Origin of the sequence: Changpingibacter yushuensis, from assembly GCF_014041995.1 — a bacterium.
Classification (GTDB): Bacteria; Actinomycetota; Actinomycetes; order Actinomycetales; family Actinomycetaceae; genus Changpingibacter; species Changpingibacter yushuensis.
This window is the reverse complement of sequence record NZ_CP059492.1, coordinates 346029-461371: the sequence shown is the minus strand read 5'-3', so window position 1 is coordinate 461371 and position 115343 is coordinate 346029. Positions and strand designations below refer to the sequence as shown.

Below are 115343 nucleotides of genomic sequence, written 5' to 3'. Positions count from 1 at the left end.
CGATCGCGCACCTTCGGAAAGGCGAGAACCACCGCACTCCGGGCAGATGCTGAACGTTACCGCCCGGTCGGCGAACTTGCGGACGTGAACTTGCATCGCCTCGGGATCCTTCGCAAGAAGCGACTTCTGGATCCGAGGAATGATGCCCTCATAGGTCATGTTGATTCCGGCGATCTCGCGACGCTCGGGCTCGTGATAGAGGAGATTGTGCAGTTCTCGCTTCGAGTAATCCTTGATGGGCTTATTGATGTCGAAGAATCCAGATTCCGCATACAGCCGGTAGTTCCAGCCACCCTTTTTATAGCCAGGTGCTCGGAACGGGTCTTGTGCAAGTGAGAGTTCGGATTCATACAACTCATTCACATCGATGTCCTTGATTCTGCCGAGGCCATCGCAACGTGGGCACATTCCACCTGTGCGGGAAAACGACCGTTTGACTGCCACGGATTGGCCGGCCTTCTCAACTGTCAGCGCCCCCGATCCAGAGGCGGAAGCAACGTTGAAGGAAAACGCCTGCGGAGGGCCGTAGTACGGCTGGCCAAGGCGGGAGAAGAGGATTCGAAGTGAGGCATACACATCCGTGGCCGTGCCGACGGTTGATCGTGGGTTATCACCCAAACGTTCCTGATCAACGATGATTGCGGTTGTCAGGCCCTCCAATGCCTCAACATCGGGCCTATCCAGATGAGGCATCAAGCTCTGCAAGAAGGCACTGTACGTCTCATTGATCATCCGCTGTGATTCTGCAGCGATCGTGTCAAAGACCAGCGAACTCTTTCCAGAACCAGAGACGCCTGTAAACACGGTCAACCTACGCTTGGGAATCGCAAGGGAGATGCCCTTGAGATTGTTTTCCCTAGCGTTGTGTACACGGATCTCATCATGATTGTCAGGTTGCATGAGTCTTCCCCGTCTCGAGTTGGTCAGGCTACTGTACCCGCCATATCCCGGCAAGTGGTACCCCTCCGCGAACGTGCATTCTGGTTGGTAGCAGCCTTAGATCTAGGCCCTAGGTACCCACTTACCAAGCTCACATGATGAGTTTTGGTCATTCTCACAAATCCCCACCGTCACACAGGCTAACATCGGGCCTACTGGCATAGACTGCCCCAAAAATCGCGCTTTAAACTGGGTTGAAACGACCAGAGAGGACATCATGGACGTCACACTCCCAACCGTCACCGGGGACTTCGGAGAGAATCCAGAGCTCACCTTCCCCGATGCTCCTGCCCCTCGTGGATTGCACGTGGCCGTGCTCGAAAGTGGCACTGGTCCCACAATCCAAGCAGGACGAGAAATTGAAGTGAACTACCACGGGCAGATCTGGGACGGCGACGTCTTTGATTCGTCCTTCAGACGCGGTGAACCAACTTCGTTCCCGATCGGGGTGGGCATGGTCATCCAAGGATGGGATCAGGGAATTGTTGGCAAGAGCGTCGGTTCGCGCCTTCTCATCTCGATTCCACCTGAGAAGGGATACGGAGTGGGCGGAAATCCGCGCGCTGGTATCAAGGGCACAGATACGCTCGTGTTCGTCGTCGACCTCCTTGGCGTGAAGTAAACAGCTGAGTGACCAACAACGGCACCTTCCTCATGTGGTGCGACAGCTTAATAGATGAAGGGCGGGCAGCCTCAGCTGCCCGCCCTTCATCTATTCAACGTGCTTCTCAAGCACCCAAAGCTCTCACGCGCCTCTACGTTTTTGCTACGAGAACACCTCATCAAAAGCGTTGGTGCTGTCTAATCCTTCGCTATCTTGGTGATCGTTCTATCTTCGTTACCGCTGAGAAGCGATAATGGAAACCAAACGCAACATCTCAATGTAGATCCACAGAATCGTCATGACGATGCCAAAGGCGCAGGTCCATGCGAACTCGCTCGGAGCACCCTTCGCCACAGCGGTTTTTACCAGTTCGAGATCACCAATGAGCATGTATCCACCCACCGCGATCATGACCAAGCCCAGCACAATGCCTATAGATCCGCTGTAGAGACCCCAGCCAGAGGCGAGGCCGGTCATGAGAAGAATGATGTTGATGAAGCCGTAAATGATGGCTGCAATCATCACGGTCAGAACTACACGGCGCCCCTTGGGGGTGGTGCGAACCTTTCCACTGACGTGCAGACCCGCAGCTACAGCCACCACAACGACGGTGCCTAGTACGGCCTGCGATGCAACGCCTGGGTACATCAAGTTGAGGACGTAGGTAAGCCCGCCCAAGCAGATACCTTCAAGGACTGCGTATCCAATGGCAAAACCGGGCTTCACAACTCGCTGGAAGGAAGCCACCATTCCCAACACGAAAGCTCCGATCGAAGCCACCACTGCGACTGGCAAGATGTAGTCGAGTGGCACCAAGATCGCAGTCGCGATACCGCTGACGATGGCCGCCGCGAGCAGAATGAAAGTCTTCACCATGGCGTCGTCGTACGTCATGGTTGTGGTGGTCTGAGGCTGGAACGGGGAAGCGTACTGCTGGAACTGCTGCTGTGCCTCAGGCTGTGCTTGGCTGAACTGGTCGTAACCCGTCTGGCCTTGGAACGAACCGGCCTGCGGAACTCCTTGACCCGTAGTTGGGTAGGCGTTGGGCGTTGCTGCCTGCGCGTTGAAATAGGGATTGCGGCTCATGACAGGATTGTTTGCCACGGTACCTCCTAAGAAGATGGCGGTGTTGGATACATCGTAAGAAACACGTCAAGTCTACGGGAACACTTACGCTTCCGTAAGGTTGCCTCAGCTCAAAGCCCAATTCCTCCCAGGATACTTCCGGGTTGCTCTCCCCATTCTTGCCCAAACGTGTGGAGGATTCGGCGACGTCACACACCTCTTCGGGTAATGTGTGGCCCGGTACCAATAGGGAGAATCGACCGATTCAGAGTCCCCATGAAAGGACACCCATGATCACCGTCGAACATCTGACGAAGAAGTACGGCTCGACCACAGCCGTCAATGACCTGAGTTTCACCGTAGCTCCCGGCAGAGTAACCGGGTTCCTTGGTCCGAATGGTTCAGGCAAGTCCACCACCATGCGGTGCATTGTTGGGCTCGACAACCCAACCGCCGGGCGCACCTCCATTGGAGGGGTTCAATACTCCGAACTCAAGTCGCCTGTCACCACCGTTGGCGCGCTCTTGGATGGCAAGGCTTTCCATCCGGGCCGCACTGCTCGTCAACAGCTTCAGATCGTCGCGGATACCCATGGCATTCCGAAGAAGAGGGTCGACGACGTTCTGGAGCTCACTGGTATTTCTCACGTCGCTAACAAGCGCCTAAAGGGATTCTCGCTCGGCATGGGCCAGCGCTTGGGAATCGCCATCGCTCTGCTTGGTGATCCACAGGTCTTCCTCTTTGACGAGCCCGTAAATGGTCTGGATCCCGACGGCGTGCGCTGGATTCGCACACTTATGCGCGATCTGGCAGCTCAGGGCCGCACCGTTCTGGTCTCCTCACATCTCATGAGCGAGATGGCAGTGACTGCCGATGACCTCGTGGTGATCGGGCGCGGTTCACTCATTGCTCACGGTCCAATCACCAACTTCACTGAGAGCGCTGCTCACACCATCATCAATGTGGCCAGTCCCGATAGCCAGGCTTTGGCAGCCATGCTAGACAGGGCCGGGATCGCCTACCAGTATCTCCAGCCAAGCGAACGCTCCCCACAGGGAGCATTCTCAATCCGAGGCGGCCAACGAAGCTCGATCGGGCATTTGGCATATACGAACAACGTTGAGCTTCACGAACTCTCAGAGTCTCATTCCAGCTTGGAGGACGTGTTCATGGAACTCACGCAGTCCTCTGTAGAGTTCGGTTCGGGTGCACCCACACCTGGCATGCCCGTAGGCTATCCAACTAGCGCCAGCGCACCAGTCTTCGATGGCCAAGCTCCGATTTACGGCCAATCTCCCTACCCTGACCAAGGGCAGGCGTGGAACGCAGCACAGGAAGGTGAGACCAAATGACTACACCCATGGCGAATCGCGATTTTGTACTAGATGCGCGGATCTATCACTCCTCGTTCTTCCGTTCACTGCGCTCAGAAATCCGCAAACTGACCTGCCTGCGTTCCTTCTGGATCAACCACATCATCATGATCGTTGGCTATACGCTCATAATGTGGGCCGTTGGAGCCACTAGTCGCTCTGCTTTGGACGCTTACGCTGGAGATTACTCACTTCCCATCTCGGAGGCGGTGACGGCGGGAATCTCCTTCATCATCATCTTCCCGATCGTGCAAGGCGTCCTCGCAGTCACAAACGAGTATGCATCGAACACGATGCGTACTACCACGCTCTCCGACCCGCGCCGTGGGCGCGCTTTCTCCGCGAAGATGTTGGCCGTCGGGATCTTGTCTGGGATCTCCGTAGGGATCATGACTGTTCTGTCTACCCTCGTATTCATGGTCACCTCCGGCATTTCTTGGAATGCGGACAGTAACGATCTACGCCCTCTGGTCGTCTTCTGGCTAGTTCTCACGCTCGCGGCGGTCATGTCGGCTGGTCTGGGGTACGCCATTCGAAGCACGGCGGGTTCGATCATGCTGGCGCTCGTTGGGCTCTATCTGTCCACAATGGTTGCGATCATCAATCTCGATTGGATACAGGACACCCTGATCCACTACATGCCACTTAACGTGATCAGCACTGCCACAAGCTCCGGATCATTCGTCATGGCCGATGGGTCAGGCATTTCGTGGTCCACAGCGACAATCGCATGGGTGCTGTACACGGTCGTAATCGGTGCGCTCGGATTCATCCGCTACTCTCGATCCGACGTCTGAAAAGAGTGAGCGTTAGCGCGCTACCATCCACCTCCGTGTCTACACCCATACGAATCCAGATTCACAAACACAACGTTTTCCTCTCTGGGGGGAACCTCTCTGTACTGGTAGTGCACTGCCGTGACAGTATGTGACCTACCCAACACTTCGGGTTTCATCTCAACGAAGGAGGCCACCATGGCAGAAGATTCGACTTTCGACAAGATTGCTGGCAAAGCCAAGGAAACCACAGGCAAAGTGACCAACGATAAGGACCTGGAGGCTGAAGGCAAGCTGCAGCATTCAGAAGGCAAGGCCAAGGAGTTTGTTGAGAATGCGAAATCCGGCCTGAAGGCTGCAGCTGAGAAGCTTAAGGACACCTTCGATAAGTAGTTTCTTTACTGCTCAGCAGAACTAGTCAGAGCGGCAGGACCGGTGGATGGGAATCGATGTCCCATCCACCGGTCCTGCTTCTCCGCAAGCTCCGCAGAACCTCACACAGCATCATGGAGAGGCCACTGGCTGCTTGAAGCTAGGCTTTTGCATAACACATGTGCGATGGAGGTCCAGAAAACCAGTAGTATAGGCATGTATTACGCCGAATACGACTCTCTGGGATAGCGACACGTGTCATTCAATGGCTAAGCCGTGCCCGCTACTGGGCCGCGCTTACGTAGTGCGCGGTGGAACTCACTGGGGAGCCACGGCAGAAACCAATGATTGTTGAGGACACTGTGGCGCAAACACTAGTTATGTACAACTCCGTGACCGGATTCTCCCAGACCTACGCCACGTGGATCGCCGAGGAACTTCAAGCTCAGCTCCTCCCATTCGACGAACTCGACTCAGTCAATCTTGCTGACTACGACGTTGTGATCTATGGCGCCGGCGTACGCATGTCAAAGATCCGGGGCTTTCACACGTTTCGCAAGAAGCTCGCTACCACCGACGGCGCCCCTGCAGAAAACGTCATCGTGTGGGCCAACGGTGGCACGCCGCAGCATCCAGATCGAGACTGGAAGGCGGCCGCAGGAACATTCACACGTCGTGAGCTGGCACGCGGAGCCTACAAGTACTTCTACTTTGAGGGCGGAATCCGTTACGAGGGTCTGAACAAGCCTGAATACCTGCTCCTGAAGACATTTGCGAAGCGTGTTCAGAAGTACCGTGATCGCGGTGAATGGGCCGCCCAGGTTGCGGACGGAATCGTGGAGGGGTACGACCACACGTCTCGAGAAGCGATTAGACCTCTGGTCGAATACGCACGGCAGTTGCAAACAGCAACCAAAGCCTAATTCTGGGAGCCAACGATCGTGCCATATACCCTCGGAACAGACTGGTTGGGGGTGCGGTGCTAACAGCCCCGACTTTTCGTTGATACTACTGGTCCCCCCAGCGGGATTCGAACCCGCACTGGGCCGATTTTAAGTCGGCTGCCTCTGCCAGTTGGGCTATGGGGGGCGGCGGACGCCTACGGATGAGAAGGCCACCAAGATCCTATTGTAGGGTATTGAGGTACCCACCTCGGCTATCGTATCAATCCCAAGGGGAAAACATGGCATTCAAAGCCGGACCCATCGCTCGGTATCAGAACGCACTCAGGAGTGAGTCCTTTTCTGGCGTCGTCTTGCTTCTTGCTGCGCTAGTTTCCCTGATTTGGTCAAACTCGCCGGTTCGTGATGCGTTCTTCGCGATGTCCGAGTACGTGATCGGACCCGCTGCACTGCACTTGGCTCTTCCCGTTTCCGGTTGGGCATCCGACGGTCTCTTGGTTATCTTCTTCTTTGTTGTGGGTCTCGAACTGAAGCAGGAGTTCACCACAGGATCATTACGTGATCCGCGACAAGCTGCAGTTCCTATCATCGCAGCAGTTTGCGGCATGGTCGGACCCATCGCCGTGTACATGGCGGTCCAACTGATCTCCGGGTCCGGACAGTACGGAGGATGGGCAGTACCTGTTGCAACCGATATTGCGTTCGCACTCGCCGTACTCAGTATCTTTGGTAAGGGACTTCCGCCAGCTGCCCGCACATTCCTCATGACGTTGGCGGTGGCTGATGATCTAGGTGGAATCATCGTCATCGGAGTGTTCTTCTCTAATGGCATTAACTTCCTATATCTCGCGGCTTCTATCACCATCGTCGCGATATTCGGCGTGCTGGTTTCACGGCGGATTACCGCTTGGTGGTTGCTTTGGCCGCTAGGTATCCTCGCGTGGTACTTCATGCATACTGCCGGAATTCACGCCACCATCGCTGGCGTTCTTCTGGGTATGGTGGTTCCTGCTACGCAGCGCAAGAATGAGAGCGTATCTCTCACCCATCGGTTCTCCGACGCATTCTCATTCTGGTCCGCCGGAGTGGTTCTTCCAATCTTCGCATTCTTCGCTGCCGGAGTTAACATCGTAGATTCGGGCGGTTTCGGGAGTATGCTCTCGGACCCCGTTGCCATCGGAATCTACCTAGGACTCCCATTGGGCAAGTGCATCGGGATCTTCGGTGGAGTGTGGGTCATGGTGAAGGTATTCCGGCTGAAGCTCGGCCATGGCATTGACCTTGCGGATATCTTCCCAATATCGTTTGTGGCCGGCATAGGCTTCACCGTCTCACTCTTAATTGCTTATCTCTCCTTTGATGCCACCGATCCTCACGAAGCACATGCCCGGGTTGCTGTCATTGTCGGATCCCTATTGGCCGTTGTACTGGGTGCTATCGCGCTGCGGGTCAGGCTCGCGCAGCGCGTGCGTGGGAGCGGCGCTCAGCCCAAATCCCTACGTTCTTCCCGGGAAGCGTCTGACAACGCAGTGGAGTCCCGGCGTATGCGCCGGTTATGGCGAAAGCCACAACGAAAGCCGGACCACGAGTAGATCTAGCTGTTGGTATGGGGCCACATACGGTTGGTTCCGACGACGTCGACCGATCGTTCCGGATCGTTTCACTGCGAGTCGTTCCGGATCATTTCAGTGCGAATCGTTCCGGATCGTCGGTAGGCACCCATCTGCATCTAGCGGCCGAAACACGGCACCGGCGCCGCACAGTAAGTCTCTAGGCCCAATCTGGCCGCTGTGGTTCGCGCGCCGCCCACAAAGCCATTCCATCCAAGATGTCATGCTCCGACGTGACTACTCCGCTCAGTTCCCGGCCGGCTTCAGCCATCCGGGCAGAAACTCGCCTGACTACTTCCTCCCACACCAACGCACCGGCTGGCATGACGTCTACGCGGCCCGGATGCATGAACCCGAGCGCTTCGCGTTCCGGGCGGCTCGAATGGATGAACCACTCGCACGCCTCAACCACTTCATCCACACTCAGCGTGCTTCCATGAATCCGCTCAGGATCATAAGCCGCAAGCCCTAGGGCCTTCGCGGTCAAGGTTGTAACAGTGCCTGCCAAGCCAACGAGCCCTTCGGCGGACCTCAGATCCACCCGTTCCTCCGCAAGGTCGAGCATTGCCCGCACGTCCGCGCGAGCAGCCGCGATCTCTTCACTTGTTGCGGGGTCAGAGTGCATGTGCCGTTCATACATCCGTACACAGCCCACGTCCATCGAGAAATCGGAGACCACACCGCCTCCCAACTCGCCTAAGACGACCTCAGTGGAGCCTCCACCTAGATCGACTGCGATCACTCGCTTCGGCACGTCAGAGGACAAAACTGATGAGGCTCCCTCAAAACTGGTGCGGGCTTCGTCGTCGCCGGAAAGAATCTGCACAGGCACACCGAGCCGTTGCCGAATACCGTCCAAGAAGACGTCCTTGTTGCGGGCATCGCGGGCCGCGGAAGTGGCGGCGAATCGGATGGACTCCACCCCATTCTCACGGCACAGCGCGGCGTATTCCTCCGTTTTGGCAAAGGTCCGCTCCAGCGCATCCTGCGCGAACTCACCTGTCCGATCAACTCCCCGACCAAGGCGCACAACGTTCATGTCACGCACCACATCGGTCAACGGTTCATCGGCCCCCGGCACATCCGCAATCAGCAGACGGATGGAGTTGGTTCCACAATCGATTCCAGCTACTCTCACGGGATCAACTTTAGGCTTGGTCGCAATGGCAGACCGAATCGTCCCACCCGATCATCGAAAGTGCGATATCGCCGATTGGACATACGCCCGGCCCTGCGCTCAGTGAATAACCCACCATGGCGTGCAGGCACTTGACGCGGCTAGGCATCCCACCAGCGGAAACGTGGGCGATCTCTTCTACGTCACCCAAGATCCGGCGGCGCGCCACGTAGCTCTCATGCGCCGCGGCATGAGCAGCAGCGAGATCCGGCTGCTCAGACAGCCGATCGTTGAGCTCTGCCATGACACCGTCTGCCTCCAAGCGCGAGGCTTCGCGGACAAGGTAGGGCAGACTGAGATAGAAGACCGTTGGGAACGGCGAACCATCGGGCAAGCGAGGAAGAGTGACCGTGACGGCGGGCTTGCCGCACGCACACCGCGCTCCCACACCTACCAGCCCGCGCGGCACGCGCCCGAGTTGCTCCTCAATGACTGCAACGTCATGCCCTGCCACAGGCGTGGCATTCGCAGCAACCTGCGTGAGCAGCTCGGCTGTGACCTCATCTGGACTCAGCACGGGCCGGGTAGCTCCGTGATTCGCATTCGATTCTGAGTTCAGATCAGCCATTGGATTCCTCGATAGTTGGGGTTGACGTTGTTGTGCTCGGATCAGTTGCCGGTTCTGAAGCCGACGGCGCCGTGGTGGTGGTGCCATCCGGCGTGAGTACAGGTGCATTGCTCGAGTTATCCTGCTCATCACCTGATTGCCCGGCAACAGTGATCGAGTCCCACATGGTGACGAACCAGGGAGTGGCCGCACGCCGATCCCGGTTGACTTCCGCAACACGGGATTCGAGTTGTTCCTGAGCCGTGCCCTCCCCCGAGTCACTCACCACGTACAGAGTCTCACCGGGCATGACGTAACCAAGTCGTTCGCGGGCTTGCGCCTTGACGAAATCTTCGTCGTTCCACAGGCTCAGTTCGCGCTCCAGTTCCGTCACAGTATCCTGCGCCTGGGTGAGATCCGCCCGAGCCTGAGCAACCTCTTGTTGACGATCGAGGTAGCGTACGAACGTAGGTGCCACGATAATCACGGCCATCAGAGCGAAAAGGCCGACCACGAGTAGCCGCAACGAGAACTGGCGTCCACCGTTCCTGCCATGGATGAAGATGGAGCGCTTTGTGCCCATCCTCTGCGGGCGTTCACGTTTGTCTGGATCCGGCTGAGCGGGCCGCCGCGACGGCGCCACATTCGCGCTGGTTCGGTTGGCAGAACGTGAGCCTGCGGGGTGAGAAGTCTTTGACCGTGGGGATGAGGGACGGGAAGCACCTGCGCGAGGTGTTGACGGGCGGCCCGAATCCGTGCGCTTGGACGCTGGACGGCCGGACACGCGAGGAGCCGAACCACTTGGGGAGGAAGATGTGCGATCAGCCGTGTGCTCACGTTGCTGAGCTTGCGGCCGGTCAGCGGCACGTTGACGGTGCGGCGCCGCGGATTTCTCCGAAGCCGGAGACTGTTGCGAACCTTGCCGGTTCTCCCCTGACGTTTTGCCTCCCTGCTTGCTTGCCACCTTCGCAGGGCGCGCCTGATCGCGCCCACGTGGGTGTTCGGAACCCGACGAATGCGATCCAGGAGTTTGAGGGCGGCGGACGGTCATATGAAGGATTCTAGTTGCTTCGTCTGAAAGGACGGGTCAGCGACTGGCCGCGGCCCAGTACATCCACCTCGTGGCTCCTCACACCATCAGCGCGCAACTCCCCCAGCTCATGATGTGCCTCTCCGCGAGCTCATGATGTGCCTCCTCCCAAGCTCGTAGCGCGCCTTTACCTACTGACGACGAATGCCGGCCCTGACGGGCCGGCATTCGTCCAGATTACTCAATAAGAGCTATCAGGCCTTGAAACGTGGGAAAGCGGAACGACCTGCGTACAGGGCGTCGTCGCTCAGTTCATCCTCAATGCGCAAGAGCTGGTTGTACTTGTTGATGCGCTCGCCACGGGCAGGTGCACCGGTCTTGATCTGGCCGGAGTTGGTAGCAACTGCGAGGTCTGCAATCGTGGTGTCTTCGGTTTCACCAGAGCGGTGCGAAGTCATCGACTTGAAGCCTGCGCGGTGTGCGTTCTCCACTGCCTCGAGGGTCTCAGTCAGGGTGCCGATCTGGTTCACCTTCACCAGAAGCGCGTTAGCTGCGCCAAGATCGATGCCCTTCTGGAGACGGGATGGGTTGGTCACGAACAGATCGTCACCGACCAGCTGGACCTTGTCACCAATCTCAGAGGTCAGACGAACCCAAGCGTCCCACTCATCTTCTGAAAGCGGATCCTCAATGGATACGATCGGGTAATCAGCGATCAGCTTCTCGTAGTAGGCCACCATGAAATCGGTGTCCTTTGCTTCGCCTTCGAACTGGTAGGCGCCATCCTTGAAGAACTCAGAAGATGCAACGTCCATAGCCAAAGCAACGTCCGAGCCAGCCTTGAGGCCAGCCTTCTCAATTGCCTCAATGATCAGGTCGAGTGCAGCAGCGTTGGACGGAAGATCAGGAGCGAACCCACCTTCGTCGCCAAGACCGGTGTTCAGGCCGCGGCCCTTGAGCACTGCCTTGAGGGAGTGGTAAACCTCTGCACCCCAGCGCAGCGACTCCTTGAAAGTTGGAGCGCCAATTGGAGCAATCATGAACTCCTGAATATCAACGTTGGAATCAGCGTGCGATCCACCGTTGAGGATGTTCATCATCGGAACGGGCAGAACGTGTGCGTTCGGACCGCCGAGGTAATGGTAGAGAGGAAGACCTGCAGATTCTGCTGCAGCCTTCGCAACTGCGAGGGAAACACCAAGAATGGCATTGGCGCCAATCTTGCCCTTGTTATTGGTACCGTCAAGGTCAATCAGGGTCTGATCAAGGTAGCGCTGATCTTCAGCAGACATACCAATGATCTCCGGCTCGATGATCTCAGTTACGGCCTCAACCGCATCCTGAACACCCTTGCCGAGGTAGCGGCCCTTATCGCCATCGCGACGCTCAACTGCTTCGAATGCACCTGTCGATGCACCAGATGGAACACCGGCGCGTGCGAACGTGCCGTCGTCGAGCAGAACCTCGACCTCAACGGTCGGGTTGCCACGAGAATCGAGAATTTCGCGGGAAGCAACAGCCTCAATGCTGGCCACAGGTACTCCTTTTGTTGATCCTTTGGCCTAAGTTGGCCATACCTGCACGGGCAAAACACCCGCCAAGAACTATTGTCGCCTAAAACACGTCATCGCGTTAGCCCAGAAGCTTCCTTTGAACATCATTTCGCCAAGAGCAACGTGACCAATGCAATCGTTGAGGGACCTTCGGCACTCGCTAAATCCACGCATTCGCCAATGGAGTTTGCGTTCGGCAAACAGACCCCAACGTGGTCAGGTCCTAGTTGGTTGCGTCCGACGTGGGCGCAGAACGGTCATCGGTGGAAAGGAAGGCCGGCAAACCGGTGTCGCTAGTCAGATCGCCGTAACGCGGGTTCAGTTCGATGTCCGGGCTTGTGAGTGCTTGATTGGCTTCGTCGTAGAAATCCGAGTTGTCAGTCGCCAACTGCATGATGACGCAGTAATCCTTGAGAAGCGAAGAAGAAGCCTCGTTGGCCTCAACACCCACAGTGGTGGAGCAATTAGCGATTGCTGCGGACTTGTAGTCATCAGTGACCACATCCGAATAACCCGCCAGAATCGGCTTGGCACCGGCAACGGTCACGCCGATATTCAGGGCGTTCAGCCGCGACCCGCCAGCACCTGCGATCTCTGAAGCCAGATCGTTGACCTCTTGCTCTGAGATCGTGGTGCCATTGACAATCACTGCGGCCCCGGACTGCGACGTACAGCCAGCCAGCAGACCCATAGCTAACAATGCCGCTCCTGCGACTGCAAGCTTTTTCGTCATGCTTCCTCTATTCCTGATGAGAAGTTCGTCCGCCCTTGAGCATAGATCACAACCCTGCTAATACTACTAATTCTGCCCAATACTTGCGATAAAGACCGCTTCCATCACAGCTTCCACCCAGTCAACGAGCTTCTCGTTCTCAACATTGAGTGCTTCACCCATTCGGCGAGTGTTGTTGGGCAATGGCACCATGATGACTCGAATGGCAGGCTTGGCCATCGCGCCTGGGAACAACCGTTTGAGGCGCGCTTGGCGTGAGTCGGTCAGCTGAACCGGTGCAAACCGGATGTTGCGACCGGCTTGCGTGACTTCCTCAATTCCTGCCCGTCGGCAGGTCTCCCGCAGGTGCGAGATCTTGAAGAGCCGCTCCGCTTCCATCGGTATTGGTCCATATCGGTCAAGAAGCTCATCCCGCACCGATGCCCGTTCGTCCTCATTCTGGCAGGCCGCGATCTTCGCGTAGATCTCGAGCCTGAGACGCTCAGAAGGAACATAGGATTCCGGAAGGAACGCGTCAATGGGCAACTCGATGCGCACGTCCGCAGGCTCCTCCTCAGTGTGAGACGATCCCGGCCGCAGCTTCGCCACGGCCTCAGAGACCATCCGCACGTAAAGGTCAAAGCCAACCCCCGCAATCTGACCCGACTGCTCGCCGCCCAGCATGTTGCCGGCTCCACGGATCTCCAAATCCTTCATCGCGACTTGGATTCCGGCTCCCAGATCAGTGTTGGCAGCAATCGTGCGCAAACGCTCAAGTGCCGTCTCCGTCATGGTGCGATCCGGCTGGTAGAGGAAGTAGGCATAGGCCCTTTCCCGGCCGCGTCCTACGCGTCCACGAAGCTGGTGCAGTTGGGAGAGTCCAAACTTATCCGCGTCCTCCACGATCAGAGTGTTCGCGTTGGAGATGTCTAGGCCTGTTTCGACGATCGTGGTACATACCAGCACATCAACTTCTTTATCCCAGAACTGTTGAATGACCCCTTCAAGCTGATGTTCGCCCATCTTTCCATGGGCAACCCCTATGCGAGCTTCCGGCACCAGCTCATGAAGGTGAGCCGATACCTTTGACATGTCATTCACACGGTTGTGAACATAAAATACTTGGCCATCACGCAGCAGTTCGCGGCGAATCGCAGCAATAATCTGTTTGTCTTCGCGGGCTCCCACATATGTGAGAACGGGATGGCGCTCCTCGGGTGGAGTGGCCAAGGTGGACATTTCCCGTACACCTGTCACGGCCATTTCTAGTGTGCGCGGAATGGGTGTGGCGGACATAGAGAGCACATCAATGGTTGGGTACATCTGCTTGAGCGTTTCCTTGTGTTCCACGCCAAACCGCTGTTCTTCGTCGATGATGACAAGCCCCAGATTCTTGAAACGCACACTCCCGGTCAAGAGTCGATGGGTTCCGATCACAACATCGATTGTGCCATCGGTCAGTCCTGCGAGGACTTCCTGCGACTCTTTCTCTGACTGGAAACGGCTCAGAGCAGCCAAACGCACGGGAAAACCAGAGTATCGTTCCGTGAAGGTCTCTAGGTGTTGCTGGACCAACAGTGTGGTGGGAACCAGCACGGCAACCTGCTTACCGTCTTGCGCTGCTTTGAACGCGGCGCGCACTGCGATCTCTGTCTTGCCGTATCCGACGTCGCCGGAGATCAGACGATCCATCGGGATAGGCTTTTCCATATCAGCCTTGACTTCATCAATGGTATGAAGCTGATCTGGAGTCTCGACGTACGCGAAAGCGTCCTCTAGCTCGCGCTGCCACGGAGTATCCGGGGAGAATGCGAAGCCCTTGGACGCCTGACGCTGCGCATAGAGCCGCACCAGTTCGGACGCGATCTGTTTGGTTGCCGCGCGCGCCTTGTTCTTGGTCTTCTCCCAATCCGAACCGCCCATTTTGTTGAGGGGGGGCGCTTCGCCGCCGGAATACTTGGAGATCTGGTCCAAAGAGTCGGTCGGGATCCACAACTGATCGGGCGGAGCGTTGCGTTTTGTTGATGCGTATTCGACCACAACGTACTCGCGTTGTGTCTCCTTGTTTGCACCTATAGAACGCTTCGCCATCTTGACGAACCGGCCCACGCCGTGGCGATCATGAACAATGTAGTCACCCGGCTTCAAGGCGAGTGGATCAACGGTGGCTTTGCGCCGAGCTGGCATCTTGCGCATGTCCCGGGTTGATGAACCACCGCGCCCCATGATGTCGGCCGCCGCGAACACGGCGAAACGGTACTCTTCCATCACAAAACCAGAGGCAATTGGCGCAGCGGTGACGTAGCACAGACCGGGATCTAACTGCCGTGGAAGGTCTTCTACGTAGGTGGCGGGAACTCCGGCCTCCTCGAGTTGCTCGCGCATGCGGCGGCCCAAGCCTGGCCCTTCCACCGCTAGAACCACGCGCCACGCGTTTGATGCATGGTGGCCAATCGCGGCGATGCCCTCATCAACTTTGCCGAGGAACCTGAGCGGCTCACGGGCGTGAACCGCGGAGGCGAAATCTGATGTCTCATCATCCCGGGCAAAGCCACCAAGAGTCCACCATGCACCACGTGAGGCCAGAACCTCTTTGCGCGTATCGGGAAGAGTGGCGAAGGATGCGGCGTCGACGTCGATCGGTACCTGTGCGCCAGCTGCGGCGGAGGACCACGCGGCGGCTAGAAACTCCTCGGTGGTTGCTATGAGGGATTCGGCGCGCTGGGTGACGCGTTCAGGCTCCACCACACACACGCGAGAGCCGCGTGGGAAGGTGGAACTTACGGAGACCATCTTCTCAACGAGGGCCGGTGCCAATGATTCCATGCCCTCTGGCGCAATACCTTGGCTGATGGAGGCGAGCATATCCACCGCGCCCGGCAGAGTAGCGATGAGCGCATCTGCACGCTTGCGCACCTGCGGTGTTAGGCGAATTTCGCGGCAGGGAGTGGCGTAAACTTCATCAACACTCTCAAGTGAACGCTGATCAGCAATGGCAAACGTGCGAATCTCATCCACTTCGTCGCCAAAGAGCTCAACCCGGCGCGGGTGCGCGTCCGTCGGTGCAAAGATGTCAATGATTCCGCCACGAACGGCAAACTCACCGCGGCGCTCAATCATGTCCACGCGTGAATAGGCGGCATCGACCAGATCGTTCTCAAGCTGCTCAAGGTTGACGCGGTCGCCCACCCGCACGCGAACCGGTTTCAGTTCGCCAAGGTCCGCCGTGATGGGCTGGAGAAGTGCGCGAACCGGCATCACCAAGACGGCCAGCGGGGCAAACTCCTCAGGATGTGCGAGGCGCCGCAGAACAAGGAGGCGCTGGGCTACCGTGTCTGATCGTGGCGAAAGGCGTTCATGAGGCAGAGTCTCCCATGACGGAAAGATGTCCACTGACCCTTGGGGCAAGTAGGCCCGCAGCGCTCCGGCCAGTTCCTCAGCTCCGCGGCCGGTGGCGGTCACGGCCACATGAAGTGGGCCGGTTTTTGCGTGATCCGTGGGCCTCGCGTCATCGCCTGAGACGAAGTACGCGAGAGCGGGCGGAATGACTCCGCGCGGCATAGCGATGTCACGGCGGTCGCCACCATCTGCCATCGCCTCAGCCAGCGCTTTGTCATTGGCAACATAGGTAAGAATGGGACGCAGGTCCATCTGTTCCTTCGAGTTAGTTCGAGGTATGAAGCTTGAGTTGGGCAGCTTGCAGACCATGCAACAGCACGTCTTCAACCGCGTCAGCAGCTTGCCCAATGAGCAGTTGAAGCTCCGAGCGATCCGAGGCCGGGAAAGGCTTAAGTACGTAGTCGGCAGGGTCTTGCCTGCCAGGTGGGCGGCCAATCCCGAATCGAAGCCGGATGTAATCCTTGGATCCGAGGGACTGGCTAATGGACTTCAAGCCATTGTGGCCGCCTTCCCCTCCTCCTCGCTTGAGGCGGAGGGTTCCGAAAGGCAGATCCAGATCATCATGAATGACGATCAGCTGTTCTGTAGGTACATCGAAATACGCCATGAGCGCCTTGACCGGGCCACCGGAGGTGTTCATGTAGGAGTCACTGGTTGCGAATATGACCTGCTCACCGGGCTGGCCCGGAGCCACACCGATTCTTGTGGACATCGCATGGGTCTTGGAGGAGCGGTGTGCGCTGAGCGTGGAGCCTACCCGGGACGCGAACTCATCGATCACCATGTGCCCGATATTGTGCTTGGTGTTCGCATACTGTGCGCCCGGATTTCCGAGGCCGACGACGACGTGCATGAGCAAGTGGCGCTGCAGGCGCCTCCCCTTTCGGTCAAAACCTATGTTTCAGTGAAGATGGGTGTGGCGTCCTCAAAAAGGACGCCACACCCACTATGAAGTTTGCGAAACCGCTAGATCACACAGCGGCTGCTTCGGAAGCTGCAGATGCGGCTGATGCGGCTGCTGCGTCAGCGGCCTCCAGAGCGAGGTCAACCTCAGGAGCGGCGATAACTACAACGATGGTTGACGGATCCTGCTCGGAAACCACGTCTTCAGGGAAGTCAATGTCACCAATCGTGACGTGAGCGCCCTCTTCGCGGCCGGTGACGTCAATAACGATGGACTCCGGAATATCGATCGCGGGAGCCTTGAGCAGAAGGTGCATCATCTCAATGGTGTGAATGGTGCCGCTGGCGGATTCGCCAGTAACTTCGACTGGGACCTCGACGTCGACCTTCTCATCGCGGCTGACGCGCAGGAGATCAACGTGCTCAATGCTGCGTGAGAGTGGGTTGCGCTGAATGGCCTTGACCAGTGCCAACACGGTCTCACCCTCGAGGTCAACGCTGAGTAGCGCGTTGGAAACGCCCTTGGTGGCCAAGAAGATATCGTGGCCATCGAAAGAAAGGTGAATTGGATCAGCGTTGTGGCCGTATGCAACGGCCGGGATGCGGCCGTCACGGCGAAGTTGGCGCGATGCGCCCTTGCCGAAGTCGGAGCGGACAAGCGCCGAGATCGCGGTGTTCTTGTGTGCCATGTGGGTATTCCTTTTCTGTCAGGCGCTGAGCCGTTTGGCCGGGCGACGTTGGCCTCTATGACCGCAGGTATGGATATACCCACCGCGTCGATAACGGAGTCACTTCACAGCGCTCCCTCGCCGAGGCAACCCAACAATCATAACGCGCAAGCGTGTAATCAGACCAGCGCGGGGGTACAGATCACAGGCAAAACGAACCACGAGGCCAGCGTTCCGGACTTCCGGCCCTATGCGTGCCACACGTCCGGACCCCGGCCGGCCGTACCACTAGGCTCCCTGGCGTACCCCACTTCACCTCAGGAGGAGCCACACAGTCATCACGAACCCTCCCACGATCACCATCCAGCGCATGACCGTCTCAGAGATCCAGCGCTGGACCTTGGGCCCCAAGTACCCTCCCACGAAGGTTCCTACGCCGACCGAAAGTGCCACCACCCAATCCACCTCACCGCGGGCGATGAAGATGATCGAGGCACCTAGGTTCGCCAAGAACATGAGCGGAGTCTTCATGAGTACAGCCTCATGTGCAGACATCGGCGTGCACAACATACACAAGGCAAAGAACAGAACACCGCTGCCAGCACCGAAGTAACCGCCGTAGATTGCGATTGCCAAGAAGATGATCAAGAAAGCTAAGAATGGAATCTGCCGCTTTGTCATGCGGCCGTTAATGCGTGGGCTAAGGATCACCAGAACGGTCGCGAGAAGCACGAGCCACGGCACGATCGCTTCGAATACCTCGGGCTCCGCGATCAAGAGAAGCACCCCGCCAGTGACTCCCCCAAGGAGCCCCACGATTGCTTGAGGAGCAAATGGATAGACGTCGATCGCGGTGATGCGACGCCAAGCGCTTGCAATCGATCCAAGTCCAGCTCCAAGCAACCCCACTGTGTTTGAGGTGTTTGCCAGAACCGGCGGGATGCCAATGGCGATGAGAACCGGATAGCTCACCAAAGATGCGAGGCCCACCAAGTATCCGACGATGCCCGCGAGGATGCCGGCCAAGAAGAGGAGGAAGAACATTGCTTTCCAGAATACGCGCCCAGCATTCGCCAAGCCGCGCGGTAGCATCAATCCATTGGGAGAATCACAAGGAAAGGCGGCCCGACGTGGCGGATCTCGGTATCTTCAACGAAAACGCAGACGTCTTTGAAATTGAGACGCAACGGCTCACCCTGCGCGGCTGGGAGGAAGCCGATCTCAGTGCGTGGATCGAGATGAATGCAGATCCCGAAGTGAGATCGTTCTTCCCGTCGGTGCTCTCTGAAGAGGAATCGCTGGAACAGGCGGTACGCAATCAGAGATACCTGGCTGAGAACGGCTTCGGATTATGGGCAGTTGCCGCCCGCCAGCCGATTCACTATTCCGACGACGACGTCCTGCTGCCCGGTGATTTCCTCGGTTTCATTGGCATTCATCCCATGGATCCGGTGGTGCCAGAAACCGGTCACGGCGTGGTGAGTTTCGAGATCGGGTGGCGGCTGCGCAAGGAGGCGTGGCATCAAGGCTTAGCAACTGAGGGCGCAACTGCTGCACGCGATTACGCGTTCGGTATTGAGAGGCTCCCTATCCTCGGTTCGCTGGCAGTCAGCCAGAACACCCCCAGCATCGCCGTCATGGAGCGAATAGGGTTCACGTTTGAGATGGATGTGGAGGATCCCGAGCTGCCGGATAACCTTCAGCACTGTGTCCTGTACACGATGACTAGGCAGCAGTGGACTCACAAGCGACCCTCGGAGGAATAGTGCAGGTGTGGGCGGGAGCGCCACGCGCTCCCGCCCACACCCCACACACATCCAGCGCGTTCAGGGCTCAGTGCACGCCGTCAAACAGCGACGTCACTGAGCCGTCCTCGAATACTGCATCGATTGCATTGGCCAGTACAGGGGCAATCGGAAGAACTGTCAGCTGTGGGAAGCGCTTCTCCGCAGGGATGGGCAAAGTATCAGTCACGATAACTTCACGCACCCCGCTTTCCCCAAGCCGCGTGACAGCAGGATCGGAGAGCACCCCGTGGGTGGCCGCGATGATAACGTCCTTCGCGCCAGCATCAAGTACAACGCGCACCGCACCACAGATCGTTCCGGCCGTGTCGATGAGATCGTCCACGATCACAGCCGTGCGGCCGCGCACATCGCCCACCACGCGGTTCGCTGTGGCTTGGTTTGGCCGCGAGATGTCACGCGTCTTGTGCACGAATGCCAACGGCACGCCACCCAGACGGTTGCCCCACTGTTCAGCTACCTTGATACGCCCGGCGTCGGGCGAAACAATCACGGCCTCATCCGGATCGATGCGGGTACGCACGTACTCCACCAATGTTGGCATAGCCCACAAGTGATCCACCGGGCCGTCGAAGAAACCTTGCGCCTGTGCCGCGTGAAGATCAACGCTCATGATGCGATCAACCCCAGCAGCCTTGTACAAGTCAGCAACCAAGCGAGCCGAAATGGGTTCGCGGCCCATATGCTTCTTGTCTTGGCGGGCGTAGGGATAGTACGGCGAAACAGCGGTGATGCGCTTGGCGGAAGCGCGCTTGGCGGCATCCACCATGATGAGCTGCTCCATGAGCCACTTGTTGATCGGAGCTGGGTGGGACTGCAGAATGAACACATCTGCGCCTCGGATCGACTCATCGAATCGGACGTAGATCTCCGAGCTTGCGAAGTCATACGCGGTAATCGGGAGGAGCTCAATGCCCAACTCCTTTGCTACAGCATCTGCAAGTTCCGGGTGTGCCCGGCCGCTCAACAGAACTAGTCGCTTCTCGTTGGATACCTGCATACCCGTCATTGGTGCTCCCTGTCAGTGATGCTGCCCGGCGGGAATTCCGCCCAAAGCGTCGGTGCTTCCGGCAGTCCCCTGCTCCACCGGAAAAATCGTAAATGGCGGAAGAGTAGTTCCGGCCGGGATTGCGCCACCGCGTGCCACCACGTGACACGCCACAGCGCGAGCACCAACAACGGTGTCGGTGAACTCGCCGGGTCCCACAACTGCCTGCGCACGCACATCTGTGTGTCCATGGAGTTGAGTTCCCGGAAGAATACAAGAATCGGGTTCGAGCGTGACGTCGACGTCCACAGCGGTTGTGGCTGGGTCCACGATAGAAACACCTGAACGCATCCAAGCGTCAAGGATTCGCTTATTCATCTCGTGACGCAAAGCAGCCAGCTGAACCAGATCGTTACACCCTTCCACCAGCCAAGAGTCCGAGACAACGTAGTCCCCAACCCCGCTGCCCGATGAGTAGGCCTGTTCAACAACGTCCGTCAGATACAGCTCACCTTGCGCGTTAGAACTTGACAGGTTCTCCAGCGCGCTGCGGAGAAACTCGAGGTCAAACGAGTAGGTGGAGGTATTGATCTCCGTGATCGCGCGTTGGGCGGGATCCGCATCCTTGTGTTCGACGACGCCGCAAATACTCCCGGTGCTGTCACGCAAGATTCGGCCATATCCAGTTGGATCGGAAACGTTTGTGGTGAGAACCGTGACCGCATTGGAATCGTGACGTTCGTTCAGGTGGCTGAGGGTCTGCGTATCGAGCAATGGCGTATCGCCGGCCATGACCGTAACAGACCCGGAAAGCGATGCTGGAAGTTCTTGGAGGCCGCACCAAACTGCGCGCCCCGTACCCATGATCGCATCCTGATCAGCGATGATGACGTCCGGATCACATTCCAACGCGTGGGCGGCAACTGCATCGCGTTCGTGACGAACCACCACCACGACATATTCGGGTCGGAGCCCGCGCGCAGCTGCAATTGCATGACCAAGAAGAGTGCGCCCGCACAGTGAATGCAGCACCTTGGGTGTTGCCGAGTGCATTCGCGTTCCCTGCCCTGCGGCAAGAATCACGACCGCCGCTGGACGCCCAGAACTCACAGCTTTCCCCTCTTCTCGTTGAACCGAAACTAGCCTACCCCGCGTCAGCTTTCGAGGGCGAGTATTCACATGTGAGTTTGGCTCCGCCTCCAGGGTTCGAACCTGGACCAAAGGTTCCAAAGACCTTTGTGCTGCCATTACACCAAGGCGGAATATGAACGGAATGATTCTACCGTCAGCCGTTCAGCAGTCATAATGAAACCATGAATGAATCCGAACTCACAAACCGGCGCGATCCTCGCCCGCGAATTCGCATGACTCGAGCCGACCGGCGCGAGCAACTCATCGGCGTCGCACGTGAGCTGTTCGGAACTCGCGGGTATGACGCCGTTTCCATTGAGGAAATCGCCGCTGCGGCCCAAGTCTCCAAGCCCGTGGTCTACGAACACTTCGGCGGCAAGGAAGGTCTCTACCAAGTAATCGTGGATCGCGAAGTGACATCTCTCTCGGAGATGTTGGCTAGCCAGATGATCCCAGGGCAGCACCCGCGCGAGATGCTGGAGAGAATCCTCCTGTCACTGCTGGACTACATTGACGAAAGCCCTGATGGCTTCCGCCTGCTTTCCCACCAATCTCCCACCGCTGTGAGCGGAGGAACGTTCACCACGGTGATTGCCGACGTTGCCGAACAAGTGACGGAAATGCTCGCCCCCGTTATGGAAGAACTGGGTCAAGATCCGCAGACTGCTCCCATCTACGGTCAGCTCTTGGCCGGTGCGATCGGCCGGATCGGCCAGTGGTGGGTTGAGGTACAAGCACCTGACAAGGGCACGGTGGCGGCCCATGTGACCAACCTGCTGTGGCTCGGCCTTCGCTCAATGGAACGCGACCCCCACCTAGTGACGGTTCCCAACCCTGACGGGGAAGAATGGGGAGGCACTCCAAACTAGGATTCCGGCACGAATCAAACGATTTGGTAACCTGTAAACGCAATCACACCTATCTCGTGAGGATAGATATGCCACTCGCTGGCCCAATGCTGGGTATCGATCACCTCAACAAGTCATTTGGATCATTGCAAGCGCTTCGCGATCTCTCCTTCAATGTGGGAAAGGGGGAGATGTTCGGGTTCGTCGGCTCGAACGGAGCAGGCAAGACCACCGCGATGCGGATCATGCTGGGAGTTATGTCTGCCGATTCAGGTGAGGTCACGTGGAACGGCGCACCTATCTCCTTCGAGGCTCGCAAGACGATCGGCTACATGCCAGAGGAACGCGGCCTGTATCCCAGATTCGCCGTGGGGCCACAACTCGAATACCTGGCTCGCTTGCACGGGATGAACAAGTCCGAAGCACACGCAGCAATGGAGTACTGGACTGAGCGCTTGGGCATTCAGGCACGCCGTGAGGACAACGTACAAAAGCTCTCCCTCGGAAACCAGCAGCGCGTGCAGCTCGCAGCAGCACTCATCCACAACCCCACGCTCATGGTGCTTGATGAACCCTTCTCCGGATTGGATCCAGTAGCAGTAGATGTGATGTCTCAGGTCCTCAAAGAGAAAGTGGAATCTGGCGCGTCCGTGGTGTTCTCCTCCCATCAGCTCGATCTGGTGGAGAGGTTGTGCGACAGGGTAGGCATTATTTCCCAAGGTCACATGGTTGCCGAAGGAACAATCAACGAACTGCGCTCCACAGAATCCCAGCAGTTGGCACTCGCTTCCGGAGCTGCACCCGAACAGCTTTCCGCCGCACTCCTCCCGCTCGGCATCACGCTAGCGCCAGACCCGCTCGATGGCAGCGCAGAAGCGCCCGCCATTTCGGGGCTCACCCGCGTGATCTTCAATCAACCCGCCGGAGTTTCAGACCAGACAGTGTTGCAAGCCGCGATCAGCGCGGGACCTGTTCACGAGTTCGGGCCCCGCAGGCCACACTTGACGGACTTGTTCAAGGACGTCGTCGTCGTGACTGCGCCAGATCAACCCGAAACTAAGCCGGCCAAACGGTCACTGTGGAAGAAGGTGGCGCGCTGATGCTAGGACTCATCATCAAACGCGAGTTCACAACACTGCTGGGCTCCAAAGCTATGCGAATCTCCACGGCAGTCATCGTGATTCTGTGCCTCGCCGCCGGCGTAGCTGGCAACATCTTCTTGGGAGATGACAGCTCTGATGATCAGGCAATCCCTGAAGCCACATCCGTATCCATCACGTCTGAAGCCAACGCGCTGACGCCCTATCTTGAGCAACTGGGTGTGAGTGTCGAGGAAACCTCTGGTAATCCAGATGACGTAGCGCGCGATTCCGGCAACGCAGTTATTTCTGGCAGTCCCGCGGCTCCCACCATCACCTCGACCGACGGCGCCGATCCCATCAGGGACGTGGTGGTACTGGCCGCAACGGAGAAGCTGATGGATGAAGCTGGAGCACTGACCCCAGACGTATCAGCGAACCTCGCCGCTCTAGCCAGCACCACTGTCACCAGCGTGGCAACTGACGCCTTCAGTGAGAACCCCATTGGCTACGCCGTGGGCATGGTGGGTGTGCTCATGCTCATGATGATCACGCTCATGGGAATCTCCACACTCTCGGCTGGCGTGGTAGAAGAGAAAGCGAGCCGCGTGGTGGAGATCTTGTTGACCACCGTGCGCCCGCGGACCCTCCTGCTCGGAAAGATCCTAGGCATCGGCTCAGCTATGCTCGTCATCTTCGCGGTGTACCTAGCCGGCATCCTCGGAGGCTTGTGGATCGCAGGACTGCTGGATCAAATCAGCACACTGGGCGCACTAGGCGTGTGGGGATACGTGCCGATGCTGCTTCTGTGGATCGTTCTGGGCTACTTCACATTCGCCGGAATCACTGGCGGAATCTCCGCCACAGTTTCCCGGCAGGAAGATCTGGGCGCAGTTCAGACTCCTCTCATTTTTATGCAGATGATCCCGCTATACCTTGCGATCTACCTTGTGCCCTACCTTCCGGATGCCACCGTAACCAAGGTGCTCTCCTACGTGCCACTCTTTTCCCCTTACCTGATGCCCATGCGTGCGGCAGTCGGTGGAGTCGAGGTGTGGGAGCAAGTGCTCGCTATCGCGCTTACGCTGATCACGATTCCACTGCTCGCCCTAGTGGCCGGCAAGATCTACGAGCGTTCCATTCTGCACACAGGTGAGAGGATCAAGCTCAAGCAGGTCTTGAGGAAGGCCGCATAGTACCTGTCCTGATAGTTGAGTGCGCCCGGCGGACAAAACGCCACCGCGCCGTGGAGCATCCAGTTGTCCTGATAGCCGGGGTGCCCAGCTCCGCAACGTGACCTGAGGCGACCAGACCGCCGGGCTTGACTCGCCCACTAAGCTTGATGACCAAGACGAACTCACGGAAGGGTTGCCCATGACTTCTCAAACTTCAACTCCCACCCAGCCAGACGTCTCCCTAGAGCGCACTGGAACGCGAACCTACCATGCGCAGAACTCGCGTGGCGCAACGTTGGAGATCGGCAAGGGCGAAGGCCAGTGGAGCCCCGGTGACTTGCTCAAGGCAGCCCTGCTGGGCTGCAACGCGATGTCAGCAGATTCCCGCTTGGCGCACGTGTTGGGTGATGACTTCGCATTGAGCGGGGTCATCGCCAACGAGTATCGAGAAGACGAGGATCGATTCACAAAGTTCGTTGTGGAGCTCATCCCCGAGTTCAAGGATCTTGATCCGGAAGCCGAGGCCGACACGCGAAAGCGGGCTCTGGCAGCGATCGCCCGCTACTGCACTGTGGGGCACACCCTCGACCACGCCGTGCCGCATGAAACCATCATCACCCGCGAAGACTGATTCCGGCCCCACCACGGCTTCCGGCCACACCACGGCTTACTTCCCACCACGGTCTCCCTGCTAAGGACTACTTCCCGCCCCGCTCAAAATGGGCCAGAAGCTCACGCAGCAGCGCGGCAAGTTCCCGGCTGGAGTCTGCGCCTAGCCCGTCAAGTTGTTCACTCTCTAGGTCCAGCAGATCTGCCATCGCCTGATCCACGAGCTCCACTCCCGCCGGTGTAGCCTCCACATGAACCACTCGTTTGTCTGTGGGATCTGGAAGACGCCGCGCGTTCCCGCGAGCCACCATTCGATCGATTCGATTAGTAACCGTGCCGGAAGAAACAAGGGTCTCCTGCATGAGGCGCCCCGCCGTCAGGCGATACGGAGGGCCTTGACGGCGCAACGCAGCAAGCATCTCAAACTCCCACGATTCGATCGAGTGGCGCGTAAACGCCTGCCTGCGCATCTTGTCAATGTGGTAAGTCAGCCGCACCATTCGAGAGAACACCGCAAGTGGTTCGGGATCAAAGTCAGGGCGCTCGCGGCCCCACGACTCAACAATTCCATCCACCTCATCACGAGGCTCTCGCGCGGTTTTCATGTAGCCAGATTACTCGACGTCGAGATACTTTCCGCAATACTCAGCCGAAAGTCACGAGATCTTGGCCGGAAGCGAACCCTTCTCTAGGAGCTGTGCCACGTATCTGGCTACGACGTCGATCTCGATGTTGACCGGATCGCCCGCATCTAGGAGCCCCAGATTGGTCATGCGAAGGGTCTCCGGGATAAGCGCCACACCAAACTCATGCCCCACAACAGTTGTCACTGTCAGAGATACTCCATTGAGCGCAACCGCGCCCTTCTCAGCAATGAAACCTGTGAGCGCTTCGGGCGCCTCCACACGAAGCTCAATCCACCCGTCGGAGTCCACACGCCTACTGAGCTGACCCACACCATCCACGTGGCCTTGCACAATGTGCCCATGCAGGCGCCCATCAACCGGTAGCGCGCGTTCAAGGTTGACCCGGCTACCTGCGGTCAGGGTACCCAGCGCAGTGCGGTGCAGCGTTTCCGGCATAATGTCGACGACGAATACTCCTTCGGCTGGCTGGTCCACCACAGTGAGGCAGACGCCAGATACCGCGATGGAATCTCCGCGCTTGGCTCCCTGGACCGCAAGTGGTCCAGCGATGGCCAACGTTGCTCCTCCATGGGGTTGGAGCATGATGTCCTTGACGGTCCCGAGTTCTTCAACAATTCCAGTGAACATGTTCTCTCCCAGATTCTGGCTCCGGGAAGCGCGATGGGAGCGCCGCACATGGGGAGGTAGGCGAATACTCCCCACAATCCACGTGTGATTCTCCCATCCGGACTCTAACCGTCGGTTCTGGAATTTCACCAGATCAACCGTGTGCTACTGAGCAGCACACGGGTCGCGGACTTTAACCGCCGGTTCGGACTTTCACCGACCCCGAAGCACGTGGTGTACTTTGCCTCCCACCATAGTCCTCGCCTCAGCCATCAAGGTGCCCAGACCACATTGACTTCACCACACATGGCGGATTCACAATCGATGGAATGAGCGCGTTCGGCCGCACTAATCGTCGCGTTGGTTAAGAAGCTCGCGCAGCATCCGAGTCAGCTCGATCCGTTGCGGGCCGCTCAATGTATCTAAACTTTTCCGTTCGGCGGTGAAGAACTCATCGAGCACCGATTCGAGCACCACGCGGCCCGGATCGGTTAGGGAAACAGTCTGTTTTCGCGCATCAGTTGGATCGATGTTCCGCTCAATGAAGCCGAGCCGTTGGAGCTTTCGGAGGCGCTTGAGCATGCCGGCTTGTGTGATGAACATTTGGGCCGCGAGCTGCGCTTGGGTCAGATGCTGCTCGTCGCGAGCGCGATAGAGCGCTCCAGCCGATGAATATGGAGGAACAGGCAATGGGCTCAACCAACCACACGCACGCGGCATCGGCGAACACCGCAGTGAACGATCTACGCTCGGCGCTCGCCCTCATCCAGGACGATCCCACGCAGTTCATCACCACGGATCATCCCGTGGACCCAAACGCGCAGCTCGCAGGCGTGTACAAGCACATCGGCGCCGGCGGAACAGTAATGCGACCTACCCGTCGCGGGCCGGCCATGCAGTTCACCAATATCGTGGGCTTTGAGGATGTCAGCGTGCTGGTGGGAATGCTCGCCGATCGAGCACGGGTTGCCAAGCTTCTGGGAGCAACTCCCACTTCTATCAACCACCTCGTAGCAGAAGCTTTCAACCACGCAAGAGAGCCCGTCGTCGTCACAAGGAACGAAGCGCCGGTGCAGGAAAAGGTGTATCTGGCCTCCGAACCGGACTTCGATATCCGCACCCTTCTACCTGCTCCAACGAACACGCCGGTGGACGCCGCACCATTCTTCTGCATGGGCCTGCTCTTGGGCACTGACCCGCAGACTGGGCACTCGGACGTGACGATCCACCGAATCGCCGTGCAGGGCCGCGACGAGCTATCCATTTTCTTCGCACCGGGCCGCCACATTGACGCATTCAGGAAGAAGGCCGAGGCCGCCGGAAAACCGCTGCCTGTGACGATCAATATGGGCCTAGACCCCGCCGTTTACATCGGCGCATGCTTCGAGGCACCAACCACTCCCTTCGGCTATGACGAACTGCAGGTGGCCGGGGGCATCCGCCACGAACCGGTGAGCCTGGTCAAGGCACTAACAGTGGAACAACACGCGATCGCACGTGCCGAAATCGTCATCGAGGGCGAATTGTTGCCCAATGTGCGAGTTCGCGAAGATCAGAATTCGGATACCGGCCACGCCATGCCCGAGTTTCCCGGCTACAACGGCCCGGCGAACCCCTCCCTACCCCTCTTCAAGGTCACGGCAGTCACCACACGCACTCACCCCATCCTTGAGACATTGGTAGGCCCCGGCGAGGAACACACCTCTCTAGCTGGCATCCCCACGGAAGCATCACTCATCCGGGCACTGGAAGCCGCCCTGCCCGGTTTCGTCACCCAGGTTTATGCGCACACCGCAGGTGGCGGAAAGCTGCTAGCCATCATCCAGGTACACAAGGAGAAAGCGTTCGACGACGGCCGTGCCCACCAAGCCGCGTTAGTCGCGTTCGCAACATACAGCGAGCTGAAGAACGTGATTCTTGTTGATCAGGACGTGGATCCGTTCGATACGGATGACGTGCTGTGGGCAATGACCACTCGAATGCAGGGAGATACCGATATCATCACCATTCCTGGCGTCATGGGGCACGTCCTGGATCCATCTCAACAACCCGAATACAACCCCTCGATTCCCGCGAAGGGCGTAACCGCCAAGACTATCTTCGACGCCACCGCACCGTATCGGCTCAAGGAACAGTTCACGCGAGCACAGTTCCTTGAAGTGGACCCGCGGCCGTGGGCACCGCAGCTACATGTTCGATGCGCACCTTGGCCAAGATTGCGAATGGAGTGAGCACATCGCTGGTTTCCCGCGCCGCCGACGTCATACTGAAGGAAAGGCGCCGCCTCGTGCTTGTTGCCCGCGAGGCCCCCTTATCGCTCATCCACCTGCGCAACATGATCACTGTGACCGAAGCCGGGGCGACCGTCTTCCCGCCCGTCCCCGCGTTCTACACCAATCCCACAAGTCTCGCTGACGTGGTGGACCACACTGTTGGCCGGGTGCTTGACCAGTTTGGCATTGACACCGCATCCTTCCCACGTTGGCGCGAAGAGAACCTGCAGGCCTCTTTCCGCCAGAAGCCCGTGATGCGCACAGATGAGGTGTATTCGTGATCGACGCCGAGCCTGACCCCTCTACTCCGTTCGAAGAAGGTGGCGATTTTGCGTTTCCCAACCGGAGTTCTCCACGTTCTGCAGAGCTATCCTTCGACTCACGGGGAAACCAACCTGACCTGGGCGTAGCCTTCACACCGGCAATCGATGCGTTCTTGTGCGAACACACCGTCATGTCTGTGGCGGTCTACGCGAACGGCATGCTGCGGGCGGCAAGCGTGTTCTATTGTCTGGAACGCGGTGCCCCCCGACTGCTCTATTATTCAGACCCCAGCACGCAGCACGGCCGCCTCAGCACCGCCAACCCTCGAATGGCTGCCACCATCGCACGGCAGGAGACCGACGCCGCGGCAATCCGCGGCCTGCAGCTCTACGGAACCACTGAGCTCCTGCAGGCTGAGGCTGCCGAGTCGGCACGGGCAACGTTCGCCGCAGCATTCCCAGCTGTGGACATCGTGCCTGCACCCATCTGGGCGTTTACTCCCTCAGAAGCGAAGCTAGTGGATAACCGTTTGGGTTTTGGCCACAAGGAGCTGTGGCCGGCTTCGTGAGCACTACTCGAGCTGCTCGGATATCTCCAGCCAGTTCATCTCCAGCTCCTCAGCTTCATCCTGGAGAGCTTGCACATCTTGATTGAGCTTTCCGATCTTTTCATAATCGGATTGGTCCGCATCCGCCATCTTGGCATGGATCTTCTTGATCTTGGCGGTGGCCTTGTCCATCTTGCGCTCGATTGCACTCAGCTCCTTGCGCAGGGCATGCACTTGCGCGCCAGTCAATGCGGAAGAGCTCCCCTCGGCAGGAAGCTGTGAACCGGAGCCGGATTCCACTTCAGAGTGAGCCGCAACCTCCTCATCGCGAAGCCGCAGATACTCATCCACCCCACCGGGGAGGTGACGCAATGTGCCGTTCAGGATGGCGTACTGCTGATCTGTTACCCGCTCCACGAAGTATCGGTCATGCGAGACCACGATGAGGGTGCCCGGCCATGAGTCCAGAAGGTCCTCCATGACGGTCAGCATATCCGTGTCCACATCATTCGATGGTTCGTCGAGGATGAGCACGTTCGGTTCAGACAAGAGCACGAGCAGAAGCTGGAACCGACGGCGCTGCCCACCGGAAAGCTCGCTCACCTTGGAGGATAAATGCTCCCGGGCAAATCCGAGCCGTTCGAGCAGCTGGGCAGGAGTCATATCCTTGCCGTCCACAGTGTAGGTAGTGCGGTACTCGGCGAGCACGTCACGCACCTTATCTTCACCGATCTGCTCAAGTTGGCTGAACTGTTGATCCAGCATGGCAAGTTGAACGGTCTTACCTCGTTTGATGCGGCCCGAGGTGGGCGTTAGTGCTCCCGCAATCAATCCGAGCAACGTTGACTTACCTGCTCCGTTCGCACCCATGATCGCGGTGCGTTCGCCAGGCGCAATGTGCCACTCAATCCCGTGCAGAACCTCGTTGTCTCCATATGCAAACCCAGCATCGAGCAGATCCACTACATCCTTGCCAAGGCGAGCGGTCGCCAAACGTGAAAGCTCCAGCTTGTTACGTGGATCCGGGACATCAGCGATGAGTTCGTTCGCGGCCTCGATTCGGAACTTCGGCTTGGAGGTTCGCGCAGGCGCGCCTCGCCGGAGCCAGGCAAGTTCCTTTCGCATGAGGTTCTGCCTCTTCGCCTCGATTGTGGCCGATTGCCGGTCACGTTCTACGCGCTGCAGAACGTATGCCGCATAGCCACCTTCAAAAGGCTCAACGATTCGATCGTGGACTTCCCACGTTGCTGTTGCCACTTCGTCGAGAAACCACCGATCATGCGTGACCACGAGGAATCCGCCTGAGTTCTTTGGCCACCGATTCTTTACGTGGTTCGCTAGCCACGTAATGCCTTCCACATCAAGATGGTTGGTGGGTTCGTCGAGTGCTATGACATCCCAATCGCCAACAAGAAGCGCCGCGAGTGCCACGCGCCTGCGCTGCCCACCGGAGAGCTTCCCGACCTTCGTGTCCCACGCCAGATCAGGTACCAGACCCGCGATGATGTCGCGAATCTTCGGATCACCCGCCCACACATATTCTTCACGATCGCCGACGACGGTGTGGCCCACCGTATCTTCGGGGTCAAGAGTGTCACTTTGATCCAGAACGCCCATTCGCAGCCCGGTTCGGCGCGTGACGCGGCCAGAGTAAGGTTCGAGTTTTCCAGCGAGCATCGCCAGAAGCGAAGACTTGCCATCCCCGTTCCTGCCAACGATGCCAATGCGATCACCTTCGTTGATTCCGAGCGAGACTGAATCAAAGACAATGCGGTTTGGGTATTCGAGATGGAGGTTTTCGGCACCAAGCAGATGTGCCATCAGCGAACCACCTGAACGTGCGCACCAGCAGCAGGGCCGTTCGCCCGTAGCACTGTCAGTTCTGGGAACTGCCGCGAGAGTTTCCCTGCGATCGCGTCAGCCGTTGAGAAATCGTCCGCCAGAACCGCGACCGTTGGTCCGGAACCCGACATGATCGCGCGGATACCGTACTCCTGCGCGGCCCGCAGGACCTCCCGAATATCAGGCCTCACTACGAAGGCTGGCTGTTCAAGATCGTTGACCATAAGCCGCCCGACTGCCTCAAGATCGGAATCCTCAAGTGCTTCTTGCAGGTCTTGTGTGTCAGGGACAAGGGTTTCAGGTATCCGAACGTAATCCATGAGGGAGTCAAACTCGCGGAACACCTCCGGTGTAGAAAGCCCCTGACGTTGGGTGAGAATCACCCAACTGTGCATTACGCCGACCTTAAGTGGGCGCAACACTTCGCCGCGGCCAGTTCCGTGGGCGAGTGAACCAAGAATGCAGAAGGGAACATCAGAGCCCAGTTCTGCGCCTAGCTCCATGAGTTGATCAGTGGAGAGGTCCAGATTCCACAGCTTGTTGCAGGCAACGAGCGTCGCAGCTGCATCAGCGGATCCTCCGGCCATGCCCCCCGCCACTGGAATCCGTTTGGTGATACGCAGCGCTACACCTGTGGGCACTGCGAATCTCTCCTGAAGGAGAAGGGCTGCGCTTACAGCAAGGTTGCGTGAATCAACGGGTAAGTCCTCCCCCAGCCCCGAAATGCTCAAAGTAACTGAGGAATCCGATACGGAGGTAGCTTCGACGTCGTCAAAGATATCCAGCGCTTCGAACACCGTATCGAGAGGATGGTAGCCATCAAGGCGGGGCGGGCCGACTCTCAGAGCCAAATTGACCTTTGCGGGAGCGGAAGCAAGAACTGAACGCACGTGCCTAGTCTACGTGGCGCTTCCCGTAGAAGAAGAACCAGAGGTTCGCGCCAGAATCCACGCGAGCACAACTGTGGCAAGGGCGGTGACAAGCCACACAACGAAGCCCGCGAACAACCATGTTCCCAACGATTGCGCAGAGATGCCGCTAGCGGCCGGGATGAGGCCGGCCACCAGCAGAGCCACAGTTGTGGAAATGATTCCGATCCCGCCTTCGAGCGCCGGAATGAACCGGCCGATCAATCGTGAGACAAGCGGTGAAAGAAGTGCCTGAAGTATTGCCAAGACCACCGTGGCGATGATGAAGCCTTGCGCGTGAACGCTGAATCCGGGCACGATCCAAGCCGCACCCAGCAAGCCTATTGCTGCACTTGCCAAGGTCACAGCCAACCTGAGCAAGAACCGAGTAAGCGTTCGCATCATAAGACTCCGTCAGTTCGTGATCGCGAAAGGTCAGGCAAGCGCCCGTGCTTTGAGCTGATCGAATTCTTCCTTGGTGATGACACCCTGCTGGAACAGAGTGTTTGCCTCGGCAATCACGTGTGCGGGATTACCGTTGGCCGTCTCGCGGATGTAGCTGTCAACTGCCCGCTGAGCTGCGACCGCAGCTTCACGGCGCCTGCGCTCCATGCCATTACCACGGGCAATGAGGTACACGAATGCGGTGACGAATGGGATGATGATGAGGAACAGTACCCAAATGGCCTTGGCCCATCCGCCCATCTTTGAGTCCCGGAAGATGTCTTGCGCGATCATGAAGAACAGCACAATGTAGACAAACAACAAGAACACTTCGAGTATCAGCCAAAAGAAAGACCAAAAGTTGTTGAGATCCATGGGAGCATTCCTATTCGATGAGTAAAAAGGCTGTTCACGTTTTCAAGCCCGCGAGTGCAACATTAACAACACAAGTATTCTGATTGTTGGGAAGAATTACTACCCCTAGAACTAGGGGATTAGCATTGTGTTAAGACCACAGATATGTGGATCGTTGGCCTGCAAGCTAGGTATCGAGGATACAGCGCTCTGTTGACCATTGGCTCCACAAATGAACTCTCACCAACCGCAGCGCTCAACCGGCGTTCGCAAGATATGGAGCCACGGATGCAGACCATCGGTTTGGTTGATGATCACGAGCTGGTTCTGGTCGCCCTTGCTGAACGCCTCGCCCGAATCTCAGGTATCGGCTTAGTGATCACGGCCAAGTCTGTGCCCGAACTTCTTGAGCGCTTCGCCAAGGCAGACGCCACTCACCGCGCCCCCAACCTTGTTCTCTTGGACCTTCGTCTTGCGGACGGCACTAGACCACGCACCAATGTTGAGCAGCTCACTGCGCTGGGCGCCCACGTGTTGGCCTATACGTCCGGCGAAGACGTAGGTCTGTTGCGCGAAGCCGTCCATGCCAACGTGCTCGGAGTCATATCAAAACGCGAGCCTGTCACTGCGGTGATCGACGCCGTCCAACGTGCTTTGAGTGGCGAAGTGGTGGCATCGACTGATTGGGCCGCCGTCATCGATGCTGACCTCGACGCAATCGTCCACTTGACTCCGCGCGAACGCGAGGTTCTCAGCCTCTATGCCAACGGCGAGACCGCCGATTCCGTCGCCCGAATGCTGTGGATATCCCGGGATACCGTGCTGGACCATATCAGGCGCATTCGTGCGAAGTATGCAGCAGTATCGCGGCCAGCAGATACGAAGATTGATTTGTATCGGCAAGCCGCCGAAGACGGCCTCATCATTCACTCCTAATGTCTCAGCGTCATATCGAGCGCCAGCTACCGCCTGAACTTGCAAGCGTGGCAGAACGGCGGGCAAAGATGCGGGCATTTGTGGCCGTGGCAGTGGCAGCAGCTCTCGAAGTGCCGGTTTGCGTAGTCTCGATTGCGGACAACGTGGCTGCCTATCCGCTGTGGTGGTTGATGTTGGCAGGGTTGTGTTTGGCACTCGCCGCGGCAGTTGCCGTGGCAGTCGTCAGCAACGCGGGAAAGGCCATAACTCACCTCGCCACGATACTTCTGGTACTTCTGCCACTTGGATATGTAACTGAATACCCAGCTCTCCGGTCAGTGGATCCCACAGCTATGTGGCAGATTCCCACTCTGTGGGCGCTAGAGCCGGTAGCAATGATCGCAGCTGTCCTCACATGGCCTATATATCAGGCTTATGCTTACGGGCTACTTTCTGTTCTCAGTGTTCCCACGGCAGCGCTGCTCAGTGGAACACCCACACAGGCATCGTGGTGGGGCATCATGGCTTTGCATGCAGGGAACTTATGCTTCATAGCCTATGGCAACGCGATCCACAAGCAGATGGTCCTCCGTGAAGTCAGCCAAGAGTTCCGCCACCTGCAGGTGAATGCAGCGGCTAGGTCTGCAGCGTGGCACCGCGAGCGCACTCGCCTTGATTCGATCATCCACGACGAAGTCCTCTCAACCTTGTTGAGCACAGTTCACGGCCGAAATGAGGATGCTGGGCGATTGGCAGAGCGGGCCAAGGCGACCTTGGAGCTGCTCAAGCAGAGGTTACAGCGTGAGGTACGTACGCCCGATGTGGCGGATACCCACGGAGGTGCACCAGATGGCAAACAGGGTGCGGCCGTAAACCACGAAGGCACCGAAGATCTGACATCAGATGGCACGGTGAACCCGGACGAGTTCCACTCATCTAGCTTGTCCCGCCGTATTCACACTCTCGCACACTCCTATGCTGTGCCCGTGACTGAGGAAGATGCTTCGGGAGGCGAGAAATTACCTCATGGAGATCTGCATATACCGGCAGATGCCACGGATGCACTCGTGGAAGCAGCCACCCAAGCTCTGGAGAATGCGCAACAGCACGCCCAGGGTGCAGCAGTACTGCTCAGATTGCGTCAGACAGATAACGGAGTGAACGTGGTCATCTCCGATGCCGGGCCCGGGTTTGATCCGGAGAAGGTCGACCCGCGCAGGTTCGGTATCCGCACCAGCATTATCGAAAAGATGGAATCCGTTGCGGGTGGAGAAGCGAAGGTACGTTCGGGTTCTCGTGGAACGACGGTTGAACTCTCTTACCGGCCGAACATGCCCTCGCAACAGCAACGGCCGAACCACGCACCAGCGCCAGAGTCAGACCATTTTGAGAATCAGTGGTTTGAACGTGAGGGAGAAGTGCCAGACGCACTGCATCTTGAGCCACTTATCGCGCGAAACAACCACCGAAAGCGGAACGAGACCGCAGCATTCGAGCGCCTCGTTGTGGAGACATCTGGGCCAGCATCTACGGAGCTTCGTGTGGTCCTCATGCTGCTGTGGGTTATCGGCACGATGATCTCAGTTCCTGATCCGACGCTCGGTTCCCACTGGCCAAAAGCAATCACAGCCGTCCTGATCGGGCTAGCGAGCCTAGCGTCAACCACAAAGCACGCACGCCTTAAGCCTTGGCATGTGGCAGCAGTCTTAACGAATACTGTGGCAGCCACAGTATTCACACTCACCGCAGTGACGGAGTTCCCGTCTGCTCAGCCGTGGGCATGGCAGATGTCCGGCAACATCTGCGGACTTGTGGCGATGCGTGGCAATACGCGTTTGGCTCTTGTCTGTTTCGCATTCCAGAGCGCAGGTCTGGGAGTGTGGGCCGCTGCCAACGGTCCGATGACTTCAGCCCAGGTAATAGCAGCCACCGCATACGCTCTATCTGTGTCCGCGGGGTTAGTGTGGAACGCCTTGGTGCGGCGCAATCTGACAACGATCATCGGTCGGCTGGATACAGCAGCTCAGGCGCAGATCAATCGAGAGGCCACAGCGCATGCCATCGCTCAAGGGGACCGCCTAGTTGACCGAGTCCAGCAGTACGCAACTCCAGCGCTGGAGCAGATCGCGAACCTCCGCGTAGGCGTGAAGCTGACAGATGCGCTTCGCCTGAGAAGTGAGATCGCGGAGGCATCAGTTCGCGATCTCATTCGCGCTCCCCGTCTGACCGTGCCACCGCTTGAGGCTGCTTGCTACTCTGCTCGCTTAACCGGAGTGGACGTTCGTTTGTACGACGACGGAGCCGAAGCCACACCACTGCCGGAACTTGTGCTTGACGATGCCGCACGGCTCATCATAGAAGCCGCGGAGCACGGCGCCTCGGGCATTCTGCTACGCGCACTCCCGCAGGGACGCCCCGACCTCTTAGTTCTTCGGGCGGAAGGATTGCCGGAGGATGGCGCGCACGGCGCCATCCTCCGGCAATCCTGGCCAGCCCTTCATCAGGCTTCTGGCACAGCGAAGGATGAGGCCACTTCGGCCAGCAGGCGTGCACCAAAGCCAGTTGGGCCGCGGCGGATCCACCGATCCTCCGCAGGGGCTTGAGCTGTTCCGGCAATGTCAATGTGAGCCCATGGCTTGGAGCCAATGAACTCCTTGAGGAACAACCCTGCCGTGATCTGCCCGGCGTTGGCGCCACCCAGGTTCTTCAGATCGGCCACGCTTGAGTCAAGCTCTGACCGGTAGGCCGCAACCAAGGGAAACTCCCACACGAGTTCATCGGCAGCTTCTCCTGCGGACTCAACCTGCGCCACCAGATCGCTCGACGTTCCCATAACCCCGGCATAGCGAAGGCCCAGAGCACGCATGCAGGCACCGGTCAACGTGGCGATGTCGATAATCGCATCCACATCCGATTCAGCCGCGAGCGCCAGCGCATCTGCCATGACCAGTCTGCCTTCGGCGTCGGTGTTAAGAACCTCTACCGTTGTTCCATCATGCATCGTCAGGATGTCACCCAGCTGCATTGCGGTGGCGGACGGCATGTTATCTGTGATCATGAGGTATCCGGTGACTTCGGCAGTGCATCCAAGATCCCGCAAGCCGAGCATAGCCGCCAAAATGTCACCGGCTCCCGTCATGTCATTCTTCATCTGCGAGTGCGACTCATCGCCCGGCTTAAGGGAGATGCCACCCGAATCAAAGGTGATGCCCTTGCCTACCAAAGCAAGTTTGCCCGTTGCAACACCCTCAGGCTTGTAGCTCAAGACCACCATGCGCGGTTCCCTCGCAGAACCGCGATTGACGCCCAGAAGTCCGCCACAGTTGAGCTCCTCTAGCTGCGCGCGGCCATACACAGTGGCTTCCAATCCTGCGGCCGGAGCGCTCTCCACCGCAAAATCAGCAAAGGCTTCAGACGTCAACGTCTGCGCCGGGCATACCGCCAAATCGCGAGCCACCGAGCCCACGCGAGCCTGAACCAAGCCACGGCGCGCACCCACTTGCGCCGCTGCGACGTCGTCGGCACCAACAACAAAAGAGATGGATGTGACGGGCACTTCTCGGCGCGGCCGGGATGCCAGAGTCCACGAGTATCGCGCAAGGACGATACCTTCTACGATGGCGGCGGTCGCGGCAGCAGGTTCCACATTGGCACCTGCCACGTCTGCTCCGAGGATGGCGTCTTGAGGAACCGCGCGTGCAAACGCTGCAGCAGCGTCACGCAAGACGTTGGCAGTCACAGTGCCAGCGGGGCCCATCCCAACCGCCACAAGGACCGGCCCTGACGCCACAGGAAGTGCCAGAGCACTGCCAACGGCACCGGAGAACCCAGCGCGAACAAGTGCGGCTCGGTCTAGGCCCAGAATGTCTGGCACGGGACCATCAGAGGTTACCGCTATGGCCTCTGCCTGAACGTCGGCCGGAAGCTCCGTGCCCACGTTCACCGTGATGGCGGCTGAAAGACTGGGTGAAATTAGTGCAAATTCATCGGGAAGCATATGCATCTCTCATTTCGAATCGTGATGGCTTGGGGAACCAGCTATAGGCCCACGGGGGCACCAGGACCCCACGGAATACCCAACAGGAACCATGCAACGTAAAGGATCACCCAACTAATGAAGATCACCAGTGTGTAAGGCAGCATAAGTGCGATGACCGTTCCCATTCCGGCATCCTTCTTGTACCTTTGGGCAATCGTGACAATGAACGGCAGGTACACCATGAGTGGAGTCAGCACGTTCATTGGTGAATCAGCCACCCGATAGGCGGCCAGAAGCGTCTGGGGTGCCACGTTCAACGCAGTGAAGATTGGGATGAAAACAGGTGCGAAGATGGCCCACTTGGGAACTACGCCAGGCAGGATGATGTCGAGAACAAAAATGACGATCATGAACAGAACCAGCAGTACAACAGATGGTACGTTGATGCGTTCAAGGAGCTGAGCTGCTTCTACCGCAGCCACTGTGGGTAGGTTGGTCCAGTTAAACAAGGCTATGAACTGGGCGATCATCATGAACATGACAAGCAGCCCGCCGAGGGATGCGAAAGTCTTGGCCATCGCGTTGACCGTGGCATCGCCGCCCTTCATCGTTCCCGCACCAACACCGTACGCGATGCCGCACACGAGGAAAGCCAACGAAATGATGAACACCAAGCTGGCCATGAACGGTGTGGCACCGATGAGCGCTCCAGTTGCCGAATCGCGCAGCGGCGCGCCACTGGGCAACGATAGTGCCAGAACACCAACCACCACTGCGATGAAAGCCCACAGAGAGTAACGCAGTCCCTTCGCTTCAGCGGCTTCATCGATTTCATCGGCGACGACGTCGACCGATGCTTCAGCAGGATCGTAGGGTCCAAGACGTGGTTCCACTACCTTGACTGTCAACACAGTCGCGATGATCGCGATGAGGATAGAAGAAACGATCGAGAAGTAGAAGTTAGCGGTGACAGTCAGTGGCTCTTGAGTAGCACCCAAAGCTTCGTTCGTGATCTCAGTCAGCATCGAATCCGTGGGTGTGATGAGGAGGTTGACTGAGAATATGGCACCAACTCCGGCGAAGGCGCCCGCCATACCTGCCAGCGGGTGTCTGCCCACCGAAAGGAAAGCGGCGGCCGCCAACGGAATGAGGATAAGGTATCCGGCGTCAGAAGCAACTGAAGAAAGCACGCCCACAAAGATGAGGATGAAGGCGAGTGTAGATCGAGGAGCAACCTTGACGATCTTCCGGATGAGGGCGCCCATCAGGCCAGCCTGCTCGGCAACCCCAACACCCGCCATCGCCACGAGGACAACAGCCACCACGCCGAATCCTGCAAAGTTGTCCACGAAACCGGAGAAGAACTTCTCCAGCCCGCCCACCGAAAGCAGCGAACGAACAGCTATGGTCTGCTCCTGGATGACGTAATCCGGTAGCGATGTAATGGTTTGGGTATCGAGGTTGAACGGGACGAGCGTTCCTCCCAGTGCTTCGTTGATCTGCTGAAGCTGCTCGGTGGGAACTTGGGTTACGACTTCGTCCGTGACTGAAACCTTCAGAGCCTGAAGGATGGCCGAAATAACAGCGATGATTCCAATCAAATAAACGAACATGATCGTAGGATTGGGAACCTTGTTCCCTACTCTTTCGATCGTGTTGAGGAAGCCACCGGGCTTCTTCACGGTCTCTTGAGACATGTGAGTCTTTCCTTTCGTGGGCGAGGACGGCTACCAGATCAGCGGTACCACCAGCACCGCAACAATGAACCAAACGGCCATGTTCGCGAGGCCAAACCGCCAGTAGTCACCAAATCGATATCCCGCCGCCGCGCCAACCATCAAGTTTGCCGGCGTCGCGATCGGTGTAAGAAGTGAAGCCCCTGCAGCGACCGCAAGGGACATAAGCATGACGGGCAGATCAATTCCGGAGGTCTGCGCGATCACCACGGCAATCGGAATCATCACGAGCGCTGTGGCAGTGTTAGAGATGACTTGACCGAGCAGTGCAGTGGCAATGAATACCACCGCGAGAACCACTGTTTGCCCGCCCGAACCAGTCAGCGCCACGACGCCATCAGCGATGAGATCTGCGGCACCAGACTCACGGATAGCAACAGAAAGCGGGATCAAGCCACCGATGAGTACCACGGTCTGCCATGAGATCGCCCGATACGCTTCCGGAGGAGTCACGACTCCTGTCAGCACCATGGCACCCGCAGCCATCAGACCCGCCAATGCAGGCTCAACCAGTCCCAACGCCAGCATGATAACCATTACTAGCGTGATGCCACCGGCGAAGATCGCCTTGACCCCAAGCGGAGACATTTGGCGGCGCATCTCGGCCGGACAGTCAACAAGCACGACGTCGTCGTCGTCCTCCAAACGGATGATAGCGTCCCATTCGCCGTGAACAAGCAGAACATCACCCTCCGCCGCCCGTAGAGTAGAAGCACCAATTTCGCGGCCGCCCCGCCGGGCGGCGAGTACTGTGACGCCGCCGCGCATCAATCCTGCGAAAAGTGGCTGACCGATGAGCATAGACCGCGGAGCGACGATCACTTCTGCGAGTCCGCTCTGTTCTGGAATGACTGTGGCAGCGTTGTTTGGAACCAATGGTTCAGATTCAACCCAAAAGCCGTGAAGCTTTGCGATATCGCGAATAGTTGCCGCGTTTCCGGTCATGAGCACGATGTCGCCAGCCACAAGTGCATCATCTAGGCCGCGCGCCTCCCGGACTCCACGCTGCACTGCATAGACATGGACTCCGTCAGTTTCAAGCGAACGGGCCGTAGCTGCGATTTCTCGCTCAATGCGCAACCGGAAGAATCCTTGATCAATCTGATAATGATCGAGAAGAGTGCCCAGGTGGGCCCCAAAATCGCGGGAGATAGAAGCCTCACGATCGCGCGGCAATAGTCGCTCCATGGTCAACGCCACGGCGATCGAGCCCACCACTAGAAGCAAACCTGCCCCAGCAAACTCAAAGAATCCGAAGCTTCTGCCCGTCTGATCGAACAAGGTTTGGGAAACCATGACGTTGACGACCGAACCGGAGAGGGTCAACAGTGCTCCGGCGCTGGCAGCGAAGGCCACGGGCATGAGGAGAAGGCTCGGCTGGATGCCACTAGCACGGGCAGCCTTCAAAACCACGGGAATCATCGCGGCAGCCGCGCCATTGGGCGTGATAAATGCGCTCAAGACTGCTGTCACGATCATGATGACGGCCAAGAGAGTTGCCCGAGAGGCTCCCGCCCGATCAGTGATGTATGTGCCCATCCATCCTGTGATTCCGGAGGCGTCCAGACCTTCTGCCACAACAAAAAGGCTGGCAATGAAAATAACTACTGGATCTCCGAAGCCGGAAAGTGCGGTGCCTGTGTCCACGACCCCAGTTGCGACCAGCGCCAAGCTGCACAAAATGGCAACCACGCCAACAGAGAGCTTATTGAGTATGAACAGCGCAATTGTGAGTGCGAGGATCACAAGTGTTACGAACTCTGGGTCCATCGCTCCCCCTTATGGGCAGGGACACCGTGGACCATCACCACGCGGAAGCGCCCTTCGATATCAGGCTAGACGGCCAGTTTCTTGTGCGGTACCCCCAAGAAGTGGGGGTTTTGTGCTGTCTGGCGGTGCGATCAGTCTACCCAGCCAGCAATGCCACGCTGCGCTTGTTCAACGAGAGTGGCTACACAGCCCGTGGAATCATTGGCCCACGGGATGTAGTGGAACTCTGAGCCACCCGCTGCAGCGAAGGTTTCCCTGTTCAGGCAGTTGATTTCTTCGAGCGTCTCCAAGCAATCTGCCATGAAGCCGGGGCACACCACATCCACGCGCCGCGTTCCAGCATGGCCGAGTTCCGCCATGGAATCGATGGTGGCGGGCCCGATCCACGCAGCTGGGCCAAACACCGATTGGAACCGGACGAGCATCGCGGATTCTTCAAGTCCAAGCCGTATCCGTAGCAGTTCAGCGGTATGCTCACACTCGCTTCGGTACGGGTCTCCCGCCTTGTGCATGGCTTCCGGAATCGAATGAAAGCTCAAGACGAGCTTGTCACCGGCATTGAAGTGCGGCTTTCCATTCTTGGCCCAAGAATCATCAAGCGCCGTGGCCAGAGCCTCAATATATGGAGCCGAATCGGGGAATGACCGCACGGTGCGCAACTCGAGTTGGTCGCGCGCTCCCAGCATCCACCTGCCTACTTCATCGATCACGGTACCTGCCGAGGATGCTGCATACTGCGGGTAAGCGGGCAAAACGAGCACGCGCCGGAACCCTTCGCTGTGCAACTCGCTGAGCACCTCGCGCAAGGCAGGCTTCCCGTACCGCATGGCTGCACGCACTTCCACGCCTTCGCCTAGTTGTTCACTCACTGCTGCGGCCTGACGCGTAGTCCAATGCATCAGCGGCGATCCCTCATCAAGCCAGATCGTGGCGTACTTTCGTGCCGAGGCGCGCGGCCGCACACGAAGAATGATTCCTTCAAGAATCGGCTTCCATAGCAACGGCGTCATCTCGATCACGCGGCGATCGCTGAGGAACTCACGTAGGTATGGACGCACCGCCTTCGCGGTGGGTTCTGTGGGAGTACCGAGATTGACGATAACGACGACGGGTTTGGCTGCGTTGCCTGCCGCCATCCGTTTTTGCGACACTTGCACCGAGGACTGTGACATGCAGCCACCTTACCCCAGATGGAGCAGACTCCGAACCCTGCGTGTCAAAACGATGATAGACACAAGAAGAAGTATTGCTACAAGACCATGCAGAGCCCCTCCAGCAAGGCCCGTAGCATTGAGAATAAGGATAGCGACACTCATCGCCAACACTATGCAGCAGAACACGACGTCGAACAGTTCGATGTCCAATGCCGCATCGATAATCGCGAGGTCTTCCGGCTCAAACTCCGGTTCACTTCGGTCATTTGACGGCGGAAGATCGCCGGTTTGATCAGCAACGGATTGGTCCTTGTGGGTCGCTCCCACAAGTTGCGCAACCATCAAGCTGACCCTCGCTCGCTGATCGCCGCTGTCTCCGACTCCCCTTCCACTGAATGCACGTCCGCACATTACGAGCCACGCGCCTACAAGAGCGAGCCCTGTAAGTGCAAGCATGATCCCGAAAATGACAAAGACCACCGAGGTGAACGCACCCGAGACACCCGAAGGCGTCAGCGCGGCCTGATGCAGAAGAAAAGCAGCAGCGCACATAGACACTCCCACCGGAACCGTCCACGTCACAGCAGCGACAAGAATTGCCTGAAGGCGTGCCTTGATCCGCCCGCTCAGCATGAAGATGACGGCGGTAAGAGCCACACCTATCGCAATCCCGGCCACCCCTGGAGCATAGAGCGCCTCTGCCGGGTTACGGGGCGCGATAGCGCGCGGAATAGCCACCACGATCAGCATGGCGTTGGAAAGTGCGACAACTGTTAGGAGAGGTGTATGGACGCGCCGCTGGCGTGCCTGAAGGAGATCTGGGTTAAGCGGAGGAACTCCCGTGGCTTGCCATCTTTGGACTTCGTCCGCATCGCGTTCTTCGATCGCCCGTACCACCGTGACGCCCTGAACGAGCGGTATGAAGAAAACGAAGCTCACCGGGATAGCCAACAGCAATGCCACACCGACTTGCTGGGACCATGTGAGATCCGTAAACACCACAGTGAGTGGCAGGCACACCATCCACAGAGCGCAAGCAGCTAGACCTGCCAGCGCTGAATCGAGACGCCGTTCAGCGCGAAGCCACTGTGCATGCATCGCTCGATCCATGCTGCCTCCCTGCTGTGAGCTCCAGAAGCGTGAGAGAACCCACCCGACACAAGCCTAATGCAGGTGCGCGACGATCCTTCTACGGCCCTCGCCGCGAATGATGCAATTCATCGCCTGCGCAGTTCGTGTGACCAGAAGTGAAACGTGCAGTTCACCCGCAATGCGGCCGAATCGGCCGATGTGCTAGCTTAGGGCCCTACTCGCATCAGCAATTGCAATGTAGTCAGCGATCCCCAATCGCTCTCCGCGAACTTGGGGATCAATCCCAGCGGCACGCAGCACGGCCTCTGCGCGTGCTGGTGAACCGGCCCAGGGTGCGAGTGCCGCACGCAGAGTCTTACGCCTCTGCGCAAAAGCAGCGTCCACGATCGCAAAAACGTCTTCTCTGGGTGTCTGTGTGAGGATCGGATGGCGATCCAATCGCACCAAAGCTGAATCCACGTTGGGGACGGGCCAGAACACGTTCCGAGAGACCTTTGCCCCGCGGACCGCAGTTGCATACCAAGCCGCTTTGACTGAGGGAATGCCGTAGATCTTTGAGCCCGGGTTGGCCGATAGGCGGTCGGCGACTTCGGCCTGGACCATAACCAGTACCGTCTCCAAGCTTGGCAGATTCTCGAGGAGCGTGAGGAGAACTGGAACCGCTACGTTGTATGGCAGGTTTGCCACCAATGCACGCGGCGCAAACGAACGCTTCTCGGCGATGGCGTCCACTGTGAGGGCTGGAGCACTACCTAGTTCTTGACCGCTCGCTGCGGAATTCAGAGCACGGCCAAAATCATCGGGCACCGCAAGCATCTCAGCGTCAGATATCGCCATCGCGTCCTGAAGGAGTACAGCAAAACGGCCGGAGGCCTCCGGCATTCGGGCACTCACTGTTGTGGGCAATGCCCGGGCCAGCACAGGATCGATCTCAACAGCAGAGACATATGCTCCTGCCTCAAGGAGGGCAAGTGTCAAGGATCCAAGTCCTGGGCCAACCTCAAGAACGGCATCCCCACTTTGCACACCTGCGTCGCGAACAATGCGGCGAACAGTCCCGGCGTCGTGCACAAAGTTCTGGCCGAGCGTCTTCGTGGGACGGATGCCAAGTGCAGCTGCGATCTCACGAATGGCGGTGGGTCCGAGCAGCCCAGTAGATTCACTCACCGAACAAGTCTCTCACGAGTCAAGTGTGTACAGTGCCGGCCACGGTCCATCGGGAACGCACCGTGCTCAGCCGCACAGGGCGAAATCAGTACCAACCCTTTGACTGGAAGGCTGCCCACGCACCGCAAGGAGTTGAGTACCGGCCAGCAATGTAGCTCAGGCCCCACTTGATTTGCGTGGAAGCACTGGTCTGCCAGTCTGCACCAGCAGATGCCATCTTCGATCCAGGCAATGCTTGCGGGATACCGTAGGCGCCGGAGCTCGAATTGGCTGCAGTCACACTCCAGCCAGATTCTGCATTCCACAGTGGCACTAGGCAGGCAAACTGCGACTGATCCCAGCCATAGGAACTCATCATGCCCGAAGCAATCTGCTGGGCTTCCCCGGCAGGCACAACCGCGGCGGCAACAGTGGAGGTGGAGGTGGAGGCAGAAGCAGAGGAATCTGTTGACGTCGCGGCGGCGACTTCTTCCTTCGTACCAACACTCACAACTTCGTCTACACGCTGGGAAGTGGAAGCTGAGATCTCAAGTGTTCGGGAGATTTCCTTGCCGTCTTCGTATGTGACTGCGTACGTGTTGGTCACGACGCCGTCGACTCCCTGCGTGGTTACCTTCGTGGTACCCGCAGCCAAAGTGCCATCCTCAACTTCTGAGGATTCGTAGGGATCTGTGACGGTTTCGGTCACCTGCTTAGTGGTCACGCGAACAACAGTAACCTTGGCACCATCAAGAACTGGAGCAGCCATGAGGGATGAAACCTTGTCATCCGCGTTCACGATGAATCCCGCGCCTGCCAAGGCGTCTGCCAAGGAAGTTGCCGTTGTGGTGATATTCGATGTCTTGCCATCGATGGTCAACGCGAATGTCACAGCATTCACAGAAGCATCCGAGATCCTAGAGAGCGAAGCAAGGTTTGCTCGAGTCTGACCGGCATCTGGATCGGCAGCTGACGTGGAGGTTGTCACGACGGCAGTTCCCAAAGATGCAGCCACAACTGCCATGGCAGCTGTTAGCGCCTTCGAACGCACTGCTCGTGGAGCGCGCTTGGACTGACCAGTTACAACGATCGCTTCCTCGGTGATCGGTGCGTCGAAGCGCTGGGGAACTTCCTCGTCAGAACTCGACATTCCGGGCCACACAGGGTGAAGCGCCCAATCCTCGGAATCCTCATCGTCAACCACATGCTCGCCATCAACGAAAACATTTAGACCGGGAGAGGCAACAGATTCTGTTTCCGCGCTGGCTTCAGTGTTTTCACTGAGAACTTGGTCAGACTGCGCATGTGCGCCTACACCATCGTCGGCGAGCCCATCGCGTTCCGCGCGCAGTCGGGCTCGGCGTGAACCAGGAGTTGGCTCGGCCGTAACCTGTGCCAACAGGTCTTGATCCACAGGTCCACTGTGTCGTCCCAATAGATTCCTCCAGAAACGTCATGGCGCAAGCGGTGCTGACAGGCAGCCACACCAACGCTTTATAACAAAACTATATCGAGTGTAACCATCCCGTGATATTTGCGCCAGACTTCCGTAGTGCAAATTACACACTGCATCACGAAACTCAAGTGTCAAGAATGGCGTGTCGTTCGCACTTATCCGCAGAAATCCGCGGGTCACGTAGAGAGAATAGGGCGCCCGCCACTTTCACGCTTCCTCACTGCTATCGTCTTTGCATGAGCGCTTTCGGACAGTTTCAGAACCAGTCACAAAACGCGCCACGCCCATACGTGAGCTCTGGCCGCACCCAAACCGCACATGCACCCTCACGGGCCCACCGCGCCATCTGCACAACCGCCATCCTGATCGGCGTGGTTGTGGGCGCAATCGGGATCTTCTTGCCATGGTTCATCACTTCACGGGTGTTCGATGATCAGTCCGCGTGGACCTCGTTGGCCACCAACCCCACGTGGCTCCCAGGTCTGATAGTTGGCATCGCGCTGGTCAGCCCCATGATCACGCTCTTGGTGGCGGCGGCTGGTGCCACCGCACCACGGTGGCTCCGCATCCTTGTCTCCCCGATTCCGGGAGCAGCGGGAATAGTCATTCTGGCCATCACCCTCTTTAACTCATCACCAAGCAACTCTGTCGCCTACGATCTCGCAGCGAACGGGATGGTGTGGAGCCGCGGAAGCGGCTTCTGGTTGGTGCTCACCAGTGCCCTTCTCCTGTTCTTCTTTGGGCTAGACCATTTCGCGCTCACAGTCCGCCAAGCCACAAGTGAGGTGGGGCGGCCCAAGGCGCCAGCTCACACGCAATACCACGCCACGAACCAACCATACTTTGGGCAGCCGCAACAGCCCTACGGTCAACAGCCATACGGTCAACAGCAGTTCGGGCAAAGCCAGCCTCAGTTCGGGCAAAGCCAGCAGCAGTTTGGCCAGGGCCAGCCGCAGTTTGGGCAGCAGCAACAGTCCTACGGTCAGCCGCAACAGCCCTACAGCCAACAGCAGTTCGGGCAAGCGCCCAATGCGCACCCTTATCCGCAACAGAATGCCACCACACCAGGTCAGGACCGCCCTGAGGATCCCACCTCTCAAGGGCAGGCCTACACCGACTAATCCCGGTGCCTCGCACCCCGCAGGCACATCACGTCACTCGTGTTGAACCGTTGCACGTCGCTTTTGTCAGACCTGAGTTCGGTCATTTCGTTAGTGCCTGACGCCGGGGTTGAGGGCGTCGAGGATGACCTGACGGTCTGGGTCGATTTGGGGTGGGATGGTCTGGATGGCGCCGTTGATGGCGATGGTTGCGGAGCGCAGCGGGCGGAGCTGGCGGATGAGGTTGCGGATCGCCAGGCCGGAACGGTTCTGGGCGGTGCGGGCCACCGCGAGAGCGGTGAACACGATGGTCAAATGGGCGTCGATCGCGTCCTTGGTCCTGACGAACATGGGCCGGGCGGCGAGGTCGGTCTTGGACATCCGGAAGGACTGCTCCACGTGCCACAGGTCGTGGTAGTTGGAGATGACCTCGCCCGCAGTCATGACACTGGCGGGGATGTTCGTGACGTAGCCCTTCAATCCGACGAGCTTGCGGGCCCGGGCCAGGGCAGCCTCGTCCAGGCTCCGCGCCCCGTTGCTGGTCGTGACGAACCTGGGGGTCCGGGTCGCCTTCTCCCCGGCGATGACGGCCCGAGCCCGGTTCTCCTGCGCGGTCAGGGTGTGCCCGTCCCGGGCGGCCCGCTTGCGGGAGTAGACCCACACCGCCCGCCACGACCCAGGATGCGTCGCCAGGTCCCACACCGGCTCGGCGCGCAGCAGCTTGTTGTTCTCACTCCTGTGCCCGGTCTTGGGGGTGATGGTGTCGATGACCTGCCCGTCTGTGAAGGCGTCCCCGTGCCACCGGAAGTGGGACTCCAAGTCGATCGGTGCCTTCGTCACCCGGGAGCCCACGATGAAGGAGAACCCGGCCTCGTCAAGCTCCCGCAGGTTCTTCGCGGACAGCATCCCGGCGTCCGCGACGACGACCATGTTCTCGATCTGGTGGCGGGCGTGGAACTGCTTGACGATCGGGATGATCTCGTCTCGGCCTTGTTTCCCTCGAAGAAGCCGATCTCGAGGGGGAACCCCTGCCGGTCCACCAGCAACCGACCACGATTTGCGGGTCCACCGGCGTTCTTTCGAGAAGCCGACCTTGCGGAGTCGTCTTCCTTCTCCCCTCGAAATACAAGGTGGTGACGTCGTACAAACACAGGGAGACATCCCCGGCGCTCAGTGCGTGGGTGAAACACAGGGACGCGAGCTGGTCACGGTACTTCCCCGACGCGCACCGGGCCAGGGTGCGGCGCATGGTCTTCTCACTGGCCGGGGCGCGCCCCAGGTCACGGGTACCCGCCCGGTGTCCAGGATCGAGGTTGGTTCCACGATCCGGGCGACCACCAGGTCCCGGAACACCGCATCACCCACCGCGTCAAACCCGAGATAGGTGAACACGCCCACCAGCGCGTCGTACAGCACCCGCGAGGACGTGGAGATCACCCGCGGTGCCGGCACCGTTCCCACCGGGGCGGACTCCTTGCCTGGGAACAAGGCCGGATCCTCGGCGGGGCCGAGCAGCGCCGTCTTCGGCGCCCGGGGCTCGATCCCGAGCGGGAACTCACCCTGCCCCGGGTCGCCCATCAGGTCCCGGGCCCGCGCGATCAGCAAGCCCAACTCGGCCTCGGTGTGCGCCGAGCCCACATGCGCCACGATCCGGCGCCGCCCGCCGACCGATTCCACGAGCTGGACCGCCGTCGCGCCTGAGCCCGTTCGCACCCGCCGAATCCACACACGCCCTACCGTAGGACACTCGTTAGTGCCTCAGAAGCGACGCCCCAGCCACCGTCACCCCAGCTCAACGGGCTGCGACTCGAAACTCTCCGAGCGACTGACCAAACTCAGGGGTGCCGACGCGCTTGCGAAAGTCCTGGGTGGTCCAGGTCATTGCCCGTGGCCGATGACCACAAGAATTACACACTGTGCCATTACGCCCATCGGGTGACGTTGACACTGAATAGAGGAAAAGGTGGACCTTTCAACGGAAAGGGGTGCCTGACCTTGGTTGCACAAAACTTCGACGGAGAGCAGAATATCGTCTGCGGTCGGGTCTCCGCGCCGCGCGGATCTTCCCACGATTCGCCACCTCTCCTCTGAAGGAGCGTTCCATGACGTGGTTGCTTGGTGGAATTCCTATGCACCCCCTTTTTGTCCATGCGGCAGTCGTCCTGATCCCCATCGTTGCGCTCCTCGCAATTGCGGCGGCGTGGAACACGAGAACGCGTGATTGGCTCGGTATCGCATTCCCGATCATTGCAAGCCTGACACTCGTGGCGGCAGCCTTCACCTCGGCATCGGGCGAGGCCCTGGCCACACAAGTCGAGCAGACAGCGGCCGTCACCGCCCACACCAGCATCGCTGATCTCGCCGTGGCAGCAGGATTCCTGCTGTTCCTCATCTCATGGGTGCAATGGGTGTGGATTCACAATTACACCACTGTGCGCCCAGGCCACACACAAGCACGCGTCACCAATCCGCAGACCATTCGCCGGTGGACGACCGTGATCTCGATCGTGCAGACGGTCATCGCAGTCTTTGCGCTCGTTGCGATCGTGATCGTCGGCGATACAGGCGCGCGTGCCGTGTGGCAGTAACCTCACGGTCGACGCGACAGTTCAACGGCGACGATGGTGATTTTGAAAACTCTTTGGTCGCGGAGAGAAGCTACGCCAACCGATTCTCGCGTCTCCGGCCGAATCTGCAGTGGCGATTCATTGGGGCATGAAAGGAGCGCTTTCTGGATTGCGCTGAAATTCACGGCTTCAGCGAATGAATTGCTGGTGGACCCACCGGCGTGGCTCTTCGTGACGAGAAAAGATCCTGCCTGACTGGCATGCGTACTATGCGCTTGGGAGTGCGTTGAGGCTCGCCGACGGGGAGGGACGCAGCACCTCGCCGCGACGCCCGACAGGCGGCGCCCGGACGCCCGACGAGACACTGGCGCCCGACGACTGGGCATTTGCCTACAATCGGCGGGTGAGCCAAAATTCTCGGGACGTCCTCTTCGACTTCGATGACGTGCGAGTAGGCGCGATCCTGCACGCCGACCTTGCGATCCCCCCGGGTGTCACCGTCATCTTCGGCCCGTCGGGGGCAGGCAAGACGACGCTCCTGAGGCTCGCGTGCGCCATGCAGGCTCCGAGCAGCGGTACGGTCAGCTTCCGCGGCGAGGACATCGCGCGCGTGGACCCGGTGCTCCTGCGCCGGCGCGTGACGATGGTGACACAGCAGCCATTCCTGTGGCCGGGCACGATCGCCGATGAGCTGTCCATCGCCTGCGTGCTCCAGGGGCGCGGCGCACCGGACCGCGAGCGCATGGGAGAAGTCCTCGCGGTCGTGGGTCTCGACAAGGATCTCGCGGAGGACGCCTCCACCCTCTCGGGCGGGGAACGTCAGCGGGTGGCGCTCGCGCGAGTCCTGTTGGCTGGTCCGGAGGTGTACCTCCTGGACGAACCGACAGCGGCCCTGGATGCGCGGGGCGCGCGCGACTTGGTGCGCCGGGTCGTTGACTGGATCCGTGCGACAGGGGGCGACGTGGTGATGGTGACCCATGATGAAGGGCTGATGGAGATCGGGGACGCCCGTGTCGCGATCCGGGACCATGAGGCGGAGGTCGTGGCATGAACGGGGGTCTTGTTGAAGTCCCGATCTCGGGGCTCGTCGTGGCCGCCCTCGTGGTCGTGGTGATCGCGGCAGCCGTCCAGGCCCTGACGAAACGGGAGGGCGTACGCACGCTGTGGGCGGCTGTCCGGATGACGGCCCAGCTCGTCGTGGTCGGTTTCGTCCTGACGTGGGTGTTTGACAACCCGAACCCGGCGATCACGGTGCTGCTGCTCGCCATCATGATCGGCTTCGGCATCTTCACCGTGTACGGCCAGCATCGGGGTCGGATGAACGCCCGACAGCGGTGGGTGGTGGCGGCGGCCTTGGCCGTCGGGCCGGTGCTCGCGTTGGCCGTCTTCCTTGTCGGGATTGTCCAGATCCCTCAATTCTGGGATCCGCGCTACGTCATCCCGACAGCGGGAATGATCATCGGCAACTCGATGACCGGGGTCAACCTCGCCCTCAACGGGATCCAGAACGGAATGCGGGACCGCCGCAGCGAAGTCGAGCAGGCCCTCTACCTGGGCGCCACCCCGGCGCGGGCCACCAGGGACATCCGCACTGACGCCTTCACCTCGGCCGTCACGCCGACCACGACGAGCATGCTGTCGATGGGCATCATCTTTCTACCGGGGATGATGACCGGGCAGATCCTCTCCGGCGTCGACCCACTCATTGCGGTTGTCTACCAGGCGGTGATCATGGTGGGGATTCTGCTCTCAGTGGTACTGACCTCCGCGATCATCCTCCGGTGGGGGATGGGCGGGTACTTCGACGCAGGTGCTCGACTCATCGCGCCGTCGGACGACCAAAGGTCCTGAATCAGCGGCCTCGGAGACCGGACGCCCGCAGGCGGCTCGTGGCGAGTTGTCGATCCTCTGTCGCCTCTGGCCTGAGTTCGGTCATTTCGTTAGTGCCTGACGCCGGGGTTGAGGGCGTCGAGGATGACCTGACGGTCTGGGTCGATTTGGGGTGGGATGGTCTGGATGGCGCCGTTGATGGCGATGGTTGCGGAGCGCAGCGGGCGGAGCTGGCGGATGAGGTTGCGGATCGCCAGGCCGGAACGGTTCTGGGCGGTGCGGGCCACCGCGAGAGCGGTGAACACGATGGTCAAATGGGCGTCGATCGCGTCCTTGGTCCTGACGAACATGGGCCGGGCGGCGAGGTCGGTCTTGGACATCCGGAAGGACTGCTCCACGTGCCACAGGTCGTGGTAGTTGGAGATGACCTCGCCCGCAGTCATGACACTGGCGGGGATGTTCGTGACGTAGCCCTTCAATCCGACGAGCTTGCGGGCCCGGGCCAGGGCAGCCTCGTCCAGGCTCCGCGCCCCGTTGCTGGTCGTGACGAACCTGGGGGTCCGGGTCGCCTTCTCCCCGGCGATGACGGCCCGAGCCCGGTTCTCCTGCGCGGTCAGGGTGTGCCCGTCCCGGGCGGCCCGCTTGCGGGAGTAGACCCACACCGCCCGCCACGACCCAGGATGCGTCGCCAGGTCCCACACCGGCTCGGCGCGCAGCAGCTTGTTGTTCTCACTCCTGTGCCCGGTCTTGGGGGTGATGGTGTCGATGACCTGCCCGTCTGTGAAGGCGTCCCCGTGCCACCGGAAGTGGGACTCCAAGTCGATCGGTGCCTTCGTCACCCGGGAGCCCACGATGAAGGAGAACCCGGCCTCGTCAAGCTCCCGCAGGTTCTTCGCGGACAGCATCCCGGCGTCCGCGACGACGACCATGTTCTCGATCTGGTGGCGGGCGTGGAACTGCTTGACGATCGGGATGATCGTCTTCGTCTCGGCCTTGTTTCCCTCGAAGAAGCCGATCTCGAGGGGGAACCCCTGCCGGTCCACCAGCAACCCGACCACGATTTGCGGGTCCACCCGGCGTTCTTTCGAGAAGCCGACCTTGCGGAGGTCGTCTTCCTTCTCCGCCTCGAAATACAAGGTGGTGACGTCGTACAAACACAGGGAGACATCCCCGGCGCTCAGTGCGTGGGTGAAACACAGGGACGCGAGCTGGTCACGGTACTTCCCCGACGCGCACCGGGCCAGGGTGCGGCGCATGGTCTTCTCACTGGCCGGGGCGCGCCCCAGGTCACGGAGTACCCGCCCGGTGTCCAGGATCGAGGTTGGTTCCACGATCCGGGCGACCACCAGGTCCCGGAACACCGCATCACCCACCGCGTCAAACCCGAGATAGGTGAACACGCCCACCAGCGCGTCGTACAGCACCCGCGAGGACGTGGAGATCACCCGCGGTGCCGGCACCGTTCCCACCGGGGCGGACTCCTTGCCTGGGAACAAGGCCGGATCCTCGGCGGGGCCGAGCAGCGCCGTCTTCGGCGCCCGGGGCTCGATCCCGAGCGGGAACTCACCCTGCCCCGGGTCGCCCATCAGGTCCCGGGCCCGCGCGATCAGCAAGCCCAACTCGGCCTCGGTGTGCGCCGAGCCCACATGCGCCACGATCCGGCGCCGCCCGCCGACCGATTCCACGAGCTGGACCGCCGTCGCGCCTGAGCCCGTTCGCACCCGCCGAATCCACACACGCCCTACCGTAGGACACTCGTTAGTGCCTCAGAAGCGACGCCCCAGCCACCGTCACCCCAGCTCAACGGGCTGCGACTCGAAACTCTCCGAGCGACTGACCAAACTCAGGTCAGACGTCCCAACCGCTCCGGGCATCGCAGGCGGTGAGCCGCGCGTCAGATCCCGTACACATCCCGCGTGTTGGAGTCGATCTGCCTGCACCACGCCTCAAGATCGCGCTCACGTAGTTCCGCCTGATAACGCACGGTGTACGCCACGGCGTATGCGGCGTTCGGGTGTCCTCGCCACGGAACAGGCGTCAGATAGGGCGCGTCGGTTTCAACAAGAACAAGATCATCAGGCATTGCCAAGAAAGCTTCACGTAGGCTCGTGTTTGCCGGATAGGTGATGGGCCCAGCAAAGCTGGCATACCATCCGTTCTCCGCACACGTCCGCGCCATCTCAGCATCACCGCTAAAGCAATGGAAGACAGTGCGCTCGGGTGCGCCGCACTCTTTGAGTATCCGAATGCAGTCGGCGTGAGCGTCGCGGTCATGAATCTGAAGCGGTAGATCACGTTCTTTGGCCAACGCGATGTGCATCTTGAACGATTCGATCTGCGCGGCCTTTCCAGCATCAGCAGTGCGGAAGTAGTCAAGGCCCGTCTCGCCTATCGCCACAACCACAGGGTTGCGCGCCGCATCGGCCACCAAGGTGACCGCTTCTTCCAGCGAGTACTCCCGATGCCACGGATCCATGCCATGCGCCAATCCGTCCGGAGCTTCATCCAGAATCCCGCAGTGCAGCGGCGCATCGTTGGGATGAATCGCGATGGCAGCCGAAATCTGATCCGAATAACGCTCTGCCACATCGATGGTCGGCTGGAGCGTGGGAACCTCACACCCTGACGTGATGGCATGGCGCACGTTCGCCGCCGCCATCCTCTCCAAGAGTCCGTGGAGCGAAAGGGGACCATCGCGTCCGTCGTCGTCGCTAGAGACGTCACTGCGATCGAGAACTGGTCCGAAATCCTCCGCGTACTTTTCGCCCTTGACAGGCAAGTGCGTGTGGTTGTCGACGACGGCGTGCGGGAGCGCCTCCGGGATGTCGGGATAGACGCTGCGCTTTTGTCTGTTGCGCATGACGCGAGCGCCCTTACTCCTCGCCCAGTCCGAGGCGGTCGAGTTCCTCGGCGATGACGGATTCGTCAAGCTTCTGGAATACAGGCTTTGGCTTTGCTATGGGCGTGCCCGGTACGACATCACGAGGAGCCCATGGATGTAGGTCCGTGTAGTCACCAGTGATGATTGGGTACGGTTCTCCTCCGTCCAAATCCTCAACTTCCACGAGGTGAGGCATCGGGGCGAGATCTCCAGCGCCACCCAACACTGTGTCGATTGTGTTGGAGGAATGAGGGAGGAACACTGACATCATCGTGTTGAGGTCGCACACGGCTTGAACCAGCGTGCCAAGCACTGTGGAGAGGCGTTCGCGCTGCTCAGGAGCCTTCAGCTTGAAGGGTTCGGTGCGTGTGACATACGTGTTCGCCTCGCCAACAAGCCGCATGAGCTCAGCCAAAGCGGCGCGCTGGTGGTGATGGGCGATGAGTTCTCCAACCGTGTCAAAGCCACCGCGCACAGCACCCAGCAACTCGTCGTCGATCGGCTCAGTCTTGCCGATGGCCGGGATCTCACCAAAGTTCTTTGCGATCATCGCGGCCGTGCGATTGACCAGGTTTCCCCACCCGGCCACGAGTTCAGAGTTGTTGCGGCGCACGAACTCTGCCCAGGTGAAATCAGCGTCAGAAGTCTCTGGGCCGGCGATCGAAATGAAGTAGCGCAGGGCGTCTGGCTGATAGCGGGACAAGACGTCACGCACGTAGATCACCACGTGCTTGGATGACGAGAACTTCTTACCTTCCATCGTGAGGAACTCGGAGGCAACCACCTGCGTGGGCAGGTTCAGTTTGCCGAGTTCGCCGGGCGCGCCGCCCTTGGCGCCCTCGCCGTTGTGGGCGAGGAGTTCAGCCGGCCAGATCTGGGAGTGGAAGACAATGTTGTCCTTGCCCATGAAGTAGTAAGAAAGCGCCTCTGGATCATTCCACCACGCACGCCAATCATCCTTAGTGCCGGTACCTGCGGCTTCGCGGCGGCGGGCCCATTCGATGGAAGCGGAAAGGTAGCCGATCACGGCATCGAACCACACGTACAGGCGCTTGCTCGGCTGATCTTCCCATCCTGGAACCGGAATGCCCCACGAGATGTCGCGGCTCATGGCACGCGGGCGCACATCCTCAAGCAAATGCTTAGAGAAGGAGATGACGTTTGGACGCCATTCGCCCGTGGCTTCAACTTCATCAAGCCAGACCGCCAGAGAATCGGCCAGCTGCGGCAGATCCAAGAAATAGTGCTTAGTAATCTTGAACTCCGGAGCCTTACCCGAGACCTTGGAGACGGGGTTGATGAGGTCCTGAGGATCCAGCTGGTTTCCACAGTTGTCGCACTGGTCGCCGCGAGCGCCGTCTGCGCCACAGATGGGGCAGGTGCCCTCAATGTAACGATCCGGAAGGGTATTGCCTGTATCCGGGTCAATTGCCACCGACGTATCTTGAATAACCATGTATCCGTTGTCGCGGCAAACCTCGAACATCTGCTGAACCACGTGTTCGTGGTTCACGGTGGTGGTTCGAGTAAAGAGATCGTATGAGAGTCCGAGTGAGACGAGGTCTTCGGCGATGATCCGATTGTTCTTGTCGGCTAGGGATTTTGGTGTGACTCCTGCTTCCTCAGCAGCAACCAAGATCGGGGTTCCATGTTCATCAGTTCCCGAAACCATGAGCACATCGTCGCCACGCATTCGCATGTAGCGGGAAAAAACATCGGAAGGAACGCCAAAGCCAGCAACGTGGCCGATGTGACGAGGACCGTTTGCATATGGCCAAGCTACTGCGGAGAGAATGTGCGACATGTGCCAATTCTAGAGTGCAATGGCGTAGCACACCTATTCGGCCAAGGTGAAAGCTAACACGAGGAAGGAGTGGTCACACGTGTGTGTGGCCACTCCTTCCGAGGATATGTTCCTCACCTGCTCATGATGAAGACGTCAGGCGTCCAGATCCTGCTCGATGAGAGAGGCGATGCGATCCACCGCTTCTTCATTATCTGATTCAACGGTGACTGCCGCTCCCTTAGACGCACCCAGAGTCATGATCATCATGACGGAGGCCGCATCAACGGGTTCTTCACCTTCAAGGCTCAGGAGGATCTCATCGTCCTCGTACTCCCCCGCCGCTTCTGCAACAACGGATGCGGGACGGGCATGAAGACCAACCCGTGAGCCAACCAATACTGTCTTCTTAGCCATGAGCTTCTCCTTTACGATCGGTCACTCCAGTCGCTCATGTGAAGTGATGTCGATGATTGTAGTGGGGCTAGCGGGCCGTCGATTCGCCTGCGGTGAAGCAGGTCAATCGGGTTCCTCTAGGCCGCCACCTCCTGTGCAACCTTTTCAGTTGCCAAGTTTGACTTGCGAGCGGTGGCAGACTTCAAGGCAGTCACCAAAAGCCCTGCCACGACACTACCAACAACAACAGCTAGGACGTATGCCCAAGCCGGATCGATTGCGAAGAACACGAAGATGCCTCCGTGAGGAGCCTTGGATCCAACACCGAGTGCCATGATGATGGCTCCTGTGACTCCACCACCAACCATCGCAGACGGAATAACCCTGAATGGGTCGGCCGCTGCGAACGGAATAGCGCCCTCTGAGATAAACGAAGCTCCCAGCAGCCAGGCTGCCGTGCCGTTCTCGCGTTCCACCTCCGTGTAAAGCTTGGGACGAAGAACCGTGGATAGTGCCATGGCTAGTGGTGGCACCATACCGGAAGCCATAACTGCCGCCATGATTTCCCACGAAGCTTGTGTCTGCGCCGCAAGTCCTGCGGTTGCGAAGAGGTATGCCGCCTTGTTGACCGGCCCGCCCATATCGAAGCACATCATGAGGCCCAAGATGATTCCCAACAAGATTCCGGCACCGCCACCGCTCATGCTGGTCAGGCTTTCCTGCAGCCATGTCATGAAGCTGGCAAGCGGCCGCCCCAAGAGGGTCAGCATCAGCCCGCCCACAATGAAAGTAGTTATGAGCGGGATGATGACCACTGGCATGAGACCAGACAACCACCGAGGAGCCTTGAGCGTGGTGAACCAATATGCCACTAGGCCCGCCAAGATACCAGTAATGAGGCCACCGATGAATCCGGCACCCACAACAACTGCCACGGCTCCGCCGATGAATCCGGGGGCGATGCCGGGCCTACCAGCTAGACCGAATGCGATGTATCCAGAAAGTGCGGCAACAAGGAAGCCCATTCCGGTACTCCCGAGGAACTGGAGTACTGCGCCCGTGTAGAGCATGAACCCACTCGACGCCTGAAGCTGGTCAAGCCCAGCGTTGGACGCCACCGTCGCTACATCTGGCAAGTTCCAGAACGAGTAGTTGAGCACCACGTCGTTGGAGACGAATGCGACATCGTATCCGCCGACAAGGAAGCCCAACGCGGTCAGCAAGCCACCTGCGGCAACGAACGGAATCATGTAGGAGACGCCGGTCATGAGGGCTTGCTGGATTCGAGAACCCCAACGTGGCGTTCCCCCCGAAACCTCACTGACATTCGCGCCCTTACCGGCCTCAACGCGCGCCGCCCTGGGGTTGGAGGACGCCGCGATGGCTTCATCAATCATCTGTGGACCATTGGAGATGGCCCGCTTGACCGGTGACTCGATCAGCGGCATGCCCGCAAAGCGCTCCCGGCCAGTCACATTGACATCTGAGGCAATGATGAGCGCATCAGCCCGGGCGATGGTCTCTGGGGAAAGCCATTCAACACCACCAGATCCCTGTGTTTCCACGTGGATCTCAATGCCCTTGTCACGAGCAGCGTTCTCCAAGGATTCCGCAGCCATGTAAGTATGGGCGATTCCTGTTGGGCACGAAGTGATGGCTACGATCACTGGGCCCGCAACCACGCCCTCGCTCACTGGCATGTTTGCTTGCGTTGGTGCGGGTTCGGCCGTGCTCGGGCCCGCCGGGGCTACCCCCGCCGTGGCCGCCTCCGTGCGGCGCTTAGGTTGCGCGTTGATAGCTCCCATGATGAGATCCGAAACCTCTTGCTCGGATCCTGCCGCGCGAAGCGAGGCGAGGAACTCTTTGCGAACGAGGGCCCGCGAAAGCTTGGCAAGCAGCTTCATATGCTCGGCTTCATCGGCATCCGGCGCGGCAATTGCAATGACAATGTCAGCCGGACCATCTTTTGCACCGAAATCCACCGGCTCAGACAAACGCATGAACCCAAGCGCTGCTTCTGAAACCGCTGCCGAACGGCAGTGCGGGATGGCTATTCCACCAGGCATGCCAGTTGCGAACTTGGACTCGCGATCCAGCATGGCCGCTTCGAGGCCAGCCTGTTCAGCGCGTCCAGTGGAGGCGATGAGTTCGGCCATTTGGCCGATAACCGCCAGTTTGTCTCCTGCAGGTTGCACACCGAGCCTCACCAGCTCGGGTGTCATCAATGTGTTGGACATGGTATTCCTTCTCGTTTGTGGATCCTCAGATGGCGACCACGGCGTCGGGATCAGGGTGGACTTGTTCAGGTGTGGGAATTGTGGTTCCAGGTAGGGATACTGCGGCAGAGCCGTAGGCGACGGCGCAAGCGAGGCGCTCGCGGGGAGAGAGGCCGCGTGCGCGGCCGATGAGATAGCCAGCTGTGGCGGAATCGCCAGCGCCAACTGTGGAGATAACAGGTACATCTTGGGACGGAGAGAACCAGGCACCTTCGGTCGTCACCAATACGGCACCGGCACCGCCCAAGGTCACAAGTAGTTCAGCAACGCCAGCGTTGTGCAGAGCCAAGCCTGCTTCGCGCACTGCAGAGAAATCACCTTTGCCAGCAGCGGCTTCCAATGCCACTCCGTCGCGTCCAGTCAGTTGCCCAAGTTCCTCTGCGTTGGGCTTGAGGAAATCGGGGGCCGCTTGCGCGAAGTTCTCAGCGAGCGCTGCGAGTGGCGCGTCAGATGTGTCAACGCCCACCCAGGCCCCGGCGGACCGAAGCTGGCGAACGAGGCGGGCGTATTCGTCGTCGGGAAATCCTGGTGCGAGCGATCCAGACAACATCACCGTATCCCCCGCATGAACGTTGGAGACAAGGACCTCTTCGATCCCCTTGACCTCTGCGGGGCTGAGGAACGCACCGGGTTCATTGATCTTCGTGGTGACTCCACCAGCAAGCACCGTCAGGTTGGTCCGCACACGCCCAGCAACTGGGCAGGCTTGATAGGACAAGGCGGCCGCGTCCACGAGTGCGAGCAGTGGATCACCGGCACCCGCCGGGAACACGGCCAAGACCTCGTGACCCGCGCGCGAAACGCCGAGAGCCACGTTGATGCCCTTGCCACCGGGCTGAGTGGAGTCTGTGTCAATACGATGCACGCCTCCCGGGACCAGTTCAGTGGTCAACGTGATAGCGCGATCGAGGGAGGGGTTGTCGGTCAGAGTGACAATCATGCTCGAACTACCTCAATTCCATTGCTTTCAAAGCTTTTTGCCCAGGTATCGGAAAGCCCCGAGTCACTGACGAGGAGGTCAATATCCTCAAGCCCGGCGAACGCCACCAACGTGGTCACGCCCGCCTTTGAGGAATCGGCCACCATGATTCTGTAGCTGGCAGCCTGAACCATGGCCCTCTTGACGGCCGCCTCTTCTGGATCGGGGGTGGTGAACCCGGCTTCGCTCATCCCGTTGCAGCCTAAGACCGCGATATCAGGATGGAGGGAGGCGAGGGTCGCGACAGTGGATGCGCCCACGGCCGCTCGTGTGGTGCCCCGAACTCGCCCGGGAAGGAACTGGACCGTTAGTCCACGTTCCACGGCGCTTTGCGCCACGTCGAGTCCGTTAGTGATTATCGGAGCTTCGCTCTCATGGAGAAGAGGAATAAGTTCTCCGGTGGTTGAGCCGGCATCCAGGAGGAGGCTGGCCCGTGGATTGCGAGTGAGCACGCTCGCCACAGCTTGTGCTATGCCGCGCTTGGCTGGGACGTTGGTGTGGAGCTTTGTGGGTAGGTCAGGTTCCACCACTCCTGTGCGCTGGGCGATTGCGCCGCCGTGGACGCGCAGGAGGAGGCTGAGTTCGGCAAGGTGGTCAAGATCCCGCCGGATGGTTTCGGAGGCGACGTCGAATTCTTCAGTCAAGTCCGAAACCGAGACCCGCCCGGAATCCTCAAGGATGTCAAGAATCTTGCGTTGCCGCTGTTCGGCGTACATCTTTCTCCGATTCGTCTTTGAAACTGGATGTGGTGAATGAGTTTTCTTGTGCTCCACGTCTTTGGGGGATGGAACCCTTCCCATCTTGAGAAACAGACTACGCCACAAACCAACACACTGTCACTAGTATTCTGTGTTGTTTTTTGTTGTTTTGTGAACGACGACGACGTCGTACAAACCAGACCTGCACAGCAAACGATGGGGTTCGCAGCGGGATAGACTTGCAGATGAAACAAGGGAGGACCCATGGAAGATACCGCACGCGCACTCATAATTGTCGACGTCCAACCCACCTTCTGTGAAGGCGGAGCACTTGCCGTCGATGGCGGAAACGCGACCGCCGAACGCATCGCAGACTTCGTCACGGACAACGCTGACGAATACTCCCTCATCGTGACCACACAGGATTGGCATATCAATCCGGGCACACACTTCTCCGAGGCACCCGATTTCGTTGACACATGGCCGCCGCACGGCGTGGCTGGAACGCGTGAAGCCGAGCTTCATGAGGCCATCGCGTCCCTTCCAATCGACGTGTCCGTGAAGAAGGGCGAATACGCAGCGGCATATTCGGGATTTGAAGGTCACGATTCCGCTGGCCAGGGCCTCGAAGACATCCTCAGGGCAGCCGACATCAAGACCGTGGACGTGGTGGGAATCGCCGAATCGCACTGCGTCAAGGAAACTGCATTGGATTCCCTGCGAGCAGGCTTCACAACGCGCGTCTTCTCAGATCTGACAGTTCCTGTCACCGAGGAATTGGGCGAACTAGCCCGCCAAGAGATGGACGAAGCAGGCGTTGAACAGACCGAGTCATCAGAGGCCTTCGGCTTCTACGAAGAGGGCGAGGACGCTGAGATCCCCGGAGATACCGACGGCGATCTGGATCCAGATGACGGTCTGGACCTCGAAGACGATTACGACGACGATGCCGATGCGGACGAAGATTCCGATGAGGCAGCAGACCTCGCCGATGCGGACTACGACTTCGATGACTTCGACCTAGATGAGGACGGCAAGGTGGACTTCTCCGAGGAGGTGGACGAAGATGACTTCGATTTCTCGGACATCGACTTCGACCCCACGCAGGGCTAATCGGAACTGAGAACTGACTCTGTGGGTGTGGGCGGTGCCTAATGTCACCGCCCACACCCACATCTGCCCTCGAGAAGAATTACTGCTTCCGGCTGAGCGCCGCCTCGTACAAGTCCTTCTTCCGTAAGCCTGTACGTGCCGCTACGTGAGCAGCCGCATCCTTCAATCGCAAGCCCGCAGCTTCGAGATCTTCGACCTCCGCCACCGCCAACTCCGCGTCCACCTCAGCCTTTTCGGCTCCAGCCACCACGATAGCTATCTCCCCTAGCACATCGCCGGCAAAGCGATTGGCCAGATCCCCAAGCGAACCACGCACCACTTCCTCATGGATCTTCGTCAGTTCACGGCACACGCACGCGCGCCTAGAGGTACCAAGTTCGTCGCGCATCGCAGCCAGCGTGGCACCCACGCGTCGAGGGGATTCAAAGAACACCATCGTTCGGTCCTCGCCCGCTATTTGTCGGAGATACTTGCGCTGCTCACCATCCTTGCGAGGCAGAAATCCCTCAAAACAGAAGCGATCAGTGGCAAGCCCCGAAATCGCGAGCGCAGTCAAAACGGCTGAGGGCCCAGGTACAACCGTGACGGGAACCCCCGCCTCGGCCGCCCGTGCGACCAACCGGTAGCCAGGGTCTGAGACTGAGGGCATCCCAGCATCAGTCACCACAAGCACACGCTGGCTCGCAGCCAACTCAAGGAGATAGGGGCCGCGTTCGGCCTCATTGTGTTCGTAATAAGAAAGAATGCGCGCAGTCACCTCGATCCCCAACCGGCCGGCCAAGTTCAAGAATCTCCGAGTATCCTCGGCTGCGATGACGTCCGCCCCTTCGATCTCCGAACGCAAACGGAACGAGGCGTCGTCGTCGTTCCCAATGGGGGTTGCTGCCAGCACAATCTGTCCGCTCATGAAACCACTCTCCCACACAAGGCAATCTCCAGCTTGATCACCGTAGAATGTGTGACTGTGACTTCAACTTCTCACGATCCTGAAACAGCACAGGCCGCAACGGACTTCGCCGAACCAGCAACTGCGGATACTCCTCGCATCGACCGGCCCGTCACATTGCCACTCACACCTGAGAAGGCCGGGTTGTGGCACAACGAGTTGCGAGGGAGGTTGGGCCTCCTTCCTTCCGGAGCTCGAATCTCGCAAAGGGTGCGCAAGCAGGGGTGGGTGGTCACTGCCGTTGCCACATTCATCGCGTTCGTAACCCGGTTCTGGAACCTCAATCATCCGCATTCCATCGTTTTTGACGAGACCTATTACGTAAAGGGCGCATTCTCGCTCCTCACCCAAGGTTTCGAGGGTGATTGGATTGGCGAAGACGCCAATACACGCTTCCTCACCGGCGATTACTCTTCGCTATCAACCACCACAGCCGATTACGTGGTCCACCCTCCCTTGGGCAAGTGGCTAATGGCGATCGGCCAAGCACTCTTTGGCAGTGACAATGGTGTGGGCTGGCGATTCACCACGGCTATCCTCGGGGTTGCCGCAGTGTTCCTCGTGGCACGTATTGCCATGCGTATGTTCCGTTCCCCATGGATCACCGCCATCGCCGCAGGAGCCATGGCACTAGACGGCATGGGGATCGTCATGTCGCGCACCGGCATTCTGGACAACATCATCGCCTTCTTCGTGCTTCTGGCCTTCTACACAATGCTGTTAGATCGTGAACAGTTCAGAGCTCGACTTGCAGAACGTGTGGCCCACGGCGAACTCAACCCAGACGGCACTCCGCTGAACCCGTGGGGACCACGCATTGGCGTGCGCCCATGGCTCGTTCTCACAGGTCTGATCCTCGGGCTTGCCTGCGGCATCAAGTGGTCTGGCATCTATGCGATTGCCGTCATCGGGATCCTCGTGTACGTGTGGAGTGCATCGGCACGGCGTGCAGTAGGTGTTAAGCGCTGGTTCGCAGTGGGAACTCTCAGGGATGGCATTTCTGCGTTATTCCAGCTCCTCCCCATTTCAATTGTTGCCTATTTGGGGGCGTGGACATCCTGGTTCCTGAACCCAAACTCATACAATCGCGGATGGGCCGCAGGAACTCTCAGCTCCGGCGGTGTAGTACCCCTCCCTTGGGCACCCAACATCGTCAACGACTTCGTTCAGTACCACAAGTCCATGTGGGATTTTCACCATGGGTTGGCAACCCCTCATGACTACCAGTCTGAGGCGTGGAAGTGGATCTTCCAGCTCCGCCCAGTTTCCTTCTTCTGGAACGGCACCGACGCCATGGCGTCTCAGTGCCCTTCCGGCAGCGAATGCGTCCAAGCGATTACCTCGGTTGGAAACCCGATTGTATGGTGGCTGGCTGTCATAGCCGTGGTTGTGGTTCTTTGGGCGGCGTTCCGCGATCTCGATTGGCGGGCGTGGGCCATTTTGGCTGGCTATGCCGCGATGTGGCTCCCGTGGCTCACCTACACCAATCGCACGATCTTCCAGTTCTACGCCGTAGCATTCCTTCCGTATGTGGTGTTGGCCTTGGCATACGGTTTGGCGTACTTCCTCGGATTCCTTAGCCCGGCACATGCCAAGCCGCGGGCGTTTGCCCATGTGGTCGAAGCAGAGGAGGAAGAGCAGCACGCCGCACCACAGGCCGAAGACGCGGAAGATGAAGAACCTGCGGCAGACGAAGGTGCTGCGGCAGACGAAGGTGCTGCGGCAGACGAAGATACTGCAGCAGACGAGACGAGCACTCCCGCAGAAACAGCGGCCAGCATGACGCTGGCGAGCTTTGCATCCTCCCTCACCGAGCCGCTTGATCCAGAAGATCCAGTTGCCAAGTGGGCCGCTTCGGAAGCAAACGCGCCAACCATTCGGGCAGAGTCACCCGACTGGTGGCAGCCAACGGAACCAAACAAGCCGGGACGATTCGCCGTCGTCGCCATTATGGGATTGGTGGTCGCTGCAGCGTGCTTCTGGATGCCCATCTGGTGGGGCACAACGGTCTCCTACAACTTCTGGCACATTCACATGTGGATGCAGAGCTGGATCTAAAGGGCTGCAGACACCCTGCAACGGGTGGAGCGTTTTCCCACGAACGTCATTTGATCGACCGTAGAATCAAGCCAACGAGTCTCACAAGTGGTTCCCCATTGGAACAATCAACTCAGGCCAGCCGGCCCGTGTAGTTGTCCCATGGAGCAACCTGCTCGCACACAAGAGCTTGAAAGCGAACTTGATGACCGTTCATATGGGTCAGGGAACGTGGTGGTGATGATGCATCCAACAGCTAAGAAATGCACAGTCTGGGCCGTCGTAATTCAGACTCTCGCCGGAGGAATGCCTTCCGAACCCATGAGTTGATCCCGTGATCGATCGGTCAAGGAATCGATCACGGCTCACGAAGATGGAAGCGCCACTGCGCACAGCTCAGTGCAGTACGCCCACAGAGTAAAACTGCTTGTGGTAACCGGGGACCTAAGTCCCCGCAGCAGAGTAGTCTCAGAACATCATGCGCCTGAAAAACACCTAGACAGATGGAGGGACATATGACAAACGTGATCGTCCACATTGACGAAGAATCCCGCTGGGAGCAGCTCCTGTCAAACCTCGAGTACTTCGTTGAAATCCACGGAGAAGACTCGTCAACTGAAGTAGTCATCAACGGACCAGCAGTCCGGTCCTTCAACGGATTCGATGTCCACCCCGAATACGGATCCCGTATGAGGTCCTTGGCAGATAAGGGAGTTAAATTCATCATCTGCGGGAACTCGCTTCGCAACCGTCAGATCCCCGAAGATCTGCTCCCTGACATCATCACTGTTGTACCTCAAGGCGTCTCCTACATTGTGGAACGCCAAGGCGAGGGCTACGCCTACATCAAGCCGTGATTTCATCACACCCCAAGACGGCCGGCTTCATAACGAGCCGGCCGTTCGCGTCGTTTGCACCCAAAACAGACATTCGTGGCGCTGTCCGCGGCGTTGGCTTTGGAACTCTCACCACCGATGACTACAGTGTGATGCGGGGCACGTTAGAGACAACGGCGTCAATAACGTGCCACCTCAAGCACTATCTCATTGCGCAAAGGAACTGTGGCTATGCCCCACAGCAGAATCTCAGGAAACTCCCGGAATGCATTCTGAGTGAGAGAGTTACATCATTGTCAGAGATCGAGAGCGCCAGCAATGGCAGATCAAGGAGACATCGATGAATGACGACATCCGCCAGCCAGAGTCGGACGACCCGACTCGCCGCCCAACTGAGTCCCTTCCGGGTCAGAGCAATCAGGTTGGCACGGGCACAGATTCCGCTCCGGCTACCGGGCAGGCAGAAGCCGATGCGCAGGTTGATGCCACTTCTGGTGCCACCTCCACTAGCACGCAGAACACCGGCGCACCTGACACATCCACGTACCGATTCGCAGGCTCCCCTTACCCGGAATCAGGACGCTACGGATACACCTCTCGTCCAGACCGGCCTTACCAGGCTCCCCAAGGCGTGCCGTACGGTGCAAACCCATATACTCAACAGTCCGGCTACACCACCGCTGGCTACACTCAGCCTGATACCCAAAACGCCCAGAACGCCACTCAGAGCTACGGTTCAACTGAGGGCCAGTACGGCAACGGATACGGCTACCAAGGCTATGCCCAATCCGGTTACGCCCAGCAAGGATACGATCCCAACAGCGCCTACGGAGGCTACGGTCAGCCGCCTTACTCCGGCAACTACCCGGGTGCCTTTGGCCCTGGCCCACAGAAACCGCGCAAGCCCAAGCGCACGTGGTCTTCGGCAATCCTGGCCATGACTGCTGGCATTGCCTTAGTACTTGGCGGAATGATCGGCGCAGGGATCTCCATCGCAGTGGACGATCATGCGGAAGCTTCTGCAACACCTTCCTCGCAGTCGCAGGATCAGGGAACGCAAACCCTGCCGCAACTGCCCGGGAACTCGACGAATCCCCAGCAGTCGGATCCGGGTGCTTCTTCAACAGCGGACTCCGGCACAGTAGTAGATTCGGCTCCCGGCGTGGTCCTCATTAACACCACGTTGACCGATGGTACTGGAGCTGGCACTGGAATGATCATTGATTCCTCTGGCATCGTGATCACGAATTACCATGTGGTCTCGGATTCGGAGACGGTCACCTTGACCATTGCCGACTCCGGTAAGCAGTACTCGGCAACAGTCTTGGGCCACGATGCTACAAATGACGTCGCGGTGCTCCAGATTACCGGTGGTTCGGATTTCGATACTGTCACCACCAACACGGATACCGTGAAAGCTGGCCAACAAGTATCGGCACTCGGCAACGGCTCCGGTCAAGGCTACTTGACCCAGCTTGACGGTACTGTGACAGGGCTCGACCAAACCATTACCGCGCAGGATTCCTCCTCAGCATCCGGTGGCGAGACTCTGACCGGGCTCATTGAGACCGACGCCGACGTTGTGGCCGGATACTCCGGCGGCCCTCTTATGAACTCTGACGGCGAAGTCATTGGCATCACCACCGCAGCCTCTACCGGTAACACGTCTGCAGACATATCGGGATATGCCATCCCAATCGCAACGGCACTAGACATAGCTCAGAAGGTCCTAGCCGGAGAATCCTCCGACACTATCGTTATCGGCCGCGATCCGGCGCTTGGCGTCATGATTTCTGATGGCCAGACCGGCGTCACAATCGTGCAAGTACTCACGGGCTCAGGCGCAGAGGCGGCCGGACTTGTAGCCGGTGACGTGATCACCGCAATCGATGGCACCGCGGTCTCCTCCGCGTCAGCACTATCGGATGCAGTGCTTTCGTACTCCGTTGGTGACTCCGTGGCCTTGACCGTCACGGGGACGGACGGAACTTCCTCAACTGTCAACGTCACTCTTGGAGAATCAAGCGTGAACTAAGTTCTTCACACAGTGAGCATGAAGGAGTCCTTCATAGCGTGAGACCGGGGAGCCGGTGGAGGCGTATGCCTCCACCGGCTCCCCTTGCACGTGGGCCATAGCTAGCGGAGCGGATTCGGCTGGCAGACACGACTGGCTCCCGATGCCCGTGGGAACCAATCTCATTGCGACGGGAGATTGAGGTACTCAATCTGTGCCCGGACAACCATCTCAGCAGCCACTTTCACTACTCCGGAGGCGTCAGGATAGACCGCCTCACATACATCCTCCACACGCGGACCAACGCGAGCGGCCGTACGCCGGATCTCCTCCAGCCTTTCCAACCGGTGCTTCCGGTACATGCGGAGGGTGGCAAGCGGATCATCAATCTGAGGGCCATGACCCGGCAGGAATCGCACCGCGATTCCTGCCGCAACCAGACGTTCAGCACGATCCAGAGAGCGGAATGTGGCAGCAACGTCCGTCACAAGGCTTGAACCTCGCCCCAGCACGAAGTCGCCACACAAGAGATTGCCATCCACCAGATAGCTGATGGAATCCGCCGTGTGCCCCGGAGTTGGCAGTGCTCTCATACCGGGAGCAATCTCCAACTCATGAGGGCTCTCCCCTGCTTCGAACAAACCACACACGTCAGCAGCGTGCAACACTCGCGCACCAGTGCGGCGTGCCAGTTCGGGTACCGCTTCATCGTGATCTGAATGCCCATGCGTGGTGAGAATGAGGTGAACTGGTCCAGCTGCCTGTTCGATTGCATCCACATGTTCTTCGATTGCTGGTCCCGGATCAACTACTACGGTGCCAGCCGGAGAAGAGACAAGGTACGTGTTTGTGCCTTCAAGTGTCATCGGCGAAGGATTGGGAGCCAGAATTGTCTCAATCACCACGTCACCTCAATACAAAACCGCTAGGAGAACTCGCAGCCGGAGCTGGTGTGTACTTCACGTGACGCGGAGTGGCTACGAGCGCTTCGTCAATGCTCGCGGCCGCTGCCAGTTCCTCAAGCTGGATGCGGGTTGGCACCACAATTGAGATTTCACCAGCATCCGCACGATCAAGGAATTCCTGTGGCGCACCCCATCTCTCACGCACAGCTTCCGTCGAGGCAAGGAATGGTTCCTGCCCCACAGGTAAGAGTGCCGTAAAGAATGCGAGGCGATAGCGCCGTGGCAGAAAGTCGGGTGTTATCCAGGTACCGCGGTATCCCATACGGTCCAGATCAATCGCAAGGCTATTGCCTTCCATAAACTCTTGGAAGCTTAACCTGTGCATCTCGATGGCCTCGCGTGCCTGCGCGAGCGGGCCATACATGAGCGATTCCTGTTTGGTCAGCAGAACACCCGTCTCTTCAAACACCTCACGCGCGGCCGCTGCAATAAACCTGTGCGCAATCCCAGGCTTCTCACCCATATCGGCCGCCCAGGCATCCAACTGTTCGGTAGTGAGCGGAAGCGGGACGGCGCCGTCGTCGGGCCGAATAGATCCACCGGGGAAAGCAACAACTCCAGGTTGGTGAGCCATCGTAGAAGCTCGCCGCACCATGTACACATCAAAGGGATGTGGGCCAATGGCCGGACGGATCATGATCACGGTGGAAGCAGGGCGCTCCGCAACAGCCGGATAGGCCTGATCCAACCACGCCTGCGCCGCCTCACGTTGAGACGTTGGCAAATCAAATTCGCGCAACACGCACCCACTTAGTTCGCTGAAACCGTCATCGACGCCGGCTAACGCCGCGTCCACCTTCTTCAATATACGGGACAGAATTCAACGATGCTTTTCTGCCGCACGAACTCAATGGAACGACGCCCGCACCTGCAGCTCAACCGAGTATTCGCGTTCTGCGGCGGCATCGATGACGGCCGCAAAGCAGATAAACAAGGGCTCACAAATGCGTTTGGACAAGCAAAAGCAGTGGCGTTGCAGCCATCATCTTCAGGCCGTGGCGTTGCAGCCATCATCTTCAGTTGGTGAGAGATCACAACAACGCAGACGAGTGGCCAGCCGGTTATGCCCCAGCTGGCCACTCGCTGTGAAACTCACTCAGCCAAACAGGTGATCGCTGGCAATGCGCGCACCCTGCGCCAAGGACTCAAGCTTGGCCCAAGCAATCGAGGGGTACACGCGGCCGCCCAGCCCGCAGTCGGTGGACGCAATGACGTTCTCCGGGCCAACTAGTTCGGCGAAGCGCTCAATGCGCTCGGCCACCAGTTCGGGGTGTTCCACTACGTTCGTCGAATGTGACACCACGCCAGGAATGATCACCTTTCCCTCAGGAAGCTTCACATCCTTCCAGATCTTCCATTCGTGTTCGTGGCGCACGTTTGCCGCCTCGAATGTGTAACCCTTGGCATTGACTTGCAACACCTGATCCACGATCTCCTTGAACGGAATATCTGTGGTGTGTGGGCCGTGCCAAGATCCCCAGCACACGTGGAATCGCACGAGATCCTCTGGAATGCCTTCAAGAGCGCGGTTAAGGGCGTCGATCCGCAACTGAACAAACCGCTGGTAGTCGAAAACTGACGGCTCCGGGTTGATCTGGTCCCATGCCTCCGCGATCGACGGATCATCGATCTGTACGGTCAAGCCAGCATCGGTAATTGCTTTGTACTCCTCATGGAGAGCGTCGGCGCAGGCGTTGAGTACTTCGACGTCGTTCTTGTAATACGCGTTGGAAATACGGGCAGCAGAACCGGGCGAAAGCGAGGCAATGAAACCGGTGTTCGGGTTCAGGCCGTTTGCATTCAAGGCCTTGAGCGTCAAGGCGATGTCGCGGTTCACGGCGTCCTGGCCAACGTAGTTCAGCGGAGCGGTGATGGTGGGGAACACCACCGGCCCACTCGATTCGCGCGCGGTGTGAATTCCGGAATCTGGATCACCATAAGCATCTGCAAACTTCAGCCAATCACGGCGATCGCTGAAGGGGGCAAGCTGAATGTCACCTTCGGAAGCTGGCGGCGCAAATCCGAAGCGGGCGTCAGTTGAAAGCTCCAGTCCGGAGAAACGGGAGAAGGAGTAGAACCACCACGCGCCGTAGTCCACCGATTCGGTCATCAGGTGGCCAAATTCGCCGTCGTTGACAATATCGATGCCAATGTCTTCTTGACGCTTGACCACGTCTGCCACGGCCCCATCAAGGATCCCGGTGAACTCTTCCTGTGAGATCTCGCCGGCGGACATTCGCGCATTCGCCTTTAGTAGTTCCGCGGGTCGCGGCAAGGATCCCACATGCGTGGTCAGAATCCGATTCATGTCACTCCTTTTCGAGTCCATAGCGATTGCTCGCTTCTATGCTCGCGTGGGTGCGCGAAGCCACACCATAGGCTAGGAGAAACCCGCACTTCGAACAGGTTTGGTCCGCTAGATGGACTTCCGTGAGGCTGATGAGGCGTCCTGACTCACGCCACAATCCTTGCCTCACCGGCATCGGTTCAGTCACCTCGTTGGCATCAGTTCAGCCCTCAAGCCAGCAGCATCCGCAGGTCCTCAGCGCCGAGTTTGCCCCCGCCAACGGATGGATTGGGCGTTCCACCCATCGATTCGTTGGAGGTGTCTGAAGCCAAAACATCGGCCACAAGTTGACGCTTAGAATCTTGCAGCGCCAAGACCTTCTCCTCAATCGTGTCTTGAGAAACCATCCGGTAGACGTGAACGGACCTCGTCTGGCCAATGCGATGGGTGCGGTCCACAGCTTGCTCTTCCACAGCCGGGTTCCACCACGGATCAGTCAACACCACGTAATCGGCCATGGTGAGGTTAAGCCCCACACCTCCAGCCTTCAAACTGATGAGGAACACTGGGTTCTCACCTTCAGCGAAGTCATTGATGACCTTGCGGCGGTTGGTCGTTGAACCGTCTAGGTAGGAGTACTTGACACCCTCGTGTTCCAACCGATCCGCAATGATGTGGAGGTAGCGGGTGAACTGACTAAAGACGAGCGTCCGGTGCCCTTCCTCTACTACTTCATCGAGCAGCTCAATCAACGCGTCTAGCTTTGAAGATGGAGCGGCGGAATCCTCATCAACGAGCGCCGGGTCGATGGCGAGCTGGCGAAGGCGAGTTAACGCGCTAAGAACCTGCACGCGATTGTGGTCCATATCCTCAGCCAAGTGCAGCACACGCTGGCGTTCGCGCTGCAGATGGCGATCGTAGGCGCGGCGGTGCGCTGGTGCCAGCTCCACTTCAAGAATCTGTTCTTGTTTCTCCGGAAGATCTGCGGCGACTTCCGCCTTGGTGCGGCGCAGCAAGAAGGGTGCGATTCGGCGCCGCAGAAGAGCCATGATCGCACCTTCCTTATCTTCGCCACGTTCGATCGGACGCCGTGTTCCTTGCGCGAACTGCTTTGCCGATCCAAGCAAGCCGGGCGCCGTGAGAGCGAAGACCGCCCACAGTTCACCAAGGTTGTTCTCCATCGGCGTGCCAGTGATGGCAAAGACCGTGGGAGCCCCAATTCGCATGATGCTGGTGAACGTCTTGGAAGTGGGATTCTTAGCTTGTTGGGCTTCGTCCAACACCAAACCCACTGGGTGCAGATCTGCATACTCTTCGGATTCGAGGCGCAAGAGCGTATAGGACGTGATGAGGATATCCAGGTCATGCGAAAGCTCCTCAAGCGATTGCGCACGTCGCTTGCGAGTGGACTCCACGATCGCCACCCGCAGGCCGGGCGTGAACTTGCGTGCTTCGGCAGCCCAGTTAGAGACGACCGAGGTTGGCGCCACCACAATCCACGGACCGGTTCGCCTCCCCGTTGGCTCCCGGGTTTGGTTCCCCGTTGGCTCCCGGGTTTGGTTCCCCGTTGGCTCACGGGTTTGGTTCCCCGTTGGCTCCCGGGTCTCCGCGTGTTGCGAAAGGCTCCATGCGGCAAGCTCCTCACGCTCATCCTGGATCATTGCCAGAGTCTGCACCGTCTTACCCAAGCCCATGTCATCAGCAAGCACGCCTCCCAGACCCGACCTGCGCAAGTGGCTCAGCCATTCGTATCCCTGAACCTGGTAGGGCCTCAATTGCGCGATGAGTCCCTTGGGTAGAGGGGCCGGTGCAGGAGGCTCAGCCACTGCTTGCCGAATTGCGTCAAACCACGCGTTTGTGGATTCTTGGACCACGTCAAGGCTGAGTAGGTCCTCCCACCACGACTGGCGCACCCGCGGTATCCGAATTCCCGAACGACGACGATCGTTGAGCCCGCGTGCTTCCTCCAACAGTTGGCGAAGTTGATCAAGCTGTGGGGTGTCAAGGCGCACGTATTCCCCTGTGGAAAGGAACAGTGCTTCATCGTGGCGAGTGAGCGCCTCCAGAAGTGTTGGCATGGGCACCTCGTGTGTGCCCACCTTCATGGTCAGCTGCAGGTCCAGCCAGTCCCGCCCGGAGCTCTCGCGTTCTTCCGCGCCAACAGATACCGTCGGGGCCGCGGCCAATCGAAAGTCCGGGATCTCCCCCAACCGATCGATCCGAACTCCAAGCCCTTCTAGGCGAGGGCAAATCTCTTCAACAAGCGTCACCACGTCAAGCCCTGAAAGCGTGCAGTCTTGAAGAGGCATCCGCGGCCCGGTTGTTTCCGAGCTTATTGCGGCCGGTAGAGGCGCCAGAACATCGCACACATCCTCGAGCAGTTTTGTCTGCGCAGCCGCATCACGGCGCGGATTGAGTGGATCGGGCGTGAGAGGCCGAGCAGAAGCGCGCGCACGCTGACGCTGGTCGTGCGCGCGGTGGCGATCCTCCACGATGGCTTCCAGCATCGGGCGAATCTCTTCCTCGAAAGATGCAGAAAGGTTTGAGGCCACTTCTTCCACGCGCGGTCCTCGATCATCCAGAGCCATAAGGCTAGAGACGGTCGCTTCGTCTTCTCCCCACGACCAGTGCAAGATTGCGCGAGGAGGACGCCCGGATCGCGTACTCGGATTCATTCCGATACCCAGATGTAGTTCGGGGGTCGACGGCGGCGCAGGCGCGAACGTCTTTCGAGGCGACGTCCATCCCACCCGTGAGATGAGGGGCAGAAGCTCGGTTTCGAACGTGGCACGTTCGGAAGCGGGAACGTATACCCCGTCCGGCATGGCATTCAACCGCAGCCATGGGGTGGTCGCCGGTACGTCGAGTTGTGCGAAGTGAATCTGCTGCTCGTCCTTCCACACGATGCCATGCATAGGGCGGCCAAGCCGAACCGGATCGTCCCCGCCAGACAACGCCGGATGGCTGAGTTCGGCGCGCACAACGAGGTCCCCATTCTCTGAACCCGTCGTGCCGCCGTCGTCGATCGTTATATCGGCCCGCGCCGGTTCTTCCTCGAGAATCACCGGTGCGAACGTCGTGGAATCGACCAACTGAACTCCGGACTTTACGATTCCGCGCAGCGTTGGCCAGATAGCCGGGTTGTCCACTACGTTCAGGCGCAACCATTTTGGGCCGTGATCGTACGGGTTGGCGGCAACGTACAGCTGGCGAAGGCGGTCGAGCGCGTCAACTTGGAGCGGGTCAGCACCATGAATCGAATGCGTCTGGAACCTGTTCCACCCCACATCGGTGGAAACCCATGGCGTACGGCGGCCTTTGCGAAGTGGGCGCACCAACACGCTGCCCACCGAACCTAGGTCAGTACGTCCCTTCGGGGCTCCGATCCGAGCCGACGTGCCGGAGCCTTTCATTGCAGCAGCGCGCGGCACAGTGAACTCCACCGCGAGCGCCAGAGGAGTTTCCACTCGAGGAGGCTCAAAGATGGTGCCCAACGTGTCATGCCAGTTGGCGGAGGGTTCAGGCAGGTCCGCGATGCCGGCGGCGGCTAGTGCCGTGATGACGAGCGCAACTGAGTGCTTGCAGTCCATTGCAACTGGGCAGGAACACCAGCCTGTCATCGAGGTAATAACGCCTGAGCGGGACATCCGGTATTCGGCTTCCACGTTATAGACGTTGCTGCCTGATCCGAGGCACATACCCTTGACCCAACTGGTGGTTCGGCGGTCACGTTGGCCCGGAAGTGGAGGCTGCGCCGATGGAATGGCATCTTCGCGCCGCTCGATGCGGCAGTGGCCGTTTTCGGCGTACTTGAGACCCCGACTGTAGGTCGGCGCTCCGACAATTCCAACGAGTTCAACCGGACCTTGCATAACGTGCAATTCTACGCCGCTTACGCAGAAGAGGGGTACCCGTTCGATCACACCAACCGTGTGGCAGTGATTCGAGATACGCGGATTTGCGCATGTTCCGGGGCAAAGGTACCCCGAACGCCCCTTTCAGCAGGCCGGATTTCAGACCATACTTGAAGTAATGACGCCACTTCCATAGGAAAGGCCTTCTCCATTTCTTCTGATTCCAATAAGGCAAGTTTCACCGAACAATTTCAGGTGGCCAGCAACGAAATCCTCAGTACGATCAAGAAGTTGATCAGTGAAGGTAACGTTCGCCGCATTATCATTCGCAGCTCCAATGGCAAGCAGCTCTTCTCGCTTCCGCTCAACGCCGGCGCCGTGGTGGGTGGAGTCGTGGTTCTGACCGCGCCTATGTTCGCCGCCATCGCCGCCATCGCCGCTCTGGCCAAGAACGTTACGCTCGAAGTGGAACGTTCTGACGAATCCGAGTCCGTGGTCGACGTCGAAATCGTCGATGAACAGGATGCGAGCGAGGCTCCACATGCCCATGCCAGTACCGGCCCGGACTCGCCCGATGCAACCACCCCTGAATCAGCTGCTGGCGCCGAACACAACACCACTGACTACACGATCTGAGCTATGTACGCAGTTTAGGTGGGGGTGAGCGGGCGACGTGCCAGCGCTCACCTACCGCCGTTTCGCCTGATATGTGGCGGGCTTCGAGCCTCACTTAGTGCGTCGTGAGATTTGAACCACGCCTAGTGCGTCGTGAGATTCACGCCTCGCCTAGTGCGTGGTGAGCTTCAGCCCGATCACGCAACCAACGATCCCCACGATGAAGGCAATACGCAGAAGGGAAATGGGTTCGGCTCCCGTGGCCATCGCCCACCCAACAGTTGTGACGGCTCCCACCGCAACCCAAATCGCATACCCGGTGCCTACCGGAATCTCACGCATGGCAAAGGCAAGTCCGCCCATAGATACCGTGACACTGACAGCAAAGACCAATGTTGGAACGAGCTTAGTGAAGCCCTCAGACTTGGACAGGGCTGTGGCCCAGACGGCCTCAAACAAGCCCGAACCAACTAAAACTAACCAGTGCAACATATGCCTCTCCCTCGAGGCCGTCCCCACTGAGTTCGGTGCTGGGCCGTCCCACCACCGGGCGCCAAGCTTGGCGCGTCCCCATCCTCTCCCACCTAGCCAGAGTTGGCAAGTGCTGCCAGCAAGAATGTGCCGCAACACAACCTTTGGGTAAGAGCAGCTGATGCGCTTGGCAAAGTACATGAAAGTACTTCCCGATAGAATCGAGCCGTGAGCGTTCCAAAGATCTTGTTGTATTACCTATTTGCTCCCGTGCCTGATCCGGAGGCCGTGCGGCTGTGGCAATACGAGCTATGTGAGTCGCTCGGGCTACGCGGGCGCATTATCATCTCCAAGGATGGCATTAACGCAACCGTTGGTGGCGAACTGGACGCCTGCAAGCAGTACGTCAAGCGCACACGTGAATACGGACCGTTCAACGGTCTAGATAAGACCATGAAGTGGTCCAACGGCACGGGATTCGAACCCGAAGTCCCCGAGTATCTCCACCACATCGACCGCCGCGCACCATGGAAGAGAATCGTCGATTTTCCCCGCTTGTCGGTAAAGGTGCGCGATGAACTCGTTGCTTTTGGTGCGCCCGAAGAGCTCAAGGTTGGGCCAGATGGGGTGTTGGGCGGCGGTGTTCACCTCAGCCCCCAAGAGGTTAACAATCTGGTGGCCGAGAGGGGCAGCGAGGTGGTCTTCTTCGATGGCCGCAATGCCTTTGAAGCAGCAGTAGGCCGTTTCCGCGGCGCAATCGTTCCGAAGATCTCCACAAGCCACGGTTTCATTGATGCCCTAGACTCCGGCGAATATGACGACATTAAGCACAAACCTGTTGTCACATACTGTACGGGTGGCGTGCGCTGTGAGATTCTCTCAGCGGCGATGAAGAATCGCGGATTCACGGAGGTCTATCAGATTGATGGTGGGATCGTCCGCTACGGCGAAGCTTTCGGAAACGACGGCCTCTGGGATGGTTCATTAGTGGTGTTCGATGGGCGCGAAAGCGTTGATTTCGCGCCCGGAGCAAAACTGGTCGGCACGTGCGGTGTGTGCGAAGCCCCCTCAAACAAGCTGGTCAACTGTGCAGACACCTCGTGCCGCGCCCGGTTCGTCGTATGCGAAGAACATGCACTCACTGGCGAACGCTGCACGGAGCATGGCGGTCGAATTTCGGCTCTACCGGGCGAGCTAATCAACGAGTAGCTGAGCCCTGCTTACACCTAGCCCTTCCGAGTGGAACCGTGCCGTCCCACCAGTTTCACCAGCGCACGCTCAAGCGTGAATGGCTTGCCGTCCTTGACTGTGGCTTGGCCAGCGCCCTTGCAGGTCAAGCACCCAAAGATACGCCCACTGTTGTTCACTTCCCATTCCTCCCACCCTGGGTTCCCTTCCCGGATGAAGCGCACCCAGCTGGCGTGGAAAGCATCCGCAAGTGACTGAGGAGCCTCTGGTGTGCCGAACGTCTGGGCGACATATGGATCGTCGAGGCAATCGAACGCAAACGGAACATCAACGCAATGTAGAGCCAGCCCATGCGTGGGGCGCGGCCACTCGAACTGGTACACCCAGCTGCCTGCCTTGTGCCCCGATACGGTCACTCCGGCATCCACATCGCTCGCTTCCACAGGCCGCGCGTTGTCACGAACAGCAAGTAGCTCTACTAACGGCAGGTGGAACAGACTGTCCGAGAGAATCTGACCGATTGTGAGGGCACAATCATCCTTCACCTCTGGCCGCGCGAAAAGGTACGCGCGGGCAGCCGGCCCGGGTATCCCGGCACGTTTGAGCGTGGCAACCGGGCGGAAAGACCTCCACGAGTCGCTCATGGCTGCTGCCAAAGGCGTCATCTCATTTCGGGTGGATCCGATGAGTATTGGAATGTCACATCCGCTGCCAGCTGCAACTGCTTCGATGATGGCGAGCGGCAGTACATCACCGTCTACGGTAGGCATGAAGTGAAGGAGACCCTTGAAAGCATTCGTCAGGTCTTGCCCATTCTCAGGTCCCCGCACACCTTCATCAGCGGACCCATTTTCACGGCGCACTACGCCGTCCGATCCCGTCTCACCACTTGACCTGGCCGTATCGGGATGGGGTGTGGCCCGAAGGCTCGCGACCAATGGCGAAAGGAAGTCTGCCGGGTCTTTGGGATACTCCATCGGAGCCCCAAGCTCTTGGCTGGCATCCAGAATCTCAAGTTCTGAATATTGGCGCCAAAAATCGAGACCAAGCGCAAGATCCTCCCGATCGCCGTTCTCAGCTCCATCTACGGTGGGTTCACTTCCCTCAGTTCCATCTACGGTGGGGTTACTTCCGCCGCCCGACTCTTGCGCGCCATAACCTCTCAGAATCGCCGCCAATGCTGATGCGATGCCGCGAGCGTCTGCGAAACTTTGGCTTGCCACAGCACCTGACTGGCAAATCGCCTGTGAGAACAATCCGCGAGCACGCGGGCTCGCGATGAGTGAGAGGACGGAACCGCCGCCAGCGCTCTGACCACCAACCGTCACGCGTTCCGGATCCCCGCCAAAGGCCGCGATGTTGCGCTGCACCCACGCCAGTGCGGCAATCTGGTCAAGAAGGCCACGGTTGAGCGGAGCGTCAGAATCCACTATGTAACCGAAGCCGTCAAATCCGAGCCGATATGAAACGGTAACGGTGACGATGTCATCGCGATTGAACGCTGCGCCGTCGTACCACGGGCTTGCGGGAGACCCTGCGATGTATCCGCCCCCGTGGATCCATACGAACACCGGCAGCTTCGCCTCTGGCTGGTTGGGTGCTGGAGTGAACACGTTGACGCTCAACGAGTCCTCGCCAGCAATCGAGGGTTCCGGTATGTCAGTGACCGGGCCGAAGGGACGGCGCTGCGCAGTGGGACCATACGTGGTGGCATCGCGCACGTCTTCCCATCGGGTGCGCGGCACGGGCGCCATGAAGCGGCGCTCCCCTATGGGAGCTTCAGCAAAAGGGATTCCGAGGAATGCCACCGAACCCATGCGGAATCCACGGACTGGGCCACATGGGGCATCAACGATGGGAATTTCCTTCGTGAGGTGTTCCATTTTCGCTCCCATCTTGCGCAACACGAAGTCTATGGATTCAGATTACAACGCGACCATTGCCGGTGCGCGTGTGGATACAAGCCTAAAGACGTTGGTACGAATCCATTCGAGGCTTTGGGCTATTGCGCCAACGACGACGACGTCGCCGCCAAGTTCCGACAACACGATTGGTGGCGGGGGAAAATTCGGGTGCCAGTATTGGGGTGTCAGGCGGTTGACTCGTTCGACGAAGGGGGCGAGTTCGGGTCCGGTGCCGGACAAAATGATGCGTTCTACATCCAACATTCCCGCTAAGGTGACGCAGCTGCGGGCTAGCCGTTGGGCGGTGTCATCAATGATTTCGCAGGCGAAGGCATCTCCCTGTGCGCAGGCTCCCAGAACCACTTGTGCAGTAATGGCTTCCCGTGCCATTCCGGTAAGGACGCTTCCCGTTGCTTCCACCAAGGCAGCTCCACGTGTGGCCTGCATGCGCATTGTGTTGTCAAGGCCGAGCGCGGAGTTAATCCCCCGTGTTCTGGCGTGACCAGGCTCTGCTGCCGCATCGCCTTTGTGCCGCAGCGGGTCGATATAGTCAAGCATCCACAGCTCGCCTGCGGCACCGTGATAACCCCTCACGGGCCTTCCATCGGAAACAATGCCAGCGCCCAGCCCGTCTTTATTGAGGAAGGCTATGAATGAGGAAAGGCCTCTGCCTGAACCGACGAGTCCTTCCGCAATGGCAGCAAGTGTGGCATCGTTCTCGACGTCAGCAGAGTAGCCGAGCTGTTCAAAATACGTACCCATGCCAGGGTTCATGAGGTGCCAGAATCCGCCGGGGCGTTCCGGGGATTCGCCTGAGCTGTTGACGGGAGCCGGCACACCGATGGTGAGCCGCAAAGCGTGGTGCGGCGGAACGCTCGCATCGCGCAGGGCCGCTTCCACTACGCTCTGGGCGCCTGCAAGCCGTTCTTCGACTGTGCTTGATTCGACTACTTCGCGGCTTTCGGCTCGCCCGGTCACTCTGCCACGCAGATCTGAGACTCGCGCAACCATCCACGTATCTCCGGCGTCGAGCCCTACTCCGACTCCGGCCAGGGCGTTGAGCGTGTAGCGGCGGGCAGGCCTGCCTTTGGAGTACTCCTGGGTAGATCTGGCGTCTGCCAGTTCAATGAGCCAGCCGTTTCCCACGAGTTCTTCGCACAAGGAGATCACAGTGGTGCGCGTGAGCTTGGTGGCGCTGATGGCGTCAGAAGCGGTGAACACATCAGTATTCCACGCAAGTGCGAGGATTGATGCAGCGTTCAACTGCTTGCTGGACATGCCTTTGAGAACCGCCGGGTCAAGGTCACCTCGGCTGGATAACTGTTCAAGTTGCGTCTCCGGCACAATGCCAACCATACCGGGAGACATTTACACCGGGACCTATATAGGATAAAGATGACGTCGAAATGCAACTTGCGCAAAAGCCTACAAGCACAAGCCGCCGCCGTCCGGATTTCGCCCGCCGCCTCAACCGGCCCAGCGAACAGCCCGCGCATCACCCACAGAAGGCAGAGAGGCCATCTCATGACTCAGACCGCTACCCGCGAGTCCGCCCACGATTCCGCCACTTGGTGGCGCAATGCCGTGACATACCAGATTTATCCGCGTTCCTTTGCCGATTCAAACGGTGACGGCATTGGTGATCTCGTTGGAATCACATCACGCGTTCCCTATCTCACGGAACTCGGGATCGATGCTGTGTGGCTGAGTCCGTTTTATCCCTCTGCCTTGGCCGATGGTGGCTACGATGTGGATGATTACCGCAACGTAGATCCACGCATCGGAACCCTCGCTGACTTCGATGTCATGACGCAGGCGTTGCACGATGCAGGTATCAAGCTTGTGGTGGACATCGTGCCCAATCACTCCTCTGACCAGCACCGGTGGTTCAAGGAGGCCGTTGCAGCGGGAAAGGGCTCCCTAGAACGCGAGCGCTATATTTTCCGCGATGGACGCGGTAAAGATGGAGAGCTTCCACCCAGCACGTGGCCAGCTATGTTTGGTGGCATCGTATGGGAGCGCATCACGGAGCCTGACGGAACGCCTGGCCAGTGGTACTTCCATACGTTTGCCAAGGAGCAGCCAGATTGGAACTGGAAACACCCCGATGTGCACGCAGAGTTCCTCGAAACGTTACGATTCTGGGCTGATCGAGGAGTAGATGGTTTCCGAATCGACGTGGCACACGGCCTCGCCAAGAATCTCGATCCAGCCTATGACGTCATCAAGGACCCCGGCGAGCCGGGTGAGTTCTTCGAAGACGGAAAGCACCCCACCACCGATCGCGACGAGGTGCATGAGATCTACAAGGAATGGCGAGCACTCTTCAACCAGTACGAACCGCCCCGATTTGCCGTAGCAGAAGCCTGGGTTCCAGATCATCGCCGGGCACCCTACGCCTCAACCGATGAACTGGGGCAAGCGTTCAACTTCGATCTCTTGTTGGCTCGCTTCGACGCTTCCGAGTTCAAGAAGGTAGTGACAAGCAACCTAGAGGACGCCGAACGGTTTGGTTCTTCATCCACGTGGGTGTTGTCCAACCATGACGTGGTTCGCCACGCCACCCGGTACGGGATTCCAGAATCGGAGAATCCGACCCGATCCCACACCACAGGGAACGATTGGCTGATGGCGGGTGGCGATCTAGCGACCATTGACGCCGCCGGAGGATTGCGCCGTGCCCAAGCCGCCACATTGTTCATCATGGGTCTACCCGGATCCGTGTACCTCTACCAAGGCGAGGAACTCGGCCTGCAGGAGGTGGGCGACCTTCCTGCTACCACCCGTCAAGACCCCGCCTACTTCCGTTCGGAAGGGCGCGAGGTAGGCCGTGATGGTTGCCGCGTGCCACTGCCATGGAGCGCCACGGGTAACACGTTTGGCTTTTCTGCCGACGACGCCGCCTCACACCTTCCGCAGCCCAGCTGGTATGCGCAACGATCCGTTGAGGCAGAGCGGGAGGATCAAGAGTCCACCCTCTCTCTGTATCGCCGAGCGCTCGCGTTGCGCCACCAACTGGTGAGTGATGAACAGCTCGAATGGATCGATTCGGAGGCGGGCGTGCTTCATTTCGCACGGCCGGGCGGCTGGCACGTGGTGACCAATTTCAACGCAGCGCCTGTAAAGTTACCTAGCGGAGATGTGCTTGTGGCCTCGAACCAGTGTGGCGACTCCTTGGAGCGCGGCGTCCTGCCTGGCCACACCACAGTTTGGCTGGAAGCGTGAACTGAGCCCATCGGCTGACATCCGTTCTGGCCAATGTCCCCGCCGGGCATTCCGGCGCCAAGCCGCGATAAGATTCCGCCAGAGGGCACTGATTATCCGTTAGGCCCGCCCACCGCGCATCGGAGTGACATGACGCACCCACCTGTATTCCGACCATTCCGCATGCCCTTCATGCCAGCCACCTTCGCATTGGTCGCCGCGTGGTTCGCATTGACGCCCTCATTGCTTCCACGTGCCGGTGCCGTCCAAGCTCTGGTATCGGCCGTGGCCGCTATCTTGGGATACGGATTAGGCGCGTTCTTGGGTTGGCTACTTCACGATCCCCGCATCGGCGAACGCACACGCCGTATTGCGTGGAAGGTGTTCGCTGTTGTTGGCGTCATTGGCTCAATCATCTTGCTCTTTGTCTCCCGCAGATGGCAGCAGGACCAACGCGCAGAGGTTGGGATGCCTTCTGCATCCATATGGGACATCCCCATCACAGTGGTGCTGGGGCTTGTGCTCTTCGCTCTGCTCCTCATGCTGTGCCGTGCAGTGCGCAAGTTCGGCCGCTTCCTTTCCCGTCAGATTTCCCGCCTCTTGCCGCCGCGCGTCTCCATTGCGGTTGGAAGCATCGCCACCGTATGGATCGTGGTGGTACTGGTCAACGCCGTCGTCGTCGGCCAAATCGGTGGAACCCTGGACAAACTGTTCCTAGCAATCAATGACGAATTCTCCACGGACGTCGCCGCTCCAGAGGAAAGCGAGCTATCGGCCGGGCCTGGATCGCTCGTCACGTGGGAGAGCTTAGGACGTCAGGGCAGAGTGTTCATTGCGAACGCACCAACAGACGATGCGATCTCAGAGTTCACCGGAGAAGATGCCGTTCAGCCGATCCGCGTGTACGTGGGCAGCGAGGGATCATCGGATCTGCAGGCTCAAGCAAACACCGCAGTTGAAGAGCTGGTTCGCACCGGTGCCTTCAATCGTGCCGTCATCAACGTGGCCACTGGAACTGGGCGCGGCTGGGTCAACGAGAACTCGGCCCGCGCACTCGAGTACATGTGGGGTGGAAACACCGCCACCGTCAGTATTCAGTACTCATACCTACCCAGTTGGGTATCATTCTTGGTCGACGGCGCGCGTGCCCAAGACGCCGGGCGCTCCCTCTTCGAAGCGGTATATGCATACTGGCTGACCTTGCCTGAGGATTCGCGGCCCAAGCTGGTGGTGAGTGGAGAAAGCCTCGGCTCATTCGGCGGCGAAGCGGCATTCTCCGGCGCTCAAGACATCGCCTCACGTACCTCCGGCGTTCTATGGGTAGGTCCCACTGCCAACAACACCTTGTGGAACACCTTCACAACTCACCGCGATTCTGGATCGCTCGCCTCTTTGCCCGTATTCGAAGGCGGGCAAACGGTTCGATTCTCCGAGTCCGGAGACACATGGGACGGGGACGGCACGTGGGAAGAGCCGCGGGTGGGCTACCTACAGCATGCGAACGACCCCATCACGTGGCTGGACTTCGCCACCGTGTATCAGCGCCCAGACTTCTTGAGCGAAACCCGTGGCACGGGGGTTCCGGACCACATGTTCTGGATGCCAGTCATCACAATGCTGCAGATCGGTGGCGATCTGGTTGCTCCTGGAGTACCCGACGGCCAAGGCCACGAGTTTGGGCAAAGCCCGGCGCGCGCGTGGGCGCAGATCCTACCCTCGGAGGGATGGACGGATTCAGATACCAACCGCCTCGTGGCTCAGCTGGCAATACTTCAGGATTCAGACCTGTAATCGCCCTGAACCCGAGGCGCTCGCTGGGTGCGGCAACGCATATGCTCGAATGCAGAAGCAATCACAAACACGGCCACGGCGCCCAAATTCGTCCAGATCGCCACTGTTCGCGGTTCTGAAATCAACTGGTAGATGATGCCGGGATCGATCCCGGCAGCGAAGTCCATATCCGTAAGCGACCGAACTCCCCATGACATACCCGCCAAGACGAGGCCCGAGAAGACCGCAACACTGAGGCCAAGACCCGCCACACCTCGGAGTCGATTGCGAGCTAACAACACCGCGCTCGCTATGAGCCCCAGTGTGGCCCATGGAAGCCACCGCGCTACGTCGTTGAGAATGGCAATTGCCTTCTCCGCCTGTGCCAGGGCATCAGATTGGATGATCGTGACTGTGCCAGTGGTATCCGGGATGAGCGAAGCGCCAAGCACATTGGCAGCCACAAGTTGTTCGCGCAGCTCACTCACGATGGGCTGCACATCTAACGTGACTGTCCCGGCCGAAATCCCCAAAGCGCTGCCGTCAGAATGCACCAAGCGTGAAACCACTTGCTCGTGGGCAACCCGATTTGCTGATTCCCATAACGCAGGGAACTGTGGGCTGCTCACCAACGATTGGGTGGTAGAGCGGATCTGGTCCTCAGCAGTCTGAGCTAGGCGCGCGGCGAGGGCTTGGATAGCGGCAGTCGTGATGTTGGAGGCACCGCTTGCTTGTGCTGCTTGATTAGCAAGCCCCTCAATATCTACGGAATCCACCACAAGTCTTCCAACAGCATCAGCTACAGCATCTTGCACGGACGGGTCGGATGCTAGGGGTGCAACGGTACGTGCGTAGGCATCGGCGTCGGCAATCATGTGGTGAGCCCACAGGGCCAATGAAGATGTCGCAACGCCGCAGCCAGCCAACACTATAGCTAGTCCGGCCACGGCGCTACGCCACCATGCGCCCGCAGGCCGCGATCCATCTGGTTCAGTCATGGCTCTGACTGTAGTGGATCGGGCATCAGCGGTCGCAGCCACATATGTCAGGCGTGGCGAACACGTACCTCAGGCGTGGCGGACAGCTTCCTCGGCCGCGAGGCGCGGCATACGAGGGAAGTCGAGCTCCACGTCGCGGTGCCCGAGTGCAATAACAGCGAGAAGCTCCTCCCGGCCAGACGGCAGGAAATGTTCAGTCACGGCCGCTGCGTCATATCCGGTCATGGGAGCAACATCCAAGCCAGTGGCCCGGGCGGCAAGGATGAAGTAGCCCATCTGCAGTGCTCCATTGGTCCGCGCCGAGGAACGCCGCATCTGCTCAGCGTCTTTGAACATCTCCACGGGGTTGTCCATGAAGGGTGCGGTGCGGGTGAGTGTCTCATGCCAGTCAATGTTGGCAGAGACGACGACGAGGATTGGTGCCGATGCCGTCTTCTCACGGTTACCCGGGTTCATGCGTTCAATGAGCGCATCGCGTTCGGCCGCACTTTCCACCACAGTCAAGCGGAGCGGAACTCCGTTCATGGCGGTGGGGCCAAACTTGATCGTGTCGTAGATCGAGTCCACAACGGATGAGTCGATGTGCTCCTCTTGGAACCGCACTGCCGTGCGTGCATCAAAAAAGATCTGATCAGCGGTTACGCTGCTATTTTCACGTGTAGTCACGTGACCATTTTATTAAGGCTTCAACTAAATCCGGCAATACTGTTGTGCATGCCACCTAGGGCCGCCGCAGTGTTTGGCGACGACGTCGTCGTCACCCACACCTGCCATCGAATACTTGGATACCACGAACCCAATGCGGTCACACTGGTGGGCGCTGCGGCTGCACGTGTCCCACTTTCTTCGATACCACGTAGTCAATGCGTTCAATAGAATGGACCAAGGTTCCGTTTCCACCTCGCCATTCGGAAGGGCGCTCCATGATTGCTGGCATTGAAACCGGCGGCACTAAGTGCTTCTGCGCTGTAGCGCAAAGCAACGATCCCACGCAGATAATCGATAGCGTGCGCATTCCCACGCGTGATCCGGACTCTACTTTGGGAGACATTTACGAGTTCCTCGCGCGCAATCATCAGCACGAATCGATCGAGGCGATCGGTGTGGCATCGTTCGGTCCGCTGGACACGTCTGCAGACTCTGCAACGTTTGGCACCATCACGTGCACACCCAAACCGGGTTGGACTGACACTGATTTGACTACCATGATTGGCGGACTCACGACCTTCCGCAGGTCGGCGAACACCACCGGACCCATCCCGATGAACTTTGTGACGGATGTGAGTGGATCACTGCTCGGAGAAACCGCCTTCGGTGCCACCCAGGGCATGGCCAATGCTGCCTATGTAACGGTGGGCACCGGGATCGGCGTGGGGCTTATGGTGGAAGGCCGGCTCGTCACAGGGCACGGAACCCCAGAGCTTGGCCATATCGTTGTGCGCCGGCATCCCGAGGACCATTTCAAGGGCAATTGCCCCTACCACGGTGACTGCCTCGAAGGGCTCGCATCGGGCCCAGCCATTGCTGAACGCAGAATGGGTCTAGTCACTGAGGTGGAGGAGTTGGTGGTGGGTTACTACATTGCCCAGCTCTTGGTGACCATCACGCTAGCCACGGCCCCGGAACGGATCGTCATTGGTGGCGGCGTCATGAAGACGCCGCGTTTGCTTGACGCAGTTCGAAAGGACTACCGCACTCTCATAGCGGGGTACCTAGGCGAGGATCATCCATCCTTCCGTGCTCCCGAAGAGTTCGTTGTCATACCTGAGTTGGGCGACGACGCCGGCGTGATTGGCGCGTTGGTGCTTGCCCAAGACATGCTGCCGCTGCGCGGAGTTGCGGCACTCAGCTAGGGAAACGCGAGGGTGGCCGCGTTCCCCCCACTGGGAACGCGGCCACCCTCGCGGCATCGCACAGGATGTCAGCCTTTTACTGATCCGCCCGTCAGCCCTGCCACGATGTAACGCTGCAAGAACAGGAACACCAGCAGAATCGGTACGGCGGCGATCAGGGCTCCCGGAGCAAACCACTCCCACGATCGCTCATTGCCACCAACCCACTGATTCATGCCGATGGCAAGCGTCCAGTTGGCCCGTCCCGAAAGCACCGTGTTGGCCAGCACGAAATCATTGAAAGCACCGATGAATGCCAGCAGGCCCACAACCGCCAGGATCGGTGTGACAAGTGGAAGGATGATGGTCCAGTAGATCTGCGAATGTGATGCTCCATCAAGCTTCGCTGCCTCATCCAACTCCAATGGAATGGAGTTGAATGTGCCGTACATGAGGAAGGTGTTTGCACCCAACGCGCCGCCCCAGTACACACAGATCAGCGCCATCTTTGAGTTCAATCCCAGCGCTGGCACCACATCTCCCAGCGTCATGAGCAGCAAGAACACTGCAACGAATGCGAGCAGCTGCGGGAACATCTGCACCACCATGAGCACCAGCAGGCCCTGCTTTCTGCCAGAGAACCGGTAGCGTGAAAAGGCGTACGCCGCAGCTGCTCCCATCAGTACAGTGCCCAGAGCGCTGAAGATGCCAATCTCTAGAGTGTTAGCGAACCAGCGCCAGAACATAGTGTCGTTGAAGAGGCTTGTGAAGTTCTCCAAGCTGAACTGTGAGAACAAATCGTTGCTGAGTGTGAGGCCCGTGCGTGGGTCAAAAGCCGCGGAGATGATGAAAAGGATTGGGAACACGGAGTAGATCACGGCGATGACGCCAATGACGTGCCGGAAGCCGATCTCCTTGAACCAGCGGCCAAACGCCATCCTGTGACGTGGCGTATCCGGCGTGGTCACTTTGGGTGCATTCGGGTTGCCCAGAAGAACTCCGTTAGAAACTGACGTATCGCTCATCATTGGGCTCCTTCCATGGACCGGGAGCGTTTGAAGCTGTATGCGGACACAGCTCCCACGATGATGAAGATGATGATGGACATTGCGGATGCCAATCCGAAGTTCCTACTCGCTTCTCCGGAGAGGCCCGAAATCTGGTACACCATCGAGATCAGAATGTCGGTGGAACCAACTGGTACCGAGGAATCCTCGAAGCGTGGCCCACCGTTGGTCAACATGTATATGAGGTTGAAGTTGTTGAAGTTAAACGCGAAGGAAGAGATAAGAAGGGGAGTCACTTGAATCATGAGCTGCGGCATCGTGATGTAGCGCCAAACTTTGAAGCCGTTGGCCCCATCGATTCTCGCGGCTTCGTTCATATCAGAGGGGATGGATTGGAGAGCTCCGGTACAAATGAGGAACATGTAGGGGAAACCCATCCACAGGTTCACAAACAACACTGAGAGCTTCGCCAACCACGGATCTTGTAGCCACGGTATGGCTGCTCCCCCGAACAAGACTTCGTTGAAGAAGCCGTATTTGGTGTTCAGGAGTCCCGCGAAGAGGAATGCCGTCATGAAGGCTGGGAACGCATACGGCATGAGCATGATAGTTCGATAGAACTTGCGGCCACGCATTCTCTCATCATTCATCGTCATGGCCAGCACCATTCCCAGAAGGAAGGTGGTGGCTACGGAAAGAAATGCGAACGCGAACGTCCATACCAACACCTTGACGAATGGACCCGCATAGCGCCCGTCTCCGAAGGCATCCTTGAAGTTGTCCAGCCCAACGAACACGCGCCAGCCCGGATTGAGGGTCTCGCCGTCGGCAGATTCGAACTGACCCGTACTTCCATTTGCGGTGTAGACGGTTCCGGTCTCCTCGTTCGTCAGTGCGTCTGAGGAATCGTCATAGGTTAGAACACTTCGGAAAACGAAACCTGTGGTTCCCGTCTGAGTTCCGATTGCCCCATCAGCTTCATAATCATCCGAGATAGGCACACGCAGGGCCAAAACATCCGTCTGATTCTCTGTAACTTCGCCCATTGAGAGGATCTCCCAGCCGGGTACCTCCGCAATTCTTGTACCGTCGATTGTGGCCCCATCAACAGCCTCAAGTGGTTGGTCGGCTGTGCCCACAAACACCTCATCATTTTCGATGATGGCAAAGCCCAGATCCGATCCGTTGCGTACCACCGCAAGAGGATACTGGGCAGTGCCCTCAACACGGCGGGTGTTCTGCATGAGGATCGCGTCAATGGCCTGGCTCTTGTTTACCATGTGGCCCGCACCGTAGTTGGTGAGTGCTACGTATCCTGTGTAGAGAATGACGAAGATCTGGAATACCAGCAAGAACACGAGGCCGGGAGTCAGGTACTTCAATGCAAGAGTCTTCTTGGAGAAGTACACATAGTCCACAGCTACGAGGATGAGGGCCATACCGCCAAACACCACCCACGACCCTGCAGTGTATGCGTTGACCAGCACATACAGGCCTAGTGCATTGACTGCAGCCATGAGTATGAGCTTGGTGAGGAATCCAGGTCCCCAATTGGTGGCCTGTGAAAAGACCTTGCGTGGCTCTTTTTGCTTCACTCGTTCATCGGTGCGCGGTGACACGTCTGTCATGAATACTCCTCAGCGTTAACTCCTATGGCGTGCGGCCAAGCCACACGCCACAGGAGTCAGTATTCCGAATGTCTGGTGACTACTTATCCAACTCTGCCTGGATGTTGGAAACCATCTCGGTCCATGCTGCCGGAGCATCCGTGGCAGTTCCATTGATGATGTTTGCTTCAGTCACACCCCAGAATGACCACACGGAGTCCATCTCAGGAATCGAGGGCATCGGCACGGCGTTCTCTGCTGCGGCGGCAAAGCCAGCGACGATCGGATCGTCTGAAACTGCATCAGCTGCAGCGTTCAGGGCCGGCACGCGGTCGCCTGCCTCATAGAGAGCAACCTGAGAATCTTCAGTTCCCAGGTAGTTCACGAGGAAATCGGTTGCCGTGAGCTGGTTCTGCGAGTTTGCGTTGACGTAGAAGCCCTGCACGCCCACGAATGGAGATGCGGTCTCACCACCGGCGCTTGGGATTGGATCAACTGCCACGTCAATGCCTGCATCTGTAAATGCGGAGATCATCCACGGTCCACCAACGATGTAGGGAGATTCGCCCTTGGAGAAGGCGTCCACTGCCACGTCATAGGTGATATTTGTATCAAGCACACCGGCTGTTGCCTGATCCTGAAGCCACTGAGCGAAGTTGTTGCCGTTTTCGCCACCCAGACCCAGTTCGGAGCTGTAGGAGCCGTCGTCGTTCTGAACAAAGACGGGTGCGCCGAAGGATGTTTGGAATGCGTACATCGTGTACGCATCGCCTTCGTCGCCCACCTGAATAAGGAATGGGTACTTGGTGCCTGCGGCCTTGCCCTTGGCGAGCATCTCATCAAAGGTTGCTGGCGTGGAGTCCGCGAGTGCGGTGTTGCGAATGACAGCCACGTTCTCAATGGCGTATGGCAGGCCGTACACCTGACCATCGTATGTGAAAGCATCCGTGGATACGGTGTTGAAGTCAGCAAGGGCATCGCCGAACTCGATTGGCGCAACCAACCCGTCCTTGACGAAGCCTCCTAGCCAGTCGTGCGCACCCACGGTGATGTCTGGGCCTTCGCCCGTGGGAACCTGTGCGGAAAAGTCCGCACGGATGTTGGCGAAGTCCTTAACCACCACGTCAACTGTTGTGCCTGTGGCGTCTTCGTATGCCTTGGCCGCGTCGGTGACGGCCACTTCTCGGTTATCGTCAACCCAGATCGTCAGCGATCCGCTGGCGCCTGTCTCGCTAGCTGTTGTTTCTTCCGCAGCGCCGCTGGTGGAATCATCGCTGGATCCACCGCCACAGGCAGCCAAAGTCATGGCCAGGCCAGCAGCAGTCAAAATCGAAATGCCCCGTCGCATTCTGTATCTCCTGAACTTGAAAAAGTTGGTCAAGCGCATGTGTGGAACTTGCGCTCACATCTGAATGTAGCGCGCCTTGAGCAGACTTGCGAGCGTTTTCTGCAAATTACTACAAACTGACCTTTGCAACACTGCAATATCGGTATGATTCGGTGTATTTCCAACTCATTCAAGCATGATGCAATCATGCAACTTCTTGCAACAACACCTTTCTCACTTTGATCACATACCCGTCCGAGCAGCAGTTCCAGTGAGATACAGCACAGCCCAGCTACATTGGTCGTGACGCAGCACACATCGCAACGTTATACGAACCTCTTTGCCGACGACGTCGTCGCCCCAAACGTTCGGTTCCCCGCGAGTACTTGCGGCGCAGGGAATCGAAACTCATCGAGCATCACGGCTTATCTACTACGCACCCATAAGGTAGTGCCCACATATGTGCGTTTCTCCTTATGGTTCTTACGCTTTAGGCTTGCCCTAGATCCACTTGCCACAGTGGAGGAATTCCATCACGCGATGGAGAAACTCCACTCAACCTGTGAAGGTGAACCGTGTACTCAATTCTTCTTGCGCTCGTTTACATCGCATTCATCAGCCTCGGTTTGCCCGATTCCTTAGTGGGTTCGGCGTGGCCGGTAATGCACAACGATCTGAACGTTCCTGTCTCCTATGCAGGCCTCGTCACGATGACCATCGCAATTGGAACGATTGTTTCGAGCCTTCTTTCCGATCGCCTCACCAAGAAGCTGGGCACCGGAGTGGTCACGGCTGTCAGTGTGGGAATGACCGCCACGGCGCTAGTTGGATTCTCATTCACGCACTCGTTTGTGGTGTTGCTGCTCTGGGCGATCCCCTATGGGTTGGGGGCAGGAGCAGTGGATGCCGCTCTCAACAATTACGTGGCCTTGCACTACCCGGCACGCCACATGAGCTGGCTTCACTGCTTCTGGGGCGTGGGAGCCTCGATCAGTCCTTTGATCATGAGCGCGGCGCTCGCCAACAACAACAACTGGAACGGTGGTTACTGGACAGTTGGCCTAATCCAGGTGGCTCTCACATTCGTGCTCATCATGAGCCTGCCGCTGTGGAGCAAGCAGCGTAAGGCGATGATTGAATCCGAGGAAGTGGTTCTCACTGAACCCATTCCCCTAAGCACGGCCATAAGAATCCCGGGCGTGCCCTTCATCCTCGTTGCGTTCTTCGCCTACTGCGCATTTGAATCCACTGCGATGCTCTGGGGATCCAGCTACCTCGTTCAGTTCCGAGATGTTGACACCACCACAGCTGCGCGGTTTGCCGCGTTATTCGTCATGGGAATCACGCTGGGACGCTTCCTCAGCGGATTTGTGGCTGAGAAGCTGGGCGATGAACGCATGATCCGGATCGGGCTTGTCACATCATTGATAGGAACCGTGTTGGTGGCCCTTCCATTGGGAACTGACGTTGTGGCTCTCACGGGACTTGTGGTAGCTGGACTTGGATGCGCACCGATCTACCCGGCAATCATCCACGCCACACCCGTTAACTTCGGCCGTGAGAACTCACAAGCCATCATTGGTATTCAGATGGCGAGCGCATACGTGGGCACCACTCTCATGCCGCCACTATTCGGATTCCTCGCCGAAAAGATCAGCATGGGACTCTTCCCCTTCTTCCTCATGATCTTCGGCCTGCTCACCTTGACGTTCTCGGAGCGTCTAAAGAAGGTTGTGGGCCGCGGCGACTTCACGCACACAATGCGCGAGTAGCGCGTGAGGATGCCTCCTGCTACAGCATTCGCAGGAAGATTCTTGAGGATCACACACCCGGGCTACACGTGCTTGTGGCGTCGGCAATGTTCGGCAAATGCACGTCGGCCCACCATGAGGCTGGGGTGGCATTGTCCGTTTTCAACCACTCCGGGTATTCTTTCCGGGTGCAGGGCTACTACTCCGTCCATAATTCCTCCAGCCGTTGGGAGGCAGTGTGAGCAACCCAAACGTTGAAATGACGGCATCTCCCATGCCTGATCCCGCCAATGTTCCCTCTTCGCGCTGGCGAGAGTGGCTCACTCCCGGACTGCTGCTCCCCGTCGGATCCGGTGTGGCGTTGGTTACGGGATTCCTCACCGAACTTGCAGGTCTGAGCACCGTGGCCACCCTCGCGTTCTGGGCCGGAATCCTGCTGGGCGGCTACACGTTTGTGCCCGGCGCCTTGCGCGCGCTCATCCAGCGCCGCAAAGTGGGCATCTCGCTTCTCATGACGATCTCGGCGATCGGCGCAATTATCCTCGGTTACCTCGAGGAAGCCGCAGCACTCGCTTTCCTCTACTCCACCGCTGAAATGCTTGAGGACCGCGCGATGGATCATGCCCGCGATGGCCTGCGTTCCCTGCTCTCGCTCATCCCCACAACGGCGCTTCTCAAGCGCAACGGCACCGGCGTAACCACCAACGTTTCTGACATCGTCGCCGGTGACGTATTCATCGTTCGTCCTGGAGAACGTGTGTGTACAGACGGAATCGTGCTCGTGGGCAAGAGCAGTCTGGATACGTCGGCAACAACAGGTGAGTCGATGCCGCAATACGTGACGGCCGGGGAACGGGTGAGCGCGGGAAGCATTAATCTGTCTGGCGCACTTGAGGTCGAAGCCGAAGCACCTGGAACTGACAACTCGTTGACCCGGATTGTGGAGCTTGTGGAGCAAGCCCAAGCGCAGAAGGGAGAAAGGGCGCGGCTGGCCGACCGCATGGCCTCTCCCCTCATTCCGGGCGTGATTATCTTGGCGCTGGCGGTGGCGATCATCGGTTCTTTGGCTGGCGACCCAAGCACCTGGATTACCCGTGGACTTGTGGTACTTGTGGCAGCCTCACCGTGCGCGCTAGCTATATCCGTACCAGTCACGATTGTTAGTGCCGTGGGCGCTGCAAGCCGCTTTGGAATTGTAGTTAAGAGCGGTGCGACGCTCGAAGAGCTTGGCACGATTGCCCACATTGGATTTGACAAGACAGGCACGTTGACGCGGAATAATCCAGTGGTGACCGACGTCGTCGCCGCGAATGGATATAACAAGCACCATGTTTTGGCGTGGGCGGCCGCTGTTGAGCGTGCCAGCACGCATCCCATCGCAACGGCCATTGCTGCTGCGGCGCCCATCGCACCATGGGCCACCGCCGTGACCGAGCTGCCCGGCAACGGTGTAACGGGAACGGTTGATGGGCACGAGGTGACAATTGGCAGCCCACGGTGGATTCATGTGGCGGAGCTGGGCCAGGCGATCGCTGAGCTGGAGTTGGACGGGAAGACGTGCGTTGTAGTGCGCCGCGATGGGCAGGCTGCCGGTGTCATTGCCATCCGCGATGAGTTGCGCTCGGAGGCAGCCGGAGCTATTGCGGCGTTAGCACACGACGGCATCACCGTATCCATGCTGACTGGCGATAACTCCCGCACTGCACACTCCCTCGCCGTTGAGGCTGGAATCGAGGCCGTGCGCGCGGAACTCACACCGGAGTACAAAGCGCGGATCGTTTCGGAGATGGCGGAGCTGGCACCCACGGCCATGGTGGGCGACGGTATCAATGACGCCCCTGCACTGGCCGCAGCAACAGTAGGAATCGCCATGGGCGCTTCCGGTTCTGATGCCGCCATTGAGAGCGCAGACATCGCATTCACAGGTAATGATCTTCGGCTTATCCCCCTCGGGTTGCGGCATGCTCGGCGCACGCGCCGCATCATCGACCAAAACCTCGCATTATCGGTGGCCATCATCGCGGCATTATTGCCTCTAGCCATCAGCGGAGTCTTCAACCTTGCCGCCGTGGTGCTGGTTCACGAAGGCGCGGAGGTTCTGGTGATCCTCAACGGGTTGCGGGCGGCGCGGGCAAAGGGAATGCTGACGGGCGCAAAGGGCAATCCGCGGGCACTGGCGGCAGGCAACGGGCGCTGACACTCGAACCTGTGTGCTGAGGTTGGGCAACGGGCGCTGACACTCCAACCTGTGCACTGGCGGCGGCTGTCAGGAACAAAACCACAGGTCAGAGCGTTTTCTTGCCGATCAAAGTGCATGCGAGTGGATCACTAAGGCAGCTCTCATCGATCCACAATTGGGGTAGAAGTATCCATCGGGCACAAAGTGGCCGAATTTGAGGAAAGTATCAATTCTCCCGCGCGAAACCTGTCGGTGGTATTTTCTATGGTGAAAACACATTCAGACAGCAGATATCTAGCGGTTGAACCCAGTCCAACGGTTACTCCGCGGAATCACAATGTGCCACAGCCATACCAGTCAAGGAACACTCATGCCCAAGAACACCACATCCGGCGACCCGCATTTACATCCTCCAGCAACCGCCACCCAGCACGGCATTGCTTCTACGGACTCTGAGGAGACCACAAGTGCTATCTCCGTAGGTTCCGAAGGTTCTGGCGCCGAACCTACGTGCGTCGTCACGTGGGTTGAAGTACCGGATTTGGACCCCAGCGAAGAAGTACTCATCTGCGTTAAAGGTGAGGAGATATCTGGTGATGGCCGCCTCGTCGCTAGCTTTCAACTGCAGACAACGCTTGACCAATGGGACCCTCGCGAGTTCCTTATACGTGAGGTTTCCGAACGTGGATTTTCTATCACCAGTCTGCATGTTGACCTCAATTTCGCTGAGGCAACTTACCGGTGAGTTCTGCTTGGCAGTGGCTCGGTGAAGGTTCCGAAGGGCAGTATTCACAGGTCCACGGAGCCATGAAGAAACCAATAGGATATTTGAATAGAATATGTGAAAGCGGTACGAATTCTAGGATCTCCATTGGCGTGGCCACTGCGCCATGACCACCAGATCGTGAATCCTTGGGTTGATGAGTGCCTACGCAGCCGTTTAGCAACATGTGGAATATCTTTCAGAGACTCTAAGTTGCTCTGCACATGACTAAGAAGATCGGATTCCTTTCCTTCGGGCACTGGATGGACCACCCAGATTCAGCGGCGCGCTCCGGTGCAGACTCTCTTCTCCAGTCCATCGACCTAGCGGTGGCTGCGGAAGAACTCGGTGTGGATGGTGCATATTTCCGCGTACACCACTTCGCACAACAACTCGGTTCGCCCGTCCCACTGTTAGCAGCGGTGGGATCGCGCACGTCCCGGATTGAAATTGGCACCGGCGTGGTGGATATGCGTTATGCGAACCCGCTCGGTTTTGCAGAAGATGTGGCCGCGACTGACCTCATCTCTGGCGGGCGAGTTCAACTGGGCATCGGGCGTGGCTCACCCGAACAGGTCATCGATGGCTGGCGATACTTCGGATTCGCTCCTGACGAGGGAAAGTCGGAAGCGGACATGGCGCGGGCTACCAGCGAAACCTTCCTCAAGGTGATCGAGGGTGTTCGCTTTGCCCAACCCAATCCGAACCCCATGTTCCCAAATCCACCAGGACTATTGCGCGTAGAGCCATACTCCCCCGGACTTCGGCAGCGAATCTGGTGGGGGGCCGGATCAGATGCCACGGCACGTTGGGCAGCCGATCTGGGCATGAACCTCATGTCCTCCACGCTCAAAGATGACGAGTCCGGCGAGCCGTTTCACGTGCAACAACGCAAGCAGATTCAGGCTTACCGCGACCAATGGGCGCAGCAGGATCATGGCTTTGAGCCCCGCATATCAGTCTCCCGCTCAATCTTTGCCATCACGAACGATCTAGACCGGAAGTACTTCTTAGGAAGCGCCGAGCGCCAAGATCAAATCGGAAGCATCGGACTAGGGAATCGATCTGTATTCGGGCGTTCCTATGCGGACGAACCTGACGCCCTCATTGACCAGTTACGTGAGGACGAGGCAATCCAGGTCGCGGATACGCTTCTTCTGACCATCCCCTCGCAGCTGGGCGTGGACTACAACATCCACGTGCTTGAAGCGATTCTCACAGAGGTAGCGCCCGGGCTTGGGTGGAGGTAACGCCTAGAAGAAAGCCCGCCACATAGCTAACGAAACGCCGCACTAATCAACGCGGACCACGAGCTTGCCCCGGGCATGACCGGACTCCATTAGCCCGTGCGCGTTCTTGATGTGGTCCAGAGTGAATACGGTGTCGACGGGAACGGGGGCGTGACCGGTGGCGACGTCGTCGAGAAAACTCTGGAGGACATCCGCGGGAAGATCTGTAGCTTCGCCGGCGTAGGCAGTCAGGCGGACGCCACTCGGGATGTAGCCGATCGGATAGAAGTCTTTGACAATCCAGCGGTTGGAGAGCATGCCAGTGAAGCAGACCACGCCGTGAACCCGGGTGGCGCGGAGGGTGTCGGGCAGGGTTGGGGCACCGACGAGTTCGAGAGCCGCGTCGACTCCGCCGGGCGCGAAGATGCGCGCTTGGGGCGCAACGGCGCCGTCGTCGATGAGTACATGGTCGACGCCGATGCGGGTGAGGGCGCTGGTCTTGCCGGGGTCGCGTGTTGTGGACAGCACGGTCATGCCGAGCCGTTTGGCCAGGATCGCGGCGGCCATGCCAACTGAGGAGGTGCCGCCGCGGACAAGGAGGCTCTGCCCCGGCCGTGCATCCAGACCGATGGTAAGGGAGCCGTGGGCGGTCTGGAGCATCTCAGGGATCGCGCCGAGGGTCGCCCAGTCCAGGTTGGATCGGAACGGGATGACCTGGTTGAGGGGGACGCAGGTGTATTCGGCGTAGCCTCCGTCGAACGTGCGACCCATTCCGCCCATCATCGTCATCGCTTGCTGGCCGGTAGTAAACGTACCGGAAGGGTCGGCGTCGACGATGCCGGTAGCTTCGATGCCGAGAACACGCGGGTAGGTGACTGCGTCCCCGGCGTAGCCGAGGCGGGTGTGCAGTTCGGAACGGTTCAGGCCGAACGCCTTGATCTTGATGCGGACCCACCCGGGTGCGGGTTCAGGAATCGGGAGGTTCCGTAGATGTAGGTTGCTGACGGGGCCGGGTTCGTCAAGGACGACGGCGCGCATGGTGGCGGTCACGTGTGTTCCTCACTTCCGGCCGGTGGTGGAGCGAGTTGTTCGCGAAGCCAGGCGATCTCGGTGGTGCGGGTGGCGCGGGCGGAGATGAGGATGCCACGCCGATAAGGGTCCGTGATGTCTGCGATCCGCTGCATCTCTTCTCCTGCGTAGAAGAAGCTCGCTGGCTGGTCGAGGAAGTCGAGGCGGCGCTGGAGCACAGCGCGCCGCTGTTTCTCGTCCGGAAGCAGCGACAGGAAGGCAAGCACAATGAAGAATCGGCTTCCGTCGGTGATGTCGTGCCCGTCGGCGTCGCGTATGAGTTTGCGGAGTCGTTGCCGTCCGGCAGGTGTGAGGCTGAGGGTCCGGCGCGTGGTTGTACCGGCCCCGGGCTCCAGTTTCTGAGTCACGGCCCCGGAGGCAATAAGCCGTTTGATTGCCGGGTAGATGGTGCCGTCGCTGATGGTGCGCGCGTGGCCGTGCAACTGCTCCATCTTGCGGCGTAGTTGGTAGCCGTGCAGCGGGCCTTCGGCGAGAAAGCCCAAGATCATCAACTCGATCATGTGTCCAACACTATCACCACGATTCGCTATACCACGATTCGAGGTATAGCGTGGCATGTAGTATTTTCGGTGCAGGGAACGGAAGGAGCCGACGTGATCGAGTTTGAGGCCGTGTCAAAGACGTACCCCGGTGGGTCGGTGGCCGTCGAGGAGTTCTCCCTGACCGTGCCGTCACATCGCACAGTTGCGTTGGTGGGGTCGTCGGGGTCGGGCAAGACGACGCTGCTGCGGATGGTGAACCGCATGGTTGAGCCCACCCGTGGCCGGGTTCTGATTGACGGCCAGAATGTTCAGGCCGGGAACGCGGTCTCGCTGCGACGCTCAATCGGATATGTGCTGCAGGCTGGCGGCTTACTGCCGCACCGCACCGTGCTGGACAACGTCGCCACCGTGCTGCGGTTGAACGGCCTAAGTCGGACACCGGCTCGGCAGAAGGCCGCTGAGTTGATGGGGCGTGTCGGATTGGACGCCGGGCTCGCCCGCCGGTATCCGGGTGAGCTTTCCGGAGGTCAGCAGCAGCGAGTGGGAGTCGCGCGTGCCCTCGCACCCGATCCGAACATCCTGCTGATGGATGAGCCATTTGGAGCGGTAGACCCGATCGTGCGCCGTGAGCTGCAGGACGAACTATTGCGGCTACAGAAGGAGCTGGGCAAGACGATCGTGTTCGTCACCCACGACGTCGACGAGGCGTTCCGGCTCGGCGACGAAGTGGTTGTACTCCGCGACCACGGTGTCGTGGCACAGCGCGGCACTCCAGCAGAGATCCTCGCCGCTCCGGCAGACGACTTCGTGGCCGACTTCGTGGGTGCCAATCATGCCGAGCGCACACTCCACACGCAGACCGTGGGCGGCCGAACCATCGCGGTGGACGGCGACGGCCGCCCAGTCGGAGTGATGACGTCGTGAGTTGGCTGATCCTGAACTGGACTCAGGTGGTCGTGCTCGCGCGCGACCACCTCGTGCTGAGCCTTCCCGCGATCGTGTTGAGCGCACTCATCGCGGTCCCGCTTGGGCGTCTTGCCTACCGCAGCCCGACCGTCGGCGGACCACTGCTAGGGGCAGCAAGCTTGCTCTACGCAATTCCGGCGCTGCCGCTGCTCATCGTCATCCCGGTGATCGTTGGCACCCCGCTTCGCTCGCCCGCAACGATGACCATTGCCTTGACCATGTACGGCGTCGCCCTCTTGGTGCGCACCGCCGCGGACGCCTTCACGTCGGTTGATGCGCGCATCCGGGATGCTGCGGTGGCAATCGGGCACTCACCACGGGCCGTGTTCTGGCAAGTCGATCTGCCACTTGCAGTGCCCGTGCTGTTGTCCGGGCTACGTGTGGTGGCGGTTTCCACGATCGGGCTCGTTACCATTGGGGCGCTCATTGGCGTGTCCAGTCTGGGTACCCTGCTGACTGACGGCTTCCAGCGTGGTATCGCCGCCGAGGTTGCCACCGGCGTGATCGTCACGGTACTGCTCGCGCTGCTCATTGACGCGCTTCTGCTCGCCATCGGACGCGCCATCACCCCGTGGAGGCGCACCACCTGGAATGATCATGTCCCCGATGGACGGACACAACGATGAACATGTTTATCGAGACGTTATCGTGGTTGTCCGACCCCGCGCACTGGACCGGCACAGGCGCCATCCCCACCCGAATAGGCCAGCACTTGGCCATTACCGCAGTGGCCGTCGTCGCCTCGTCGCTCATCGCGCTTCCCGTCGGGGTGCTCATCGGGCACACCCGCCGCGGGGCTGGCGCGATCGGTGCGATAGTGGGTGCCGCTCGAGCCATTCCCACCTTGGGACTGCTCACTCTATTCGGCCTAGCACTCGGTATTGGAGTGCAGGCGCCGCTCCTCGCCCTGATCGTCTTGGCGATACCGTCACTGTTAGCCGGCGCTTACGCCGGCATCCAGTCCATAGATCCGGCCACGCCCGCAGCAGCCCGCGCGATCGGCATGAGCCACGCTCAGGTGATCGCCGCCGTGGAGATACCTCTTGCGCTACCAGTCATTGTCGGCGGGCTACGTGCAGCCACGCTCCAGGTCGTGGCGACAGCGACTTTGGCCGCCTACACATCCGACACCGGGCTGGGCCGCTACCTGTTCGCGGGACTGAAATCACGCGACTACCCCCAGATGCTCGCCGGAGCACTCTTGGTTATCGCACTCGCGCTCCTGTTAGAACTCGTTCTCGCCTCGGTGCAACGCCTGACCAACCACATCGCCGAACCCGCGCGTTTGTCCACTCCACGCCACTGATCACCACAAGAGAAGGAACCCAGCCATGTCCCACCGCATCACGACCGCCGTACTCGGCGCGCTTGCTCTAGCCGGATCCCTCGCCCTAGCGGGCTGCGGCAGCAGCGACCCACTTTCCTCCGACACCAACCAGACAACGTCCTCTCAGACGATCGTTATCGGCTCCCAAGACTATTACTCCAACGAGATTATTGCCGAGGTCTATGCACAGGCCCTTGAACAGGCTGGCTACACTGTCGACCGGCAATTTCGTATCGGCCAACGCGAGGTTTACTTGCCTGAGATCGAAGCCGGAAACATCGATCTCTTCCCCGAATACACCGGCAACCTCCTCCAATACTGGGAGCCCGACACCACCGCCCGCCTGACCGACGACGTCTTCACCGCGCTCCAGGCGGCCACCCCGGACGGGCTGCGCGTCCTCGACCAGTCCCCAGCCACCGACCAAGACTCCTACACCGTCACCCAAGAATTCGCAGACACGTGGGGTCTCACCACGATCGACGATCTCGCGAAAGTCACTATGCCGCTCATCATGGGCGGCAACTCCGAGGGGGAGAACCGCCCCAACGGCCCCAAAGGACTCTTGAACACCTACGGCATCGAGGTCGGGTTCACCCCGATCGAAGATAGTGGCGGACCGCTCACGGTCAAGGCCCTCAACGACGGCGACATCCAACTCGCCATTATCTACACCGCAGACCCCTCGATAGGCGAGAACAACCTCGTGTCCCTCGAAGACACCAAGGGCCTGTTCCTCGCCTCCCACGTTGTTCCACTCGCCAGTGACAATGTCGACGACGACGCCGCCGCGATCATCAACAAGGTCAGCGCCGCCATGGGTCCCCAGGACTTGATCGCCCTCAATGCCCGTAGCGTCAACGAGGGACTGCCGGCGAGCACGATCGCCGCGGACTGGCTCGCCGACCAAGACCTGAGCTGACGAGCGAGTCTCTTCACGAAGCCCTTGCGCTTGTGTTGTCATGGGCGGCAGAGGTGTGGCGGGCCAAGCTGGGTTGATCCGATCGATGATTAAACCGTGAGCATGACCTTCAGTGCCTCGCGGTGGTCCATGGCTGCGTAGGCTGCCGGAGCGTCGCTGAGGCTAAGCGAGCGGTCGAACACCTTGCCGGGGATGATCTCGCCGCCCAGGACCTGCTCTATCCCGCGCTCCATGTAGGCGCGTACCGGCGCGGGCCCACCGGCCAAGCGGGCGTTCTTCCCAAACAACGAGCCGAAACCGATCGGCGCCTCTTCGTACTGCGGCACTCCGACGCGCGAGATGATCCCGCCGGGCCGGACGACCCCATAGGCCTGCTCATAGGCCGGCATGTGGCCGACCGCCTCAATGACCACGTGCGAGCCTTCACCTGAAGTTAGATCCATAACCTTCGCGATGCCCTCGTGGCTGCGCTCGGCGACCACATCCGTGGCACCGAACTCGACTCCCAAGTCAGTGCGGGAGGTGTGTCGGCCCATCAGGATAATGCGCTCTGCACCGAGCTGTCGGGATGCCAGCACGGCGGACAGGCCCACTGCTCCGTCACCGATAACGGTGACGGTCTTGCCGGCCTCGACACCTCCCATATGCGCGCCGTGATACCCGGTGAGGTAGACATCCGACAAGGTCAGTAGGGAGGCGAGCATCTCCTCGCTGAAGTCGTTCGCCGCGCCGGGGACCACGACCAAGCTACCGTCAGCCTGAGGGATGCGGGCGAGCTCCGCCTGCAGGCCGCCGGTCTCCGGGCCACCGTAGAAGCCCCCGTGCAAGCATGAGGTTTGCACGCCCTCGCGGCAGAACACGCAGGTGTTGTCCTGATAAGCGAATGGGGCGATCACGAAGTCACCGCGCTTGACCGTGGTGACGTCGCGGCCTGTTTCCTCGACCACGCCGATCAGTTCGTGGCCCATGGCTCTGCCATGCTGGCTCCCCGGCATCGAGTGGTACGGGTGAAGGTCGGATCCACATACGCAGGATCGCGTGATACGGACGATCGCATCCGTTGGCTGCTGGATCGAAGGGTCAGGGACGTTCTCGACGCGAACATCGCCCGCCCCATACATGAAGACTGCTTTCATCGTGGTTCCTCTGTTTTCTTGTAGTCACGGCCGATCCCGTGATCGGTCAGTCGGATTCGGGCCAAGTCGTCACGGAACCGCGCGGGTTCTTGCTCCACGGGCACTGTGTTCGTATCTAGGACCCCATCCAGCGCCGCGGGATCGTCGGGACGGAGCGCCGCAAAGACCGGTGCAAGGTCGTCTTGCTCACTGCCTCTCTCAGCAGCGAGCTCGAGAGTCTTTCGGTTCGCCGCTTCGGCGCTGAGGCTGTCGATCAGGACCCGTGCGATCTCGTCGCGCGCGATGACGCCGTCTGCGGGACTGCCGGACTGGGCGGTATCTCCCTGGCGCATCACGATGCGGCGTTGGTTAGCGTCGTTGTAGTCGAACCAACCGGGGCGGACGATCGTGTAGTCGTTGCCGCTGCCACGGACGAGCCGCTCGCCGCGGCGCTTCCAAGCCGCGTACGCCGCGCCGGGACGGGTGGTGCCGACTGCCGTCATCAACGCGATCCGAGCTCGGCGCCCGCGCAAAGCCGCGAGGATGTTCGCGACGCCTGCGTAGTCGATCTCACGGACGTCCGCCTCACGCGTCGTCGAGCCGTGGGTGAAGACGATGGCGCCGATTCCGTCGACGGCGTCGTCGAGCGTTTCCGGGCGCGTGAGATCCCCGACGACGATCTCAGCCTCGGTGGGCAGCTGGCGCTCGGCTTTGACCCGATCGCGGACGAGCGCCCGGACCGTATGTCCCTGTCGAAGTGCTTCGGCGACGGCGGGGCGGCCAGCTGATCGGCGTCGAGCACCAGAGCGTCAGCGGCAACGTTCTCCTCCAAGCGAGAGACTCGTTTCGCGCCTGGAATCGGTGCGATGTGTAGATCGTCGTCAGCCCGGGCGACCTCTCCACCTAACGAGGGTTCCTACACGGAAGCATCACCCCTGTGCCAGATGACGTGCAAAGAGAACATGACCTGTTGTTGCAGGCCGACGCATTGATCATCGTCTTTCCCGTGTACTGGTGGGCGATGCCTGCCCAGTTGAAAGGGTGGTTCGACCGGGTTCTCACCAGTCGTCGATCTTTCTCGCGATCCACGTCACGCTTCTCCGTGGTCGCTCATCTATCGGCGCACGTCCTTGCAATCACTGGGGGCAATGAAGCCGGGTACAGCAGTCGGGGTTATGACGACGCAATGCGGACGCAGATCGAGACCGGCATTCTCAACTTCAGCGGATTCAGATCAACGAGCTGGACCTGGTTGTGGGACAGGGCTCTCGGCCCGACCGAGCAGCTGCGGGCGGCGAGCCAAGATGTTGTCGATGCAATCGTTCGCGAAGCGCGGCCCCGCATCAAATAAGAAGGATGGCCTGCCGCCATCCTCGCTCAGGAGCCCCGAGGCGAGACGCCCCCAACCTTGGCTTATGGGCCCCAACCCTCCCCCGAAAAAGAAACTTGCCCCGCATTTCTGCGGGGCAAGTTTCGAACTCGGCCTGTTTGGTGGGCCTCGGCAGCAACCATTACAAAGAATGGCGGCCTCTGTTGGCCTACAGGGCGGGCTGCCCGCCCCAGCCTGGTCAAGAGCCGGCAGAGCCCTCCAAGGCGCCGGAAACGGCGTCACAGGCCGTTTCTGGGCGGCGAGGGCGCAAGCCGCAGCTACACCTGCCGATCGAGCAACAGCTCGAAGTTGTTGAGCTGTAAAAGGCTGGCGTCTCGGTCAAGGAGATCGCTGAGCGCTTCCACATCCATCGCGCCACGGTCAGCGAGATCTGCAAGCGCAGGTGCGTTCCGCTCCGCAACGAGAGCCGAGGACTGACACGGGAGCAAGTACAGGGCGCCGTGCTCCGGTATGTCCAGGGTGCGTCGCTCGCGACAGTCGCGAAGGAGTTCGGCTCGACTCCAACAACCATCCGCACGGCGCTGATGGCGGCTGGCATCGAGATGCGTCCGCCGCGCGGTGGGAAGGGGAAGTGACAGGCGCTGCGGTGGCTGGCGAGGCTCGGGATCCGCCTGTATGCCAAAACGTTGATCGCTAGAACGGCGGCTCCTCGTCGCCAACCGGTTGAGAAGCTACGTTGTTTCTGGGATTAGGGCGAGGTGTTGACCAGACCTCTGTTACAGACATCGTGCGGCTATCGGGCTCATACTCGGGTGCCATCTCGCCGACCTTCAGCATGACGGGGACTTGGGCCGACACCCCAGCGAGGATGCATACGCCGGTCGGCAAAATTGGCAAGGACTCGAACGAGACGCCATCCAGGTACGCGACGGCTCTCTCCACCGCGCGGATGTCTAGATCGTTCACTAGGCGATGCAGGAAGTAGTTGTGCAATTGGGAAATGATCGTCGGCGAGATGTCGTGCGGACGCTGACTGGCGATCGTCAAGAACACGCCGAACTTTCGTCCCTCCTTGACGATTTCTTCGAACGTTTCGAGCCGGTAGTCGCGCCAGGCTTCGCTCTCGCGGGCCGACTCGAACGACAGGATGTTGTGTGCCTCATCGATGATCAGATTGAGGTATCCGTCACTCGCGCGAGGCGCCGCCTTCTTCGTTTCGTATAGGTGTTTGCAAAGAATCATCGGAAGCACCTTCCGCATGTCCAAATTGACATCACGAAGCGATACCACCGTCAAAGGCTTCGATACGAACAAGTCATCCGATACAACAATCAGCCGCTTGATGCTGTCGATTCGCTCGTCCAGCCGTTTGATCAACGGTCCGATATGCTCGCGGTTCGCGTACCCGTGGATGATGTCGCGATAGAACTGCATAACAAGCTTGAAGCGGACCAGATCGACGTCCGTGATGGAGGTGAAGTCCTGAGTAACGGCACCAAATTTCGTTCGCATACTTGCATCCCATGCCGGGTTGGCAGCATTGGCATACTCAGCGGTTGCTTTCCAGTAGAACGAATTCGACTGACCACTGCGGAAGTCAAGGTTGTTGTTCACCTCTTCAATCAACGCCTTGAATCCGTCGGACGTGGCACCCCCGAGGCAGGTCGCGATCTGCTCCAAGAAATTGATCGGTAGCCGCCTGTCGACCGATGGGTCCGTGTTGTGCGTAGCACTAATGAACAGATTCGTGATGGCCGCCATGAGGTCGCCACCATCGTCTATGAGTTCTTCCCAGTACTCGCTCTTAAGAACTCGGTTAACGAAGGGCGCCTGCGTCTTCTCGGTGGCATCGAGGAGAATGTTCCAAAATGTTGGATCGTGCACTGCTGACTTCGGTAGCGGCAGTCGATCTCCGTCCGTCCGACGCGTGGAGAGCCTGTACTCCGCCTTCAGGTCGCGCTTCGCGATGACCGAGGACGACGGCACATCGTCCCGGTTGTTGACATATTCACCATTGAAGTCGATGAGAACGAACTGGGATCGCTGGGCGAACCCTGGCTCGCCGCCAAACTGTGCAAACAGCTCGTGGTAGAGCTTCGCGAGCGTATAGGACTTGCCGCTCCCGGTGTTGCCGAAGATCCCGACATGGCTTGCGAAAATACCATTGACGCCGATGTTGACGGGTTGGGTTGGTTCCATCGCAAGTGTACCAAGCGGAAGGGCTTCCTCACCATCGTGCACAAAAGTGTGGATCGCCTCGAATTCCTTCTCGCTGAGAATGAAGCACTCGTTGTCCAGCAATGGCATTTCGCGGACGCCTCGGCGGAACTCGCCGTTCTCTAAATAGCCAATCAAGCTGACGTCGAGAGCGCGGCGTAGCGCGTCTGTGGGGCGGCGGTAGTCCTTTGAGGCGCCGCGATCTTCCTCGACGCGCTCACCGTCAACTACCGCTACCAGTTCATTGAAGCCCTTGGCAATCTTGACGTAACTGCCTACGGCGACATTGCGGACGATGTTGCCCTTGTAGAGTAGGTGAGAGCTGTTCTTGAGCTTGTCAACTGCGATCCGAACGCGCCGGCCTTCAACCGAGACAACTCTTCCGACACCGAAAACCGCGTCGCGCTGGAGGCGCGCTTCGTCGTCAGTCATCACCGGAGATCTCCGACGGCTCACCAAGTTTCAGTTCGATCACATGGTCCGCAGTCGCAGGCGACTCCGCTAGCAATGCGAGCAGATAGTCGTCGACTAGCACGTCGATGGCGAGCTTGCGCTCATCCTCGCCTTCTTTCGGCTCGTGTGGTGCGACAAGCAAAATATTCGCGTTCTTCACCTGTTCTTCGGGGAACAGTGCGCGCATTTCTTCTCTGCCGTCGCGCGAGTAGCAGAAGACGATCACCTGCAGCGTCGGGTTTGTACGTGCTGCTCGCAATACAAGGTCACGCAAGTGCTCGTCGCGGAACGAGAAGCCGTGGACGAAGAGCGCGCTGTTCTCCTTTTCGAGCTCGTTCGCGAGTCGACGGATCAGTTCGTAGTAGGTCTTGTTCAAGACGGTCGTCGCGAACTTCGTCTTCTCGGGATTGACGATGCTCAGTTCTTCGTAGGCGGCGGCGAATGCCTCTCCCGCGCCGTCGAGGGTCTTACCTTGAGCTGCCTCAAGTAGCTGATCTGCCTTAACGTCGTCCGGGTCTGAGATCGGCAGCAAGCTGGATTCCGAACCTGCAACGTCGAAGACAGCCTTCACTTGTCTGACGCTCGAAAGCTGGTGGTCAAAGTAGATCTCGTCGCCCTCCTGACGCCACGCGGCCGATCCGTGGATCTTGAAGAGGTTCACGACCGGGATCTCGGACCGGTACTCGTAACGCGTTCCCTGGCGTAGACGAAGGGTACCGTACTCGCCAAGATCAAGGCGGGGACGGAGCTTCCCAGCGAAGCCATCGTTCGTGTCGATCTCGAGCATTTCAAGGGCAACCTCAAAAGCCAGGTCAACATTGGTCGTGAATACATTTGCCTGCTTGCCCAGTAGCGTGCTTCGTCGCCTCAACAGGATGCGGTTGATCGTGCTGACGAAGCGCGCGTAAGACTTGAGTAGGGGGCGCGCGATCGGTTCACGTGCGCAGAGCGGCAGGTTGGGCAGCAGCACCTTTTCGAAGAAGTAGCCCTGCAAAGAGGCGCGCACGAGGTTTGCTTCCGGGCGGTCGGGAGAGTAATCGCCGATCTCGGTGAGCACGTTCTCGATATCGCCGAGTTGCTCGAAGTAGGGACTAGAGGTGCCAGCGCCGATCAAGAAGTTGAGGTGCGAGTCCTGCACGATCGTCCGCAAGCGCTCGACTGTCAGTCCATCAGCTGGCTCAGCGCTAGCCGAGGGAGTGGTCACGCGAAGTTCGCTCTTTGTCATAGCTTCGACGCTCCTGGCACTGCCCGTGCGTAGTCGTCAATGCCGATGGCTTCGAAGTGGCGCTTGGCGGACTTGATCATGGCGAGTTCGGTCGGGTGGAGCTTCGAGTCGTGGAGTGTGCTCTTAGTATCCTGAACAATGTAGATCCAGTTCCCTTGGCATCTCTGCTTGTCGATCACCGGCTTGCGGTTCTCGATTTCCAACAACCGCACAGGCATTACTCTGCTCCTCCACGTGCGAACAGTTCGGCTTGTTCGAGCACCAACTCGATGGCCTTCTTCTCGGCATCAGGTGGGTAGTCGTACTTGGCAAGCAAGCGTCGCACCTTCGAGCGCATCGCGGCGCGGACGCTCTCCTTCTGATCCCAGTCGATGACGACGCTGGTACGGACAGCCCAGACGAGGTCGACAGCGATCTTCTTCAATGTCTCATCGCCCATGTGCATGACCGCGGCGTCGTTCTGGGCGATCGCGTCGTACAGCGCGACCTCCGCGGCAGAAAGCCCCAGCTCCTCGTTACGCTTCTGGTCGTCCCGCATCTGCTTGGCGAGCTTCACCAACTCCGCGATGATCTCCGCCGTCGTCAGCGATCGGTTCGTGTACCGATTGATCGCCTCGTCGAGCAGTTCGGAGAACTTTCGCGCCTGCACGAGGTTGGTGCGCTGCACGGTGCGAATCTGGTCGTTGAGGAGGCGCCGCAGCAACCCCATCTGCAGGTTGGGCTTGTCCTTCTCCGCGAGCGAGTCAAGGAACTCATCGCTGAGGATCGACAGCTCTGGCGTCTCGACACCGGCGAGCTTGTAGATGTCAACCACCTGGTCGGCGGCAACCGCTTCGTTGAGCAGCTGCCCGAGCGCGGTGTCGATCTCGACAGCGCCGGAGCCGCCACGCCCAGAATCCGGGTTCTGGATCTTCAAGATGGCTGCACGCACGTCAGTGAACAGGCGCACGTCGTTGCGGATCGCTGCCGCCTCGTCGCGCGCTCCAGCCAGAGCGAACGCCTTGGCCAGTGCGAGTACCTGGTCGTTGAAGCGCTTCGTGCGGTCGGGGTCGGCCATGACGAAGTCGAGCACCTTGGCGTACTCCGCCAGGCGCTGGGAGGCGGTGAGTGACGGCGAGGAGTCGTAGTCGACGCCGTGCAGCAGTCCTCGGATGATGTCGTGCTTCTCCAGCATGACGGCGACCATCTCGTCGATCGGTACGCCGGCCTGGTCACGGTCGGAAGGGGAGTACTCCGCCAGTGCTGCCTGGAGGTTCGCGAACACGCCGATGTAGTCGACGATGAGTCCGCCGGGCTTGTCGCGGAATGTGCGGTTGACGCGGGCAATTGCCTGCATCAGCCCGGCACCTTGCATGGTCTTATCGACGTACATCGTGTGCATGCTGGGCGCATCGAACCCAGTCAGCCACATGTCCCGCACGATCACCAGCTCAAGTTCGTCGTCGGGATTCTTCGCCCGGAGCTTGAGATCCTTGCGGACGTCCTTCGGATAGATGTGCGGCTGGAACTCGGCCGGATCGGCAGCCGATCCGGTCATGACGACCTTGATCTTGCCCTTAGCCGGGTCATCAGAATGCCAGTCGGGGCGGAGCGCGACGATCTTCTCATAAAGCCGCACCGCGATACGACGGCTCATCGTGACGATCATGCCCTTACCGAACAGCGCCTCTCGCCGCTTCTCCCAGTGCTCAACGATGTCCCGAGCAATCAGGTCGAGGCGCGAGTCGGCGCCGACGATGGCTTCCAAACGCGACCAGCGCGACTTCGCTGCCGTGGCCGCATCCTCTTCGACGGTCTCGGTGATCTCATCCGCCAGCTCGTCAAGCGCGGCAAGGTCATCGTCGGACAGGTCGATCTTCGCTAGGCGCGATTCGTAGAAGATCTTCACCGTCGCGCCGTCCTCGACCGCACGAGTGAGGTCGTAGACATCGACGTAGTCACCGAACACCGAACGTGTGGACTTGTCGTTCGACTCGATCGGCGTACCGGTGAAGCCGAGATACGTGGCGCCGGGCAGGGCATCGCGCATATGCTTCGCCAAGCCCGAGCGCAAGCGTCCGTGACGATCCAGCGTCTCACCGAAGCCGTATTGGCTACGATGCGCCTCGTCCGCCACGACGACGACGTTGCGCCGATCCGTCAGCACCGGGTTGGCATCGCCATCCTCACCAGGAGCGAACTTCTGCAGCGTTGTAAAGACGATGCCACCCGACGCGCGCTTCAACTTCGAACGCAGGTCGGCACGGGTCGTTGCCTGCACCGGGGTCTCTGGCAGGATGCGGGCCGGGGCGAACGTCTCCCCGAACAGCTGGTCGTCCAAGTCGTTGCGATCGGTGATGAACACCAGTGTCGGATTGGCCATCCGTGGATCGCGCATGATCTTCGCGGCATAGAACACCATCTCGAAGCTCTTGCCCGACCCCTGGGTATGCCAGACCACACCACCACGACGGTCACCATCAGGCCGGGACGCCTGCACGGTCGACTCGACCGCTGCGTTTACCGCCCAGTACTGGTGGTACTTCGCCACTCGCTTCACCAGTACCCGCGTCGGCTGGCCAGTGGCTTTGTCGGTCGCGGTCTCGTCACTGAAGACGACGAAGTTTTGGACGATGTCGAGGAACCGTTTCGGCTCGAACACACCCTTGATAAGCACCTCGAGCGCAGGGTGATCGCTCACAACCTCGCGACCCTCGATCGTCTTCCACGGCGCATAGTGCTCGAACGCCCCCGCGTAACTGCTCATCGCCGCCGAAGTACCGTCAGAGATCACCGTCACTGCGTTCGGCACGAACACGGATGGGATGTCCTGCCGGTACGTCTGCACCTGATTCCACGCTGACTTCAACGTCGCATGCTCCGCCGTCGGATTCTTCAGCTCCAGCAGCGCCAACGGCATACCGTTGACGAGCACCAGCACGTCAGGCCGACGGTTCTTACCGTTCTCAACGATCGTGAACTGGTTGATCGCCACCCAGTCGTTGTTCTCCGGCTGCTCATAGTCGACCAGCCACAACCTGGTCGTACGCAGCGCACCGTCGGCATCCCGATGCTCAACAGGCACGCCCTCCGTGATGAGCTGGTGCAGCCGGTAGTTCTCATCGATCGGGCTCTGCGACTCCGCACGCCGCACCCGCTTGATCGCCTCGTCAACAAGGGCAGGGGAAGTCCCAGGATTGATCCGCCTGATCGCATCACGCAGCCGACCCCAAAGGAACACCTCCTCATAGGAATCGCGCTCCGCGCCCGGCTCGCCAGGAGCGATGTCCGGCCCGTGCAGGGCGCGGTAGCCCATCTCCGCGAAGTACTCCAACGCAGCCAGCTCGACGGTGTTCTCGTTGAACGCGCTCACGATGCAACCTCCAACGTCGATTCATCCACCCAGCGCGCCAACACACTGAGCGCCGCCAAGTACTCCAGCGCTTCTTGCTCTGGCATCTCCTGGTCAGCCTCATGCGCAAGCGGGTTACGGATACCAGCAAATACACCCTCGGCAAACATGCGAGCACCACGCTGCACCGACTTGAAGGTCTTGCTGCCGTCATCCGGCATACGGTGCAGACGCGGATTCTTCGCAGCAGCGGGCTGTTCGCTGAACGCCTGGTTGAAGAGATCTGTCTCGCTCACATCACGACGACCGAGCTTGTTCTGCGTCTCCGCATTCAGCTTGCGGATCGCGCCCTCGACAGCCTCACGGAAGTGCCCCGAGTGCCACAGCGACGACGCGCCGCCCCAGACCCACGGATGCAGGTTCGCAGCCGATAACTCCGGAGCGTCATCGCCAAGGTTCTTGCGGATCTCCTCCTGACGCTCCAGCTCCGCCTTCGCGCGGATAGCCGCCTCACGGTGCCGTGTCCAGCGGTTGCTCTTGCGCAACTCGATGTCCGTGCGCCAGCCGGGAATCACGCGATCAAGAATCTTCTCCACGACCTGTGCCTGCTGTGCCACTTCGGCGTCCGCGGCGGCGGTGCTGGACTTGTTGGAGAGCGACACTACGCCGTTACCGACATAGCTGTTGTTCGTCAGCACAGTCTGCTGGATAAACTTGTCCAGCTCCCCAAGAGCCCAATCGACGTTGATCCCTGTCATGCTGCGATTCCTTCCGCAGGGACGCGGATGCGACCGGAGAGCAGCTCGGGGAGGAGGGCGTCGCGGAGGGCGGTCAGACGCTGGGTTTCGCTCTCGAGCGACTCGATACGAGCATCGATAACACGGAGCTTGTCCTCGAGCTCGAGAAGCGCGCCATCACCGGCCCAACGAATCTCGGCACCGTGCACATCGGTCTTATTCACCGAAGCGAACACGGTCCCCTCGCCTTGGAACTTGTCCCAGGCGCTCGACGAGCTTCGCATGGCGTAGTAGAGCGTGCTGGGGTGAGTATCGCTATGGATAGCCGCCACACCGCGCCCGATGCAGCAGTCGGCGCTCGCTCGGTTCAGCTCCCCGACCGGGGCGCGCACCGACATGAGCGTGTCGCTCTTTGCAGCTGTGCGGACGGGGGCGGTTGTCCAGACACGCAGCGACGGGAATCGGACGCCGAAGTCGCGCGTGCCCTGGTAAAAGGGCAAACCATCGCCGTCCTCGTTGAGATCTGCACCCTTCGGCGAGCTTCCCATCGTGATGTCCGCAACGTCCGAGAGCAGCCGTGACTCGCTAGCGGCAGCTGCGAACAATGCATCCCCTAGATGCTCCGCAATCGTTACCGCTCGTCGGTTTGACTCGATTTTGTCGTCGAGCGCGCCGAGCGTCGCGGCGATAGCAGGCCAGTATTCCCGTGGAGGAACACTGACAGCCTTATTTTTCAAGGGACCGGCAGTTATCTGTGGCTGGGCTGATCCAGAAACCACGTCGTTGAAATCCGTATTCAACGCCAAGTAGTAGATGAATGAGTTCGCCTCGTCGGTTCCCGCATCCAGCGCCATGGCATTGTTGCTGACCCATACAGGTTCGAGTGGGTATTGAATAAGCCCACAGTTCGAGCCACGACAGGTCACCAGCGGTACCCGTCTTTGATAGGAAGGTTTCGACACATAACCGAGTACACCATTCGCTCCGACGGTCGGAACCGGGGCGTCCTCCGACCTCGAAGAAGCCAGATTGGATTTCGCTACATACTTACCTTGCTTGACAGTTACCAAGTCTCCCCAGGTAGTTTGGGTAGGTTCGAAAGCCAAATGTCTCATAACGTTGACAACCCGCTCAACCGACGCCTTACCTCATTCTCGAGTTCGCGGCCACGCTCGAACTCCGCGAACAGCTCGTTCGTGAGGCGTTCGATCTTCTCCTCGATCGGTTCGTCGTCAATCTCCGCCTCGGCAGCGCCTACATACCGGCCTGGCGCGAGCACGTAGTCGTGCGTCGCGATCTCTTCGATCTTCGCAGCTTTCGCGAACCCTGCTATGTCTTCGTAGCCGCCGTCGTGGTTGCGCCATGCGTGGTATGTTCCTGCGATCTTCTCAATGTCGTCGTTGTCGAGTACACGGAGCTTGCGAGATTCCATCTGGCCAAGCTTGCGCGCATCGATGAATAGCACCTCATCACGCCGCTCTCGGTGCCCGTTACCGGCGCGTCCCTTCGAGACGAACCACAGAGCGACCGGGATGCCGGTGTTGAAGAACAGCTTGTCTGGCATGGCGACGATGCAGTCGACCAACCCTGCCTCGACGAGCTTGCGACGGATCTCGCCTTCACCGCTGCTCTTCGAGGACAGCGACCCGTTGGCGAGCACGAAGCCCGCCGTGCCGTTGGGGGCGAGATGGTGGATGAAGTGCTGGACCCACGCGAAGTTAGCGTTACCCGGGGGAGGTGTGCCGTACTTCCAGCGAGGATCATCACCGAGTTTCGCATCCCACCAGTCAGAGACGTTGAACGGCGGGTTCGCGATCACGTAGTCAGCGCGGAGGTCCTGGTGGAGATCCTCGGTGAATGAGTCCGCCGAGTGCGAGCCCATGTCAGCTTCGATGCCCCGCAGCGCGAGGTTCATCTTTGCGAGCTTCCACGTTGTATCGGTGAACTCCTGGCCATACACGGAGATGTCGGTGCGCTTGCCGCCGTGGGCCTTTACGAACTCTGCCGACTGGACGAACATGCCGCCCGAGCCTGCTGCTGGGTCATAGACGCGACCCTTGTATGGCTCCAGCATCTCCACCAGCGTCCGGACGACGGAGCGCGGGGTGTAGAACGCTCCAGCGTCCTTGCCGGTCTCCTTGCCTGCGAACTGGCCGAGGAAGTACTCGTACACACGGCCGAGCACATCATCTGCGCCGTGATCGTCGGCCTCAGTGAAGCCGATCGACCCGATGAGATCGACCAGCTCACCGAGGCGGCGTTTGTCGAGCCCGTCCCGTCCGTAGTTGCGCGGGAGCACGCCACGCAGGGAGGGGTTCTCCTTCTCGATGAGATCCATCGCCTGGTCGATCTGCTGGCCAATCTTAGGCTGCTTGGCCACCGACTGCACGTAGCCCCACCGCGCGAGAGACGGCACCCAGAAGACGTTCTGGCTCGTGTACTCGTCCCGATCCTCCAGGAACGACTCGATCCGCTCGGGCTTGATACCCTCCGCTGCCAGCTCTCCCTTGAGCTGCTCGCGGCGCTCCTCGAACCGGTCGGAGACGTACTTGAGGAACACCAGACCCAGCACGACGTGCTTGTACTCGCTGGGCTCCTGGTTGCCGCGCAGCTTATCGGCAGCCTCCCAGAGGGTCTGCTCGAGTGTCTTCGTCGGTTTCGGCTTCGCGGCGCGTGCCATGCTGTTGGATCTCCTCCGCGCCGCAGGGCGCGTCTTAAGTTGTGCCCTCGGGGCGTGTCCCATGCTACCGACGACCACTGACACCGCTAAGGTGCCGCGCCGGAGGCGATGCCGAGAGATTGTCGCGACGGGGAGCCTGACGGGCTCAACCGAGCGTCGCGATCTACGCCAATTATCTCATGACCGGCGCTTTTCGTGAAGAGCCGCCCGCCGCACCCGCTTCGGCCACGGCGCCAGCGTCGCCATCCGGTAGCGCAGCCACAGGTCGACGAGCACGGCCTGTTCGGTCACGATCTGCACAGCCTGTTGCTTCGTCTGATCCCACGCATGACGTGGTCGGAGCCCGGCACCGTCGAGGTACGCAGCGATCGTCGCTCCGGCGTAGGGACGGAGGGCGAGCGCTTCGGACAGCTCACCGCGCACGTCGATCAGGTGTTCCCGGAGTGTGTGCTGCATCCAGTGTGGCCACCGATGCGCCGTGGAGTCGTCTTCCAGCTGGGCGATGATGACGTACGGATCACGGCGGCAGTCTTCACACGTACGGTCGTTCGCGAACATCAGACGGCGAGCCTGACGGGCTGCGCTGTCCCGCCACGACTGCAGCGCCCGGTTCAGCTTCTCGTCCCAGGACGGGTATGGCTCGACGTTTATCAGCAGGCAGGCG

The 115343-nt window shown here is 59.3% G+C and carries 98 protein-coding genes, 2 tRNA genes, 2 pseudogenes and 1 riboswitch (1 of these 103 only partly in view); of the genes and pseudogenes, 39 read left to right on the top strand and 63 right to left on the bottom strand.

Annotated features, from left to right (window positions below; genetic code table 11):
- Positions 1–900: the beginning of an ATP-binding cassette domain-containing protein gene (locus H2O17_RS01940; RefSeq protein ID WP_182050091.1), read on the bottom strand. The gene continues 1455 nt to the left of window position 1, outside the view; only the first 900 of its 2355 coding nucleotides appear in the window; the start codon lies at positions 898–900; the stop codon falls past the left edge of the window.
- Positions 901–1153: 253 nt separating this feature from the next.
- Here H2O17_RS01940 and H2O17_RS01935 point away from each other — a divergent pair, with 253 nt between their 5' ends.
- Complete coding sequence (locus tag H2O17_RS01935) at positions 1154–1561, top strand: FKBP-type peptidyl-prolyl cis-trans isomerase (RefSeq protein WP_246311346.1); 408 nt, start codon at positions 1154–1156, stop codon at positions 1559–1561.
- 216 nt (positions 1562–1777) lie between these two features.
- On the opposite strand, the gene H2O17_RS01930 is transcribed toward H2O17_RS01935, so the two are convergent.
- Positions 1778–2647 (bottom strand): Bax inhibitor-1/YccA family protein, encoded by an 870-nt coding sequence (locus H2O17_RS01930; protein ID WP_246311298.1) that lies wholly within the window; start codon positions 2645–2647, stop codon positions 1778–1780.
- A gap of 251 nt (positions 2648–2898) precedes the next feature.
- Here H2O17_RS01930 and H2O17_RS01925 point away from each other — a divergent pair, with 251 nt between their 5' ends.
- From H2O17_RS01925 to H2O17_RS01910, 4 genes are all read left to right on the top strand, one after another.
- Positions 2899–3960, top strand: a complete 1062-nt coding sequence (locus tag H2O17_RS01925) for an ABC transporter ATP-binding protein (RefSeq protein WP_182050089.1) — start codon at positions 2899–2901, stop codon at positions 3958–3960.
- Positions 3957–4778 (top strand): ABC transporter permease subunit, encoded by an 822-nt coding sequence (locus H2O17_RS01920; RefSeq protein WP_182050088.1) that lies wholly within the window; start codon positions 3957–3959, stop codon positions 4776–4778. The genes H2O17_RS01925 and H2O17_RS01920 overlap by 4 nt, the downstream gene beginning before the upstream one ends.
- A 177-nt stretch (positions 4779–4955) precedes the next feature.
- Positions 4956–5150, top strand: coding sequence for a CsbD family protein (locus tag H2O17_RS01915; RefSeq protein WP_182050087.1), 195 nt, complete (start codon positions 4956–4958; stop codon positions 5148–5150).
- 359 nt (positions 5151–5509) lie between these two features.
- Complete coding sequence (locus H2O17_RS01910) at positions 5510–6052, top strand: flavodoxin domain-containing protein (RefSeq protein WP_246311297.1); 543 nt, start codon at positions 5510–5512, stop codon at positions 6050–6052.
- Between the two features lie 89 nt (positions 6053–6141).
- Here the strand turns inward: H2O17_RS01910 and H2O17_RS01905 are convergent.
- Positions 6142–6218 (bottom strand) — tRNA-Leu (locus tag H2O17_RS01905).
- Between the two features lie 94 nt (positions 6219–6312).
- Here H2O17_RS01905 and nhaA point away from each other — a divergent pair.
- The gene (gene nhaA, locus H2O17_RS01900) at positions 6313–7623 is read left to right on the top strand and encodes a Na+/H+ antiporter NhaA (protein ID WP_182050086.1); all 1311 of its coding nucleotides are present in this window, start codon (positions 6313–6315) and stop codon (positions 7621–7623) included.
- A gap of 178 nt (positions 7624–7801) precedes the next feature.
- Here the strand turns inward: nhaA and H2O17_RS01895 are convergent, their stop codons facing one another.
- The 9 genes from H2O17_RS01895 to H2O17_RS01855 all read right to left on the bottom strand — a co-directional run bounded on the left by H2O17_RS01895 (position 7802) and on the right by H2O17_RS01855 (position 18674).
- On the bottom strand, positions 7802–8779 hold the full coding sequence (locus H2O17_RS01895) for a Ppx/GppA phosphatase family protein (protein WP_182050085.1): 978 nt from the start codon (positions 8777–8779) through the stop codon (positions 7802–7804).
- Between the two features lie 10 nt (positions 8780–8789).
- Positions 8790–9386, bottom strand: a complete 597-nt coding sequence (locus H2O17_RS01890) for a DUF501 domain-containing protein (protein WP_182050084.1) — start codon at positions 9384–9386, stop codon at positions 8790–8792.
- On the bottom strand, positions 9379–10416 hold the full coding sequence (locus tag H2O17_RS11605; protein ID WP_246311296.1) for an FtsB family cell division protein: 1038 nt from the start codon (positions 10414–10416) through the stop codon (positions 9379–9381). Before H2O17_RS11605 ends, H2O17_RS01890 begins: the two co-directional genes overlap by 8 nt.
- A gap of 233 nt (positions 10417–10649) precedes the next feature.
- Complete coding sequence (gene eno / locus H2O17_RS01880) at positions 10650–11930, bottom strand: phosphopyruvate hydratase (protein WP_182050083.1); 1281 nt, start codon at positions 11928–11930, stop codon at positions 10650–10652.
- Positions 11931–12171: 241 nt separating this feature from the next.
- Positions 12172–12681, bottom strand: a complete 510-nt coding sequence (locus tag H2O17_RS01875) for a hypothetical protein (protein WP_182050082.1) — start codon at positions 12679–12681, stop codon at positions 12172–12174.
- A gap of 66 nt (positions 12682–12747) precedes the next feature.
- Positions 12748–16311: a transcription-repair coupling factor gene (mfd, locus tag H2O17_RS01870; protein WP_182050081.1), complete on the bottom strand. Its 3564-nt coding sequence runs from the start codon at positions 16309–16311 to the stop codon at positions 12748–12750.
- A 13-nt stretch (positions 16312–16324) separates the two neighbouring features.
- Positions 16325–16912, bottom strand: coding sequence for an aminoacyl-tRNA hydrolase (gene pth, locus H2O17_RS01865; protein ID WP_182050080.1), 588 nt, complete (start codon positions 16910–16912; stop codon positions 16325–16327).
- A 118-nt stretch (positions 16913–17030) separates the two neighbouring features.
- Positions 17031–17651, bottom strand: a complete 621-nt coding sequence (locus H2O17_RS01860; protein ID WP_182050079.1) for a 50S ribosomal protein L25/general stress protein Ctc — start codon at positions 17649–17651, stop codon at positions 17031–17033.
- 291 nt (positions 17652–17942) lie between these two features.
- Positions 17943–18674, bottom strand: a complete 732-nt coding sequence (locus H2O17_RS01855; RefSeq protein ID WP_182050078.1) for a sulfite exporter TauE/SafE family protein — start codon at positions 18672–18674, stop codon at positions 17943–17945.
- 86 nt (positions 18675–18760) lie between these two features.
- Between H2O17_RS01855 and H2O17_RS01850 the strand changes: the two genes are divergently transcribed.
- Positions 18761–19396, top strand: a complete 636-nt coding sequence (locus H2O17_RS01850) for a GNAT family N-acetyltransferase (RefSeq protein ID WP_182050077.1) — start codon at positions 18761–18763, stop codon at positions 19394–19396.
- A gap of 67 nt (positions 19397–19463) precedes the next feature.
- Here the strand turns inward: H2O17_RS01850 and H2O17_RS01845 are convergent, their stop codons facing one another.
- From H2O17_RS01845 to H2O17_RS01835, 3 genes are all read right to left on the bottom strand, one after another.
- Positions 19464–20444, bottom strand: a complete 981-nt coding sequence (locus H2O17_RS01845) for a ribose-phosphate diphosphokinase (protein WP_182050076.1) — start codon at positions 20442–20444, stop codon at positions 19464–19466.
- Between the two features lie 12 nt (positions 20445–20456).
- The gene (locus tag H2O17_RS01840; RefSeq protein WP_182050075.1) at positions 20457–21533 is read right to left on the bottom strand and encodes an NTP transferase domain-containing protein; all 1077 of its coding nucleotides are present in this window, start codon (positions 21531–21533) and stop codon (positions 20457–20459) included.
- A gap of 78 nt (positions 21534–21611) precedes the next feature.
- Positions 21612–21685 (bottom strand) — tRNA-Gln (locus tag H2O17_RS01835).
- A gap of 51 nt (positions 21686–21736) precedes the next feature.
- Between H2O17_RS01835 and H2O17_RS01830 the strand changes: the two genes are divergently transcribed.
- From H2O17_RS01830 to H2O17_RS01815, 4 genes are all read left to right on the top strand, one after another.
- The gene (locus tag H2O17_RS01830) at positions 21737–22423 is read left to right on the top strand and encodes a TetR/AcrR family transcriptional regulator (protein WP_246311294.1); all 687 of its coding nucleotides are present in this window, start codon (positions 21737–21739) and stop codon (positions 22421–22423) included.
- Positions 22424–22491: 68 nt separating this feature from the next.
- On the top strand, positions 22492–23502 hold the full coding sequence (locus H2O17_RS01825; RefSeq protein ID WP_246311292.1) for an ABC transporter ATP-binding protein: 1011 nt from the start codon (positions 22492–22494) through the stop codon (positions 23500–23502).
- Positions 23502–24677, top strand: coding sequence for an ABC transporter permease (locus H2O17_RS01820; protein ID WP_182050074.1), 1176 nt, complete (start codon positions 23502–23504; stop codon positions 24675–24677). Before H2O17_RS01825 ends, H2O17_RS01820 begins: the two co-directional genes overlap by 1 nt.
- A gap of 178 nt (positions 24678–24855) precedes the next feature.
- On the top strand, positions 24856–25287 hold the full coding sequence (locus H2O17_RS01815) for an OsmC family protein (RefSeq protein WP_182050073.1): 432 nt from the start codon (positions 24856–24858) through the stop codon (positions 25285–25287).
- Between the two features lie 67 nt (positions 25288–25354).
- On the opposite strand, the gene H2O17_RS01810 is transcribed toward H2O17_RS01815, so the two are convergent.
- The 3 genes from H2O17_RS01810 to H2O17_RS01800 form a co-directional block, all read right to left on the bottom strand.
- Entirely contained in the window at positions 25355–25870 is a 516-nt protein-coding gene (locus H2O17_RS01810; RefSeq protein ID WP_182050072.1) for a MarR family winged helix-turn-helix transcriptional regulator, read from the bottom strand.
- A 51-nt stretch (positions 25871–25921) separates the two neighbouring features.
- Positions 25922–26539, bottom strand: coding sequence for a riboflavin synthase (locus tag H2O17_RS01805; RefSeq protein WP_182050071.1), 618 nt, complete (start codon positions 26537–26539; stop codon positions 25922–25924).
- A gap of 81 nt (positions 26540–26620) precedes the next feature.
- Positions 26621–26752: riboswitch (FMN riboswitch) on the bottom strand.
- A 114-nt stretch (positions 26753–26866) separates the two neighbouring features.
- Positions 26867–27208 carry a MarR family winged helix-turn-helix transcriptional regulator gene (locus H2O17_RS01800; RefSeq protein ID WP_182050070.1) on the bottom strand — a complete coding sequence of 114 codons (342 nt, stop codon included), beginning with the start codon at positions 27206–27208 and terminating at the stop codon, positions 26867–26869.
- On the opposite strand from H2O17_RS01800, the gene H2O17_RS01795 reads away from it, so the two are divergent.
- The 3 genes from H2O17_RS01795 to H2O17_RS01785 are packed head-to-tail and all read left to right on the top strand — an operon-like array spanning position 27208 to position 29623.
- Positions 27208–28749, top strand: a complete 1542-nt coding sequence (locus H2O17_RS01795) for a UbiD family decarboxylase (RefSeq protein ID WP_220456801.1) — start codon at positions 27208–27210, stop codon at positions 28747–28749. The two genes, H2O17_RS01800 and H2O17_RS01795, sit on opposite strands and share 1 nt — an antisense overlap.
- Complete coding sequence (locus H2O17_RS01790) at positions 28746–29072, top strand: UbiX family flavin prenyltransferase (protein WP_246311291.1); 327 nt, start codon at positions 28746–28748, stop codon at positions 29070–29072. The genes H2O17_RS01795 and H2O17_RS01790 overlap by 4 nt, the downstream gene beginning before the upstream one ends.
- Positions 29069–29623 (top strand): PNPOx family protein, encoded by a 555-nt coding sequence (locus tag H2O17_RS01785; protein WP_182050067.1) that lies wholly within the window; start codon positions 29069–29071, stop codon positions 29621–29623. Before H2O17_RS01790 ends, H2O17_RS01785 begins: the two co-directional genes overlap by 4 nt.
- Positions 29624–29626: 3 nt before the next feature.
- Here H2O17_RS01785 and H2O17_RS01780 read toward each other — a convergent pair whose 3' ends face one another.
- The 4 genes from H2O17_RS01780 to H2O17_RS01765 are packed head-to-tail and all read right to left on the bottom strand — an operon-like array spanning position 29627 to position 33171.
- Positions 29627–31423, bottom strand: a complete 1797-nt coding sequence (locus H2O17_RS01780; protein WP_182050066.1) for an ABC-F family ATP-binding cassette domain-containing protein — start codon at positions 31421–31423, stop codon at positions 29627–29629.
- Positions 31423–32334, bottom strand: coding sequence for a 4-(cytidine 5'-diphospho)-2-C-methyl-D-erythritol kinase (locus H2O17_RS01775; RefSeq protein WP_182050065.1), 912 nt, complete (start codon positions 32332–32334; stop codon positions 31423–31425). The genes H2O17_RS01780 and H2O17_RS01775 overlap by 1 nt, the downstream gene beginning before the upstream one ends.
- A gap of 9 nt (positions 32335–32343) precedes the next feature.
- Positions 32344–32757 (bottom strand): phage holin family protein, encoded by a 414-nt coding sequence (locus H2O17_RS01770; RefSeq protein ID WP_220456800.1) that lies wholly within the window; start codon positions 32755–32757, stop codon positions 32344–32346.
- Positions 32758–32787: 30 nt separating this feature from the next.
- Positions 32788–33171, bottom strand: a complete 384-nt coding sequence (locus H2O17_RS01765) for an SHOCT domain-containing protein (protein WP_182050064.1) — start codon at positions 33169–33171, stop codon at positions 32788–32790.
- 192 nt (positions 33172–33363) lie between these two features.
- On the opposite strand from H2O17_RS01765, the gene H2O17_RS01760 reads away from it, so the two are divergent.
- Both H2O17_RS01760 and H2O17_RS01755 read left to right on the top strand, forming a co-directional pair.
- Positions 33364–34086 (top strand): response regulator transcription factor, encoded by a 723-nt coding sequence (locus tag H2O17_RS01760; RefSeq protein ID WP_220456799.1) that lies wholly within the window; start codon positions 33364–33366, stop codon positions 34084–34086.
- Positions 34087–34133: 47 nt separating this feature from the next.
- The gene (locus H2O17_RS01755; protein WP_182050063.1) at positions 34134–36668 is read left to right on the top strand and encodes a sensor histidine kinase; all 2535 of its coding nucleotides are present in this window, start codon (positions 34134–34136) and stop codon (positions 36666–36668) included.
- On the opposite strand, the gene H2O17_RS01750 is transcribed toward H2O17_RS01755, so the two are convergent.
- The 7 genes from H2O17_RS01750 to H2O17_RS01720 form a co-directional block, all read right to left on the bottom strand.
- Positions 36566–38062, bottom strand: coding sequence for a leucyl aminopeptidase family protein (locus H2O17_RS01750; RefSeq protein ID WP_182050062.1), 1497 nt, complete (start codon positions 38060–38062; stop codon positions 36566–36568). The two genes, H2O17_RS01755 and H2O17_RS01750, sit on opposite strands and share 103 nt — an antisense overlap.
- A gap of 41 nt (positions 38063–38103) precedes the next feature.
- Positions 38104–39741 (bottom strand): AbgT family transporter, encoded by a 1638-nt coding sequence (locus tag H2O17_RS01745; RefSeq protein ID WP_182050061.1) that lies wholly within the window; start codon positions 39739–39741, stop codon positions 38104–38106.
- 30 nt (positions 39742–39771) lie between these two features.
- Positions 39772–41550, bottom strand: a complete 1779-nt coding sequence (locus H2O17_RS01740) for an SLC13 family permease (RefSeq protein WP_182050060.1) — start codon at positions 41548–41550, stop codon at positions 39772–39774.
- Between the two features lie 131 nt (positions 41551–41681).
- The gene (gene hemH / locus H2O17_RS01735) at positions 41682–42722 is read right to left on the bottom strand and encodes a ferrochelatase (protein ID WP_182050059.1); all 1041 of its coding nucleotides are present in this window, start codon (positions 42720–42722) and stop codon (positions 41682–41684) included.
- Between the two features lie 9 nt (positions 42723–42731).
- The gene (locus tag H2O17_RS01730) at positions 42732–43814 is read right to left on the bottom strand and encodes a hypothetical protein (RefSeq protein ID WP_182050058.1); all 1083 of its coding nucleotides are present in this window, start codon (positions 43812–43814) and stop codon (positions 42732–42734) included.
- A gap of 183 nt (positions 43815–43997) precedes the next feature.
- The gene (locus tag H2O17_RS01725) at positions 43998–44963 is read right to left on the bottom strand and encodes a ribosomal RNA small subunit methyltransferase A (RefSeq protein WP_246311290.1); all 966 of its coding nucleotides are present in this window, start codon (positions 44961–44963) and stop codon (positions 43998–44000) included.
- Positions 44964–45048: 85 nt separating this feature from the next.
- Positions 45049–46356 carry a resuscitation-promoting factor gene (locus H2O17_RS01720; RefSeq protein ID WP_182050057.1) on the bottom strand — a complete coding sequence of 436 codons (1308 nt, stop codon included), beginning with the start codon at positions 46354–46356 and terminating at the stop codon, positions 45049–45051.
- A gap of 278 nt (positions 46357–46634) precedes the next feature.
- On the opposite strand from H2O17_RS01720, the gene H2O17_RS01715 reads away from it, so the two are divergent.
- Positions 46635–47519 carry a hypothetical protein gene (locus tag H2O17_RS01715; RefSeq protein ID WP_182050056.1) on the top strand — a complete coding sequence of 295 codons (885 nt, stop codon included), beginning with the start codon at positions 46635–46637 and terminating at the stop codon, positions 47517–47519.
- Positions 47520–47609: 90 nt separating this feature from the next.
- Here H2O17_RS01715 and H2O17_RS11600 read toward each other — a convergent pair whose 3' ends face one another.
- Together H2O17_RS11600 and H2O17_RS11595 are read right to left on the bottom strand one after the other, a co-directional pair.
- Complete coding sequence (locus H2O17_RS11600) at positions 47610–48659, bottom strand: IS1634 family transposase (RefSeq protein ID WP_246311289.1); 1050 nt, start codon at positions 48657–48659, stop codon at positions 47610–47612.
- Positions 48660–48668: 9 nt separating this feature from the next.
- Entirely contained in the window at positions 48669–49175 is a 507-nt protein-coding gene (locus H2O17_RS11595; RefSeq protein ID WP_246311288.1) for a hypothetical protein, read from the bottom strand.
- Positions 49176–49600: 425 nt separating this feature from the next.
- Here H2O17_RS11595 and H2O17_RS01705 point away from each other — a divergent pair, with 425 nt between their 5' ends.
- The 3 genes from H2O17_RS01705 to H2O17_RS01695 all read left to right on the top strand — a co-directional run bounded on the left by H2O17_RS01705 (position 49601) and on the right by H2O17_RS01695 (position 51916).
- Positions 49601–50086: a DUF2231 domain-containing protein gene (locus H2O17_RS01705; protein WP_157773968.1), complete on the top strand. Its 486-nt coding sequence runs from the start codon at positions 49601–49603 to the stop codon at positions 50084–50086.
- Between the two features lie 382 nt (positions 50087–50468).
- Positions 50469–51116, top strand: coding sequence for an ABC transporter ATP-binding protein (locus H2O17_RS01700; protein WP_182050055.1), 648 nt, complete (start codon positions 50469–50471; stop codon positions 51114–51116).
- Positions 51113–51916: an ABC transporter permease gene (locus H2O17_RS01695; RefSeq protein ID WP_182050054.1), complete on the top strand. Its 804-nt coding sequence runs from the start codon at positions 51113–51115 to the stop codon at positions 51914–51916. The genes H2O17_RS01700 and H2O17_RS01695 overlap by 4 nt, the downstream gene beginning before the upstream one ends.
- Before the next feature lie 89 nt (positions 51917–52005).
- Here the strand turns inward: H2O17_RS01695 and H2O17_RS01690 are convergent, their stop codons facing one another.
- From H2O17_RS01690 to H2O17_RS01660, 7 genes are all read right to left on the bottom strand, one after another.
- A complete protein-coding gene (locus tag H2O17_RS01690; protein WP_182050053.1) occupies positions 52006–53631 on the bottom strand; it encodes an IS1634 family transposase in 1626 nt (541 codons plus the stop codon).
- Between the two features lie 158 nt (positions 53632–53789).
- The gene (locus H2O17_RS01685; RefSeq protein ID WP_182050052.1) at positions 53790–54755 is read right to left on the bottom strand and encodes a TatD family hydrolase; all 966 of its coding nucleotides are present in this window, start codon (positions 54753–54755) and stop codon (positions 53790–53792) included.
- A 13-nt stretch (positions 54756–54768) separates the two neighbouring features.
- The gene (gene metG, locus H2O17_RS01680; protein WP_182050051.1) at positions 54769–56580 is read right to left on the bottom strand and encodes a methionine--tRNA ligase; all 1812 of its coding nucleotides are present in this window, start codon (positions 56578–56580) and stop codon (positions 54769–54771) included.
- Between the two features lie 135 nt (positions 56581–56715).
- Positions 56716–56976 (bottom strand): HPr family phosphocarrier protein, encoded by a 261-nt coding sequence (locus tag H2O17_RS01675; RefSeq protein ID WP_182050050.1) that lies wholly within the window; start codon positions 56974–56976, stop codon positions 56716–56718.
- Between the two features lie 116 nt (positions 56977–57092).
- The gene (locus tag H2O17_RS01670; protein ID WP_182050049.1) at positions 57093–59192 is read right to left on the bottom strand and encodes a PTS fructose transporter subunit IIABC; all 2100 of its coding nucleotides are present in this window, start codon (positions 59190–59192) and stop codon (positions 57093–57095) included.
- A gap of 25 nt (positions 59193–59217) precedes the next feature.
- The gene (locus tag H2O17_RS01665; protein WP_182050048.1) at positions 59218–60171 is read right to left on the bottom strand and encodes a 1-phosphofructokinase family hexose kinase; all 954 of its coding nucleotides are present in this window, start codon (positions 60169–60171) and stop codon (positions 59218–59220) included.
- Positions 60168–60926, bottom strand: coding sequence for a DeoR/GlpR family DNA-binding transcription regulator (locus H2O17_RS01660; RefSeq protein ID WP_182050047.1), 759 nt, complete (start codon positions 60924–60926; stop codon positions 60168–60170). The genes H2O17_RS01665 and H2O17_RS01660 overlap by 4 nt, the downstream gene beginning before the upstream one ends.
- A 246-nt stretch (positions 60927–61172) precedes the next feature.
- Between H2O17_RS01660 and H2O17_RS01655 the strand changes: the two are divergent.
- Positions 61173–61754, top strand: a pseudogene (locus tag H2O17_RS01655) (isochorismatase family protein); the annotation flags it as partial.
- Between the two features lie 346 nt (positions 61755–62100).
- Here H2O17_RS01655 and rsmI read toward each other — a convergent pair.
- On the bottom strand, positions 62101–62928 hold the full coding sequence (gene rsmI / locus H2O17_RS01650) for a 16S rRNA (cytidine(1402)-2'-O)-methyltransferase (protein WP_182050045.1): 828 nt from the start codon (positions 62926–62928) through the stop codon (positions 62101–62103).
- 57 nt (positions 62929–62985) lie between these two features.
- On the opposite strand from rsmI, the gene H2O17_RS01645 reads away from it, so the two are divergent.
- The 3 genes from H2O17_RS01645 to H2O17_RS01635 all read left to right on the top strand — a co-directional run bounded on the left by H2O17_RS01645 (position 62986) and on the right by H2O17_RS01635 (position 67875).
- Complete coding sequence (locus H2O17_RS01645; protein WP_246311287.1) at positions 62986–65025, top strand: dolichyl-phosphate-mannose--protein mannosyltransferase; 2040 nt, start codon at positions 62986–62988, stop codon at positions 65023–65025.
- A gap of 494 nt (positions 65026–65519) precedes the next feature.
- On the top strand, positions 65520–65861 hold the full coding sequence (locus tag H2O17_RS01640; protein WP_182050044.1) for a DsrE family protein: 342 nt from the start codon (positions 65520–65522) through the stop codon (positions 65859–65861).
- A 319-nt stretch (positions 65862–66180) separates the two neighbouring features.
- Positions 66181–67875: a S1C family serine protease gene (locus H2O17_RS01635; protein WP_182050043.1), complete on the top strand. Its 1695-nt coding sequence runs from the start codon at positions 66181–66183 to the stop codon at positions 67873–67875.
- 161 nt (positions 67876–68036) lie between these two features.
- Here H2O17_RS01635 and H2O17_RS01630 read toward each other — a convergent pair whose 3' ends face one another.
- Both H2O17_RS01630 and H2O17_RS01625 read right to left on the bottom strand, forming a co-directional pair.
- The gene (locus H2O17_RS01630; RefSeq protein WP_182050042.1) at positions 68037–68756 is read right to left on the bottom strand and encodes an MBL fold metallo-hydrolase; all 720 of its coding nucleotides are present in this window, start codon (positions 68754–68756) and stop codon (positions 68037–68039) included.
- Between the two features lie 4 nt (positions 68757–68760).
- Positions 68761–69561, bottom strand: a complete 801-nt coding sequence (locus H2O17_RS01625) for an NUDIX hydrolase (protein ID WP_182050041.1) — start codon at positions 69559–69561, stop codon at positions 68761–68763.
- A gap of 84 nt (positions 69562–69645) precedes the next feature.
- Between H2O17_RS01625 and H2O17_RS01620 the strand changes: the two genes are divergently transcribed.
- Positions 69646–69846 (top strand): hypothetical protein, encoded by a 201-nt coding sequence (locus H2O17_RS01620; RefSeq protein WP_182050040.1) that lies wholly within the window; start codon positions 69646–69648, stop codon positions 69844–69846.
- A gap of 69 nt (positions 69847–69915) precedes the next feature.
- Here H2O17_RS01620 and H2O17_RS01615 read toward each other — a convergent pair whose 3' ends face one another.
- Positions 69916–71127 carry a cobalamin-independent methionine synthase II family protein gene (locus H2O17_RS01615; protein WP_182050039.1) on the bottom strand — a complete coding sequence of 404 codons (1212 nt, stop codon included), beginning with the start codon at positions 71125–71127 and terminating at the stop codon, positions 69916–69918.
- A gap of 209 nt (positions 71128–71336) precedes the next feature.
- Positions 71337–74978 (bottom strand): DEAD/DEAH box helicase, encoded by a 3642-nt coding sequence (locus tag H2O17_RS01610; protein WP_220456798.1) that lies wholly within the window; start codon positions 74976–74978, stop codon positions 71337–71339.
- Positions 74979–75152: 174 nt separating this feature from the next.
- Here H2O17_RS01610 and H2O17_RS01605 point away from each other — a divergent pair, with 174 nt between their 5' ends.
- Positions 75153–75596, top strand: coding sequence for a DUF4342 domain-containing protein (locus H2O17_RS01605; RefSeq protein ID WP_182050892.1), 444 nt, complete (start codon positions 75153–75155; stop codon positions 75594–75596).
- Between the two features lie 150 nt (positions 75597–75746).
- Here H2O17_RS01605 and H2O17_RS01600 read toward each other — a convergent pair whose 3' ends face one another.
- Entirely contained in the window at positions 75747–76067 is a 321-nt protein-coding gene (locus H2O17_RS01600; RefSeq protein WP_246311285.1) for a DMT family transporter, read from the bottom strand.
- Between the two features lie 207 nt (positions 76068–76274).
- Between H2O17_RS01600 and H2O17_RS01595 the strand changes: the two genes are divergently transcribed.
- Entirely contained in the window at positions 76275–77255 is a 981-nt protein-coding gene (locus tag H2O17_RS01595; RefSeq protein WP_182050038.1) for a tRNA uridine(34) hydroxylase, read from the top strand.
- 17 nt (positions 77256–77272) lie between these two features.
- Here the strand turns inward: H2O17_RS01595 and H2O17_RS01590 are convergent, their stop codons facing one another.
- Entirely contained in the window at positions 77273–79117 is a 1845-nt protein-coding gene (locus H2O17_RS01590) for a carboxylesterase/lipase family protein (protein WP_246311284.1), read from the bottom strand.
- 42 nt (positions 79118–79159) lie between these two features.
- Positions 79160–80506 carry an ROK family protein gene (locus H2O17_RS01585; RefSeq protein WP_182050036.1) on the bottom strand — a complete coding sequence of 449 codons (1347 nt, stop codon included), beginning with the start codon at positions 80504–80506 and terminating at the stop codon, positions 79160–79162.
- 156 nt (positions 80507–80662) lie between these two features.
- Here H2O17_RS01585 and H2O17_RS01580 point away from each other — a divergent pair, with 156 nt between their 5' ends.
- Both H2O17_RS01580 and H2O17_RS01575 read left to right on the top strand, forming a co-directional pair.
- Positions 80663–82363, top strand: a complete 1701-nt coding sequence (locus tag H2O17_RS01580; protein WP_182050035.1) for a glycoside hydrolase family 13 protein — start codon at positions 80663–80665, stop codon at positions 82361–82363.
- Between the two features lie 171 nt (positions 82364–82534).
- A complete protein-coding gene (locus H2O17_RS01575) occupies positions 82535–84133 on the top strand; it encodes an alpha/beta hydrolase (protein ID WP_182050034.1) in 1599 nt (532 codons plus the stop codon).
- Here the strand turns inward: H2O17_RS01575 and H2O17_RS01570 are convergent.
- Together H2O17_RS01570 and H2O17_RS01565 are read right to left on the bottom strand one after the other, a co-directional pair.
- On the bottom strand, positions 84115–85110 hold the full coding sequence (locus H2O17_RS01570; RefSeq protein WP_182050033.1) for a hypothetical protein: 996 nt from the start codon (positions 85108–85110) through the stop codon (positions 84115–84117). The genes H2O17_RS01575 and H2O17_RS01570 overlap by 19 nt on opposite strands.
- Before the next feature lie 69 nt (positions 85111–85179).
- A complete protein-coding gene (locus tag H2O17_RS01565; RefSeq protein ID WP_182050032.1) occupies positions 85180–85776 on the bottom strand; it encodes a malonic semialdehyde reductase in 597 nt (198 codons plus the stop codon).
- Positions 85777–86033: 257 nt separating this feature from the next.
- Here H2O17_RS01565 and H2O17_RS01560 point away from each other — a divergent pair, with 257 nt between their 5' ends.
- A complete protein-coding gene (locus tag H2O17_RS01560; protein WP_182050031.1) occupies positions 86034–86963 on the top strand; it encodes an ROK family protein in 930 nt (309 codons plus the stop codon).
- Positions 86964–87031: 68 nt separating this feature from the next.
- Here the strand turns inward: H2O17_RS01560 and H2O17_RS01555 are convergent, their stop codons facing one another.
- The 3 genes from H2O17_RS01555 to H2O17_RS01545 all read right to left on the bottom strand — a co-directional run bounded on the left by H2O17_RS01555 (position 87032) and on the right by H2O17_RS01545 (position 90904).
- Positions 87032–87880: a sugar ABC transporter permease gene (locus H2O17_RS01555; RefSeq protein WP_246311345.1), complete on the bottom strand. Its 849-nt coding sequence runs from the start codon at positions 87878–87880 to the stop codon at positions 87032–87034.
- An 86-nt stretch (positions 87881–87966) separates the two neighbouring features.
- Positions 87967–89577 carry an ABC transporter permease subunit gene (locus H2O17_RS01550; RefSeq protein ID WP_182050029.1) on the bottom strand — a complete coding sequence of 537 codons (1611 nt, stop codon included), beginning with the start codon at positions 89575–89577 and terminating at the stop codon, positions 87967–87969.
- Between the two features lie 79 nt (positions 89578–89656).
- Positions 89657–90904: a sugar ABC transporter substrate-binding protein gene (locus tag H2O17_RS01545; protein ID WP_182050028.1), complete on the bottom strand. Its 1248-nt coding sequence runs from the start codon at positions 90902–90904 to the stop codon at positions 89657–89659.
- Between the two features lie 554 nt (positions 90905–91458).
- On the opposite strand from H2O17_RS01545, the gene H2O17_RS01540 reads away from it, so the two are divergent.
- From H2O17_RS01540 to H2O17_RS01525, 4 genes are all read left to right on the top strand, one after another.
- Entirely contained in the window at positions 91459–92655 is a 1197-nt protein-coding gene (locus H2O17_RS01540; RefSeq protein ID WP_182050027.1) for an MFS transporter, read from the top strand.
- A gap of 238 nt (positions 92656–92893) precedes the next feature.
- Complete coding sequence (locus H2O17_RS01535; protein WP_182050890.1) at positions 92894–94831, top strand: heavy metal translocating P-type ATPase; 1938 nt, start codon at positions 92894–92896, stop codon at positions 94829–94831.
- A gap of 352 nt (positions 94832–95183) precedes the next feature.
- Positions 95184–95558: a hypothetical protein gene (locus tag H2O17_RS01530; RefSeq protein ID WP_182050026.1), complete on the top strand. Its 375-nt coding sequence runs from the start codon at positions 95184–95186 to the stop codon at positions 95556–95558.
- 242 nt (positions 95559–95800) lie between these two features.
- The gene (locus H2O17_RS01525; RefSeq protein WP_182050025.1) at positions 95801–96826 is read left to right on the top strand and encodes an LLM class flavin-dependent oxidoreductase; all 1026 of its coding nucleotides are present in this window, start codon (positions 95801–95803) and stop codon (positions 96824–96826) included.
- A 42-nt stretch (positions 96827–96868) separates the two neighbouring features.
- Here the strand turns inward: H2O17_RS01525 and H2O17_RS01520 are convergent, their stop codons facing one another.
- The gene (locus tag H2O17_RS01520; protein ID WP_182050024.1) at positions 96869–97855 is read right to left on the bottom strand and encodes a zinc-binding alcohol dehydrogenase family protein; all 987 of its coding nucleotides are present in this window, start codon (positions 97853–97855) and stop codon (positions 96869–96871) included.
- A complete protein-coding gene (locus tag H2O17_RS01515; RefSeq protein WP_182050023.1) occupies positions 97852–98394 on the bottom strand; it encodes a PadR family transcriptional regulator in 543 nt (180 codons plus the stop codon). Before H2O17_RS01515 ends, H2O17_RS01520 begins: the two co-directional genes overlap by 4 nt.
- A gap of 93 nt (positions 98395–98487) precedes the next feature.
- Between H2O17_RS01515 and H2O17_RS01510 the strand changes: the two genes are divergently transcribed.
- Genes H2O17_RS01510 through H2O17_RS01495 form a run of 4 tightly spaced genes read left to right on the top strand, consistent with a single transcriptional unit; the run spans position 98488 to position 101591 of the window.
- Positions 98488–99300 (top strand): ABC transporter ATP-binding protein, encoded by an 813-nt coding sequence (locus H2O17_RS01510; RefSeq protein ID WP_182050022.1) that lies wholly within the window; start codon positions 98488–98490, stop codon positions 99298–99300.
- Complete coding sequence (locus H2O17_RS01505; RefSeq protein ID WP_182050021.1) at positions 99297–99968, top strand: ABC transporter permease; 672 nt, start codon at positions 99297–99299, stop codon at positions 99966–99968. The genes H2O17_RS01510 and H2O17_RS01505 overlap by 4 nt, the downstream gene beginning before the upstream one ends.
- Positions 99965–100648: an ABC transporter permease gene (locus H2O17_RS01500; RefSeq protein ID WP_182050020.1), complete on the top strand. Its 684-nt coding sequence runs from the start codon at positions 99965–99967 to the stop codon at positions 100646–100648. The genes H2O17_RS01505 and H2O17_RS01500 overlap by 4 nt, the downstream gene beginning before the upstream one ends.
- Positions 100649–100673: 25 nt before the next feature.
- A complete protein-coding gene (locus H2O17_RS01495; protein WP_182050019.1) occupies positions 100674–101591 on the top strand; it encodes an ABC transporter substrate-binding protein in 918 nt (305 codons plus the stop codon).
- 89 nt (positions 101592–101680) lie between these two features.
- Here H2O17_RS01495 and H2O17_RS01490 read toward each other — a convergent pair whose 3' ends face one another.
- Both H2O17_RS01490 and H2O17_RS01485 read right to left on the bottom strand, forming a co-directional pair.
- Positions 101681–102727 carry a zinc-binding dehydrogenase gene (locus H2O17_RS01490; protein ID WP_220456795.1) on the bottom strand — a complete coding sequence of 349 codons (1047 nt, stop codon included), beginning with the start codon at positions 102725–102727 and terminating at the stop codon, positions 101681–101683.
- Positions 102724–103431, bottom strand: a pseudogene (locus H2O17_RS01485) (SDR family oxidoreductase); the annotation flags it as partial. The pseudogene H2O17_RS01485 and the gene H2O17_RS01490, both read right to left, overlap by 4 nt.
- A gap of 212 nt (positions 103432–103643) precedes the next feature.
- Here H2O17_RS01485 and H2O17_RS01480 point away from each other — a divergent pair.
- Positions 103644–104057: an NAD(P)H-dependent oxidoreductase gene (locus H2O17_RS01480; protein ID WP_182050018.1), complete on the top strand. Its 414-nt coding sequence runs from the start codon at positions 103644–103646 to the stop codon at positions 104055–104057.
- A 672-nt stretch (positions 104058–104729) separates the two neighbouring features.
- On the opposite strand, the gene H2O17_RS01475 is transcribed toward H2O17_RS01480, so the two are convergent.
- The 8 genes from H2O17_RS01475 to H2O17_RS01440 form a co-directional block, all read right to left on the bottom strand.
- Positions 104730–106685, bottom strand: coding sequence for an ATP-binding protein (locus tag H2O17_RS01475; RefSeq protein WP_182050017.1), 1956 nt, complete (start codon positions 106683–106685; stop codon positions 104730–104732).
- Positions 106678–107856, bottom strand: a complete 1179-nt coding sequence (locus H2O17_RS01470; RefSeq protein WP_182050016.1) for an SIR2 family protein — start codon at positions 107854–107856, stop codon at positions 106678–106680. The genes H2O17_RS01475 and H2O17_RS01470 overlap by 8 nt, the downstream gene beginning before the upstream one ends.
- 71 nt (positions 107857–107927) lie before the next feature.
- Positions 107928–108149, bottom strand: a complete 222-nt coding sequence (locus tag H2O17_RS01465; RefSeq protein WP_182050015.1) for a restriction endonuclease — start codon at positions 108147–108149, stop codon at positions 107928–107930.
- Positions 108149–111283 (bottom strand): type I restriction endonuclease subunit R, encoded by a 3135-nt coding sequence (locus tag H2O17_RS01460; protein WP_182050014.1) that lies wholly within the window; start codon positions 111281–111283, stop codon positions 108149–108151. The genes H2O17_RS01465 and H2O17_RS01460 overlap by 1 nt, the downstream gene beginning before the upstream one ends.
- On the bottom strand, positions 111280–112020 hold the full coding sequence (locus H2O17_RS01455; protein ID WP_182050013.1) for a TIGR02391 family protein: 741 nt from the start codon (positions 112018–112020) through the stop codon (positions 111280–111282). The genes H2O17_RS01460 and H2O17_RS01455 overlap by 4 nt, the downstream gene beginning before the upstream one ends.
- On the bottom strand, positions 112017–113114 hold the full coding sequence (locus H2O17_RS01450) for a restriction endonuclease subunit S (protein WP_246311280.1): 1098 nt from the start codon (positions 113112–113114) through the stop codon (positions 112017–112019). Before H2O17_RS01450 ends, H2O17_RS01455 begins: the two co-directional genes overlap by 4 nt.
- Complete coding sequence (locus H2O17_RS01445) at positions 113111–114679, bottom strand: class I SAM-dependent DNA methyltransferase (protein WP_182050011.1); 1569 nt, start codon at positions 114677–114679, stop codon at positions 113111–113113. The genes H2O17_RS01450 and H2O17_RS01445 overlap by 4 nt, the downstream gene beginning before the upstream one ends.
- A 177-nt stretch (positions 114680–114856) precedes the next feature.
- Entirely contained in the window at positions 114857–115237 is a 381-nt protein-coding gene (locus H2O17_RS01440; RefSeq protein ID WP_182050010.1) for a hypothetical protein, read from the bottom strand.
- Positions 115238–115343: the final 106 nt, after the last annotated feature.

Coding starts and splice junctions, on each gene's coding strand:
- H2O17_RS01660 (WP_182050047.1), bottom strand. CDS start 60,926: ATGTACGCCGAACAGCGGCAACGCAAGATTCTTGACATCCTTGAGGAT.
- metG (WP_182050051.1), bottom strand. CDS start 56,580: ATGTCGCACATTCTCTCCGCAGTAGCTTGGCCATATGCAAACGGTCCT.
- H2O17_RS01715 (WP_182050056.1), top strand. CDS start 46,635: ATGAGCGCTTTCGGACAGTTTCAGAACCAGTCACAAAACGCGCCACGC.
- H2O17_RS01445 (WP_182050011.1), bottom strand. CDS start 114,679: ATGGCACGCGCCGCGAAGCCGAAACCGACGAAGACACTCGAGCAGACC.
- H2O17_RS01465 (WP_182050015.1), bottom strand. CDS start 108,149: ATGCCTGTGCGGTTGTTGGAAATCGAGAACCGCAAGCCGGTGATCGAC.
- hemH (WP_182050059.1), bottom strand. CDS start 42,722: ATGTCACAGTCCTCGGTGCAAGTGTCGCAAAAACGGATGGCGGCAGGC.
- H2O17_RS01740 (WP_182050060.1), bottom strand. CDS start 41,550: ATGGACCCAGAGTTCGTAACACTTGTGATCCTCGCACTCACAATTGCG.
- H2O17_RS01780 (WP_182050066.1), bottom strand. CDS start 31,423: ATGGCACATCTGCTTGGTGCCGAAAACCTCCATCTCGAATACCCAAAC.
- H2O17_RS01515 (WP_182050023.1), bottom strand. CDS start 98,394: ATGATCGAGTTGATGATCTTGGGCTTTCTCGCCGAAGGCCCGCTGCAC.
- H2O17_RS01590 (WP_246311284.1), bottom strand. CDS start 79,117: ATGGAACACCTCACGAAGGAAATTCCCATCGTTGATGCCCCATGTGGC.
- H2O17_RS01675 (WP_182050050.1), bottom strand. CDS start 56,976: ATGGCTAAGAAGACAGTATTGGTTGGCTCACGGGTTGGTCTTCATGCC.
- H2O17_RS01530 (WP_182050026.1), top strand. CDS start 95,184: ATGCCCAAGAACACCACATCCGGCGACCCGCATTTACATCCTCCAGCA.
- H2O17_RS01560 (WP_182050031.1), top strand. CDS start 86,034: ATGATTGCTGGCATTGAAACCGGCGGCACTAAGTGCTTCTGCGCTGTA.
- H2O17_RS01450 (WP_246311280.1), bottom strand. CDS start 113,114: ATGAGACATTTGGCTTTCGAACCTACCCAAACTACCTGGGGAGACTTG.
- H2O17_RS01585 (WP_182050036.1), bottom strand. CDS start 80,506: ATGTCTCCCGGTATGGTTGGCATTGTGCCGGAGACGCAACTTGAACAG.
- H2O17_RS01810 (WP_182050072.1), bottom strand. CDS start 25,870: ATGAAAACCGCGCGAGAGCCTCGTGATGAGGTGGATGGAATTGTTGAG.
- H2O17_RS01860 (WP_182050079.1), bottom strand. CDS start 17,651: ATGGCACACAAGAACACCGCGATCTCGGCGCTTGTCCGCTCCGACTTC.
- H2O17_RS01730 (WP_182050058.1), bottom strand. CDS start 43,814: ATGGATCGAGCGATGCATGCACAGTGGCTTCGCGCTGAACGGCGTCTC.
- H2O17_RS11600 (WP_246311289.1), bottom strand. CDS start 48,659: ATGTCTCCCTGTGTTTGTACGACGTCACCACCTTGTATTTCGAGGGGA.
- H2O17_RS01855 (WP_182050078.1), bottom strand. CDS start 18,674: ATGTTCTTCCTCCTCTTCTTGGCCGGCATCCTCGCGGGCATCGTCGGA.
- H2O17_RS01795 (WP_220456801.1), top strand. CDS start 27,208: ATGGGCTCAACCAACCACACGCACGCGGCATCGGCGAACACCGCAGTG.
- H2O17_RS01875 (WP_182050082.1), bottom strand. CDS start 12,681: ATGACGAAAAAGCTTGCAGTCGCAGGAGCGGCATTGTTAGCTATGGGT.
- H2O17_RS01750 (WP_182050062.1), bottom strand. CDS start 38,062: ATGCTTCCCGATGAATTTGCACTAATTTCACCCAGTCTTTCAGCCGCC.
- H2O17_RS01525 (WP_182050025.1), top strand. CDS start 95,801: ATGACTAAGAAGATCGGATTCCTTTCCTTCGGGCACTGGATGGACCAC.
- H2O17_RS01640 (WP_182050044.1), top strand. CDS start 65,520: ATGACAAACGTGATCGTCCACATTGACGAAGAATCCCGCTGGGAGCAG.
- H2O17_RS01685 (WP_182050052.1), bottom strand. CDS start 54,755: ATGCGCAACAGACAAAAGCGCAGCGTCTATCCCGACATCCCGGAGGCG.
- H2O17_RS01910 (WP_246311297.1), top strand. CDS start 5,510: ATGTACAACTCCGTGACCGGATTCTCCCAGACCTACGCCACGTGGATC.
- H2O17_RS01805 (WP_182050071.1), bottom strand. CDS start 26,539: ATGTTCACTGGAATTGTTGAAGAACTCGGGACCGTCAAGGACATCATG.
- H2O17_RS01610 (WP_220456798.1), bottom strand. CDS start 74,978: ATGCAAGGTCCGGTTGAACTCGTTGGAATTGTCGGAGCGCCGACCTAC.
- H2O17_RS01495 (WP_182050019.1), top strand. CDS start 100,674: ATGTCCCACCGCATCACGACCGCCGTACTCGGCGCGCTTGCTCTAGCC.
- H2O17_RS01670 (WP_182050049.1), bottom strand. CDS start 59,192: ATGTCCAACACATTGATGACACCCGAGCTGGTGAGGCTCGGTGTGCAA.
- H2O17_RS01580 (WP_182050035.1), top strand. CDS start 80,663: ATGACTCAGACCGCTACCCGCGAGTCCGCCCACGATTCCGCCACTTGG.
- H2O17_RS01925 (WP_182050089.1), top strand. CDS start 2,899: ATGATCACCGTCGAACATCTGACGAAGAAGTACGGCTCGACCACAGCC.
- H2O17_RS01550 (WP_182050029.1), bottom strand. CDS start 89,577: ATGACAGACGTGTCACCGCGCACCGATGAACGAGTGAAGCAAAAAGAG.
- pth (WP_182050080.1), bottom strand. CDS start 16,912: ATGCACGTCGTCGTCGGCCTCGGAAATCCGGGCGCACAGTATGCGAAC.
- H2O17_RS01915 (WP_182050087.1), top strand. CDS start 4,956: ATGGCAGAAGATTCGACTTTCGACAAGATTGCTGGCAAAGCCAAGGAA.
- H2O17_RS01500 (WP_182050020.1), top strand. CDS start 99,965: ATGAACATGTTTATCGAGACGTTATCGTGGTTGTCCGACCCCGCGCAC.
- H2O17_RS01615 (WP_182050039.1), bottom strand. CDS start 71,127: ATGAATCGGATTCTGACCACGCATGTGGGATCCTTGCCGCGACCCGCG.
- H2O17_RS01745 (WP_182050061.1), bottom strand. CDS start 39,741: ATGTCTCAAGAGACCGTGAAGAAGCCCGGTGGCTTCCTCAACACGATC.
- H2O17_RS01920 (WP_182050088.1), top strand. CDS start 3,957: ATGACTACACCCATGGCGAATCGCGATTTTGTACTAGATGCGCGGATC.
- mfd (WP_182050081.1), bottom strand. CDS start 16,311: ATGGACCTGCGTCCCATTCTTACCTATGTTGCCAATGACAAAGCGCTG.
- H2O17_RS01705 (WP_157773968.1), top strand. CDS start 49,601: ATGACGTGGTTGCTTGGTGGAATTCCTATGCACCCCCTTTTTGTCCAT.
- H2O17_RS01545 (WP_182050028.1), bottom strand. CDS start 90,904: ATGCGACGGGGCATTTCGATTTTGACTGCTGCTGGCCTGGCCATGACT.
- H2O17_RS01575 (WP_182050034.1), top strand. CDS start 82,535: ATGCCAGCCACCTTCGCATTGGTCGCCGCGTGGTTCGCATTGACGCCC.
- H2O17_RS01535 (WP_182050890.1), top strand. CDS start 92,894: ATGACGGCATCTCCCATGCCTGATCCCGCCAATGTTCCCTCTTCGCGC.
- H2O17_RS01570 (WP_182050033.1), bottom strand. CDS start 85,110: ATGACTGAACCAGATGGATCGCGGCCTGCGGGCGCATGGTGGCGTAGC.
- H2O17_RS01765 (WP_182050064.1), bottom strand. CDS start 33,171: ATGGATCTCAACAACTTTTGGTCTTTCTTTTGGCTGATACTCGAAGTG.
- H2O17_RS01555 (WP_246311345.1), bottom strand. CDS start 87,880: ATGGCGTTTGGCCGCTGGTTCAAGGAGATCGGCTTCCGGCACGTCATT.
- H2O17_RS01830 (WP_246311294.1), top strand. CDS start 21,737: ATGAATGAATCCGAACTCACAAACCGGCGCGATCCTCGCCCGCGAATT.
- nhaA (WP_182050086.1), top strand. CDS start 6,313: ATGGCATTCAAAGCCGGACCCATCGCTCGGTATCAGAACGCACTCAGG.
- H2O17_RS01620 (WP_182050040.1), top strand. CDS start 69,646: ATGCTTTTCTGCCGCACGAACTCAATGGAACGACGCCCGCACCTGCAG.
- H2O17_RS01815 (WP_182050073.1), top strand. CDS start 24,856: ATGACTTCTCAAACTTCAACTCCCACCCAGCCAGACGTCTCCCTAGAG.
- H2O17_RS01455 (WP_182050013.1), bottom strand. CDS start 112,020: ATGACAGGGATCAACGTCGATTGGGCTCTTGGGGAGCTGGACAAGTTT.
- H2O17_RS01695 (WP_182050054.1), top strand. CDS start 51,113: ATGAACGGGGGTCTTGTTGAAGTCCCGATCTCGGGGCTCGTCGTGGCC.
- H2O17_RS01440 (WP_182050010.1), bottom strand. CDS start 115,237: ATGTTCGCGAACGACCGTACGTGTGAAGACTGCCGCCGTGATCCGTAC.
- H2O17_RS01820 (WP_182050074.1), top strand. CDS start 23,502: ATGCTAGGACTCATCATCAAACGCGAGTTCACAACACTGCTGGGCTCC.
- H2O17_RS01490 (WP_220456795.1), bottom strand. CDS start 102,727: ATGAAAGCAGTCTTCATGTATGGGGCGGGCGATGTTCGCGTCGAGAAC.
- H2O17_RS01825 (WP_246311292.1), top strand. CDS start 22,492: ATGCCACTCGCTGGCCCAATGCTGGGTATCGATCACCTCAACAAGTCA.
- H2O17_RS01770 (WP_220456800.1), bottom strand. CDS start 32,757: ATGATGCGAACGCTTACTCGGTTCTTGCTCAGGTTGGCTGTGACCTTG.
- H2O17_RS01845 (WP_182050076.1), bottom strand. CDS start 20,444: ATGACGGGTATGCAGGTATCCAACGAGAAGCGACTAGTTCTGTTGAGC.
- H2O17_RS01475 (WP_182050017.1), bottom strand. CDS start 106,685: ATGACTGACGACGAAGCGCGCCTCCAGCGCGACGCGGTTTTCGGTGTC.
- rsmI (WP_182050045.1), bottom strand. CDS start 62,928: ATGAGCGGACAGATTGTGCTGGCAGCAACCCCCATTGGGAACGACGAC.
- H2O17_RS01890 (WP_182050084.1), bottom strand. CDS start 9,386: ATGGCTGATCTGAACTCAGAATCGAATGCGAATCACGGAGCTACCCGG.
- H2O17_RS11605 (WP_246311296.1), bottom strand. CDS start 10,416: ATGACCGTCCGCCGCCCTCAAACTCCTGGATCGCATTCGTCGGGTTCC.
- H2O17_RS01600 (WP_246311285.1), bottom strand. CDS start 76,067: ATGTTGCACTGGTTAGTTTTAGTTGGTTCGGGCTTGTTTGAGGCCGTC.
- H2O17_RS01665 (WP_182050048.1), bottom strand. CDS start 60,171: ATGATTGTCACTCTGACCGACAACCCCTCCCTCGATCGCGCTATCACG.
- H2O17_RS01635 (WP_182050043.1), top strand. CDS start 66,181: ATGAATGACGACATCCGCCAGCCAGAGTCGGACGACCCGACTCGCCGC.